Source organism: Halodurantibacterium flavum (assembly GCF_042681825.1).
In the GTDB taxonomy this organism is placed as follows: Bacteria; Pseudomonadota; Alphaproteobacteria; order Rhodobacterales; family Rhodobacteraceae; genus Halodurantibacterium; species Halodurantibacterium flavum.
The window spans coordinates 1-109,158 of the sequence record NZ_JBHUGH010000009.1 but is presented as its reverse complement, the minus strand read 5'-3'; the positions used below and the strand labels follow the sequence as shown (position 1 = coordinate 109,158).

Sequence of the window (109,158 nt, the reverse complement as noted above, 5' to 3'; positions counted from 1 at the left end):
GGGCGCTGTCGCGGCTGTTGCAGGCGGTGCCCCCGGGCCGGCCCGTTCACATGGTTGCGCATAGCCTGGGCGTGCGGGTGGCGCTGGCCGCGCTGGACGGGCTTGAGGCCGGCGCGGCCGCGCGGATGATCCTGCTTGCCGCCGCGAGCTATCGCAACGAGGCGCGCGCGGCCCTGGTCACACCGGCGGGCCGGCGGGCCGAGTTCGTGAATGTGACGGGCCGCGAAAACGCGCTCTTCGACGCGCTGGCCGAGATGCTCTTGCCCGCGCCGTGTCCGCTGGACCGGGTGCTGGGGCGCGGGCTGACCGACGCGCCGCACCGCTGGCTTGACCTGCCGCTGGACGACCCGCGCCTTCTGTCCGCGTTGCGGACAGCCGGATTCCGCATCGCGCCCCCCGCCCCCGTCTGTCATTGGAGCGGCTATCTCCGCCCCGGGGTCTTTGGCCTTTACCGCGCGCTCTTGTCGGACGATCCGCTGCCCCTTGCGCGCCTGCGCGCGCTTCTTCCCGCCGAGCCTGCGCCCCGCGCGCGGCTTCTTGCGATCCCGCCCTTGCCCTTGGGTCGCAAAGCCTCATGATAGAGGCGGCTAAGGAGAGCTGCACATGACCCAACCGATCGACCTTTTTTACTGGCCCACGCCCAACGGCTGGAAGATCACCATCGCGCTGGAAGAAATGGGCCTGCCCTATTCCGTCCATCTGATCAATATCGGCGCGGGCGAACAGTTCGCCCCCGATTTCCTCAGGATCGCGCCGAACAACCGGATGCCCGCGATCACCGACCCGGACGGCCCCGACGGAGAGCCGCTGTCGATCTTTGAAAGCGGCGCGATCCTGCAATATCTCGCCCGCAAGACCGGCCGGTTCGGCGGCAGTTCCGAGCGTGAGCGTGTGGCCGTGGAACAATGGCTGATGTGGCAGATGGGCGGCGTCGGCCCGATGGCGGGTCAGGCGCATCACTTCCTCAAATACGCGCCGGCGATGGACCCGCCAAACGACCTGCCCTATGCCAAGAACCGCTACCGGAACGAGGTCGCGCGGCTTTACGGCGTGCTTGACCGGCAACTGGCGCAGAACGCCTATGTGGCGGGGGATTTCCTGTCGATCGCCGATTTTGCGATCTGGCCCTGGGCGTGCCTTTGGGAAGGTCAGGAACAGACGCTGGACGACAAGCCGAACCTGAGCCGCTGGCTGGACGAACTGGCCGCGCGTCCCGGTTTCCAGCGCGGCAAGGCCGTGGCCGAGGAAAAGCGCGCCAATATCAACGCCGACAAGAAGGCGCAGCAGGTCCTGTTCGGCAAACGCTGAACCGGACCGGGCGACCAGGCGAAGGACCGGGGGCCGCGCGGCCCCCTATTCCTTCTCTTCCTTGATGCCGTGGCTGTCCATCAGGCGCGACTGCGCCATGAAGAACAGGAACATGGCGACCGGCAGGCCAAAGGTCTTGAAGTTCACCCAGACATCGGTGGACATCGTGCGCCAGATCACCTCATTCGCAAGGGCGAGCCCGACGAAGAACAGCATCAGCCGCCGCGTCAGGATCATCCAGCCCTGCGGTTGAAGGGGCATCATCCCCTCCATCACATATTGCAGCCAGGACTGTCCGCGCAGCAGCCCCAGACCAAGAACGCCGGCGAAGAACAGGTAGATGATCGTCGGCTTGACCTTGAAGAACCTTTCGTCGTTCAGCCAGACCGAAAGCCCGCCGAACACCACGACCAGAATCGCCGTCATGAGCTGCATCCGCGACAGATGCCCCGACAGCCGCCACAGGATGCCCGTGCAGACCAGCATGAGCGGTATGAACGCCGCCGTCACCACGATGAACCCGTCATAGGCCCGTCCGCCAATCACAAAGACATCGTCGCGCACCACCAGATAGCCCACGAAGAACGCCAGCACCGGCCCGAATTCGAGCGCCATCTTGACCAGCGGATTGACCTTTTTCTGCATCAGTTCCCCCTGTGACCCGCGCCAGCACCTGTCACTGCCCACCTATCATCGCGGGGGGCGCAATCAAAGCCATATGCGCACCATGTCGCAGAGGCGTGAGAAAGCCTTGGGCGACAGCGGCCCGCGACGGAACCGCGCGGCACCGCCCGTGTTCTGATGTGACACCTCTGTAACGGCGCAGGACATGCTCGAAGCCCTTCTGACCGATTTCCGCTCACCCTTTGCCACACCCCCCGAAACGGTCGTCGTGCGGATGCTCGCCGCCGTCATCCTGGGCGCCCTGATCGGGCTGGAGCGCGAGTTTCATGCCCGGGCCGCCGGGTTGCGGACCCATATCCTCGTCTCGCTTGCCGCCTGTCTCTTTACGCTGATCGCGTTCGAGCTGATGACGGTCGAGGTGCATGACCGGTCCGAACTGCAGACCGACCCCCTGCGCCTGATCGAGGCGGTCACGGCGGGGGTGGCCTTTCTGGCGGCGGGATCGATCATCACGTCGGGGGGCCGGGTGCAGGGCCTGACCACCGGCGCCGGCATGTGGCTTGCCGGGTCCGTGGGTCTTGCCTGCGGGTCGGGGCGTATCCTGCTGGCGCTGATGGCAGCGGTTCTGGCGGTCGTGGTGCTGTGGCTGCTGCGGGGACTTTCGGGGGCGATCAAGAACCATGAGAAGGGTCACGAAAAGGCTGCCTCACGGGACGAATGACCACCCCCGCCGGTGCGGGGGCGGCAGTCGCTCAGGCCCGGACGAGGACCGGCGCCGCGGGTGCCTGCGGCAGGTCGCGGCCCAGCGTAAGCGCGAACCAGGCGGCGGTCTCCCGCAGCCCCTCGGCCAGCGGGACGCGCGGCGCCCAGTTCAACAGCTCGGCAGCGCGGCCGATATCGGGGCGCCGGCGGCGGGGATCGTCGGTCGGCAGCGGGCGGTGAACGATGGGCGATGAGGCGGCAGTAAGTTCCTGCACCATCCGAGCCAGCTCGATCACGGTGAATTCGCCCGGATTGCCCAGATTGACCGGCTGGCCCGGGTTCGGGTTCACCTCCATCAGTGCCATGAGGCCCGCGACGAGATCGGTCACAAAGCAGAACGAGCGTGTCTGATCCCCCGCGCCATAGACAGTGAGCGGTTCGCCCCGCAGCGCCTGAACCAGAAAGTTCGACACGATCCGACCGTCATCCGGCTGCATCCTGGGCCCATAGGTGTTGAAGATACGCGCCACCCGCACATCGCCCTTGCCGGCACGCAGCCAGTCGAAACACAGCGCCTCGGCGGCGCGCTTGCCCTCGTCATAACAGGCGCGGGGGCCGGTGCAGTTGACGTTGCCCCAGTAATCCTCTTGCTGGGGATGCCGCTCGGGGTCGCCGTAGACCTCGCTGGTCGAGGCCTGAAGAAACCGCGCGCCATGCTCTCCCGCAAGCCGCATCAGGTTGCCCGTCCCGCTGATGCAGGTCATCATCGTATGCACCGGGTCCGCCTGATAGCGGGGTGGCGAGGCCGGGCAGGCAAGGTTGTAGACCCTGTCCAGCTGAATCCCGGGATCGACGGGGGTGCAGACATCCTGCTCGATCAGGCTGAAATCCGGGTGGTTGCGCAGCGGCTCCAGATTGGCGCGGGAGCCGGTCAGAAAGCTGTCGAGGCAGACCACACGATGCCCCTGCCCCAGCAGCGCATCGCAAAGATGCGAGCCGATGAACCCGGCGCCACCCGCGACCAGAATGTTCAGCCGCCGCTCTTCGTCCGTTCCGTCGATATGGTCGCGCATCTCATGCTCCTCCCGCTGAATGCAGTTTCGGTAGGGCGGGCGTCAGCGCGGCAAGCATCTGCCGCGCGCGCGCCGCGCCTGTATGCTGGTCCCGGATGATCGCTTCGGCCCGGTCTGCGATCCGCTGCCGTTGCGCCTCGTCCATCGTGGTCAGGAACCGGATCACGTCGTCCGTTTCCCTGGCGATCAGAACCGCCTCATCCTCTGGCAAAAGGCTGTCGAGCCCGCGCCAATGGTCGCTGATGATCGGGGTGCCGCAGGCGGCCGCCTCGAATAGCCGCACACTGGGCGACCAGCCCGCCGCCACCATATCGGCACGCGTGACATTGAGCGTGAAGCGCTGGCTGCGGTAGAACGCCGGATGATCGGCGGGCGGCAGATGGGCGATCCGTTCGACATTCGCTGGCCAGTCGATGCCGTCCGGATATTGCGACCCGGCGACGACGAACCGCATTTCCGGCAACTGCCGCGCGGGCTCCAGAAGCAGCGCCTCCAGCTTGGGCTGGCGGTCGTCGCTATAGGTGCCGAGATAACCCATATCCCACCGCGGCGTCCCGGACCCGTCGCGGCGGTAGTGATCCGCATCGACCGAGCAATAGAGCGCCTCGGCCCGCCCTGCCCCGTATTCGCGTTCCAACCGGTCCAGAACCTCGCCGCCCGCAAAGGAGAAATAGATGTCGAAGACCGGCACCTGCCGCCGCGCGAGCCATGTCTCATCCCCGCCGCGCAGCAGCTGCATGGTGACGGGCGTGTCGATGTCGTAAAAACAAAGCTGCCGGGGCCGGAGCGCCGCCACCGCGTCGATCACCGCCTGCCCTTCGGGCACATAGGACCCGATGACAACGCTTCCCGCGCTGCGCATCGTCTCTGCATGGTCCCGGATCAGCCCCTCGACACTGTCGTAAAGCGCGAGGTCGCAGAAATCGGGCGCGGCAAGATCACGGTTCCCGGCATACCAGGGGACGTCGCGTTCGAGGAACAGCACGCGCTGCCCCGCCCCGTGCAGCCCGCGCAACAGCGCACGGTAGGTCGTCGCATGGCCGTTCCCCCAGGAAGACGACAGCGACAGGCCGACAAAGACAAGATCGTAGGTCATGGCGCGACCCCCTGCAGGATGGCAGGCCCGGGCGCATGGCGGCGAAAGAGCGTATCGGCCTCGGCGGCGCGCTGATCATAGCTGTGATCCCTGCGCACCCGCGCCAGGGCGCGCTGGCCGATCTGCCGGGCCTCTTCGGGCGTGATGGCGGCAAGATGGTCCACGACATCCTGCCCGTCGCGCGCCACGAGGATTTCCTCACCGGGTTTGAAGAAAAGCTCGATCCCTTCCCAATAATCGGTGATCAGGCAGGCGCCTGCGCCGGCGGCCTCGAACACCCGGGTCGCGGGGGAAAAGCCGACCGCCGCCATGCTGTCGCGCGCGATGTTCAGCACCATGCGGGGGCTGCAGTTGAAGGCGTTGTGATCGGCCGTTCGGACATGACCCAAAAGGCGCAGGTTGTCAGGCAGGCCCGCGTCATCCCATCCCGACCCGCCGAGCAGAAAGCGCATCTGAGGCAGGTGGCGCGCGGGGGCGAAAAGGAACTGCTGCACCCGCGCCTCCCGGTCCGGAAGGCGGTTCCCGAGAAAGGCCAGATCGGCCGCAAACCGCGGGTCCGGCGACACCGGAAAATGCGTCGAGGTGTCGAGCGCGTTATAGACCGGCACGCAGGCGCGCGCGCCGAGTGTCCGGTAGGCCGCGACGACCGGATCGCCCCCGCCATAGGTCAGCACCAGATCGAGATCCGCCAGCACCTGCCGCAGCGGGTGGCCCGGGTTGTCCCGCAATTCGGCCAGTGTCGCGGGCGCATCGACGTCCCAGAAGATGCGCAACGCGCCGGGGCGGGCCGCAGCCATGACCTCGGCCAGCAGGCGGTCGTCCTCATAGCCCACGCCGCTTGCCTTGATGACGATCCCGGCCTGCGCGGCCTCGGCGGCAGCTGCCCGCAGGCCCTCGGGCGTCGCTGCATAGACGACGACGCGGCACCAGTCAGGCGGGTCGATATCGCGATGCTTCTGTCGGTCAAAGGCGTCGGGTTCGTAAAACGTAATGTCATAGCCACGGGCGGCCAAGGCCCGCAGGATGCCCCGGTAGTAGGTCGCCGCCCCGTTCCAGTAGGACGAAAGCAGACTGGAGCCGTAGAACGCGATGCTCGTCATGCGATTGCCTCTGCCGTTGCGCCGACCTCCGCAAGGATCGCCAGAAGCTCCTCGACGCGGTGGCGGCAGGTGTGCCGGGCCCGGATCGTTGCCAGCCCGCGTTCGGCCTGTTCGGCCCGCGCCGCCGGATCGGCAAGCAGATCGGACAGGTGGCGCTCCATCTCTTCTCCGTTCCGCGCTGTCAGGTAGTCGCTTGGGCGAAACAGCCCTTCCGCGTCGAGCCAAGGAGCGCTGACAAGCGGGATGCCGCAGGCAAGCGCCTCGAACACGCGGATCGTGGGGATGCCCGGCAAAGCCTGAACATAAGGGCGGCGGGGTACATGAACGGTGACGCGATGGCGGGCAAAAACCTCTGGCACGCGCGTATTCGCGACCGATCCGGCATAGTCGATCCCCGCGTCCGTCAGCGCCGCCAGCGCCGCGTCTGGATAGCGCACGCCGTGCACCCGCGACGACAACCGCAGCCGCCGCGCGGGCCCGATCAGGAATTCATGCAGTTCGGCGCTGCGTTCGTCATCGCCCCAGTTGCCGATCCAGACCAGATCGCATTCCGGCTCCTGATCCGGCAGGGGGTGGAAAAGGCTGTCATCCGCCGCCTCGTGCCAGGTAAAGACCCGCGTCCCCCAGCCCGCAGCAAGATAGCGTTCGCGCAGCGTCTCGCCAAAGGCCAGTACCGCGTCATAGCCGTCCAGATCGAGCCCGCCGATCTCACCCTCGGCCGTGACCGCCCGGTGATGCGTGTCGTGAAAGAGCAGCGTGAACCGCCCCCCGGCGGCGCGCGCCCGCCCGATACGCGCCACCAGCGCCGGATCGGTCCATTCGTGGACAACCACCACATCGGCCCCGGCAAGCGCTGCCTCATGGTCGAATTCCGGGCCGTGGATATCGCTGGTCAGTTCGGGATAGGCCCGGGCGAATTCGTCGATGGCTACAGTGCCGCGGTCGCGGATCAGGTTTTCGCGGCTCCAGGAGTCATGGGGCTCCAGCGCGCGCACGGCATGACCGCGCCGCACCAGATCGCGCATCACCCCCCGCAGGAAATGGGCGTTGCCGTGGTTCCAGTCGGACCGGAGCGAATGGGTGTAGAAGAGAAATCGCATTGGTCAGCGCCCCCCCGCCGGCGCGGTCGTCGCGCAGAGATCGCCGTAAAGGCGCAGCATCGCCTCGACCTGCCGTTCGGGGCGGTATTCTGCCGAACGCAGCCGCGCCGCCTGACCCAGCGTCGCACGGCGTTCGGGCGCGGCGATCAGACCGTTGACAACTTCGGCCAGGGCGTTGGCATCCTGCGGTGGAAAGAACCGCGCGGCGCCGTCCCAAAGCTCCCGGTAGGTGGGGATATCGGCAAGGACCAGCGGCAGCCCGTTCCGCGCGGCCTCCAGAACGGCAAGGCCGAAAGGTTCATAGCGAGAGGGCGAAACGAAGATGCCCGCGCGCGACATCAGGCCGATGGTTTCGGCATATCCGAGTTCGCCCCGGTGATCGGCATGCCGGATGTCGAACCCCTCGCCCCGCGGCGACCGGGCGGCCCCGGCCATCACAAGCGGCCAGTCAAGCTGCGGCGCGCTTTCATCGAGAACACGCCCGTTCTTGCCCTCGTCCCACCAGCGGCCGGCGGCGAGAACAAAGGGCTCCGCCGTCGTCTGCCGCTCCGTCAGGCGCGAGGCGTTGGGGACGATACGCAGGCCCCTGATCGGGCCGTAACAGGTCTCGATCAGTGCCGCATGGCTGTTCGAAGGCGCCACAACCGCATCCGCCGCGGCAAAGCCCAGGGCATTCCGCCGCGCCTGCCAGTCCCAGCTGCGCGGGATGCCGGTTTCGCGCACCGCCGCGAACCAGCTTACGACGCAGGAATGGGACACCGTGACGACCGGCTGCGGCACCGAAAGCCCCGCCGCCTGCGACGGCAGGTTGAGGTGCAGCAGATCCACCCGATGCAGGTCCGCAAGCCGTGAAACAAGATCCGGCACCGCATCAAGCCCCGCCTCCTCATCCAGCATCCAGTCGAGCGGGGCGGCGCACCATTCGACGCAGCCCAAGGCGGCAGCCTCTTGCCGCTGTGCCGCCGTGGGTTCGGGGCCGAAGCCCACAAAGACCACGTTCATGCCCGCGGCCCGCAGCCCCGCGGCCAGATCCATCGCATAGCGCCAGACACCGCCCACCGCGTCGACGGTCATCAGGATTTTCTTGCCGGCCATGTCATGGCTGCGGCGGAACGAGGTGGTGATGTTCATGCGTTGACACGCCTCTTTTCAAAAAGGGGGGCGGAGGGGGCGACCCGGTGATCCAGCAACCACCGCGACAACTGGCGCAGCCCCTCGCGCCAGCCGGTCTCGGCCCGCCATCCGGTTTCGGCCTGCAGACGCCGCGTATCGGCCACGAAGTAAAGCTGATCGCCCGGGCGCCAGTCGCCGTGCCGGACCTCCAGCGGGCGACCGGTCAGCCGCTCGATTTCGCGCAGGACGGCCAGCAGGCTCACGGCATTGGCCGCGCCGCCGCCAAGGTTGAAGACGCGGTGCCCCAGCCCCTCGGCCCGGTCGTGAAGCATGCGGTAGGCGCGCACGGCGTCGTCCACATGCAGGACGTCACGCACCTGCCGCCCGTCGCCATAGATCGAGATCGCCTCGCCGCGCAGCGCCCGGATCAGGAAATGTGCCACCCAGCCCTGATCCTCGGTCCCGAACTGGCGCGGGCCATAGACGCAGCTCATGCGCAGGACGGCGGCGGGCAGATTCCGGCTGCGGGCGTAATCGAGCACATACTGATCCGCCACGCCCTTGGAACAGCCATAGGGTGTGCAGAAATCGAGCGGCCGGGCCTCTGACACGCCGTGATCGCGGGTTTCCGGATCGACGGGGATGTAGCGGTCGTTCGATCCGGCCATCTCCAGATCTTCCAGCGCGCCATAAACCTTGTTGGTGCTGGCAAAGAGGACCGGAATGGCGCGACCCGTCGCGCGCACCGCCTCCAGCACGTTCAGCGTGCCCCGGGCGTTGATCTCGAAATCATCGACCGGCTGATCGAAGCTTGTCGTGACCGCCGTTTGCCCGGCGAGGTGAAACACCGCCGCCGCATCCCGCGTGACGGCGGAAAGGGTCGGTTCATCCCGCAGGTCGGCAAGCGCCACGTGAACCCGCGCCCCATGCCGCTCCCGGAGCCAGTGGAGGTTTTCGTCGACCCCCGGACGGCTGAGGTTGTCGAGCACGATGACCTCTTGCCCGTCCGACAGAAAGCTTTCGGCAAGGTTCGAGCCGATGAACCCGCTGCCGCCCGTGATGACCACGGGGCGCACCGCGGCCGAAAGCTGGGGCACGGCCAGCCGCGTCGCGTCGCGCAGCCGCGACAAGCCGCCCTGCATCAGAAGCCGCGCCAGCAGCTTGGGCCGGTTGTTGGCCTCGACCGCGCCAAGATGGTAGTGGCGCGGATCGAACCACAGCCCTTCCTGCACCGCCACGTCGGGCGCAAGATCGCGCCACCCGTACCAGTACATCCGGTCGGCCGGGACCTGCAGCGCCGAGATGAAACGGCGGGCCTGCTCCATCTCGTCGCGGCGCCAGGTGGAATAGCCGGTCTCGGTGATCCAGAGCTGCGACGCGGGATTGTGCCTGTCGAGGATCGCGCGCATCTCGCCGAGATGAAGATCCCAGCCACCCCAGGTCGCCTCTTCGCTGTCCCAGGTGCCGGGGAAACCGTGAAAGCCCACGGCGGCGCATTGGGCCAGAATGCCGCGTTCGCCCATCATGTTCAGCCAGAGCGGATCGAAGGGACAGGGCCCGCCCAGCACGGGTTTCCAGCCGCGATGCCCGATCCAATGTGCGGCGCCACCGATCATCTCGGAAAAGAGGTCGAAGTTCGGATCGGCCCGCCAGTCATAGTCGAGCAGGTTGTTGGGCTCGTTCCAAAGCTCCACATGTTCGAAATGACGCCCGTAGCGCGTCAGCATGTGGTCGATGAAATCCGCATAGGCTTTCAGGTCATGCGGCGCGCCGTTGCATTTACCGTTTCGCGACATCGAAGGCGGCGTGTAATGCACACAAGGCAGCAGATCGAAAGCCCCGCCCAGCCGGGGGATCAGCCAGTCGAACCACTCCTCGCCACCCGGCGCAAGGTATTCGGCCCAGGAGAGATGCGTGCGCAGATAGGTCGCGCCCGAGGCGACAAGATCGGGCAGGATTTCCTCGGTCCGTTCATATTCCCCGGGGCGGAACCATTCGACGAACCCGTATTTTGTGGCAGGCTGTGACCGGGACCGGTCGCTCATGATACGAGCCCCCGTTCTTCGAGCTGGCGTTTCATCTCGGCGCCCCGATCGACCGAGGATGCCCCCGCAACCCAGGTCACGAAGTCGTCCAGCGCGTTTTCCAGCCGGAAAAGCGGGGCAAAGCCCAGCAGCCGTTCCGCCTTGCCGATATCGGCAAAGCAGTTGCGGATATCGCCCGACCGCGCCTTGTGCAGGATTTCGGGGTTCAGCACTTCGGGCGCGAGTCCGGCCCGCGCCATCTCGGTCGCCAGCAGCCGCGCCACCTCGGCAATGGAATAGGCGTTGCCCGAGCCGATATTGATGACCGCGCCCGCCGCCTCGGGCCGTTCCAGCGCAAGACGGAAGGCCCGCGCCACATCGCGCACATGCACGAAATCGCGGCGCTGTTCGCCATCCTCGAAAATCATCGGCGACTGCCCGTTCGCGAGACGCGAGGCGAAATTCGCCAGCACCCCGGTATAGGGGTTTGACAGCGCCTGCCCCGCCCCGAACACGTTGAAAAGGCGCAGCGCGACCGCGTCGACGCCATAGGCCTCGCCCCAGATCAGGACGGCGCGTTCCTGGAAATACTTGGTCAGCGCATAGATCGAGGCGAGATCGACCGGCTTCGTTTCATCGGTCGCGACGGCAGACAGGGGTGCGCCATCCGGGCCGACCGGTTCCCACTGCCCCGCCTTGACGTCGGCCGCGCGCCTGCGCACGTCGCCCAGACGCGTTCCCTCCGGCGTCTGGTAATAGCCTTCGCCATAAACGCTCATGGATGACGCAACCACGATCCGGGTGATCGGCAGCCCCGCCATCGCCTCCAGAAGCACCGCTGTGCCGAGATCGTTGCCCCCGACATACCGGGCGATTTCATACATCGACTGGCCCACGCCGACCTCGGCCGCAAGGTGGATGACGTTGTCCACGTCCTTCAGCGCGCGCCGCACGAGGTCGCTGTCGCGCAGATCGCCGCGGATCACCTGCGCGCCTTCGGGCACGACGGCATCGGCCCCCTCATGAACCTGTTCCACAAATGAATCGAGAAGGCGGACATCGTGGCCATGGGCCAGCAGGTCTTCAGCCACATACCGGCCGATGAAGCCGCAGCCGCCAGTGACGAGAGTTCTTGGCATGGGTGTTCCCTGTCAGGTTGACTTGAAGCAGATGAACCCCGAACCGCGACCGGGTGGGAATGTTCCAGCTTTCCCCGACAGATGGGCGGAGGATGCGCGGAAGCCCGCCCGGACCGGCGGGGAAAGGACGGGGCAAAGGCTCTTCTTCCACTTCTTCCGGAACCTTGGCGGAGGCCCGCGGTTGGTGAGGCAGCAAGCGGCGCGCCGAAGGCCAGCCGGGTAACCGGGGCCGCGCGTCCGGGCAGGGCGCAGACCAGACGCAGAGGGGCAAGATCGATCCGTGAAGACCAATGCCCCGGCCCGCCCTGCCCGGGCAAAATAAGCCGAGCGACAAGAAACGAAGCATGAACCACCGAGGCGAGACAGTGCGCGATACCACCCATGACATCCTGACGATGCCGGCCGCGATCCTGACCGGCCCCGGCGAAACCCTCGTGATCGAGGCGCCGCTTCCCGTTCCCGGACCGGGCGAGGTTCGCGTGCGGCTGGAAGGCTGCGGCGTCTGCGCCTCCAACCTCGGCCCATGGGCGGGCCCGGAGTGGATGGAGTTTCCCACCAGACCCGGCGCGCTGGGGCATGAAGGCTGGGGGATAGTCGACAGTCTGGGCGCGGGTGTCGAAGGGCTGGCCACGGGGCAGCGGGTCGTGGTCCTCTCTCAGAACGCCTATGCGCGCTATGACGTGGCCCCGGCCTCGGCGGTGGTGCCGCTGCCGCCCGCGCTCGACGGGCGACCCTTTCCGGGCGAACCGCTGGGCTGTGCGATGAACATCTTTCACCGCGCGAATATCCGCGCCGGCGAAACGGTCGCGATCATCGGCATAGGGTTCCTGGGCGCGCTTCTGGTGCAGCTTGCGAAAGCCGCGGGCGCGCGGGTGATCGCCATTTCCCGCCGCGACAGCACCCGCCGTCTGGCCGAGGAGATGGGCGCGGATGTCACGATCCCGATGGCCGATCACTGGGAGATCATCGAGGAAACCCGCGCCCTGACCGGCGGCACCTTTTGCGACTGCGTGATCGAATGCGTGGGCAAGCAGTGGCCGCTGGATCTCGCCGCCGAACTGGTACGCGAACGCGGGCGGCTGGTGGTGGCGGGGTATCACCAGGACGGGCCGCGGCAGGTGAACATGCAGCTCTGGAACTGGCGCGGGATGGACGTGATCAACGCCCATGAACGGGACCCGGCGATCTATGTGCAGGGGATGCGCGAAGCGGTCGCGGCGGTGGCCGAGGGGCGGCTGAACCCCGATCCGCTTTATTCGCGGTCCTACCCGCTGTCGCGCCTCGATCAGGCGCTGGACGATACGCGGGACAAGCCGGGCGCCTTCATCAAGGCATGGATCAGGTTCGAATGAGCGGGCGGCCCAGGCTCGCCTTTCTCGGCCTCGGCTGGATCGGCCGGCACCGGCTGGAGGCCATCCACCATGCGGGCCGCGCCGGGATCGCGATGCTCTGCGATCCCTCGACCGACGCGGTGGCGAGCGCATCTGCCCTTGTCCCGGCCGCCATGACCGGCACCACGATGGACGACATACTTGCGCGCGCGGATGATCTGGACGGGGTGGTCATCGCCTCGCCAAGCGCGCTGCACGCGAGCCAGTCGATTGCAGCGCTGGAGGCAGGGCTCGCGGTCTTTTGCCAGAAGCCGCTGGGGCGGAACGCCCCCGAGACGCGCGCGGTGGTCGCGGCGGCACGGGCGGCGGACCGGCTGCTGGCGGTCGATCTCTCCTATCGGCATACGGCGGCGATGCAGGCGATCCGGCCCCTGCTGCAACAGGGCGACCTGGGCGAGATCTTTGCGGTCGACCTGACGTTTCACAACGCCTACGGGCCCGACAAGCCGTGGTTCTATGACGCGCGGCTTTCGGGCGGTGGATGCGTCATCGACCTGGGCGTGCATCTTGTGGACCTCGCGCTCTGGTGTCTGGACGGGCAGCGCGTGACGGGTGTGACGGCGCAACTGTTCGCGGGGGGCCGCCCCCTGCCCCATCGGACCGGCGACGATGCGGCGGCGGTCGAGGATTTCGCGGCTGTGACGCTGACGCTGGAAAAGGGCACGGTCGTCCGGCTGGCCTGTTCATGGAAGCTGCCTGCGGGCCGCGACGCGGTGATCGGCGCCGCGTTCTACGGAACCGGGGGCGGGGCGGCGATGCGCAACCTGGGCGGGTCGTTCTACGACTTTACCGCCGAGCGTTTTGACGGCACAGCGGCGCAGGCGCTCGCCTCGCCGCCGGATGACTGGGGCGGGCGCGCTGCGACGGACTGGGCGGCCCGGCTTGCCGATGGTGCGGGGTTCGACCCGGATTGCGAACGGCTCGTGACGCTGGCCGAGGTGCTTGACCGGATCTACGCCGGGGGTGTCGATGTCCGGGAACAAGCCCGGCCGGGGACGGTTGACTGAGCCTTTTTGGAAGGAGCAGACCCATGTCCAGCAAGATGCCCCCCGTCCCCCCGAAGAACCAAAGCGACAAGGGCCCGGGCGACAGCAAGACGGCCCCCGGCGACCTGACGCCCGCGATCGATGAGCGTGACCGCAACACGGAAGAACAGGGCCGTCAGGGCAACATCAAGCAGAACACGACGAACAAGGGTCATCAGCAGGGGCGCTGACCCGACGCGGGCGGGGCGCGGGCGCCGGCCCCTCCGGCCACAACCTGCGGCATCGCGTCCTGCGACAGCAAGAAACTGGATTTCAGGGTTCCCTGCCCCATAATCACATCTGCGGGAACACGTCCCGGCCCCCGGGCCGGGGACCAGATGCGGGGATGGGCCGATGTTTGAAAGTTTTGATGCGCTGTTACTGGCGAGGATTCAGTTCGCCTTTACCGTGTCCTTCCACATCATCTTTCCGGCCTTCACCATCGGGCTTGCCAGCTATCTTGCCGTGCTCGAAGGGCTGTGGCTCTGGACCAGGCGGCAGGTCTATCTCGATATCTTCAACTTCTGGAAAACGATCTTCGCCCTCTGCTTCGGGATGGGGGTCGTCTCGGGCATCGTGATGTCCTACCAGTTCGGCACCAACTGGTCGGTCTTTTCGGACAGGGCCGGGCCGGTGATCGGCCCCCTGATGGGGTACGAGGTGCTTTCGGCCTTTTTCCTTGAGGCCGGGTTCCTCGGCATCATGCTCTTTGGCCTGAACCGGGTCGGCAAGGGGCTCCATTTCTTCGCGACGATCATGGTGGCGATCGGCACGCTGGGCTCGGCCTTCTGGATTCTCAGCGTGAATTCCTGGATGCAGACACCCGCCGGGTTTTCCATCAACGAGGTCGGCCAGTTCGTCCCGGAGAACTGGTGGGCCATCGTCTTCAACCCCTCCTTCCCCTACCGGCTGCTGCATATGGTGCTGGCCGCCTATCTGACCACGGCGCTCGTGGTCGGCGCAGTGGCCGCCTGGCACCTGCTGCGCGGGCGGGCGCAGGAACGTGCGGGCATCATGTTCTCCATGGCGATGTGGATGCTGACGATCGTCGCGCCGCTGCAGGTGCTTGCGGGCGACCTGCACGGGCTCAACACGCTGGAACACCAGCCGGTCAAGGTCATGGCGATGGAGGGGCATTACGAAAGCCATCCCGACGGTGCGCCGCTGATCCTCTTTGGCCTGCCCAACAGCGAGACGCAGACCGTCGATTACGCGATCCAGATCCCCAAGCTGTCGAGCCTGATCCTGCTGCATGATCTGAACGCGCCGCTCGACGGGCTCGACACGATCCCCGAGGAACTTCACCCGCCGGTGGCCATCGTCTTCTGGTCCTTCCGCATCATGGTCACGATCGGCATGACCATGGTGGCCCTGGGGCTATGGAGCCTCTGGGCCCGGCGGCGCGGGACGTTCTACACCAATCGCGGGCTGCAACGGCTTGCGCTCTGGATGGGGCCGATGGGCTTTGTCGCGGTGCTGGCGGGCTGGGTCACGACCGAGGTGGGGCGCCAGCCCTACACCGTCTACGGCCATCTTCTGACGGCTGACAGCGTGTCGCCCATCGCGGCCCCGGCCGTGGGGGCCTCGCTCCTTGCCTTCATCGTGATCTATTTCACGATCTTCGGCGCGGGGACGTTTTACATCCTGCGGCTGATGGGGCGCCTTCCCGATGACGATATCGAGGATGACATCGAGGACAATCCGATCCGCACCGCCGGCATCACCCCCGGACCGGCCCAGAAGGAGGCTTTCTGATGGAACTCGACCTGCCGCTCATCTGGGCCGGGATCATCGCCTTTGCGGTTCTCGCCTATGTCATCCTCGACGGGTTCGACCTGGGCGTCGGCATCCTCTTTCCGCTCTTTCCCGAAAAGCATGACCGCGACGTGATGATGAACTCCATCGCGCCGGTCTGGGACGGCAACGAAACCTGGCTGGTGCTGGGCGGGGGCGGGCTCCTTGCGGTCTTTCCGCTCGCCTATGCGACGATCCTGCCCGCGCTTTACGCGCCGATCATCGTGATGCTGCTCGCGCTCATATTCCGGGGGGTCGCGTTCGAATATCGCTGGCGCACCAAACGGGCCGAGCATCTGTGGAACTATTCCTTCATCGGCGGCTCGACGCTTGCGGCCTTTGCACAAGGCATCACGCTGGGCGCGCTGGTGCAGGGCATCGAGGTCGAGAACCGCGCCTACGCGGGCGGCTGGTGGGACTGGCTCACGCCGTTTTCGCTGCTGACGGGGGTCGCGCTGGTGGTGGGCTACGCGCTTCTGGGGGCGACATGGCTGGTCATGAAGACCTCGGGGCGGCTTGCCATCAAGGCGCGGCGGATTGCGCTGCGGATGACGGTCGCCACCATCGTGATGATGGGGCTCGTCAGTCTCTGGACGCCGTTCCTCGACCGGCTTTATCTGGAACGCTGGTTCGGCTTTCCGAACATCCTCTACAGCGGACTTGTCCCCGTCGGCGTCGCAGGCTGTTTCTATCTGCTGCTGCGCGGGCTTCTGAAACGCCGCGACGTGCTGCCGTTCCTTTCGGCGCTCGGCCTCTTCGTGCTGGGCTTCATCGGCATCGGCATCAGCTTTTTCCCCTATATCGTTCCCACCTCGGTCACGATCCACGAAGCAGCCGCCCCGGACTCGAGCCTGATGTTCCTGCTCGTCGGTGCGGTTTTCCTCGTGCCGATGATCCTTGCCTACACGGCCTATGCCTATTGGGTCTTCCGGGGCAAGATGAACCCCGATGAAGGGTATCATTGATGCCCCGACCCGCAATGCACAGCCCGTTCTGGCGGCGCCTCGCGTGGTTCGTCCTTCTATGGGCGGCGGGGCTCGGGGCGCTGTCGGTCGTCGCCTACGGGATCAGGCTGATGCTGGGGGTGTGACCGGCGACAGGCGGGGATTGCGACGACAGCGGTTGTCGCGGAGTCCAGCCATCCCCCGCGCGCAGCGCGGCGCCGCCCAACGGGATGAGCCGCGCCGGCGGCGAAGACGGGCGGGAGTGTCCCCTCGCCCTTTTGAGCCTGCGTCGGTCTTGTTCAGGCTCGTGCCTCAGTGGACCGTTTCGCCCAGTTCGGCCATCAACATGCTGCGCGCCCGGTTGATGCGGCTCTTGATCGTGCCGATCCGGCAGCCGCAGATCTCGGCGGCCTTCTCGTAACTCTCGCCCAGCATCACGACGAGGATCAGCGTCTCGCGGTAATGGGCCGGCAGCCGGGCCACGGCATCCATCAGCTCGCCCCCGCGCAAGGACCATTCCTGCGTCGGCGCCACGGAAACACCGTCGGCCACGCATTCCGCCATGCCAGTCTTTTCCCGCGCCCGCACCTTGACCCGGGAATAAAAGGTGTTCCGCATGATCGTGAACAGCCAGGCCCGCAACTGCGTCCCCGGCTCGAACTTCTCGATGTTGGAAAGCGCCTTGAGCAGAGTATCCTGAACCAGATCGTCAGCCTCGGCGCTGTCGCGGCAAAGGCTCCAGGCAAAGGCGCGCAATGCTGGGATCAAGGCTACGACATCCGTGGTGACGGAGCCCGCTGACTCTGCACTCATACACTCATATCCTTTGAATTGTAGAAAGGCGCGCTTTCGTATAACGAAGGGTGAAGGATGTGGTTCCGTGGCCCGGGGGGCCGCGACCAAAAATTTGGCAGATCAGGCGCCTTGTCAGGGGCGGCAGGAAGAACGACGACATGACCGAAGAAGACTATTCCGCCGCCTCATCCTCGGGTACCCGTCCCGATCTGCCCACACAGGATGTCGATGCACCCGATCCGGCACTGGAAAAGCTGATCCTCGGTCTGTCGGACGCCCTTGGCAACGCTCCGATCCCGCCCCATCTCCGGCATCTGGCGCAACGACTGGAGCGTGCGCTGGCGGACCGTCTGGGAACGGATGGCGGGGACCCGTCGAACTGAGGCGCCCGCCTCAGGCCCCCATCGCAAGAAGTCGCACGGCTGTCACGGCAATCGCACAGGCCGCGAGTATCCATAGCTTGTCGCGTAATCCGGATGTCATCGGCATTCCTCCGGCGGCATGAACCTGCCGCTTGGCTGGGGACACATCATCGGGATGCAGGAAGGGGCTGCACCCGGATAACCGCGGAAGGCGCGGCTGGTTCCAGCGGGAGGTGAATTCCGCCTCTCGACCAAGCGCATTCCCGCCGTGCGCGCAGATGCCCGAAATATCTGCGGAACATCGCCTGCCGCGGCCTGTTGGGGGCACATCGCAAACCCCAGGAGGCCCGCCGATGTTCTATGTCGATCCCAACCTTCAGCATCCCGTCCGCGTCGAAACCCCCGATCCGCTGTTCGCACGCGCCCTGCAACAGGCGATCGGCGGCGTCGAGGGTGAGATCCGCGTCGCCATGCAGTATTTCTTTCAGGCCTGCGGGGCGCGCGGAAACGACGCCCGCTACCGGCAGCTTCTGATGAACACCGCCGCCGAAGAGCTCGGCCATATCGAGATGCTCGCGACCGCCGTGGCTCTCAACCTCGAAGGCGCGCCGCTCTCGCTGCAGGAAGAGGCCGCGGCCGATCCGGTTGGCGGCGCGGTGCTGGGGGGCATCAACCTCAAGAACCTGCTCTCGACCGGGCTGGCCGCCATGCCCGTCGACAGCGACGGTGTGCCCTTCGACATGTCCCACATCTATGCAAGCGGGAACCTGGCGGCTGACATGATGGCGAACGCCACGGCGGAATCCTCGGGCCGGGTTCTCGCGGTGCGGCTTTACAACATGACCACCGATCCCGGGATGCGCGACATGCTGTCCTTCCTGATCGCGCGGGACGCCATGCATCAGAACCAGTGGCTCGCCGTGATCGAGGAACTGGGTGGGATGCCCAATGTCTTTCCCATTCCCAACAGCTTTCCGCAGGATCAGGAGAAGACCGAATTTTCCTATGCCTTCCTCGGCTTCCAGCGGGACGGGTCGGAACCCGTGCAGGGCCGTTGGTCGGAAGGTGAATCCCTTGACGGCAAAGGCACGTTCGAGCCCCGCCACATGGAACCGCTGGGCGAAGAACCGGCGCTTGACCCCGCACGTCCCGAAAGCGGCGCCCAGACCGAGCAGATGTGATGGACCGGCGCAGGTTCATCGCGTCCGGCGTTGTCGCGGCCCCCGTCCTTGGGGCGGGGCCGCTTTACGCGGGGTCCGGTGGGGCAAGGGGGCGGCAGGACACTGTCGCCCTTTTATCCACCAGGATCGTCAATCGGGACCGGTTTTCCGCCACGCCATTGCCCCAGGTCGGGACGCGCCTTGCGCTGAGGCGCGAGGCCGGAGACTATGACCCGAGGCGCATCTCGGTCCTGACACCAGAGGGCGCCACCATCGGCTATCTGCCGCCGGTGCAGGTGGGGGTTCTGGCCGCGCTTATGGATGCGGGGGCAAGCGCCTATGCGACCCTGACCGCCCGCGGCGTCGATCTTTGGCTGGAACCCGTCTGATCCCAATGCGTTGGGCCATGACATGAAGCCCGATCCCATCGCCGAACCCGCGCTTTCCCTCAGGGCGACCGTCGTCATTGTTGGCGGCGGGTTCGGTGGACTTGCCTGTGCCCGCGCGCTCGGGAACAGCGATGCCGATGTCATCCTGATCGACAAGCGCAATCACAACCTCTTTCAGCCGCTGCTTTATCAGGTTGCGACCGCGGCGCTTTCCCCGGCCGATATCTCCGAACCGATCCGCAGGACCTTGGGCCGCTACCCCAACATCCGCGTCCTGCTGGGTGAGGTGACAGGGGTCGATGCCGATGCGGGGGCGGTGCTTCTGGAAAGCGGGATGCGGGTCAGCTACGACCACCTCGTGATCGCGACGGGGTCGGAATACAATTATTTCGGCAATGATGACTGGCGCACCTGGGCACCGGGCCTCAAGACGGTGCATGAGGCCCGGCTGATCCGTCAGCGCCTGCTGCTCGCCTATGAGCGGGCCGAGCTTTCGGGCAACCCGGTCGAGAAGCGCGCCCTGCTGACCACGGTCGTGATCGGCGGCGGCCCGACCGGGGTCGAGATGGCGGGCGCGGTCCATGAGCTGGGCCGCTACATGATCGAAAGGGATTTTCGGAGCCTCCGGGCCGAGGATCTGCGCGTTTTGCTGATCGAGGCCGGGCCGCGCATCCTGAACGGTTTTCCGGATCATCTGGCGGATTACGCCGCCGATTATCTGCGCAACATCGGTGTCGAAATCCGGCTGGGCGACCCCGTGCAAAAGATCGCGTCGGATCATGTGGTGGTTGGCAGCGAACGGATCGAGACCGGCTGCGTCATCTGGGGGGCCGGGGTCAAGGCGACGCCCGCCGCGCGCTGGCTGGGGGTGGAACCCGGGCCGGGCGGCCGCATCCCCGTCGCACCGGATCTGTCGTTGCCCGGCCGGCCCGAGATTTTCGTGATCGGCGATTGCGCGCTTGCCAAGGATGACGCGGGCGAGCCGTTACCGGGTCTTGCGCAGGTCGCCAAGCAACAGGGCCGGCATCTGGGCCGCGCCCTTCGCCGCAAGCTGGAGCAGGGGACCGCCCTGCCCCCCTTCCGCTTTCACAACCGGGGCAACACGGCGGTCGTGGGCCGCAATGCCGCGGTCTTCGACTTTGGCCGCTGGCAGATGAAGGGGCGGCTTGCCTGGTATCTCTGGGCGATCGTGCATGTCTGGCTGCTCGTGAACTTCGAAAAGCGCATCCTTGTCAGCCTGCAATGGATCTGGCGCTACGTCACCCGGCAGCGGGGGGCGCGGCTGATCGACGAATCCGCGCCCGAGGTGCCCGCCACCACCGCGCGAAGCGAGACAAGCAACGTCTGAACCGGGAACATCGGCTGCGCGCGCGCGGTTGGGTTGGCGATACGTCATAACCAAGGACATGGACATGACCGAGCAGCAGACGCTTCCGCAGACCCCCGAACCGCCCTTTGACGAGCAGAAACAACCCATGCCCGGCACTACCGCCCGCATGGACCCGGTGCCCGATCATGGCGAGCAGAGCTACAAGGGTTCGGGAAAGCTGGCGGGAATGAAGGCGATCATCACCGGCGGCGACAGCGGCATCGGGCGGGCGGTGGCCATCGCCTATGCGCGGGAGGGGGCGGATATCCTGATCTCCTACCTCTCGGAAACCGAAGATGCCGAGGAAACCGCGCGCTGGGTGCGCGAGGCGGGGCAAAAGGCGGTGCTGGTTTCCGGCGATATTCAGGACCCCGCCCATTGCCGCGCCATCGTCGACCGGGCCGTCGCGGACCTCGGCGGGGTGGACATCCTTGTCAACAACGCGGCGCATCAGGCGACCTTTGACGACATCACCGAAATCCCGGATGAGGAGTGGGAGGTGACCTTCCGCACCAACATCCACGCGATGTTCTACCTGACCAAGGCCGCCGTACCGCATATGAAGCCGGGCTCGTCGATCATCAACACAAGCTCGATCAATGCCGACAAGCCGAACCCCGGGCTGCTCGCCTATGCGACGACCAAGGGCGCGATCCAGAACTTTACCGCAGGGCTGGCGCAGATGCTGGCGGAAAAGGGGATCCGGGCGAATTCCGTCGCCCCCGGGCCGATCTGGACGCCGCTGATCCCGGCCACCCTGCCGGCGGACTCGGTGGCGAATTTCGGCAAGCAGGTTCCGATGCAGAGGCCGGGCCAGCCGGCAGAACTCGCCACGGCCTATGTCATGCTGGCCGATCCGCTGTCAGGCTATACCTCGGGCACGATGATCGCCGTGACGGGGGGGATGCCGATCATCTAGACCCTGAGCGCCGTCATCTAAAGCGGGGGCGGCGCCGCCTTTTCCGGGTCGGAGAGCGGGAACCAGAGCCGATAGCAGGTCCCGTTTTCCGATACCCGCTCCATCCTCCCACCGATCTGAACCGAGAACGCCTCGATGATCTGCAGGCCGGACCGCCGTGCGGGCAGATTGGAAAACCCGTTGCCGTTGTCGCGGATTTCCAGAAATCCGTTCTGACCCTCGCGCCGGAGCAGGATGGCGATATCGCCACCCTGTCGGCCGGCGAAGGCGTGCTTGATCGAGTTGGTGAGGATCTCGACCGCCGCCAGCGCAAGCGGCGTCGCCCGTGCCGCGTCGATCATGATCCCTTCTTCCAGATCGATCGAAAGGCCGACGCCCGCCTCGGCCGGGATGATCGCACCGCTCCGCGCGACCTTTTCAAGCAGCGCGCCCAGATCGACATGTCCCGCATCCCCCGTCCGGTAGAGCAGATCGTGGACATCGGAAATCGCGTGAATGCGCAGGCGCAGTTCATGCCCGTCCACGCCCCCCTTGCGCATCTGAGTTCCGATCATCGCCTCGACCAGCGCGAGGTTGTTTTTGACGCGATGGTTGATCTCCTGCATCATCTGCGCCCGCTGATCGGCAAGCGTTTCGGCCGCGGCGCGGCGCTTGGCTTCCTCTTCGGCAAGAAAACGCGCCGCAAGGCTGCGACGGGCAAAGCCCACCATGACCGAGGTAAAGAACGCAAGCGTCGCCAGAAGCGCCCAGACCGGCGTAACCCGCGTGAGCCAGCGCGCCCGGATCTGCGCCTTGGGAACGCCGAAAGTGGCATAAACCGGCAAGTTTCCCAATTGGGTAAAGGCATAGGTACGAAAAACGCCGTCAGATGCGGCTACCGCATCGAACAGGCCCCGGCTCGCTTGTGCGATGGCAAGGCGTGCCGGCGCGTCCTCTCCCAACATCATGGGAACCGACGGAATATGGCGGACCAGCAACTTGCCGTCGCGCCGTATCAGGGAGGCCGCCTGCCCGTCGACCCCGGCCGTCACCCCGCTGAGGAAATCCCGGATCGCGCTGACCGCCACGCCGGACACGATCACGCCGCTCATCCCCTCGGTCACGAAGGGCGAGGCGATCACCAGCGCGTCCTGGCCGCTCGGCTCAAGCAACAGCCGGTCGAGGAAAAGCTCATCTCCCGCGGCAATCGCATCCATGTAGGCGCGCGGCCCGAAACGATAGTCGACCGGAAAACTCCGGCTGGAGGCGACCATATTGCCGTCGAACGCCACCACGGCCATACCTTCGGTGACGGTCTGCGAGGCCTCGATCTCGGTCAGGAAACTGTGGAATTCCTCCGAGCGAAGGAAATCCTCCCCCTCGGTCAGGGCGCGCGCCACGGCGGCATGATGCAGGATCGTCTGGGTTTCGATCAGGCGCTGGGTGTACTGGCGGACAAGCTCGACATTCTCGGTCGCTTCCTTCCGCGCGTCGCGGTTTTCTTCCCACCAGGTCACAAGACCCCAGATCAGTGCACCGACCAGGCAAAGCAGGATACTGCCATAGCGGAGCGCGGAAAGCGCAGAGGGACCATTCGGGCCAAAAGGGCGTCCGTCCACTCCGTTCCTCCCGCTTTCGCCGCGACATACGGCTTCTTACCTTAGACCGAAGGGGCAACTGAGGTAAAGATGAAGCAGCACCGAACCGGCTGGGCGCTGGTCACAGGGGGAAGAACCCTGCCCCCGTCGCCGTCAGAGTCACCGTCAGAACGGACGGTCAAGTCAGGGGATAACGCACGGTCCTTTTGTGGCTGGCCGGCCGCGCCCGCCGCGGAACCGTCGCGGGCCAGGCGGCTTTTCATTCCATGACCACGATCCATGACCCCGAACATCGCAATTCCCCGCCGCCGCCCCGCAGCCTGACGGATGTGTTCGACCGGGCCTGCACCGCGGCCACGGGGGAAAAGGTCACGCTGAACGACCTTGTCGAGGCGGTCGGCCCGGCCTCTCTCCCTGCGGTGCTGTTGCTGCCGGCCGTCGTGGTCGCGACGCCGCTCAGCGGAATTCCCGGGGTCTCCGGTTCGGGCGGGCTGATGATCGCGCTGGTCGGCAGCCAGATCGCCCTGGGCCGATCCCAGATATGGCTCCCGAAATGGCTCTTGTGCCGGGGGCTGCCGGCGCGGCGGGTGCGGGGGGTGCTCCACCGCTTTCACCGCGTCGCGGAATGGCTGGACGGCGCGGTCCATCGCCGTCTGCCTGCAGCTGCGAGCGGGCTTGTGCGGCGCATGATCGGCGGGTTTTGCGCGGTTCTCGGTCTCGCGATGCCGCTGCTTGAGTTCATCCCCTTCACCTCCTCCATCGCCGCTGCGATCGTCGCCGTGCTGGCCCTGGCGCTTCTTGTGCGGGATGGTCTCGTGGCGCTTGCCGTGCCGGCGCTGGGACTTCTCGCGCTGGCGCTCCTGTTCGGTCCCGGCTGGCCCACATGATATGACGGGATATGACTGGCCGGCAATCGGACGCCGCCGGTGCAGGACGCGGGCAACCGCGCCACGCTTCACCCCGACCTGCCTGGCACCGCAAGAGCTTCCGGCAATCGCAAGCTTCACCGTGGGCGGCGAACAGCTGTTCTTTCCCGGCGCGGCCCGCGAAGGATGAAAGGCGTGGCGCCCGGGTTCGCGACGCCATGGCGGCGGGGACGGCGGGCCATTTCTCACGCTCGGCGACTGGCTTCAATCCCGGCTGAGGCTCAGCGGCCCCGCGCCCTTGCCGACGTCCTCCGGGGCGACGGCGATGGACTTGAGGATCGCGTGGCAGGTCTGCCCGGGTGCCAGACCCAGCGCCGCGACAGAGCGTTGGGTGACCCGGGCGACCAGGCGCTCCTCACCCACCGCCAGCACAACCCGGGCGGCAGGGCCGCGGCCGGGCTGGATTTCCACGATCGTCCCGCGCAGGATGTTCAGCGCCGACAGACCCGCCGGGGCCGCGCGCGACAGGATGACTTCGTTCGCGGCGATCCGCACCCGGATCATGGCACCGGGGATCTCGGGCACGCGGGGCAGATGCAACGGCCCCGCAGCGGTCCGGAGTTCGCTCAGCCCGTCCTCGTGATGCGCCACGACGCGCGCGCGCAGAACCGAGGCGACCTCGCGCACGCCGACGGCGGTCACATCGCCCAGCACCCGTTCAGGCGGCCCGATGGCCGCAACCCGCCCCCCTCGCAACGCGATGACCGTCGTCGCCAGCCGCGCCACCTCCGCCGAGGAATGGCTGACATAGAGAACGGGCACCGAGACCTCGTCGCGCAGCCGCTCGAAATAGGGGAGGATCTCGGCCTTGCGCGCCTCGTCGAGCGCGGCCAGCGGCTCGTCCGCCAAAATCAGACGTGGCGCAGCCAGAAGCGCCCGGCCGATGGCGACGCGCTGTTTCTCGCCGCCCGACAGCGCGCCGGGGCGGCGGGTCAGCAAATGGCCGATGCCGAGCAGTTCCACCACGCATTCCGGACTTTCGCGCCGCGCGCCGCGGGGCGCGAACCAGCGGCCATAGAGCAGGTTCTGCCGCACCGTCAGATGCGGAAACAGCCGTCCTTCCTGAAACACATAACCGATCCTTCGACGATGGGCCGGCAGGAAGCGCCGGGATGCGGTGTCCAGAAGAACCCAGTCATCCACCGCAATCCGGCCCGCATCGGGGCGCAGCAGCCCCGCGACGGCATTGACCAGCGTGGTCTTGCCCGATCCGGACGGTCCGAACAGGACGGTCACGCCCGGCGGCGCCTCGACATCGACGTCGAGCGTGAAGCCGGCAAAGCGGTGACGAACCGAAAGCCCGAGCGTCATGATCCCGCCACCACCTTTGCCACACGGCGGGCGACGAACTCCGACAGCAGCAGTGCCGCCATGGCGATGACGATCGCGATGATCACGAGGCGGCCCGCAGCCTCCTGTCCGCCGGGCACCTGCAGGAAGGTGTAGATGGCCGAGGGGATGGTCCGGGTCTGACCGGGAATGTTCGACACGAAGGTGATGGTGGCGCCGAATTCGCCGACCGCCTTGGCAAAGGCGAGGATCGCGCCAGCGATGACGCCGGGCAGGATCAGCGGCAGCGTGACGGTCAGGAACACCCAGGCCCGCGAGGCGCCGAGCGTCGCGGCCGCAGCCTCCAGCTTCGGGTCGACGGCCTCGATGGCCAGCCGGATCGCGCGGACCATCAGCGGAAAGGCCATCACCGCGGCCGCCACTGCCGCGCCCGTCCAGCGAAAGGACAGGACGATTCCGAACCACTGGTCGAGGAACTGACCCACGGCGCCCCGCCGACCCAGCACGATCAGCAGCAGATAGCCCGTTACCACCGGCGGCAGGATCAGCGGCAGATGCACCAGCCCGTTCAGCACCTGCTTGCCGGGAAACTCCCACCGCGCCAGCACATAGGCCGTCAGGATCCCCAGCGGCAGGCTGGCCAGCGTGGCCCAGAGCGAGACGCGGATCGACAGCCGCACCGCTGCCCACTCCGCCGGGCCCAGCCAGTTCGCCCAGTCAATGCCCATCAGATCCCGCCCCGCATCAATCGAGAACGCTGAAACCGGACTCCTGCCAGATCGCGCGGGCGGTGTCGGACGTCATGAAGTCGAGGAAAGTGGCAGCGACCCCGCTGTCGCTCTGCGCGGTGATCGCTGCGGGATAGGCGATCGGGGCATGGCTGCCTTCGGGAAAGGTGCCGATGACGGTGACGTTGTCCTCCACCGCTGCATCGGTCGCATAGACGATCCCGAGCGGCGCCTCGCCCCGTGCCACGAGGGCCAGCGCGGCGCGTACGTTGTCGGATTGCGCGACCCGGGGCTCCACGTCATCCCAAAGCCCGAGCGAGGTCAGCGCCGCCTTGCCATAGACGCCGGCGGGAACCGCCTCGACCAGCGCCATCGACAGCCGGCCACCATCCAGCATCCCCGCCAGATCCAGCCTCTCGTCCATGGTCACCGGCGGCACATCCGGGCCATGGGCGATCAGCACCAGCCTGTTGCCCAGAATGTCGCGGCGGGTGTCGGCCCGCAGGCCGCCTGACGCTTCGACGGCATCCATCCAGTCGGTGCTTGCCAAGACGAGGAGATCCGCCGGCGCGCCTTCCTGAACCTGCCGCGCCAGCGCCGAAGACCCGGCATAGGACATGACGGCGGTGTGCCCGGTTTCGGCCGTCCAGGCCGCGGCAACCTGGTCCAGCGCGTTGGTCAGGCTCGCCGCGGCAAACACAAGTACCTCATCCGCAGCCGCCGGGAAGGGGGTCACACCCGGAACCACGGCGGCAAGAAGGGCGAGAGCGGCCCGACGGGCCAACGGCGATGACATGCGAGGCTCCCGGAAGATATGTTTCTTCGAACATATCGGCGAAGCAGAAGTTCAGTGGCAAGCGTTATTTTTCCCTGGGAATATCCTTCAGGCGGGATCGCAGCGCGTCAAGTGGCCCGGCCCCCGCTTCGGCGGCCTCACGCTCGAAGGCACGATAGAGTTGGAGCACCTCACGCCCCGCCTCGGTCAGTGCCGCCCCTCCCCCGTTCGGACCGCCGCGCGTGCTCTCGACCACCGGCGAGCGGAACATCGCATTCAGCGTCCCTACGAGTTCCCAGGCGCGCTTGTAGCTCATCCCCATCTCACGCCCGGCAGCGGCAATCGAACCGCAGCGGTCGATCCGCTCGAGCAGATCGGCCTTGCCGGGGCCGATCATCTCATCCTCGCCAAAGACGATCCGGATGCGCAGTCGGGGGCGACAGGTTTCGTTCTCCATGACGGCACAATCAATCCTCCGCCCGCGACTTGCAAGCGGGCCAGGCCGAGCATCAGGGTGCGGCGCCATGCGGACCTGTGAAACCTGGCAGCCTTTACCGGCTATCATCCCAAGGCGGATAAGGCGGTGTCCCGATCAAGGCATCACAGTGTCGTCCGCAGGCGCAGGTCGTCGATCTGGCTCTGCCTGTCGTCTTGCACGATCTCGCCGAGGATGGACAGCCATTCCCCGGATCGACGCCGTTTCTCCTGCAGGTTTCGATCATCGCGGCGATGGCGTATCCCTTCGCGCGGTTCCCTGCGCCGGCTGTTAACGATGGTTCCAATTCCCTGGCGCAAATCAAGATTTCATTAAGTCTGCCGCATGTAGCGTCCCGCACTCGATTGGTTCCCGAGTGCGGAGATTTTGGATGCGACGCCTTACACGAATTCCCCTGACGACAAAGCTCGTCGGCCTCTCTTCCGGTCTGATCCTGCTGGTTGCGGGCATCCTGACCGTCGCGCTGGTAAATTCGTCCAGCCAGAACCTCGAACGGCAGACGATGCAGATGCAGCAGGTGGCGCTGCGCGTGCTGGCCAATACCTTCCGGATGGATGGCAACGACATCCGCCTGCGCTTCGGGCCGGACGGCGCGCTGGCCGATGCGATCTGGGACGACATCCCCGAGGCTGTCACCGATCACGCGCTGATCGACCTCGTGGGCCAGCTTACGGGCACGACCGCCACGCTTTTCGCATGGGATGCAGGCCAGGGGGAATTCGTCCGGCGCACCACCAATATCAAGGCCGCCGACGGCGCCCGGGCGGTGGGCACCGTTCTCGGCAGCGCCGGGCCCGTCCACGCCGCCATGCTGCGCGGCCAGACCTATAGCGGCGAGGCGACGATCCTCGGCAACCCCTACCTCACCATCTATCACCCGATCCGATCCGAGGCGGGGCAGATCAACGGGCTTTTCTATGTCGGGATCCCGCGCGCGGCCCTCGATGCCGCGATGCGTCAGGCCCTGAACGAGGCGCTGATGGTGACGGCGGCGCTGGTCCTGCTCGGCTCGCTCGCCGCGTGGTTCTGCGTCAAGTCGGCGCTGCGACCCCTGCGTCAGGTCACGTCCGCCGTGGCCGAGATCGGCGCCCGGAACTACACGGTGGATGTGCCCGGTCAGGCGCTCAACGACGAAATCGGGGCGGTCGCCCGCAATCTGGCAACCTTCCGCGACCAGCTGGCCGAGGCCGCCGCGCAAGAGCGTCAGGCCGAGCGTCGCCGTGCGGAGCAGGAGCGTGTTGTGCGGGATCTGACCTCGGGGCTCGGGCGTCTGTCCCGGGGCGATCTGACCGGCGGGATCGAGAGCCCGGCCGATGACCCCTTCCCGGCCGAGTACGAGACGCTGCGCCTCACCTTCAACGAGCTTGTGTCGAGCCTCAACACCATGGTCCTGACCATCACCGAAAGCGCCCAGGGCGTGCGCAGCGGCGCCGACGAGATCGCGCAGGTCTCGCAGGATCTCTCCTCCCGCGCCGAGACCCAGGCCGCGACGCTCGAACAGTCCGCCGCGGCGCTCAACCAGCTCACCGAGAGCGTGCGCGCCACCGCCGAAAAGGCCGCCCAGGCCGACCGCGCCACGATCGAGAACCGGCGCGAGGCCGAGGCCGGCGGCGCCGTCGTGCGCGAGGCCGTGACCGCGATGCGCCAGATCGAGAAATCGAGCGAGCAGATCACCCGCATCATCGGCGTGATCGACGATATCAGCTTCCAGACCAACCTTCTGGCGCTGAACGCGGGCGTCGAGGCCGCGCGGGCGGGCGAGGCCGGGCGCGGCTTTGCCGTCGTCGCCTCGGAGGTGCGGGCGCTGGCGCAGCGTGCCTCGGGATCGGCCAAGGAGATCAAGGACCTGATCTCGCAAAGCTCGCAGCAGGTCGAGGAAGGCAGCGCCCTGGTCAGCCGCACCGGCAGCAGCCTCGAGGATATCCTGCGCCGCGTCTCCGAGGTCTCGGCGCTGGTCTCCGAGATCGCGGCGGCGGCGACCGAGCAGGCCAAGGGGCTGGCCGAGGTCAATACCGGCGTCACCCAGATCGACGTGGTGACCCAGCAGAACGCCGCGGTGGCCGAGGAATCGACCGCCGCCGCAAGCTCGCTCCTGAGCGAGGCGCAGCAACTGGCCCAGGCGCTCTCGGGCTTCCGCACCAGCGGCGGAAAACCCGCAACCCCCGCCCGCGCCGCCCCCGTCACCCAACTCCGCCACGCACCCCAACCCCAACCCCAGCGCGCCGCAGCCGCAGGTGGGGGCGGGGCCGGGTGGAGCGACTTCTGACACGCGCCGGCGCGGGACAGCACCGGCGGCCTATCCCCCCGGTTCGCTCAAATCCGAACCACTTCGCGGGCGGCGAACCGGGGGCACCCCACAGGGTGTAACGGATTCTTAAATGGGGGGCCTTACCAACAAGGCATCGGTTTGCAGTCATCCATTCAAGTGAAAGATCGGGGCGCGTCATGTCCGGAACTACAGATCAGCCTTCACCCACACCCGAGACCGCCGCACCCAGACGCCTGACCTTGCCGGAACGTCTGGACCTCAACGCAGCCGAGGAACTGGCAGAGGCGCTGGAACATCTGCGCGAAAACGCGCTGGAACTCGACGCCTCCGGGGTCCGCCATCTCAGCGCGCTCTGCCTCCAGGTCCTGATCGCCGCGCGCCGTCAATGGACGCAGGACGGCGTCGGCCTCAGCCTCGTGGCCCCTTCCGGGGCGTTTTCCGCCGGGCTCCAGCGCCTCGGCCTCAGCAACGACTTCTTCCAGGAGGAAACCGCATGACCGTTCGCGTTCTCGCAGTGGACGATTCTCGCACGATGCGCGGCCTGCTCGACCAGGCCCTGCGCGAGGCTGGCTTTGCCGTGCGCCTGGCCGAGGACGGGCTCGACGGTCTCGACCGCCTGAAAGAGGAAATTCCCGACATCGTCATCACCGATATCAACATGCCCCGGCTGGACGGATTCGGCTTCATCGAGGCCGTGCGCAAGGAACGCGACTATCGCGGCCTGCCGATCCTTGTCCTGACCACCGAAAGCGCCCCCGAACTCAAGGCCCGCGCCCGGGATGCCGGCGCGACCGGCTGGATCGTCAAGCCCTTCGACGAACGCAAGCTGGTCGCCGCGATCCAGCGCGTCACCGCGACCCTGTGAGGCAGAGATGAGCACAAACGATATCCGCGAAGGCTTCTTCCTCGAATGCGAGGACCTGCTCGAGGCCGTGTCCGACGGCTTTGGCGCCATGGGCCGCGGCCAGCGCGACAAGGATACGCTGAACGCGGTCTTTCGCGCCGTCCACTCGATCAAGGGCGGGGCCGGCGCCTTCAAGCTCAATGAGCTTGTCGATTTCGCGCATCAGTTCGAAAGCGTGCTGGACGCCGTGCGGGCCGAGAAACTCGCCGTCGATGATGCGGTCCTGCGCCTCTTTCATCGCGCCGGCGACCGGCTTGCCGACCTCGTCGCGGCGGCCCGCGACGGTATTCCCGTCGATGCCGATGACAGCGCCCCGCTCGCGGCCGAACTCGCGGCCCTGGTCGATGACGACAGCGGCGCCGCGGATGAGGCCGCAGCGAGCTTTGTCCCCGTCACCTTCTCGCTCGACCTGCCCGGCGCAGGCGACGACGCGACCGATCCGCTCGCGGCCTTCGTGGCCCCTGTCCCGGCCGCGACACAATATGTAATCTCCTTCGCGCCCAACGGTGCGCTCTATGCGACCGGGAACGAACCGGGCCTTCTTTTTCAGGCGCTTGGCGCGCTTGGCGATCTGACCGTCACCGCAGAATCCGAGACCGTCCCGCCGCTCAGCGATCTCGAATGGGATCGCGGCTACCTGACCTGGACGCTGACCCTCACGACCGAGGCGGGCGAAGGGGAGATCCGCGAGATCTTCGATTTCGTCGACGGCCTCTGCCAGCTGGAAATCCTCCAGGCCGATCCTCCGGCCGCAGGTGCGCCCGCGAACCCCTCCGAGCCCGGCGAATCCCCCGTCCCTTTTGTGCCGCCGGTGCAGGCCATGGGTCCTGACATGGATGTACCGGCCGAAACCCCGCCGCAGGTCAAACCCGTCGTCCCCGTGGCACAGGCAACGCCGCAGACCGAGGCCCCGTCCCCCGCAGCCGACAATACCCCCGTGCAGCAGCGCGCCACGATCCGGGTCGATCTGGAACGCGTGGACCGGCTCATCAACCTCGTGGGTGAGCTTGTGATTAATCAGGCCATGCTCACCCAGTCGATTTCCGAGGTGCGCCTTGCGCCCGGCAACCGGGTCGAGGCCTCGCTCGACCAGCTCAAGCGCCTGTCGAGCGAGGTTCAGGAACGGATCATGGCGATCCGCGCCCAGCCGATCAAACCGCTGTTCCAGCGCATGTCGCGCATCGTGCGCGAGGCCGGTCAGGCCGCCGGCAAGACTGTCCAGTTCGAGGCCCTGGGCGAATCCACCGAGGTCGACAAGACGGTGATCGAGCGGCTGGGTGACCCGCTGACGCATATGATCCGCAACGCTGTCGATCACGGGATCGAACCGCCCGAGGTCCGCATCGCCGCCGGCAAGCCCCCTACCGGCACCGTCACCCTGATCGCCGCGCACCGGTCGGGGCGCGTCATCATCGAACTCACCGATGACGGCGCCGGGATCAACCGCCCCCGCGTGCGCGAGCTTGCCATCGCCAAGGGCCTGATCCCGGAGGACAAGGAACTCACCGACAGCGAAATCGACGGGCTTCTGTTCCTGCCCGGCTTTTCCACCAAGACCGAGGTGTCGAACCTCTCGGGCCGCGGCGTCGGCATGGATGTCGTCAAAAGCGAGATCCAGAGCCTGGGCGGTCGCGTCACCCTCGCCTCGCGCCCCGGCCAGGGCACCACGGTGACCATCAGCCTGCCCCTCACCCTCGCGGTGCTCGAAGGAATGGTGGTCGAGACCCATGGCGAAACGCTCGTCCTGCCGACCACAGCCCTGCGCGAGGCCGTGCAGGCCGATCCCGGCAATATCCACAGCATCGGGACCGAGGGGCTCTTTCTCTCGATCCGGGGCGGCTACATCCCGATCTTCGATCTGGGGGAGCGGCTGGGCTTTCAGGAAAACACGGCGCAGGCCGACAAACGGGTCCTGCTTCTCCTGGAAACCAGCGCCGGAAACCGCAGCGCCCTTGCCGTGGACCGGGTGATCGACCAGCGTGAGGTCGTCATCAAGGGGCTCGAAGGAAATTACGGACATATCCCCGGCATCGCCGCCGCCACGATCCTTGGCGATGGCCGTATCGCGCTGATCCTCGACGCCGACGAACTTGTCGCCCGGCGCGAACCCGAACCCGAAACCTCCCATCTCCGTCTCGTCGCCACAGGAGCCTGACCATGACCATCGCCGAGGCAATCAAAGTCGAACAGCGCGAAATCGTCTCCTTCCGCGTCGCCGGGCAGGATTTCTGCATCGATATCGGCTCGGTGCGCGAGATCCGCGGCTGGACATCGACCACCGTCCTGCCCCATGCGCCCGATTACATCCGTGGCGTGATGAACCTGCGCGGCGCCGTGCTGCCGGTGGTCGATCTTTCGGCGCGGCTCGGCTTTGCCCCGGCCGAGCCGACCGAACGGCATGCGGTCATCATCGTAACGATCGGCAGCCGCACCGTCGGCCTTCTGGTCGACGCGGTGTCGGACATCCTCAGCGCTCCGGGCGAGGATTTCAAGCCCACCCCCGATGTCGTCGCCGACCCCGCCAAGGCCTTTGTCGAGGCGGTCCTGTCGGTCGAGGACCGGCTGATCCGCCTGATCGAGCTTGACCGCGTCATGCCGCACAATCTGGGCGCCGTGAAGTGAACACCGCCGCCCCTCCCCTTCAGACGCCGCCCATGTCGCGGGCTGAGTTCGGCCGGATCGCCAAGCTCGTCTATTCGGAATCCGGTATCGTCCTGCCCGACAGCAAGCAGCCGCTCGTCGTGTCACGCCTGTCGAAACGGCTCCGGGTGCTCGGCCTCGGCAGCTTTTCCGATTACGTCCAACTGGTTGAGGGCGCGCAGGGCCAGGATGAACGCGGCTGCATGATTTCGGCGCTGACGACCAATGTCACCCGCTTCCTGCGCGAGATCCACCATTTCGAACAGCTCAGGCAAGAGGTCCTGCCCCCCCTGATCGCCGAGGCACGGCGGGGGCGGCGCGTCCGGATCTGGTCCGCCGGCTGCTCGACCGGTGAGGAGCCCTACAGTATCGCCTTCACCCTGCTCGACGCCTGCCCCGAGGCCGCGCGCCTCGACATCAAGATCCTCGCGACCGATATCGACCCCGAGGTGATCGCGACCGCGCAGCGGGGCATCTATCCGGCACAGGCGCTCTCGCCCCTGCCGCCCGCGACGCTGGGAAAATACCTCCAGCCGCGCGGGGCCGGCCAGCATGAGGTGACGGAAGCCGTGCGCGAGCTTCTCTCCTTCCGGGTGCTGAACCTGCTTGCGCAATGGCCGTTCCGGGGTCCGTTCGACGTGATCTTCTGCCGCAATGTCGTGATCTACCTGGACGCCGAGACGAAAGAGACGCTGTGGCAACGCTATGCCTCGGTCCTCGCGCCCGGCGGCTACCTTTTCATCGGCCATTCCGAACGGGTTTCCGCCACCGCCATGGGATATTTCCAGACCGCCGGCGTCACCGCCTACCGCCGCAGCGGGGCGGGCCAGCCCGGCCCGGCCACCGCCCCACATTAAAGAATGAAGGATCAGTCATGTCGTTGAAAAACAGTCTCCGGATCATGGTGGTCGACGATATGTCGGTCAGCCGCGCCCTGATCACGCAGGCGCTCGATGAAATCGGCATCCCGAACTATCAGACCGCGAATGACGGCAAGATGGCGCTGGGGATGCTGGCGGCGAACCCTGTGCATCTGGTCGTGTCCGATTTCAACATGCCCGGTCTCGACGGCCTCCAATTGCTCGAGGCGCTGCGCATGAACAAGGCCACGCAGCGGATCGGCTTCATCCTGATCACCGGGCGCGCCGACAAGGAGGTGATCGAGCGCGGGCAAAAGCTCGCCATGAACAACTTCCTGAAAAAGCCCTTTACCTCCGACCAGATGCGGCAATGTATCGAACAGGTCGTGGGCAAGCTCTGATCGATGCGCGCCTTGACCGATACGCCCGGGCCGCCCGGGCCTGACGGGGCCGCCGCTGAACCGCGCCTGACCGAAACCCCCGAACCACCCTTGCCCGGCTGCGACGCCAAGGCGTTGCTGCAGCGCCTCTCGGACGAGATGACCACGCTCGCGCGCGAGGCAGAGCGTCTCGACGCGTTTGCCGGCGGCCTCTTCGCGGCACCGGCCACTGCCATGCACCAGGGGCCCACGCAAGGGAAGGACATTCAGGACGGAACGCCCGCGGAAACGGCACCGGCCGTGCAGAGTGTCAGCGGCGTCCCCACGGAACCCGACGGCCCTCCGGGCGGGCGGGCGCCCGGCGCGGCAACGGCTGAATGGCAACGTCTCGACCTTCTGCGTCAGACTGCGCAGGATCTTGCGCTGGTGCTGCAGCATCTGGCGGACAGTCTTCCCCACGGTCTGCCGGTGGATGCGGAACCGGCACTGCGGCGGTTCCAGCTCCATGCCCTCGCCGCACGTCTGCGCGGGTCGGACACCGAGGCGCCGGCCGAAGCGGGGGTCGCGGATTTCTTCATCTGAGCCTGGCTCAAGGATGCCCAGGACAACATCTCAGGGACATCCCGGCACCGCCTAAACCGCCTTGAACCGCGAAGCTGCGTCAGGGAAAGAGTGGGCAAGAAGGCGGTAAGGTGCAGATGCAGGTGCCCGGCATGAGCCTTGGTCAACCCAGCGCGGGCGGCGTCGACAAGCGCCGGACGGCGCAGAGGCATCCCACCGGGCGCGCCACCCTCTCGGGCAACAGCTTCCGGGCAGCCTTACTCTCGGCGGGGCGTGTCAAGGCAACCTGCTCCCGCCATCGTCTCTCCGCAGCGCCCGGATCGTCCCGACCTACCCGGTCTTGCCGAGCCTCTAGCGCCACATCTGCCGGACCTTACCCGCCGGGGCGTCCGGGGCGCCTCGCGCCTGCCCCGCGCGCCTCACGCCGCATCGAGCTTGCCGCGCTGATCCCGCCAAGCGCGAGGCCGGCGCCCAGCCCGGCCAGCCCCGCGACCACGGCGCCGCGCGACAGCGCATGTTCCCATCCGGGGGTGAGCCGTCGCGGCATCAGCCCGTAATCCACCGCCCCCGCGATACCGGCCATCGCCATGCCGCCCATCGCCAGCTCCCGCGGCGTCTTTTCCCGACCATTCGCAGCCCAGAGCCCGTAGAACAGCCCCCAGAACATTGCCGAGAGATGCTGCGTCGCCGCGCCCAGCCCCGTATGCCGCAGGTCGATCCCGTCGCGCCGCCCCGCTTTGGCGCCCCAGAGCCAGTGGCTCGTCCCATTCAGCGGCGCGGCGACTCCCCTGCCCTCCATCCGGGCAGCCACCATCAGCACGGCGGTCGACAGCAGGCTCCCCATGATCCCGCTCCGCAGCACAAATCCCATACTGTTCCGCATCATCCACCTTCCTTTCGCATCGTTCATCAGTCGTCCCGACTGACCTCATTCCGCCTGCGGCATCCAAATCTGCGCGGGGCGTCCGGGCGCGGCCCCTTGCCCCATCCGACGCTTCGATCACCCTAAAGGCACAACGAAATTCGCAACGACGATGAGGCCTCGGGCCACCTCCCGAACCCCGCCGCCCTTCGTCCCGCGGATCTCGCCCGAACCACCAAGCGCCGTCAGCCCCCAACCGCCGCGGCCCGGACCCTGTTCCCGCCCGGGGCGAAGCTTCGCCGCCCCGCAACCTGCCCTTGGAACAAAGCCCCCCTGGCCACGGTTCAGCAGGCATACCCGAAACGCTCAAGATCGGAGCAACGTGATGAAACAGAAAACGCTCGAAGACCTCTTTCAGGACGGTCTGCGCGACATCTATTATGCCGAAAAGAAAATCCTCCGCGCGCTCAACAAGATGAAGCGTGGCGCCGCCTCGGATGACGCCAAGGCCGCCTTCGAGGCCCATCATGAGGAAACCCAGGGCCAGATCGAGCGGCTGGAGCAGATTTTCGAGATGCTCGACAAGCGTCCGCGCGGCAAGACCTGCCCCGCGATCGACGGCATCATCGAGGAAGGCGATGAAATCCTTGACGAATTCAAGGGCGCCCCGGCGCTTGATGCGGGTCTGATCGGCGCAGCTCAGGCAGTCGAGCACTATGAGATCGCCCGCTACGGCACGCTGAAACGCTGGGCCGGCACGCTTGGCATGACCGATGCCGTGAAACTTCTCGACGCGACCCTGCAAGAGGAATACGCGACCGACGAAAAGCTCAGCAAGCTGGCCGACAGCGACGCGAACCAGCACGCGATCGCTGCGGAATAAGCCTGACGGAGCTTCAATACCGACCGCCCCGCCCCCGGGGCGGTCTTCGCATATCCCCCCTTTCCCGCAGCAGGGGTGGACCTTTCGCCCGCGCTCTGCTTTTTTGGCGCAAACCCCGATTTCAGGCGCCATGGCCCGAAGGGACGCATGTCTTGCGTCCTCTGCCCGCGCCGACCCGAAAAGGAGCGACCATGACCGCCACCCTTCAAGGCCTCCCCGCCGAAACCGATCCTGAAACCGATCCCCGTCAGACCGGTCCCCGGGCATGAGCAGGCTGATCGTCGTCTCGAACCGCGTCCCCCTGCCCGACCGCAATGGCCAGCCCCCGGCGGGCGGGCTTGCGGTGGCGGTGCATTCGGCGCTCAAGGCCAATGGCGGCATCTGGATGGGCTGGACCGGCGAGACGGTCGAGGAGGAACCCGGTCCCCCGACCGTGCGCGAGGACGGGGCGATCTCCTACGTTCTCACCGATCTGACCCAGCGCGACGTCGATGAATATTACAACGGTTTCGCCAACCGCGTGCTCTGGCCGATCTTTCACATGCGGCTCGATCTGGCGGAATATGCGCGCCGCGAGATGGCCGGTTATTTCCGGGTCAACCGGCTCTTTGCCGACCGGCTCGTGCCGATGCTGCAACCCGATGACGTGATCTGGGTGCATGACTACCACCTGATCCCGCTGGCGGATGAGCTGCGCAAGCGCGGCGTCCGGAACCGGATCGGCTATTTCCTCCATATCCCCTGGCCGCCCGCCGATATCCTCTTTGCGATGCCGATCTATGACACGATCCTGCGCGCGCTTTCGGCCTATGACCTGATCGGCTTTCAGACCGATTACGATCTTGAGAACTTCATCGGCTGCCTGCAACGCGACGGGGCGGGCGATACCCTGCGCGCCGCCGACGGGCGGCAGGTGACGATCGGCAACAATACCGGTGCCGGGGCCAGGATTGCCGCCTATGGGCGCGAATTCGCGGCGGCGGCCTTTCCCATCGGCATCGACACGGCGGGGTTCGAACGTCTCTCGGCCAAGGTCGCGACGCGCGAGCCTGTTCAGGCCATGCGGCAGAGCCTCGGCGGCCGCGCCCTCATCATCGGGGTCGACCGGCTCGATTATTCCAAGGGGATCCAGCAGCGGATCGACGCCTATGAGCGGTTTCTGGAAAACAACCCCGCCGACCGGGGCCGCGTGACGATGCTGCAGGTCGCGCCGAAATCGCGATCCGAAGTGCCGGAATACAAGGCGATGCAGGATGCCGTCGCCACCCAATGCGGGCAGGTGAACGGGCGGCACGGCACGATCGACTGGGTGCCGATCCGCTATGTGAACCGGTCCCTGACGCGCGGCCTTCTGGCCGGGCTCTACCGCGAGGCGCGGGTGGGCCTTGTGACGCCCCTGCGGGACGGGATGAACCTTGTCGCGAAAGAGTTCGTGGCGGCGCAGGACCCGGCCGATCCGGGTGTGCTGGTGCTGTCGCGCTTTGCAGGCGCGGCGCGCGAGCTTGCGGGCGGGGCGGTCTTTTGCAACCCCTATGACACCGAACAGACCGCCTCTGCCATCGGCCAGGCACTCTCGATGCCGCTGGAGGAACGCCAGCGTCGCTGGGAACGCATGATCGCCCGCCTGCGTGATTATGACGTCGCTCATTGGTGCCGCGACTATCTCGGCGCGCTGCGGGCCTGACGCCGCGCGCCCGCGGGCAGAGCGCCCCGCCGCGACCCGCGGGAGCCTCATGGCCGGCCCCTGCCCCTTTGCCGGTCCCGGGTCCCCTACCCCGGGGCTCGCACGGGCGTTCAGTCCCGCGATATCGTTCTCCTTCCGCAGTCCAGCATGCCTTCCGCAGTCCAGCGTGCCTTCCGCAGCCCGCGCACCCTCAGCCCGCTGCTGCGCAAGGGCCTTCATCCTGACGCCGGCGTCATCGCCCGCCCTTCGCGCCACCTACAGGCTGCCGAAATGGTATTTCGCCGCGACGCTGATGCGAAAATCCTTCCGTCATCGACTGAAATCACCCTGAAAACCACATGAATTTGCGTTAGATCGGACCGGTTTCCTGCCTCGCATCGCGAGCGTTGGCCGCCGCGTGACGCTTTTACCAGCCTGTCACGTTCCGCGCCGTCTCGCCCGCCCGGCGAACGGTGCCCAGCCCCTTGCATCGCGCCCCGATCCCGTAGTCAGCCCTCTCCTGCCCCTCCTTTCATCCGGTTGCCCGGAAGCGGCTGCCGGTTCGCCCGCACCCGGAAAACCTATCCCGCACCCCTAGAACGCCCCGACTGCCGCGACGTGATTCCACCGCGACACCTGACTCAGCCTATCCAGGCGGCCTTAACAGAAGGTTTCCACCCACCGGGAACAGGGCCCGACCTCATGGGAACACCAATCTCCGACCAGGCTGCCACACCTCGGCGGTACGTCCTGAGTATGGGCGCTCACCTACTTCCTGTGCAAAATCCGGCAATTCTGCGCATTAACCCTGCCCCTCCGCCAGATCGTCGAATATCCCCGGCTCCATCTCCTCCCAGAAGGCAAAGATCGCCCGGGCATTCAGCGTGCTGGCCCAGCCGTGGCGGCGAAATTCCTCCCGGTCGAAGTCGCTCGCGATGCGGCTCAGGAACAGGCGCCGGTCGGCATCCCGCTGGGTGGGGTTTCGCCGCGAAACCGCGGCCTCGACGGCGGCAAAGCGGGCCCGCCGCGACCGCCGCTCCGCCTCGCGGGCGGCCTCCTCGGCCTCGGCCCGGCGCCGCGCCTCCTCGCGCGCGGCAGCGGCGGCCAGCGCCTCGGCCGAAGGCTCGGTCGCGGGAACCTCATAACCCCCTTCCAGCGCCGCCCGCAGATAGCCGACCGGGCTGCGGACCCCCGCCTGCCCCGCCACATAGTCGAGCTTTTCGGCGATTGCCGCCTCGCCATGTTCGGAAATCCACTGCCGCGCCAGCCGGTCCGAGACCCCCAGCGCCTGCAGCCGGGCATAGACCTCTCCGCCCCGCAGCGCCGCGTCGTCGTCGATCTCGAACATGGCCAGCTGCTTGTTCTCGCGGATGCGAAAGCGGATATCGGTGATCGTCCGGCCCTTCTTGGCGAATTCCGGCGTGATCTCGATATTCGAGGTGCGGTTGACCTCTTCGACGGCGGGCTTGATGACCTTGGCGTTCAGATGCTTGAAGGTCTCGTAATAGGCGCTGCCATCGACCCCCATCAGCCGGCGGAACAGGTCGAGCGGCCACCACCCCGTGCTGCCGGTCCGCACGAAGCGATAGCAGTTCTCATAGAGCGCGAGCCCGTGCCCCGAGGAAAACCGCCGCTGGATATTGAGGTTGATGAGCGCGAAGACCCGCGGGTCATGCAGCTTTTCCGCCAGCGCGGGCGAATAGGCATATTCGCAGATCCCGCCCTTCAGCTTGGCATAGGAGAGGAGCGAGCTCACCCCCCATTCCTGCCGCCCCTTGTCATCGAGCATGTCCCATTCGGCGACCGTCTCGGCGAGCCCCCGCAGCGCATCGCGCAGCGTCGCCACGTCGTTCGAATTGTAGCCGATCATCAGGCAGAGCGTGCGCGCGTCGATCTGGTGGCGCGGCTGGCTGATCAGCGTGTCATAGGCATTGAGCAAAAGCACGTTCGACAGCTTGCGCTGGAGAAGCGTCAGCTTGCCCGAGACATGGATCGCGGCCACGTTCTTCTTGACCGAGGCACGCCGCAGCGCCCCGGTCAGCCGTTCCGTCGGAATATCGTCCGGCGCCGCCCGCATGGTCTTGCCCTTTCCGTCATCCGGTCTTGCGCCGGATTCTCTGCCCGTCTTCTTTGCTCGCCCGGATTCTCTCGACCCGGTGACTCGGCGGAAGTATCCGTCAAAAGGCGCCTCGCCGCAACCCTCGCCCGGGTGCCTCAGCGCGCTGGCGCCGGATGCCGCAGGGACGGCACAGACCCATCCCGTAGATGGGAACCTCAACCCCGGCCGAGGCGGTAAACCTGTCCACCGCCTGCATAATCCCGGAATCGGGCGCCCCCGGGCACGGCGGCGGGCGCCTCTTGTCCCGCATCCGGCGACCTCAGGGCCCGGAATCGGCACCCTTTCGCCCCGGAACCGGGCGCTCATATACCCGCAAGCCGTTGCGACAGAACGATAATCGAGAGCCAAAGACTCTTAAATCCTCTAAAGGAAATAAACGCTTTGCGGCTTCTGTCTTCCTTCGATAGTCAGAATTTCAGATGGGCGTTGCGGTGTAACCCTCACGGGCCGGCGAAAATCCCGGTTCCTCTCCTTTCCATGATGTGCGATCCTTCGGACGATAACGCGCGATGAAACGCACATCAGGCAAGGCATATGGCACGCAAGGTCGACTCCCCTCCCCTTCCCCCGCATCTCGGTCTCGATCCCGCCAAGGCGGCGGACAAGCTCGGGCCGCCCGTCGACACCTCCCGCTTTGCCAAGGCGGCGGCCTTTTGCAGCCGGGGCCGCGACGATCTGGCCCGGCGCGGCTATGCGCCTGACGGGACCAAGCGCCTGCGCCGCTTTTCCATATGGGAGATCACGCGCTACATGATCCCGGTGGCGGCGGCTCATCTGCGCCGGGTGCTCAACGCCCATCCCGGCCTGCCCCAGGGCGTGCCCGAGGGTGGCAGCCGCTATTTCACGCTGGAAGAGGTCCTGACGCTCCGCGATCATTTCGCCCGTGAGGGCTCGGCCGCCAAACCCTACCGTCCCTGGCGCCCCGAGGGCCTGCCGGCCAAGGTCGTGGCGATCGCGAATTTCAAGGGCGGCTCGGGCAAGACGACGACTTGCGCGCATCTGGCCATGGCGGCGGCGCTCGATGGCTACCGCGTGCTCGCCATCGACCTCGACAGCCAGGGCTCGCTCACCTCGCTCTTTGGCGGGCGGGTCGAGGATGAATGGCAGACGGTCTTTCCGGTCATCGCCCGCGACTATGCCGAGGCGGTCGAGGCCGAGAACCGGGTCCGCGCGGCGCAGGGCGCGGCGCCCCTTCCGCTGGACGAGACGCTGACCGAGGCGCTCCGGGTTTCGCCGCGAAACCTGATCCGCCCGACCCATTGGCCGAATATCGACCTGATCGGGGCGCAGCTGAACCTCTACTGGGCCGAGTTCCAGATCCCGGTCTGGCGGATGGCCCTGCGGGGCTGGCCGCTCTGGGATGCGCTGGGGAACTTCCTGAACAATTCCGGGGTGCTCGACGATTATGACATCGTGCTGCTGGATACCCCGCCGGCCCTTGGCTATCTGACGATCAACTCGCTCGCCGCGGCGGATATCCTGCTCGTGCCGCTCGGGGCGTCGTTTCTGGAATTCGACTCGACGGGGCGGTTTTTCGACATGCTCTATTCGACCTTCGCCAGCATCGAGGAGGGCGAGAATGCGGGCCGCCGGGCCGCCGGACTGGACGAGGTGCGGTTCGAATGGGACGTGGTGCGGGCCATCGTGACGCGCTTCGATTCCGCCCAGCAGACCGACCTTGCCAATGTGATCCAGGCCTATTTCGGCGACTTCATGAATGCCTACCGGCAAGAGGTCACGGCGCTGGTGGGGCAGGCGGGTGAGCAGGTGAACGGCATCTATGAGGCCGACCCGCGCGACTTCAACCGCGAGACCTATCTGCGGGGCCGCGAGGCCTTTGACCGCACCTATGCGGAGTTCAAGGAATTGTTGCTGGGCGCCTGGTGGCGCGATGAACAGGAGAGGAAGAATGGCTAAGCGTCGTCGTCTGGACGCCCCCACGCCCGCCGATCTGGCGGATCTGGAAACCGGGTTCGAGGCGCGGCCCGTATCGGGATTTGTCGCCCCCATCGCGCAGGTCGCGGCCGAGACCGCCCGTGCGGCGGACCCTTTGCCCGCGGATGACCGGGCGGCGGCGGCGGGGGCCGATGCGCTGCGCCGGGCCGAGGCCGAGGGGCGGCTGATCCTCGACCTGCCGCTCGATGCGGTGGTGGCCGAGCATCTGGTGCGCGACCGGATGGTCGTGTCCGGGGCCGAGATGGAGGAGCTCAAGACCTCGCTGCGGCTTCACGGGCAGCGGCTGCCCATCGAGGTGGTCGATCTGGGGCAGGGGCGCTTTGGCCTCGTCTCGGGCTGGCGGCGGCTGACGGCCCTGCGGGCCTTGGCCGAGACCGGCGGGACAGGGACGGTCAAGGCGCTGGTCCGGGCCGGCTGGGCCACGGGGGCCTCTTATGTCGCGATGGTCGAGGAGAATGAGCAGCGCGAACAGCTTTCACCCTATGAACGGGGGCGGATCGCGGTGGTCGCGGCCGATCAGGGGGCCTTCCCCTCGACCGAGGCGGCGGTGGATACGATCTTCGGTTCGGCCTCAAAAGCCAAGCGGTCCAAGATCCGGTCCTTTGCGCTGGTCCATGAAGAGCTTGGCGACATGCTGAGCTTTCCCGCCGACCTGTCTGAACGGGCGGGGCTGCGGATCGCGCAGGCCCTGCGGCTCGGTTTCGCGGCGAAACTGCGCGAGGCGCTGGCGAGCGGCATGGGGGTGGATGCGGCCACCGAGATGGCGGTGATGGAGCCGGTGCTGGCCGAGGCGGAGCAGGTCACGCGTGAGCCGTCGCGCGGGGGGCGTCCCCGTCAGGCGCCCCGGCGCGGCACCCCTATGCGGGATGGCAAGATCGATCTGGCCAATGGCGTCACGATGGAGCGGGTCGCCCATGATGACGGCTACTCGATCCGGCTGCGGGGCAGGGTGGTCGATGCCGAGATGGTCGACACGGTCATGCGGGAGATCGAGCGGCTGCTGGAGCCGATCTGAGGCACCCGTTTGCGGGGGCCGGCCGTATCCCCGCGGCGCGGCGGTCGGCTCGCTTGGCAAAAGTCTCTTAACCTATTGAAATGACGCGAATTCGGCCCCCCAAGAGTTGGGGGCCGTTCCTGTTTCGCGGGTTGCGCCGGTTGTCCCGTGGCAACTTGAAAGGAGCGCGGGCAGGACCCGGGGGCGGGGCGGGGGATGCGTCCTGCATATGGGTGCCTTTTCACCGGCGCCGGGGCGGTTTCGGCGGGGTCGGTCGGTAAAGGAACCCGGATACGGGGTGGTTCGCCCGCCCGAAGCACGCCCCGGAAACGGATGCCTTTCACCTCTGGTCCCTTTCATGTGCGCGGAACGGGGGCTGATCCCGCAGGGGACGGATACGGAGGGAGGGGGGAAATAGACGCCCCGAAAGCGGGTGCCTTTGCGAGCGGGCCTTGCCGCCCTTAGGGGCGCGGATCGGGGCCGGATCGACATCGGAGCGGGCCGGCCCTGCGCAGAAAGGAGCGGGGGCAGGGGAGGGGGCGTTCGCTTCGGGCTGCAACGACGGGACGGGCGGCCCGTCCTGAAAATGGATACCTTTCGAACAGGCACGTTCTAAGTGGTCGGCGCCAACGATCTGCGGGGCCGGGGCCTCGGGGGTGGGGTGGACAGGCTTGTCCTTGACCCGTCGCCCCGACCAAGTGTCAGCGGCATGCGCGCATCGGGGGCCGCAGGGCGGAACGGCGAACCGTCCGTGCCATCCGTCTGGCGTATCAGCAGCAGCCTGACCGCCATGCGCTGCGCAACCCAGGTTCCGCAAAGCCGGTCGAACCGTGAAGCGGCCCGCCGGATGCCGTTAGCGGCTGCCCCCCGGGGCCTTGCCACCGTCGAGATCCGGGAGCCGCCGCGCCGCATCGAGCAGCGCCGCGATCACCGGCGTATGCGGTTCGCGTTCCGGTGTGATCAGCCCCACCGGGTGGCGCGCGGACGGATCGTCGATCGGCACCGCCACGAGGCGCGGACCGGTCAGAAGCTCTGCCATGCGCGAGGGCAGGACGCTCGCCCAGTCGCCGGTCGCCACATGGGCGGCCAGCGTGATGACCGAGTTCGATTCAATCCGCGCCCGCGCCTCGACGCCGGCCCCGTTCATGTGGTGGTTGAGGATGCGGCGGTTCTGCATGTCGGGCGTCAGCAGGCAAAGCGGCAGGCGCGCGACCTCGGCCCAGCTTGTGCGCGCGGCGCCCGCAAGGGGGTGGCCGGGCGCAACCAGCAGGCCATAGCTTTCGTGAAAGAGCGGTACCCGCGTCACGCGGCCCAGCGGCTCATTCTCCAGATAGGTAATGCCCGCATCGAGTTCGAGCCGGTCGAGCGCCGTCAGGATTTCATGCGAACTGCGCGACAGGATCGTCAGATGCACGTTCGGATGGCGCGCGGCAAAGCCCGCCGTCAGATCTACGATCATCGACAGCGCCGTGGGAATGACCCCGATCCGGAGGTTGCCGGCAAGCCCCTGCCGGGCGGCGCGCATTTCCTCGCGCAGGGTGCGGGCGTCGGCCACGATCCGCAGCGCCCATTCCAGCACGCGTTGCCCCTCGGGCGTCAGGCCCTGGAACCGCGACCCGCGCCAGACAAGCTGCACGCCCAGCTGATCCTCAAGCTGCCGGATCGCGCCCGAGAGCGAGGGCTGCGTCACGCCGCAGACCTCGGCCGCGCGGCCAAAGTGACGCTCGTTCGCGAGGGCGATGAACATTTCCAGCTTGTCGATCATGCGGCATCCCTATCACAGGACAGTCCTATCACGGCGCGCGGACGGCGCCACCTGTGGCGTGCCGGAACCTGGGCCAGTACCCGAGCTCGAACCTGGGCCAGAAGCCGAGCCCAAACCTGCAAACGGGGCAGGGAACTTTCCACCGGGAGCTTGTTCCGGCGCGGGGGGCGGGCTACATGCCGCGCATGACACGTTTCATACCCTTTGTGAAATCCCCGCCGCGCGTCGCGGTCCTGCGGCTGGCCGGCACCATCGCGAGCGGCGGGCGCCCCGGCAGTTCGCTGAACGATGCGGGCCTTGCGCCGATGATCGAGCGCGCCTTTCGCCGGGGCCGTCCCAGCGCGGTCGCGCTGATCCTGAATTCGCCGGGGGGTGCGCCGGTGCAGACCGCGCTTATCGCCGGGCGCATCCGGCGGCTGGCCACGGAACGCAAGATCCCCGTCCATGCCTTTGTGGAGGATATGGCGGCCTCGGGCGGCTATTGGCTGGCCACGGCGGCGGATGACATCTGGATCGACGAAAGCTCGATCGTTGGGTCGATCGGAGTGATCTCGGCGGGGTTCGGGTTTCAGGACCTGATCAGCCGCGTCGGTGTCGAACGGCGGGTGCATACGGCGGGCGGGTCGAAAAGTTTCATGGACCCGTTCCGCCCCGAAAAGCCCGAGGATATCGAGCGGCTGCACCGCCTGCTCGGCCCGATCCACGAGGCGTTCAAGGCGCAGGTGCGGGAACGGCGCGGCGCGCGGCTGGCCGAGGGCGTAGACCTTTTCACCGGCGATATCTGGGTCGGGCGGCAGGCGGTCGAGATGGGCCTTGCGGACGGCATCGCCCATCCGGTGCCCAAGCTGAAGGAGCTTTACGGCCCCAAGGTCCGGCTGATCCCCTATGTGCAGCGGCGGCCGTTTCTGGCGCGGTTCGGGGCGCAGGCACTGGCCGGCGCCGTCGACGCGGCCGAGGAACGCGCGCTCTGGTCGCGCTACGGGCTCTGAATGCTGGTCAGGGCCGCGACGTTTCTTCTGATCTTCATGATGGTGATCGGCATCTGGGGCCGGGGCCGGGCGGCAGGGCGTGCCCGGCGGATCGCCCGGGCGCGGCGCATCATGGACAAGGTGCGGCTGCCGGGCGCGCGGCCGCGGGATGACCTGTGACAGGGTTCGGCAAGGCGGCGCCGCGGGCGCGGGCCTTTTGAGGGAAGGACGCGGGATTGCTTTATGATCTTCTCTTCGTCGCGGCGGGGCTGGTGCTCCTGGTGATGGCGGGCGACGCGCTGGTCAAGGGCGCGGTGAACCTTGCGCTGCGGCTTGGCTTCACGCCGCTGGTCGTGGGCCTGACGGTGGTGGCCTTCGGCACCTCGGCGCCGGAACTCCTTGTCTCGGTCAAGGCGGTGCTGACGGGGGCGCCGGGCATCGCGATCGGGAATGTGGTCGGCTCCAACACCGCGAACATCCTGCTGGTGCTGGGGGTACCCGCCCTGATCGCCACCATTCACACGGCGGGCAGCGATACGCGGCGCAGCTATCTGTCGATGCTGGCGGCCTCGGTCCTCTTTATCGTGCTGTGCCTTCTGGGGCCGGTCACCTGGTGGCACGGGCTGATCCTGCTGGCGGGCCTGACGCTCATGCTGATCGACGCCTATCGCAACGGGCGCGAGGAGGAGGCCGAGGGCGAACTGGAAGGCGTGGACCCGGGCATGGGGCGCGGACGGATCGCGATCTACCTTGTGGCGGGGCTGATCGGGCTGCCCCTGGGTGCGGACCTTCTGGTGCGCGGCGCATCGAGCATCGCCCGCGACATGGGCGTCAGCGAAACGGTCATCGGCCTGACGCTGGTGGCGGTGGGCACCTCGCTTCCGGAACTGGCGACGACGCTGATCGCCGCCTTGCGGCGCGAGGCCGATGTGGCGCTTGGCAACATCATCGGGTCGAACATGTTCAACCTGCTGGGCATCATCGGCGTGGCCGGTCTGGTCGGCACGATCCCGATCGACCCGGAGATCCTGCGCTTCGACCTCTGGATCATGCTGGCGGCCTCGGTCCTGCTGGCGCCCTTCGTGTTCCGGGGCTGGACGGTCAGCCGCCCCTGGGGCGCGGGGCTGACGGCGCTATATGCGGGCTACGTTGCGATATTGCTGATCTGAAGGGGCGCGTGATGACCGGACGGGCACTGGTGACGGGGGCAGGGCAGCGGCTGGGCCAAGCGATGGCGATCTATCTGGCGGGGCGGGGTCTTGACGTCGCGGTGCATTATGCCGGTTCCGCCGACGGGGCCGAGGCGACGGCGCGGGCGGTGCGGGACGCAGGGTGCAAGGCGGCGGTCCTGCAGGCCGATCTGTTGCAGGAGCAGGAGGCGCAGGCCCTGCTGCCCCGCGCGGCAAAGGCGCTTGGCGGGCCGCTGACGGTGCTGGTCAACAACGCCTCGATCTTCGAATACGACAACTTTCGCACGGCCACGCGCGAAAGCTGGGACCGCCATATGGAATCGAACCTGCGGGCGCCCTTCGTGCTGACGCAGGCCTTTGCGGCGCAGGCGCCCGATCCGCTGACCGATGCGCGGGGGGAACCGGTGGCGCAGGGGCTGATCGTCAACATGGTCGATCAGCGGGTGTTGAAACTGACCCCGGAATTCGCGAGCTACACGATCGCCAAGATGGGGCTCTGGGCGCTCACGCAGACGGCGGCGCGCGCGCTGGCGCCCCGGGTGCGGGTGAACGCCATCGGGCCGGGGCCGACGCTGCAGGGCGCCCAGCAGAAGGAAGAGCAGTTCCGCCGCCAGCGCGCGGGCACGGTGCTGCAGCGCGGATCAAACCCCGAGGATATCACGGCGGCGCTGGGGTATTTCCTCGACGCACCGGGGGTCACGGGGCAGCTGATCTGCACCGATGGCGGGCAGCATCTGGCCTGGCAGACGCCGGATATCGTCGGTCCCGGGTGACTGCGGATCGCGGGCATTTGCGCTAAGTTGCACAGTCCGGCGGCCTTGACTTGTACACCTGAGGGTCGGCTGTCAGCGAATCTTCACGAATCTGTTAAGAAATTCAGATGCCTGCACGAGCCCACAAATTTTTCCGTTGGAAAACATGGCCTTAAGAAGAAGCTTATTTTTTGTGCAAGCCAATGAAATGCCCCTGAAACAAGGCATTTTGCGCGATCCCGGCGGGTTTCCCGCAGGTTTATCCACAGAAACCGTGGACATGTTTTTGCTTGCGACATGCCGGATAAGGTTGCAGCCGTCGGGCAGAATCACGACATTCGGCCCATGACGTCCGACACCCCCCTTCCGCCCCCCGACACGGCCGAAACGCCGGTGCCCGACGCCGCGCCGCTGACCGGCTACCGGCTGATCCAGTCCTGCCTGAAATCGCTGGATGCGAGCCCCGGGGTCTACCGGATGCTCGATGCCGAGGCGCGGGTGCTTTACGTCGGCAAGGCGCGCAACCTGCGGGCGCGGGTGTCGAACTATGCGCGCCCCTCGGGGCATTCGGGGCGGATCGCGCGGATGATCTCGGAAACCGCGCAGATGATGTTCCTGACCACGCGGACGGAAACCGAGGCGCTGCTGCTGGAACAGAACCTCATCAAGCAGCTCAAGCCGCGCTACAATGTGCTTTTGCGCGACGACAAGAGCTTTCCGAACATTCTTGTGTCGCGGGCGCATCGCTATCCGCAGATCAAGAAACACCGCGGCAAGCGGAGCGAGAAGGGGAGCTATTTCGGCCCCTTTGCCAGCGCGGGCGCGGTGAACCGGACCCTGAACCAGTTGCAGCGCGTGTTCCTGCTGCGCAACTGCACCGATGCCACCTTTGAAAGCCGGACGCGTCCCTGCCTGCTCTATCAGATCAAGCGCTGCTCGGCGCCCTGCGTGGGCTATGTGAGCGAGGAGGAATACGGCGCGCTGGTCGCCGATGCCGAACGGTTCCTGCAGGGGCGTAGCACCACGATTCAGGCCAATCTGGCCCGGGAAATGGCCGAGGCGTCCGAGGCGATGGAGTTCGAGCGCGCCGCCGCCCTGCGCGACCGGATCAAGGCGCTGACGGCGGTGCAGCAGGTGCAGGGGATCAACCCGCGCGGGGTGTCCGAGGCGGATGTCGTGGCGCTGCACATGGAGGGCGGGCAGGCCTGTGTTCAGGTCTTCTTCATCCGGGCGAACCAGAGCTGGGGCAACCGCGACTACTATCCCCGGACCGGGGCGGGCGCGGATGAGGCCGAGATACTGGAGGCGTTTCTGGCGCAGTTCTACGACGACAAGCCGCCGCCGCGCCTGATCCTTCTGTCGCATCCGGTGCAGAACGACGATCTGGTGGCCGAGCTGCTGGCCGAACGGGCCGGGCGCAAGGTGGAACTGGCCGTTCCGCAGCGGGGCGAAAAGGCGGAACTGGTCGAAAACGCCCTGCGGAACGCGCGCGAAAGCCTGGCGCGCAAGATGTCCGAAAGCGCCAGTCAGGCGCGGCTGCTCGAAGGTCTGGCCGAGGCGTTCGATCTGCCCGTGCCGCCGCGCCGGATCGAGGTCTATGACAACAGCCATATCCAGGGAACGAATGCGGTCGGCGGAATGATCGTCGCGGGCCCCGAGGGGCTGATGAAAAGCCAGTATCGCAAGTTCAACATCCGGGGCGACAGCCTGACCCCCGGCGACGATTTCGGCATGATGAAAGAGGTGCTGACCCGCCGGTTCGAGCGGCTGCTCAAGGAAGACCCGGACAGGGAGGGCGAGGCCTGGCCCGACCTTCTGCTGATCGACGGCGGGGCGGGGCAGGTTTCGGCGGTGGCGCAGATCATGGCGGATCTGGGGGTGGACGACATCCCGATGGTGGGCGTCGCCAAGGGCATCGACCGGGATGCGGGCAAGGAGGAGTTCCACCGCCCCGGCCGCCAGCCCTTTGCGCTGCGCCATAACGACCCGGTGCTCTACTTCGTCCAGCGGCTGCGGGATGAGGCGCATCGGTTCGCCATCGGCACCCATCGTGCCAAGCGCGCCAAGGCCGTCAGCGCGACGCCCCTGGATGAGGTGCCGGGGGTGGGCGCCACGCGCAAGCGCGCGCTCCTGGCGCATTTCGGCAGCGCCAAGGCGGTGTCGCGCGCGGGGCTTCAGGATCTCAAGGCGGTCGAGGGGATATCGGAGGCGATGGCGCAGACGATCTACGACTTTTTCCATCCGCAGGGGTAGGGGGCAAAGGCACCCCCGCCCCGCACAGGCGCCCGGGTCTAGCCGCGCAGATGCGCCCCCAGCGCGATTTCATGCGGCTGCCATTCGTCATCGTCGCGCCGCGTGGTCGTCACGCCCGGCATCGCGTCAAGCTGGCGCGAGAGGCTGACGGGGAACCATGTGGGGCTGACCGCCCCGAACCCCGGCAGGGCGGCAAGGATCTGGCTGGTCGCGCGGGTGCAGTTCGATTCCGGCACCGCGCCCCGCGCCTCGGCCAGTCGCATGGCCTGACGCGCGACCTCGGGCGGGACCTCGATCCGCTGGATGATGACGTGATGCGTGGGCCTTGCGTGGTGATCCTCATAGAGGTTCACGAGCGCCGGCGTCATCCCGTAATGCATGTCATGCCGCTGGGGCGCGAGATCGTTGTACCAGCTTCCCGCCGGGTCAAAGAGCGCCTGATGATCGGCATTGATCAGAAGGGCGGTATGCCCGCCCTGACCGGAAGAATTGCTTACGACCGTGTAGACCGTCAGCGAGGATGGCGCCGGGCTGGAATGGAGCGCGCGCGCCACCTCGGCGTCAGGGGCCCATTTGTCGCTATTCACGCCGGAACAGGCCGCGATGACCAGCGGCAGCATGAGCGCGAACAGAAACCGGAGCATCGGCGACAGGATCAGGCGTTGGCCAGCGCGAGGAAGATCAGGATGCCGATCACCAGGACGACGCCCCATCTGGTGAAGCGCAGGAAGCCATCAAAGGTCTTTTCCTGTTCCCTGATATCCATGCTTCCGTGCTTGTGTTCGGCCATGAACGGTCTCCTTCGTGTCTGTCGCGAGATGGATAGCCGATCCGCCGGGCGCTGTCACGGCCAGACAGGCGCCGGACCGACGGTTTTCCTGCGACATCAACGCGCCATCTGCACATCGGTTCGCTGCCAGAGCCAGACGCCGTCCTCGGTCCGGCGCGTCACCTGCCCGAGCCGCAGGAGGTGATTGAGATGGGCGACCGCCTCGGCCATCGCGAAGCCGTATTCGCCCTCGCCCACGCCGCGCTTGAAGAGCGGGGCGAAACACTCCGTGGCGCGGCGCGGCTGGTCGAGGAAATCCAGCAGCCGCGCAAGCGCGCCCTCATGGTTCTCGATCAACTGGCGCAGGCGCAGGGGCAGGCCGGTATAGGGCAGCTTGTGCCCCGGCAGGACCAGTTGATCGGTGCGCGCATGGGCCTGAAACCGCCTGCAGCTTGCCAGCCAGTCCGCCACCGGGTCGGCATCGGGTTCGGTCGCGTGGACGCCGAGATTGGGCGAGATCGAGGGCAGGAGCTGATCGCCCCCGATCACCAGCGGGCAGTCCCGCGACCAGAGCGTGACATGATCCGGCGCGTGACCGTCGCCCAGCCTGATGTCCCAGTCGCGCCCGGCCATGGCGACGGTCCCGCCTTCGCGTAGCCCACCTTCGCGCAGCCCCCCTTCGCGCAGATCGTGGAACCCGAGCGGCAGCGGGCTGACCATATCGGCAAAGTTCACCGGGCGACTGGCGGCGCGACGTGCCAGGATCGCCGCATCCATGCCGGCCGCCCGCCAGAAGGCCAGCATCTCGGCCGAGGGCCTTTCCTGCACGTCGAGGGTCAGCATCCGCGCATAGAGCCAGGCCGTGCGCGAGGTCCAGAGCGTCGCACCCCGCGACTGGAACCAGCCCGCAAGACCGATATGGTCGGGATGGTGATGCGTGACGATCAGGCGCCCGACCGGCTTGCCCGCAAGGGGGCCATCCAGCAGCACCTGCCACAGCTCGCGGCTGCGCGGGTTGTCAAAGCCCGTGTCGACGATCGTCCAGTGATCGCCGTCGTCCAGCGCATAGACGTTCACATGGTCGAGCCGCATCGGCAGCGGCAGCCGCATCCAGAGCACCCCGGGCGCGACCTCGGTTGCCTCACCCTCGGCCGGGGGATCGGGCCAGGGGTAATGCAGCGTCTCGACGGATTCCGGAAGGGTGCCGTCCATCAAGGCGCCCCTCACGGCGCCAGATCCGCCGCCGTCATCGCATAAAGCTCGGCCGCGCCTTCGCGCATATGCACCAGCAGGGGCGCGTATTCCGGCAAGAGCCGCTTGATGTAGAACCGCGCGAGGGTGGATCGCGGCCCCGTCCCGCCCTCGGCCCGGGCGGCGCGCAGATGGGCGTCGGCGCCCAGCACGCGGGCAAAGGCGCGAAGGTAAGGCACGGCCCCGGCGAAGCGGTCGTTCATCTCGCGGGTCAGCATCATCTCGGTCGCCTCGCGCAGGGTTTCGGCGGCGGCCCAGGTCGCGCCGGCCATGTTCGGGAAATTCGCGCGGGCGCCTTCGGCGTTCTTCTCGATTTCCTCCAGCAGGCGGAAGGCGGCCTCGCCCCCGTCCATCATCTTGCGGCCGACCAGGTCCATCGCCTGAATGCCGTTCGTGCCTTCGTAGATCGCGGTGACGCGCACGTCGCGCAGGAACTGCGCCGCGCCCGTTTCCTCGATATAGCCCATGCCGCCATGGACCTGGATGCCGGCCTCTGCGACCTCGACCCCGGTATCGGTGCCAAAGGCCTTGGCGATGGGCGTGAGCAACCCCGCCCGCGCCGCCCAGTCCTCATCGCCCGTCGCGCGCGCCATGTCGATCGCCACGGCGCAGGACAGGCCGATGGCGCGGGCGGCAAAGGTGTCGGCCTTCATCGCCATCAGCATCCGCCGCACATCCGCGTGATCGGCGATGGCGTCGGTGTCCCCCGCGATCACGCGCCCCTGCCGCCGGTCGCGGGCATAGGCGAGCGCGTGCTGAAACGCGGCCTCGGCCACGCCCACGCCCTGCATCCCCACGCCCAGACGCGCATTGTTCATCATCGTGAACATCGCGGCCATGCCGCCATGCGGCGCACCCACCAGCCAGCCGGTCGCGCCGTCATAGTCCATCACCGCGGTCGGGCTGCCATGCAGGCCCAGCTTGTGTTCCAGGCTGACGACGCGCAGGCTGTTGCGTTTGCCGGGATTTCCATCGGCATCGGGGATGAACTTGGGCACCATGAACAGGCTGATCCCCTTGGTGCCGGGGGCGCCGTCGGGCAGGCGCGCAAGCACCAGATGGCAGACATTGGCGGTAAAGTCGTTGTCGCCCCAGGTGATGTAGATCTTCTGGCCGGTGATCGCATAGGTGCCGTCGCCATTCGGTTCGGCCCGGGTGCGCAGCGCGCCCACATCGCTGCCGGCCTGCGGCTCGGTCAGGTTCATCGTGCCGCACCATTCGCCGGTGACAAGCCTGGGCAGGTAGAGCGCCTGCATCTCGGGGCTGCCGTGATGGTCCAGTGCCTCGATCTGCCCCTGCGTCATCAGCGGGTTGAGCTGGAGCGACAGGCAGGCCCCCGCCATCATCTCGTTCACGGCGGTGGCAACCGTCATCGGCAGGCCCATGCCGCCGACGCCCTCCGGGGCGGCGATGCCGATCCAGCCGCCCTCGGCAATCGCGCGATAGGCCTCGGCATAGCCGGGGGGTGTGCGCACCACATCGCCGTCAAGCCGCGCGGGATGCAGATCGCCTGGCCGCTGCAAGGGCGCGAGCACCTCTTCGGCAAGCCGGGCGGCTTCGGTCAGGACGGCGTCGGTCACATCGGCCCCGGCCTCGGCAAAGCGGTCGGTCGCGCGGACCCTGTCGAGGCCGATCACATGCTCGAACAGAAAGCGGAAATCGGCAAGCGGGGCGCGGTATGGCATGGCATCCTCATGTCTGCGAACAGCGCCGATCGCCCCGATGGCTTGGCATCGGGCATCGCCGCGCGTATGTGATGCATTAATGCGCAGGATTGCCGGCAGGCAAACCCCCCAAATAAGGAAACGTGGCGTCAGAATGGAAGGCCTCGGAACCCAGTTGCTGCCGCCAGAGGGCGAGGGTCTGCATCGGGCGGTGCAGATCCTGCGGGCCGGCGGCCTTGTCGCCTTTCCGACCGAGACGGTCTATGGCCTTGGCGCCGATGCCCGCGACGATGAGGCGGTGGCGGGGATCTTTCGCGCCAAGGGGCGGCCCTCGTACAACCCGCTGATCGTTCATCTGGCGGATGCGGCAGGTGTCGCGCGCTATGCGCGGATGTCGCCGGTCGCGGAACGGCTGGCCGCGGCCTTCTGGCCCGGGCCGCTGACGCTGGTGCTGCCGCTCGCGCGCGCGGCGCTGTCGCCGCTGGTCACCGCGGGGCTGGGCACGGTGGGGGTGCGGGTGCCGGCCCATCCGGTGGCGCAGGCGCTTCTGGCGGAATTCGGCGGGCCGCTTGCGGCGCCTTCGGCGAACCCCTCGGGGCGGGTCAGCCCGACCCGCGCCGCGCATGTGACAGAGGGGCTGGGTGGCCGGATCGACGCGGTGCTGGATGGGGGCGACTGCGACGTGGGTGTCGAAAGCACCATCGTCGACCTGAGCGGCCCCGTGCCGCGCCTCCTGCGGCAGGGCGGCATCCCGCAAGAGGCGCTGGAAGCCTGTCTTGGCCATCCGCTTGAGACCGGCAGCGACACGGCCCCCGCACGTCCCAATGCGCCCGGGCAGCTCTCGTCGCATTACGCCCCCCGCGCGACCCTGCGCCTGAACGCCCGCGCGCCTGAGGGGGATGAGGTCTGGATCGGCTTCGGGCCGGGCTGCAAGGATGCAGCCTTCAACCTGTCGCCCCGGGGCGACCTGCATCAGGCGGCGGCGCGGCTTTTCCACACGCTCCGGCTTGCCGATGCCGAGGGGCGGCCCATCGCCGTTGCGCCGATCCCGGAAACCGGGCTGGGCCGGGCGATCAACGACCGGCTGCGCCGGGCTGCCGCGCCCCGTCCGGGTGGTGGTGACCAGGGCGAGGCCGGAAACCCCTTTGCTCGTCCCGGCGATCTGCCTTAAGGAAACCGGATGAACTGGACCCTGCCCAATATCCTGACCGTGCTGCGGCTGCTCGCCGCGCCGGGGCTTGCCGTGATGTTCCTCTATTTCTCGCGCCCGCTGGCGGACTGGTTCGCGCTGGTCCTGTTTCTGGGCGCGGCGATCACCGATTTCATCGACGGCTATCTGGCGCGGGCCTGGAAGCAGGAAACCAAGCTGGGCGCGATGCTCGACCCGATCGCCGACAAGGCGATGGTGGTCATCGCCCTGCTGGTGATCGTGTCGCAATCGGGGCTGAGCCCATGGCTGATGCTGCCGGCGACGGTGATCCTGTTCCGCGAGATCTTCGTCTCGGGCCTGCGGGAATTCCTCGGCGCCAAGGCGGGGCTGCTCAAGGTCACGCGAATGGCCAAGTGGAAGACCACCGCCCAGATGGTGGCCATTGCGGTGCTCTTTTCGACCGGGATATTCGAACATTACTTCGTGGCGGCTGTGCGGGGGCTGGAAGGCCCCGCCATCGACGCGATCCTTGCCGGCGAGGCGGCGGTGGGTCAGGGCATCCGCCTGCGCTACAATCTCATGACCATGAGCCAGATCGCCGGGATCGCGCTGTTGGCGGTGGCGGCGCTTTTGACGCTGATCACCGGCTGGGACTATTTCCGCAAGGCGCTGCCCTATCTCAAGGATGACCCGAGATGAGCCTTCAGATCCTCTATTTCGCCTGGGTGCGCGAACGGGTCGGTGCGGCGCGGGAAACCGTGACGACCGAGGCGCCGACCGTGGCCGCGCTGGTCGCCGAGCTGGTGGCGCGCGATGACCGTTATGCCGCGGCCTTTGCCGATACCGCCGCGCTGCGCGTGGCGCTGGATCAGGAGCTTGCGGATTTCTCGGCCCCGCTGGACGGCGTGCGCGAGGTGGCGTTCTTTCCGCCGATGACGGGGGGCTGAGATGGCCGTTCGTGTTCAGGCTGAGCCCTTCGACATCGGGGCCGAGACGGGGGCCTTTGCCACGGGGCGCACGGATGCGGGCGCCGTCGTAACCTTTACCGGCGTCGTCCGCGACACCAGGGGCGGCCTGCAGCGGATGGAAATCGAGCATTACCCGGGCATGACCGAGCGGGCGATCGCGGCGATCGCGGCCGAGGCCATCGCCCGCTGGAACCTGATCGATTGTCTGGTGATCCATCGCTACGGCCCCTTGCCTCCGGGCGAGCCGATCATGATGGTCGCGACCGCCGCCGCCCACCGGGCCGAGGCCTTTGCCGCCGCCGAGTTCCTGATGGACTATCTCAAATCCCGCGCGCCCTTCTGGAAGAAGGAAGTGACGGCGACGGGCGAGGATTGGGTCGCGGCCCGCGACGAGGATGAGGCCGCGCTGCGCCGCTGGTGAGGCTTACCCTTCCGACAGGCGGTCCCGCAGGCGTTCGACCTCTTGCCGGGCCTCGCGCAACCCTTCCATCGCGGCGCGCAGTTCCGCCTCGGTCTGGCTGAGCTGCCGGGTCAGTTCCGCCTCGCGCTGCTGCAGATAGGTGATCGCCTCGTCGCGGGCCTCTTCCGCATCGTGCAGCGCGCGCGCCATCCCGTCGAGTTCGTTCAGGTCGGATGCGCTGACGCGGGTGAACCTGTGCAGCAGCCAATAGGCAAACCATCCCGCCGCGAAGGCGATGAAGAGGATGACCGCCACGGCGGCGATGAATTCGGTGCGGTTCATGTATGGTCCCCTGTCGCGACAGCGGGGCAGACCTTATCCGGCGCCCCGCGCGCGTGCAAACCGCATTCCTGATCCGCCGGGCCCGAGGCGGTGGCGCGTTTCGCCACGTTCAGTCCGTTTCGGGGCGGGTGCGGGGGCGGGGCGTATCCTCGCCGGCCTCTTGCGCCGTCACGACGATATCGGCCTCATCCACCGGCACATCCTCGGCCACATCCTCGGCCGGGGGGGCGATGAGCGTGAACTCGATCCGGCGATTGGCCTCGCGCCCCTCTTCGGTGCCATTGTCGGCAATGGGTTCGGCCGGGCCATAGCCGCGCGCCGTCAGGTTCCCGACCGGGATGCGGCGCGCCATCAGCGCCTGAAGCACCGCCTGCGCCCGTTGCTGCGAAAGCCGGAGGTTCATTTCCTCGCGGCCCTGACTGTCGGTATGGCCGCCGATCTCCATTTCCACGTCCAGACATTCGCGCATCACATCCGCGATATTGTCGAGCGTCGCCCGCGCCCCCGGTTCGATATTGGCGCTGCCCGGTGCAAAGCTGATCTTGCGTTCCGCCAAATGGGCGTTGATGCGCGCCACACATTCCTCGGGCGTGGGCAGGGCCGCCACGGGATCGAGGCTTTCGTCATAGGTCACGTCGATCCGGTAGTTCTGCCCCTGTCCCAGCTTTTCGGACAGGATGCGGGCCACCGCGTCGCGGCCTTCCTGACTGCCGGTGATGCCGCGGATCTCGACCGTTTCGGGGCGTACCGTCACCTGCCCGGAATGAAGCTCGCCCAATGCCTCCAGCGCGCCGAGCACCCGGATGGGCCAGCCATTGGGCAGGTCGGGGTCAAAGCGGGTCGCGGTATAGACGGCCTCGCCGCCAAAGCGCGCCTTGGCATAGTTGTCGACCGCGTCGCGCATCCGTTCGTCGGCGACCCGGCCGCGCAGTTGCACGCGCCCCTCTTCGTTCAGGACAGCGGTGAATTCGGCAGGCCCCTGGGGTGCTGCGTTTTCGACAGGGCGTTCCGGCAGAACGGCGCGAAGCGAAAAGACCTCGGGCAGGGCGGTCTGCAATTCCCCCACCACCCGGTCGAAATCGGCCTGTTCGACCGTATCCTCGGCAATCAGCGACACATCGGTGTCGGAAAAGCTGACGGTCGCGGCGCCAAGCTCGCGGGTGGCGGCGATGGCCAGCGCCACCGCCTCGGCCCAGTTCGGCGAGGGGACCCCTAGGCCCACGGTGCAGGGCGGGCGCCCCTCGACCCCCGCCATCGCGGCGGCAGAGAGGATGCGCGCGCGCGCGCGGTCGCTGTCGGCGGAACAGGTGTCGAACCGCGCGCCGGCCTCATCCACCACGAAACGCAGGGTGAAGGGCGCGATCACCGGGCGCGGGGCCGAGATGTTGAGCGCGACGCGCACCCCTTCGGGCGCCATGCCGTTCAACTGGGTTTCCAGCGCCCGCCGCCCCTCGGGGCTGTCGGCCGAGGCGGTGACCGCCACGCGATCGGGGCTGACCGAGATCTTGGACCGGGGCAGGAGTTGCAGCGCCTCCAGCCCGAACATCACGGCGGCGTCCCAGGTGGCGGGCACCGGATAGTCGGCGGTTTCCAGCATGTCGATCACATGCGCGCCGGGGGCCGCGCGTTCGATCGCGGTGGCGATGGCGGTTTCATCCTCGGTCAGGGGCGCAAGGCCGATCAGCTGGATGCCGTCGTCATTGCGCAGGATCTCGAGCTGAAAGCGCGGCGGCTCGATCACGGCGGCCTCGGCGACCGTCATCAGGTCCACCAGTCGGGAACTGTCCACCACCTCGCCGCTGGCGGCGAGGGCGCGGAACCGCGTCGCCTCGGACTCTGCCTGTCCGGTCAGCGTGACCTGCAACCCGTCGGTCGCGACCTCGACCCAGTCATGGCCCTCGATCCGGAGCGCGTGCCGCACGGCCTCTTCCGAGCGGTCCTCGATCACCGTGACCGCCCAGAGTGCGCCGGCAAAGCAGAGCCCCGCCGCGCCGGTAAAAGCCGCGACTGCGATAAGGCCCTGTTTGTGGCGCATGGTGATCTTCCCTCATTCCTTCGCGGCACATCTTGCGGCCGTGACCCTTCGCGGCACACCTAACGGCTGTGGCACAAAAGGATCAATCAAAGGAAAAGTGATGTGGCAAGAAACAGCGCAAAAATGAGCCCCGCATCGCGATTCGCCCGAAAGAGCCGGAGGCAGCACTCCCCGTCCCCAGTGTCCAGCGCGCGCCATTGCCAGCCGAGATGGAGGCCAAAGCACGCGACGCCCAGGAGCGCCACCACCTGACGCCCGCCCGCCGGCAGGGCCAGGAGGACTGCCGCCGCCATCAAGAGGACGCCAAGCGCCCCGAAGCCCGCAAGCCAGGAATGGGTCCGGTCGCCAAAGAGCCGCGCGGTGGATTTGACGCCGATCAGGGCGTCATCCTCCTTGTCCTGATGGGCGTAGATCGTGTCGTAGAAGAGCGTCCAGGCGATCCCGGCGAGGTAAAGCAACACCGCGGGCGCCCCGAGGCTGCCGGTATGGGCGACCCAGGCGAGCAGCGCGCCCCAGTTGAAGGCGAGGCCAAGAAAGACCTGCGGCCACCAGGTGAACCGCTTGGCAAAGGGATAGATCGCCACCAGCATCAGCGAGCCGATCCCCATCGCGATGGCCGGCAGGTTGAAGGTCAGAAGGATCAGGAAGGCCAGAAGCGCCTGTGCGATCATCCAGGCGGCAGCGCCCCGCACGCTTACCTGACCCGAGGGGATCGGACGCGACCGGGTGCGCGCGACCTGCGCGTCGAATTGGCGGTCGGTGATGTCGTTCCAGGTGCAGCCCGCCCCGCGCATGAGCCAGGCGCCCAGGCCACAGCCCAGCACGATCCAGATATCGAAGGGCCGTGGCCCCGTTGATGCGGCGGCCAGCCCGACCCCCCACCAGCAAGGCAGCAGCAAAAGCCAGGTTCCGATCGGGCGATCCGCGCGCGACAGCCGCAGATAGGGGCGGGTCCGCGCGGGTGCGAGGGTATCCACCCAGTTGCCGCGCACCGCATCGGCCACATGACCTTCCGGGCCTTGGCCGGCGGCCCTTGCTGCGGCCCCTGTGCCCGCATGTTCCCGGCCTGCGGCCTCTGCGCACCCTTGTTCCCGGCCTGCGGCCTCTGGCGTCGGGCGTGTGGGGGTCATATGCTCGGCTCCATGATGCAGGCAAAGATCAGGCTGTTTGTAGATCACCCCCTGTCCGCAGGGCAATCGGTTCCGCTGAGCCGGGATCAGGCACATTACCTTTTCGCGGTGATGCGCTTGGGGGCGGGGGCGCCGGTGGCGCTCTTCAACGGGCGCGATGGCGAATGGCTGGCCGAGGTCGCCGAGGCGGGCAAGCGTGGCGGCGTGCTGGTCTGCAGCGCGCAGACGCGGCCCCTGCAGCCGCCGCCGGACCTGTGGCTGATGTTCGCGCCGATCAAGAAGGCGCGGACGGATTTCATCGTGGAAAAGGCCACCGAACTCGGCGCGGCGCGCATCATTCCGGTGCAGACCGCCCATACCAATTCCGAACGCATCCGGCAGGACCGGTTGCAGGCCCATGCGGTCGAGGCGGCGGAACAATGCGGCGGAACATTCGTCCCCGAGGTCGCCGGTCTGCAACCGCTCGACCGGGTCCTGTCTGGCTGGGACAGTACAAGGCGCATCCTCTGGTGCGATGAGGCGCTGGCCGGGCCGCATCAGACGCTTTCGGACGCGGCGCAGGGGCCCTACGCCATCCTGATCGGCCCCGAGGGCGGGTTTTCCGAGGGCGAGCGCGCGCGGCTGGGGGGGCTCCCCTTCGTGACACCGGTGGCGCTCGGGCCGCGCATCCTGCGGGCGGATACGGCGGCGGTCGCCGCGCTGACCTTGTGGCAGGCGCATCTGGGGGACTGGCTGTGATGCGCGCGGCCGGGCCCGGGGATCAGGCAGACCTGCGGGACTACCTGCTGCGCCATGCCGAACGGACGATGTTCCTGCGCAGCAATCTGGGCCGCGCGCCCTTCTGGATCTGGGGAGAGCGGGAGATCCGCGGCGTCGCCGGCCTGTCGCCCGAAGGCTCGCCCCGGTTTCTCGTGGTGCATATGGAGGAACAGCCCGACTGGAACGCCTTGGGGCGCTGTCTGGCGGGGCAGGAAATCGCGGGCATCAACGGCCCCGAGGGGCAGGTGGCGCCCCTCTGCGACGGCCTCGGTCTGGGCGGGGCGCCGGTGGAACATGATGCGGTCGATCCGCTCTTTTCGCTCGATCTGGCCGATCTGGTCGTGCCCGCAGGTCCTACGAGCCTGCGCGCGGTGACCGATGCGGACCTGCCCCTGCTTTACGAATGGGGCGTGGCGTACATGGCCGAGGCGCTGGGGGCGCCGCCCGGCCCCGACGCGGAGGAAAGATCGCGCGGCCGGGTCTTGCGCGCGATGGCGGCCGGTCATCTGCGGCTGCTGTGCCTCGGGGCATGGCCGGTGGCGATGACCAATTTCAACGCGGCGCTGCCGGACATGGTGCAGGTGGGCGGCGTCTTTACCCCGCCCGACCTGCGGGGGCGCGGTCATGCAAGGCGCGCCGTCGCCCTGCATCTGCAAGAGGCACGGGGCAGGGGGGCGACCCGCGCCGTGCTCTTTGCCGCGAACCTCTCGGCCACCCGCGCCTATGAGGCGATCGGCTTTCGCCGGATCGGGGCCTATCACCTTCTGGTCTTCGGTCAGCCGCTTCCGGTCGTGGGGGCGCTTCCGGTGGCGGGGGCACAGCCGGTTCCGGGCGGGGCATGAGCTTTCTGCGCCCCGAGGTCGCTGCGGCCCTGCATCGCTGGCGCGAGGTGATCGCTGCCGGGGGCGCGGGGCTTGTGGCGCTCTGGTTCATCGCGCGTGGCGGGTGGCTCTTGCCCGGCATCGGCATCGTCCTTTTGCTGGCCGCCGCGGGCTTTGGCCTTGTCGCGCTGCGCCGCCTGCGCTTTGCCCGCCCGGTCGCAGCGCCGGGGGTGGTCGAGGTGCTGGAGGGCCAGATCGCCTATCTTGCGCCCGAGGGGGGCGGCTGGGTCGCGCTTTCGGAATTGGCGGAGCTGGGGCTTTCGGGCGGCGCGCATCCCCGATGGCACCTCAGGCAGCGCGACGGGCGACGGCTTGAGATCCCGGTGGCGGCGGCCGGGGCCGAGCGGCTTTTCGACGTCTTCACCGCGCTGCCGGGGCTGGAGGCGCGGAGGCTGCTCCGCGCCCTCGATCAGGCGCCCGATCAGGCACCGGATCAGTGGGGGCCGGGGCTGCACATCCTTTGGCTGAGAGAGGCCGGTCCGGCCTTGACACGGGCGGCGTCTGGCGACACGTCTTGCCGCTGAACGCGAACGATCGGAGCCAGATGATGTCCATACCACAATCCGGCGGCGGGCCGATCGAACGTTTTGAACAGCTTGCCGAATTCCTCGCCTCGGGCTGCAAGCCCAAGGAGATGTGGCGCATCGGAACCGAGCATGAAAAGTTCGGCTATGACCGTCGCACGCTGATGCCGCTGCCCTATGACGGGCCGTCCTCGATCCGGGCGATGCTGGAAGGGATGCGCGACCGCTTTGGCTGGACGCCCGTGTTCGAGCAGGACAAGATCATCGGCCTGACCAAGGACGGCGCGAATGTGAGCCTCGAACCCGGCGGGCAGCTGGAGCTTTCGGGCGCGCCGCTGGAGACGATCCACCAGACTTGCGACGAGGTGAACCAGCACCTGCGCGAGGTGCGCGAGGTCGCGGATACCATCGACGCGGGCTTCATCGGACTGGGCGCCGCGCCGATCTGGCGGCACGAGGACATGCCGATGATGCCCAAGGGGCGTTACCGGCTCATGACCGATTACATGGGCCGCGTCGGCACCCATGGCACGCAGATGATGTACCGGACCTGCACGGTTCAGGTGAACCTCGACTTCGGGTCGGAATCCGACATGGTGCAGAAGATGCGCGTGGCGCTGGCGCTGCAGCCGGTTGCGACGGCGCTCTTTGCCAATTCTCCGTTCTTCGAGGGAAAGGTGAACGGGCACAAAAGCTGGCGTTCCCGTATCTGGCGGGGGCTCGACGACGCGCGCACCGGGATGCTGCCCTTCGTGTTCGACGAAGGTTTCGGCTTTGACGCCTGGGTGAACTATGTGCTCGATGTGCCGATGTATTTCGTCTATCGCGACGGCCGGTATATCGACGCGCTGGGGCAGTCGTTCCGCGATTTCCTCAAGGGCGAACTGCCGGCGCTGCCGGGCGAAAAGCCGACCTTGTCGGACTGGGCGGACCATCTGACGACCGTTTTCCCCGAAGCGCGGATGAAGAAATACATCGAGATGCGCGGGGCCGACGGCGGGCCATGGCGCAGGCTTTGCGCGCTGCCCGCACTATGGGTCGGGCTGATGTATGACCAGTCGGCGCTGGACGCGGCCTGGGATCTGGCCAAGGGCTGGGACGCCGGAACCCGCGAGGCGCTGCGCGTCGCGGCAAGCGTCGACGGGTTGCAGGCTCGGGTGAACAGCATCTCGATGCATGACCTCGCGCGCGAGGTGGTGGCGATTGCCGATAGCGGGCTGAAGGCGCGGGCGCGCCCCGGGGCAGGCGGGCTTGTGCAGGACGAAACCCATTTCCTCGATGCGCTGAAGGAAACGGTCGAGACGGGGCGGACGCCGGCCGACGAGTTGCTCGAACGGTTCCATGGCGCGTGGCACGGCGATCTGACCCGGATCTACGCCGAATATTGCTACTGAGCCGCCACCGATAGCGTTGGGTCACGGATAAGGCAGGGGCGGGCTACCCCGCCTCGGTCTGGTTTTTCTCGGGCGTGTTTTTCTCGGCCGGGGGTTTGCGTCCGATCCGGGGTTCGGTCCCCGCGATCAGGCGCGTGATATTGGCGTGGTGGCGGACAAAGATCAGCACCGCCAGCATGACCCCCAGCGCGACCATCCGTTCCGCACCCAGAAGCCACATCCAGACCGGCGACAGCGCCGCCGCCATCAGTGCCGAGAGCGAGGAGATCCGCAGCACCAGCGCCACGGCCAGCCATGTGGCGCAGGCGGCAAGCCCGACCGGAAAGCTGAGCGCGAGCAGCGTGCCGAGGAAGGTCGCAACCCCCTTGCCGCCCCGGAACCCGAGGAAGACCGGGAAGATGTGACCGAGGAACGATGCCCCCGCCGCGACCTGCGCCGCATCCTCCCCCACCGCCAGGCGGGCAATCAGCACGGCAATGGCGCCCTTGCCCGCGTCGAGCAACAGCGTGAGGAAGGCGGCGAACCTGTTGCCCGTCCGCAGCACGTTCGTCGCCCCGATATTCCCCGACCCGATCTTGCGCAGGTCGCCAAGGCCAAAGGCGCGGGCGATGACGACGCCAAAGGGGATCGAGCCCAGAAGATAGGCGCCGACCGCCACCGCGAGCAGCAGGGGCAGCGGTGTGGTGAAAACCGGGATCATGCCGCGCCTCCGAAAACCTGACGTCCGCCGACAAAGGTCGCAAAGACGCGCCCCTGCATCCGCGCCCCGTCAAAGGGCGTGTTCTTGGATTTCGACTGCAATTTGAACCGGTCCAGCACGAAGGGCGCGTCCGGGTCGAAGAGCACGAGGTCGGCAGGCGCGCCCTCGGCCAGCCGCCCGCAATCGAGGCCGAGCCGCCGCGCCGGGTTCAGCGACATCGCGCGGAACAGTTGCGGCAGATCCATCGCCCCGGCGTGGTAAAGCCGCATCGCCGCCGGCAGCATGGTTTCCAGCGCGACGGCGCCTGCCGCGGCTTCCTCGAAGGGCAGGCGTTTCGACTCCTCGTCCTGCGGGGTGTGCATGGAACTGATGATGTCGATCAGCCCGCTGGCCAGCGCCTCGACCACCGCCACGCGATCCTCTTCGGAGCGGAGCGGCGGTGTCAGCTTGAAGAAGGTGCGGTAGTCGCCCACGTCGAATTCGTTCAGCGTCAGGTGATGGATGCTGACGCCTGCCGTCACATCGAGCCCGTTCCGCTTGGCCCGTTCCAGCGCGGGCAGGGTGCGGGCGCAGGTGATCTGGTCGGCGTGGTATTTCACGCCCGTCATCTCGACCAGCGCCATGTCGCGGTCGAATGCCATCCGTTCCGCCATGGGCGACACCCCCGGCAGCCCCCTCAGCGAGGCGAACTTGCCCGAGGTCGCAACCGCCCCTGCCGACAGGCCCGGGTCCTGCGGGTGGCCGATGATCAGCGCGCCAAGGCTGCGGGCATAGGTCATGCAGCGCGACAGCACCTTGGTGTCGCGCACCACGCGGTCGTAATCGGTGAAGGCCACCGCGCCCGCGTCGCGCAGGAAGCCGATCTCCACCATCTCGCGCCCCTCGCGGCCACGGGTCAGGGCGGCCATGTGGCGGATGCGGACCGGGCTCGCCTCGGCGGCGCGGCGGGTGACGAATTCCAGCGTTTCGGGGTTGTCGATGGCCGGGTGGGTGTCGGGGCGGGCGATGATGGTGGTCACGCCGCCTGCCGCCGCGGCCAGACCGGCCGAGCGGAAGCTTTCCTTGTGGCGTTCGCCCGGCTCGCCGATCCTGGCGCCGATGTCGACGATGCCGGGGGCAAGCGCCCGGCCGCGGCAATCGATCACCTGCGCATCGGCAGGGGCGCTGGCCGCGCCGATGGCGGCGATCATCCCGTCGTGCAGGATGACATTGCCCGTCCGTTCTTCGCCTGCTTCGGGGTCGATCAGGCGCGCGTTTTCAAGGAAGATGGTCATGGCTGTCCCCTCAATGCTCGCCAGCGGCCTCGGCCCCGCGGCGGGCCTTGAGGTTGCGCGCCAGAAGATCCATCGCGGCCATGCGGACGGCGACGCCCATTTCGACCTGTTCCTGGATCACCGACCGGTTGATGTCATCGGCCAGCGTGCCGTCGATTTCCACGCCGCGGTTCATCGGGCCCGGGTGCATGACGATGGCGTCTTCCTTGGCGAAGGCCAGTTTTTCCGCATCCAGCCCGTAGCGGTGGTAGTATTCCCGCTCGGACGGGATGAAGGCCCCGTCCATCCGTTCCTTCTGAAGGCGCAGCATCATCACCACATCCGCGCCTTCCAGCCCGGCCTTCATGTCGTCGTAAACCTCGCAGCCGAATTCAGCCACGCCGGCGGGCATCAGGGTCGGCGGGCCGATCAGGCGCACGCGGTTTTCCATCTTGCCCAAGAGGATCAGGTTCGACCGCGCCACCCGGCTGTGGGCGATGTCGCCACAGATCGCCACCGTCAGCCGGTGCAGCCGCCCTTTGGCCCGCCGGATCGTCAGCGCATCCAGAAGCGCCTGCGTCGGGTGTTCATGCTTGCCGTCGCCGGCGTTCAGCACGGCACAGTTCACCTTTTCGGCCAACTGGTTCACGGCGCCCGAATTCGGATGCCGCACCACCAGCAGGTCGGGATGCATGGCGTTCAGGGTCATCGCCGTGTCGATCAGGGTCTCGCCCTTCTTCACGCTCGACTGGGCCACCGACATGTTCATCACGTCGGCCCCGAGCCGCTTGCCCGCCAGCTCAAAGCTCGCCTGCGTGCGGGTGGAGTTCTCGAAGAACATGTTGATCTGGGTCATGCCCGCCAGTGCATCGGAATGTTTGATCGTGCGGCGGTTCAGGTCAACATAGGTATCGGCGAGGTCCAGCAGGGTCGTGATTTCGGACGGATGAAGCGGCTCGATCCCCAGCAGGTGTCGTGCGCGGAATGTCATGCGTCCCCCCTGATCGGTTGCGCCCCGCTTATAGAAAGACGCCCCCCGCATCACAAGCCTCGCTTTACCTTTGGCGCGGCCGGGCCTAGCTTTGCGCCATGACCATCGCGCTCGACTATCATACGGCCAAGGCGCTGCTCGACTGGCAGATCGAGCTTGGCGCGACCGAATCCATCGGCGACGCGCCTGTGGACCGCTACGCGCTCGCGGGGGTCGCGCCGCGCGCGGCCACGCCTGTCGCGGCGCAGGCTGTGTCCCCGGCGCCCGCCGCGCAGGACCCCGCCCATGATCGCGCCCATGACCCTGTGGCCGAGGCGCGGGCGCTTGCGGCGGATGTCCCGGATCTGGAGGGTCTGGCCCGCGTTCAGGCCGCGTTCGACCATTGCGAGCTGAAGCGCGGCGCGCGGAACTTTGTCTTTGCCGATGGCGATCCGCTGGCGCGCGTGATGATCATCGGCGAGGCCCCGGGGCGGGACGAGGATCTTCAGGCGCGGCCCTTCGTGGGCCGGGCGGGGCAGTTGCTGGACCGGATGCTGGCCGCGATCGGGCTCGCGCGGGCCGCACCCGATGCGGAACGCGCGGTCTATATCACCAATATCCTGCCCTGGCGCCCGCCCCAGAACCGGAAGCCCACGAAAGAGGAATGCGAGATGATGCTGCCCTTTGTGGCGCGGCATGTCGACCTCGCGGGCCCCGATCTGATCGTTCTGATGGGCAACACGCCCTGCGGCGCGATCCTGGGGCAAGAGGGTATCACCCGCATCCGCGGCAAGTGGACCGAGGCCTTTGGCCGCCCGGCGCTGCCCATGTTCCACCCGGCCTATCTGCTGCGCACCCCCGCCGCCAAGCGCGAGGCCTGGGCCGATCTTCTGTCCCTTCAGGCAAGGCTGCGCAAGACATGAGCCGCATCGACGAGAACCGTGACTTCATCCCCGTCCGCATCGCGGTCCTGACGGTTTCCGACACCCGCAGCCTGGCCGATGACCGGTCGGGCGACACGCTGGTGGACCGGCTGACGGGTGCGGGCCATCATCTGGCGGCGCGCGACATCGTCCAGGATGACCGCGAGAGCATCGCCGCCCGCCTGCGCGACTGGTGCGCCGCGCCGGATATCGACGTGATCCTGACCACCGGCGGCACCGGGCTTACGGGCCGCGACGTGACGGTCGAGGCGCATCGCGACGTTTATGAAAAAGAGATCGAGGCTTTCGGCACCGTCTTTACAATCGTCTCGATGCAGAAGATCGGTACGTCGGCGGTGCAGTCGCGGGCCTGCGGCGGGGTGGCGCAAGGCACCTATCTGTTCGCGCTGCCCGGAAGCCCCGGCGCCTGCCGCGATGCCTGGGACGAAATCCTGCAATGGCAGTTCGACTATCGCCACCGCCCCTGCAACTTTGTCGAGATTTTTCCGCGTCTGGACGAACATCAGCGACGGAAGTGACGCGCGCGACCGTGTGACGGGTTCGTGGCTTGGTTGCGGTGGCGGCCGGGTCTAGACTGTGGCCCGGTGCATCACTGCCCGCGCCGCCCCATCAAAGGTAGCCCTGCGCCCATGCGTTTTCTTCGCCGCAGCCTTGTCGGTCTGTTCCTCATGATGGCCACGCTGGGCCTTCTGGCGATGGCAGTCTGGACGATCGGCATGGGCGTGCAGGCCCGTATGGCTGCCCCCGACCGCCCGCGCCCCGTGCAGGAACGGGTCTATACCGTGAATGTGGTCAGGGCCGAGCCCGCGACGGTCGCCCCCCTTCTGACCGCGTTCGGAGAGGTGCGCAGCCGCCGGACGCTTGAACTGCGGGCAACGGTGGGCGGAAGGGTGCTGGAACTTTCCCCGGATTTCGAGGATGGCGCCACGGTCGCGGCAGGCGATCTGCTGGTGCGGATCGACCCGGCGGATGCGCAATCGGCGCTCGATCTCGCGCAGGCCGATCTGGACCGCGCCGGGGCCGTGCTGCGCGAGGCAGAAGCGGCGGTTCTTCTGGCGCGCGACGATCTGGCGGCGGCCGAGGCGCAGGCCCGGCTGCGGGTCACGGCGCTGGACCGGCAGCTGAACCTTCAGGCGCGCGGTGTCGGCACCGAGGCCGCGGTCGAGACGGCAGAGCTTGCCGTTTCCGCCGCCGATCAGGCCGTCCTGTCGCGCAGGCAGGCACTGGCGCAGTCCGAGGCACAGCTCGATCAGGCGCAGAACACGCTGGTCCGGCAGCGCATCACCGTGGCCGAGGCCGAACGGCGGCTGCGCGACACCGCGATCCACGCGGAATTCACGGGCGTCGTGGCGGACCCTTCGGTGATCGAGGGCGGGCTCGTGTCGCCCAACGAACGGCTGGCGGGCCTGATCGACACGACCGATCTGGAGGTCGCCTTCCGCATCTCGACCTCGCAATATGTGCGGCTGCTGGATGACGAGGGCCGGCTGATCCCGGCCGAGGTCACGGCGACGCTCGACGTCATGGGGGTGGAGATCGAGGCCGCCGGCAACCTGACCCGCGTCGGTGCAGCGGTGGAGGAGGGGCTGACCGGGCGGCTCGTCTATGCCCGGCTGGAGACCCCGCGCGGCTTTCGCCCCGGCGATTTCGTGACCGTGCGGGTGCGCGAGCCGCTGCTGGAGGATGTGATCGTCCTGCCCGCGACCGCGCTCGATTCCGCCGGGACGGTCCTTGCGCTCGACCCGGAGGACCGGCTGGAGGTGGTCCCTGTCACGCTCTTGCGGCGGCAGGGCGACGAGGTGATCGTGGATGCCGGGGCCGAGGCGCTGGCCGGGCGTGAGGTCGTGGCCCATCGTTCGCCGATGCTGGGGGGCGGCATCCGGGTCCGGGCCCTGCGCGGCGCTGTGGCCGAGGCGGGTCCGGAGGGGGGCGAAGAGGCCGCCCGCCCGGCGCGGGGCGCATCCCAGGCCGCCGAAACGCTGGAAGAGATGGTGGAACTCAGCCCCGACCGGCGCGCGCGTCTGATCGCGCTGGTCAGCGAGAACGGGCGCATCCCGGAAGAGGCCCGCGCCCGGATCATCGCCCAGCTTGAGGAAGATCTCGTGCCCTCGGGCATCATCGCCCGGATCGAGAACCGGGCGGGGGGTTGAGGATGTTCGGGCGGGCCGGGGCGCTATTCGCCTATTTCACGCGGCACGGGACGGCGGCGAACCTGCTCCTGGTGCTGATGCTGGCGGCGGGCATCTGGGCGATCCCCAACATGCGGTCGCAGTATTTCCCCGATGTCATCATCCAGAACGTTACGGTGGGCGTCACCTGGGAAGGCGCCGGGGCCGAGGATGTCGACGCGACAATCGTCCAGTTGATGGAGCCCGCGCTTCTGGTGGTCGAGGGGGTCGCCGCCGTCACCAGCCGCGCCAGCGAGGGGCGCGCCAGCATCACGCTGGAATTCGAGCCGAACTGGGACATGACCCGGGCGCTGGAGGATGTGCAGGCCGCGGTCGACGGCGTGACGAACCTGCCCGACGAGGCCGAAACCCCCACCGTCCGCCGGGTGGAATGGCGCGACCGCGTGACGGATGTGGTCGTGACCGGGCCGGTCGGGGTCGATCAGCTTGCGCGGCTGTCGGATGAATTCGTCTCGCGGCTCTATGCGGCGGGGGTGACGCGCACGACGATCCAGGGACTTGCCGCGCCGCAGTTGGTGGTCGAGCTGCCCTCGCGCCTCCTGATCGAGCATGATCTGGGCATGACGGATATCGCCGCGGCCATCGCGGCCGAGGTCCGCAGCACCCCCGCCGGCGAGGTGAGCGGTGCGGGCGCGCGGATCCGTACCGGCACGCCCCGTCGCAGCGCCGAGGATATCGCGGCCATTCCCCTGCGGGCGGAACCCGACGGCACGACCCTGACCATCGGCGATCTGGCGACGATCCGGGCCGAGGGCGTGGATCGCAGCCGTGCCTATTATGTCGGCGACAACCCCGCGATGACGATCCGCGTGGACCGCGCCCCGCAGGGCGACGCCATCGCGATCCAGCGCGACGTGGAACGGGTCGCCGCCGAAATGCGCCTGACGCTGCCCGATGGCGTCGCGCTCGACGTGATCCGCAGCCGCACCGAAGAGATCACGAGCCGGCTGAACCTGCTGGTCGACAACGCGGTGGTGGGGCTGGGGCTCGTCGTGGTGCTGCTGTTCCTCTTTCTCAATGCGCGGGTCGCGCTTTGGGTCGCGGCAGGGATACCGGTGGCGATGCTGGCCGCGATTGCGGCGATGTATGCGCTTGGCCTCTCGATCAACATGATGTCGCTTTTCGCGCTGATCATCACGCTTGGCATCGTGGTGGATGACGCCATCGTGGTGGGCGAACATGCCGATTACCGCGCGCGGGAACTGGGCGAAAGCCCGGCCGAGGCCGCCGAGAACGCCGCGACCCGCATGGCCGCGCCGGTCTTTTCGGCGACGCTGACGACCGTCATCGCCTTCTTCACGCTCGTGGCCATCGGGGGGCGGTTCGGCACGCTGATCGCGGATATCCCGCTGACGGTCATCGCTGTCCTGATGGCCTCGCTGGTCGAATGTTTTCTGGTCCTGCCGAACCACCTGCATCATGCGCTGGCCGGGGCGGCGCGGCGGCGCTGGTATGACTGGCCGTCCCATCACGTCAATCGCGGCTTCGTCTGGGTGCGGGAACGGCTGTTCCGGCCCTTCATGGGGCTGGTGGTGCGCGCGCGCTATCCCGTTCTGGCCGGGGCGATCCTGCTTCTGGCGATGCAGGGGGCGGCCTTTCTGCGCGGGGACCTGCAATGGCGTTTCTTCAACTCGCCCGAGGAAGGCTCGATCGCGGGGAACTTTGCGATGTTGCCCTCGGCCACCCGCACCGACACGATCGAGATGATGCGCGAGATGCAGCGCGCCGCCGATGAAGTCGCCGCCCGCTATGAGGAAACCTATGGCCGCAATCCGCTGGCCTATGTCATGTCCGAAATCGGCGGCAATGCCGGGCGTGGGCTGGTAAGCGCCGAGACCAAGGAAGACTATCAGCTTGGCGCGATTTCGGTCGAGTTGATCGACGTGGATCAGCGTGACTTTTCCGCCTTCCAGTTCGTGGCCGATCTGCAAGAGGCCGTCCGCCCCCATCCGCTGCTGGAAGAGGTGAGCTTTCGCGGCGGGCGCACGGGGCCGGGGGGCGATGCGCTCTCGGTCCAGCTTTATGGCGCGGATGCGGATGTGCTGAAATCGGCGGCCGAGGCGGTCAAGGCGGCGCTGCAGGTCTTCCCCGAGGTGTCGGGTCTTGAGGACAGCCTGTCCTATGACATGGACGAGCTTGTCCTGCGCCTGACACCGCAGGGCGAGGCGCTGGGGTTCACCATCGACGCGCTGGGGCGGACGCTGCGCGCGCGCCTGTCGGGGATCGAGGCCGCGACCTATCCCGATGGCCCGCGCTCCGCCGCGATCCGGGTCGAACTGCCCGAGGCGGAACTGACGGCCGATTTCCTCGACTCGACCCTCGTGCGGACGGCGGCGGGGCAATATGTGCCGCTGGGCGATATCGTGAGCGTGTCGCAGCAAAGCGGGTTCGCCGCGATCCGCCGGGAAAACGGGCTGCGCGTGGTGACCGTCAGCGGCGATCTGGCCGAGGATGACCCCGCGCGTGCCGCCGAGATATCGGCCCGGTTGCGCGACACGATCCTGCCCGATGTCGAAAGCAGCCATGGCGTGTCCTGGCGCATGGCGGGGCTGGCCGAGCAGGAACAGGCCTTCCTGTCGGATGCTGCCTGGGCGCTGCTTTACTGCCTGCTTGGCATCTATGGCGTGCTCGCCTGGATCTTCGGCAGCTGGATGCGGCCATTGGTCGTGATGGCGGTCATTCCCTTCGGGCTGGTCGGGGCGCTTTGGGGCCACGGGGTCTGGGGCATGGCGCTGTCGATGTTCTCGGTCGTGGGGCTGATCGGCCTTTCCGGCATCATCATCAACGACTCGATCGTGCTCGTGACGACCATAGACCAGTATCGGAAAGATCGCGCCGTGGTGCCTGCCATCATCGACGGGGCCTGCGACCGCCTGCGCCCGGTCTTCCTGACGACCCTGACCACGGTTCTGGGCCTTGCCCCGCTGCTTTACGAGCGGTCCAGCCAGGCCGAGTTTCTCAAGCCGACGGTCATCACCCTCGTTTACGGGCTGGGCTTTGGAATGGTTCTGGTGTTGCTGGTCGTGCCAGCCCTGATCGCGGTGCAGGCCGATATCGGGCAAAGCCTGCGGTCGCTGCGCCGGCTGTGGCGTGGGCGTGGCGGGGCCCTGGCTATGACACGCCGGGCGGGGGCCGTGGCGGGATTTGCGCTGGTCGCGCTGCTGCTGGCAACGCTGGGCCGGGCAATGATCGTCGATCAGCCGCTCTGGCCCGCATTCGGGTTCTTCCTGGCAGGCGGGGCGATGGCGCTGGCCGTCCTGGCCTTCGGGCTCTTCGTTCTGGGGCGGCGCCGGGGTCAGCCCGGGCAGCCCTCCAATTCATAACCCCGGCCACCGGACAAAAGGGTGATGCGGATGTCCGAGCGGTTCAGCGCAAAGGGCGCGCCGCTTTCCGCGACCAGATCGGCCTTTGCCGTCAGCGCGCCGCCCGACCGCGCCAGGATCGTCTCGGACACCCAGACGCCGCCATCGGCCACCTCGATCACCGCTGTCTCATCCGGGCCGAGCGAGGGCACCGCCAGCGCGGCGGTCAGGCGCAATCCGTCGCGGATCGGTTCCACATCGCAGCGCGCCGAGGTCAGGCCGGCGGCCGCTGCCGGTCGCGGCTGCTGGTCGAGCGCCCGTGCGATCTCCGGGTCGGGGCCGCCCCGGTCGGGCAAGAGTGCCTCGAACCGCAGGCTCACGGGCATGCAGATCGCCTCGCATATCCCCAGATCGACCTTGGCCCGCAGCAGGACCGGCTTGGTCGGGTCGAGCGGCGTTACCTCCATCGGCAGGACGAGCGCATCGTGATAGCCGACGCTGCGCAGGCCGTTCTGGTCAAAGACATCCGGCACGGGCCAGTGAAACGCCACGGAACCGAGGTTTTCCGAACCCGCCCAGTCGAAATGCGGCGGTATCCCGGCATCCCCCGGCGCGCGCCAATAGGTCTTCCACCCTTCCTGCAGCCGGAGGTCGAGGGCGGCCATATGCGTGCCGGTGGCGGTGCGCCAGCCGGTGCGCATCTGCCCGGACACAAGATCGCCCGGCACTTGCGCAGGCGCTGCAAGCGGGAATGCGACGAGCGCGGCGGACACAAGGATTCTCTTCATCATGGCGCGACAATAGGCATCCCGCCCCTGCTGTGAAGTCACATTCCGGCGAAGCGGCGCGGGGCAGGGGCATGGCGGCCATGCCCACCCTTGTCGGAGAGGGCCCCGCGCCCCATCATTGAAAGGGAAAGGCAGGTGACCGAATGGATCTGAGCGGCAAACTCCTCGTTGCGATGCCCGGCATGGGCGACCCGCGCTTTGAACGGAGCGTCGTGTTCCTCTGCGCCCATTCGGATGACGGCGCGATGGGCCTGATCGTGAACAAACCCGCGCCCGAGGTGAAATTCACCGATCTGCTGGACCAGCTGAACATCGTGCGCGGGCCGGCGGCGGCAGATATACGGGTGCATTTCGGCGGCCCGGCGGAACATGGGCGCGGCTTTGTGCTGCATTCGGCGGATTACAGCGCGAACGGATCGACCCTTCAGGTGGATGACCGGATCGGGATGACCGGAACGCTCGATATTCTGGAGGATATCGCCCGGGGCACGGGGCCGGCGCGGTCGCTTCTGGCGCTTGGCTATGCGGGCTGGGGGCCGGGGCAGCTGGAGGAAGAGATCCTGCAGAACGGCTGGCTGACCTGCGACGCGCCCATTGATCTGGTCTTTTCCGGCAATAACGCGGCGAAATGGCAGGATGCGCTGGGAACGCTGGGCATCGACCCGCTGACGCTGTCCTCGGCGGCGGGTCATGCCTGACGGCGCGCCTTCCTTGGCCCCAGGCATTTTCTTCTAGATGGCGCGACCCGTCATCAGGCGCGGCAGATCGCCGCTCAGGCCCGCGGCCTCGCGGATAAAGCGGCGGCGCAGCGGGGGCAGCGCGTTGATCGCGCCCATCCCCAGATCGCGCCCCAGCCGCAACAGCGGGTTGTCCGACGAAAAGAGCCGGTTGAACCCGTCCGTCGCAAGCGCCATCGTCGCCGTGTCGAACCGCCGCCACTGGCGATAGCGGGCGAGCACGGGTGACGTGCCGATATCCTCGCCCCGCCGCCGCGCCTCGATCACCACTTCGGCAAGCGCTGCCACATCCCGCAGGCCAAGGTTCAGGCCCTGGCCCGCGATCGGGTGCACCCCATGGGCGGCATCGCCCACCAGCGCAAGCCGGTCGGCCACCAGATCGTTCGCAAGCGTGAGGTTGAGCGGATAGAGGAACCGCGCGCCTTCCAGCCGGATATCGCCAAGGAAGTCCCCGAACCGTGGGCGCAGCGCCGCGAGATACCCCGCATCGTCCAGCGCGTTGATCCGCTCGGCCTGCGCGCGCGCCTCGGTCCAGACGATGGAGGACCGGTTGCCGGGCAGGGGCAGGATCGCCAACGGCCCCGAGGGCATGAAGAACTGATGGGCGATGCCATCATGCGGGCGCTCATGCGCGATGGCACAGACGAGCGCCGTCTGGCCGTAGTCATGACCGCTGCGGCTGATGCCCGCCCGGGTCGCGGTGCCGCTCTGGCGCCCGTCGGCGCCGATCAGAAGGCGCGCCTGCAGGCGGCGCCCGTCCGCCAGCGTGACCGAAACGCCGGACGGGCCCGTTTCCTGTGCCACCACCTGTGTACCGGACAGATGGGTCACGCGCGGTTCGTCCCCGATCGCGGTCAGGAGCGCGGGCCGCAGATGGCGGTCTTCCAGCATCTGGCCCAGCGGGCCTTCCTCGATCTCCGCGTGATCGAAGGACAGGAACCAGGGCGCCGCGCCTTCGCCCGCGCGCCCGTCGCTCGCCTTGACCTGAAGGATCGGCTGCGCGCTCTCTGCCACCCCCGGCCAGATGCGCAGCGCCTGAAGCATCCTGACCGACCCGAGCGACAGCGCATAGGCCCGCCCGTCAAAGCCCGCACCCCCGCGCGCCTCGGCCGGCAGCGCATCGAGCACGGTGACGCGCAGCCCCCCCTGGGCAAGGGCCAGCGCAAGCGCGGGGCCGTTCAGGCCGCCGCCAATGATGATGACATCCGTATCGGGCGTATCGGGTTCCATGGCGCGCAATATGGCAGCGCCGTGGGGATTGTCCATGCGCCGCGCTGTCGCTAGCGTCAGCCGGACGAACAAATGGGGCGGGGTAACATGACGGCAGCCTGGCTGAAGATGACGGCATCCGATCTGGGGCGCGGGATCGGCGAGGGGCGCATCGACCCGGCAGACCTTGCCGAGGCGTTTCTGGACGCCGCGGCGACCCATCCCCTTGGCCCCCGCATCTATGCCCGCCTGACCCCCGGCCGCGCCCGGGCCGAGGCGCTGGCCGCGCGGGAACGTGCCCGGGCAGGGCTGCGCCGCGGGCTGCTGGATGGTGTGCCGCTGTCGTGGAAGGACCTGTTCGATACGGCCGGCGTCGCGACCGAGGCCGGCAGCGCCCTGTTGCGCGGCCGGGTGCCCGAACGGGATGCCGATGTCCTTGCAACCGCGACGCTGGGCGGCAGTGTATGCCTGGGCAAGACGCACCTGTCGGAGCTTGCCTTTTCCGGGCTCGGCCTGAACCCGGTCACGGCCACACCCCCTTGCGTCAACGATGCCGATGCCGTTGCAGGCGGCAGTTCGTCCGGGGCTGCGACCTCGGTCGCCTTTGGCCTTGCGGCGGGGTCGGTCGGGTCGGATACGGGCGGATCGGTCCGCATCCCGGCGGCGTGGAACGATCTGGTCGGGCTCAAGACAACCGTGGGTCGCCTGCCGATGCGCGGGACCGTCGCGCTCTGCGAGAGGTTCGACACGATCGGGCCCCTCTGCCGCAGTGTCGAGGATGCGGCGCAGATCCTTGCGCTTCTGGACGGGGGCCAGCCAGCCGATCTGCGCGGGGCGAGCCTTGAGGGCGCGCGGTTCCTTTTGTTGCGCTCGGTCGCGATGGACGATCTGCGTCCCGCCGTGGAAGATGGGTTCACGCGGGCGGTGGACCGGCTTGCCGCCGCCGGGGCGCGCGTCACCGAGGCCGAGATCCCGGCGGTGACCGAGGCGCTTGCGCTGTCGCCGGTGCTCTTTTCCGCCGAGGCCTATGGTCTTTGGCGCGATGTGATCGAGGCGCAGCCGGACCTGATGTTCCCGCGCATCCTCGAACGGTTCAGGGGCGGGGCGGAGTTCAGCGGTGCCGATTATGTTGCGGGATGGAAGACGATGGCCGGCCTGCGCGAGGTCTGGGGCGCCGAGACGGCGGGCTATGATGCGGTCATCCTGCCCACCTCGCCGATCCTGCCGCCCCATGCCGACCGTCTGCTGAGCGATCAGGATTACTATGTGCGCGAAAACCTGCTCGCCCTGCGCAACACGCGGATCGGCAACCTCTTTGGGTTGTCGGCGCTCACGCTGCCGACCGGCGTGCCGTCGGCCGGGGTCATGTTCCTTGCCCCGCCGATGGCCGAGGAACGGCTGCTCCGGCTGGGGGCGGCGGCCGAGCGGGCGTTGACCTAAGGCATTGTCGGCAAACCCTTTGGCCGGTCCCTGTCCTTTTTCTGGACCATTGACGCGAATGTCGGTATCCTGACGCTCAAACGGGGCGGAATGACCCCGGGAACGAGGCAGTCATGGCATTTCCTGAGCGGTTTTCTAACCTGCCAGAATACGCATTTCCGCGCCTGCGCGGTCTTCTGGATCATCACACGCCCGGGGGCACCCCGCTGGCGATGACCATCGGTGAGCCGCAGCACGTCTTTCCCGACTTCGTGGCCGAGGTGCTGTCGGAGAACGTCGCTGGCTTCAACAAATATCCCCCGAACGAGGGCACGCCCGAGCTTCTGGCGGCGATCACCGGCTGGGTGGGGCGACGCTATAGCGTGACGCTGGATGCAGGCCAGGTGATGGTGCTGAACGGAACGCGCGAGGGGCTCTTTAACGCCGCGCTCGCGCTTTGTCCCGAACGCAAGAACGGCGCGGAGCCGGTGGTGCTGGTGCCGAACCCCTTCTATCAGGTTTACGCGGTGGCGGCGCTGGCGGCGGGTGCGCGTCCGCATTATGTCCCGGCGACCGAGGCAACGGGGTTCTTGCCCGACTATACGGCGCTTGACCCGGCAGTTCTCGATCAGGTCGCGATTGCCTATATCTGTTCGCCTGCGAACCCGCAGGGCGCCGTCGCGCCGCGCGCCTGGTGGCGCGACCTGATCGCACTGGCCGAACGGCATGATTTCGTGATCTTCGCCGACGAATGCTATTCCGAGATATACCGCGATGCGCCGCCCCCGGGCGCGCTGGAGGTGGTGCAGGAAACCGGCGCCGATCCAGAACGGGTCTTTGTCTTTCACTCGCTTTCAAAACGGTCGAACCTGCCGGGCCTGCGTTCGGGCTTTGTGGCGGGCGGCGCGGCGGGAATGGCTCGTATCCGGCAACTGCGGTCCTATGCCGGGGCGCCGCTGCCTCTGCCGTTGCAGCGCGTCGCCGAACGCGCCTGGGCCGATGAGGCGCATGTGACGGAGAACCGCGCGCTCTACGCGGTCAAGTTCGATCTGGCCGATGAAATCCTCGGCGGGGTCCAAGGGTATCGCGCCCCCGACGCAGGCTTTTTCCTCTGGCTGCCGGTAGCGGACGGCGAGGCCGCAGCACTGAAGCTCTGGCAGGAAACCGGCGTGCGCGTGCTGCCGGGCGCCTACCTTGCGCGTGAGGTGGACGGGTTCAACCCGGGCCAGGGCTATATCCGCGTGGCGCTGGTCGCGTCCGAGGCCGAGACGGCGCAGGGCCTGCGCCTGATCCGCGACTGCATCTATTCGTGAACAGGGGGAAAGGATGGCATCCTATCAGATGAGACAGCGTGACCCCCTCCTTGACAGCAACACGCAGGCGGCGCTGGAACGGCGCGGCAAGGAACTGCTGGGCCTCGGGCTGATCGGACTGGCGCTGGCGCTTGCTCTGATGCTCGGCTCTTACGTGCCCGACGACCCGAGCTGGATGTCGGCAACGGATGAACCCGCGCGGAACATGCTGGGACGGTTCGGAGCCTCGGTCGCCTCGACGCTTTTCATCATCGCGGGCCATGGAAGCTGGGGCCTGCCGCTGGTCGCCGCGGGCTGGGGGCTGCGTTTCGTGTTGCACCGGTCCGAGGAGCGCGCCATGGGTCGGCTCATCTTCGCGCCGATCGCGATCGCGATGGCCTCGGTCTTTGCCTCGACCCATGTGCCCGGGGCCGGCTGGGCGCATTCCTTCGGCCTTGGCGGGCTGTTCGGGGATACGGTGCTTGGGGCGCTTCTGGGAATAGCGCCGGTCGGGGCGATGTTCGGGCTGAAGGTCCTGTCGCTGCTGATGGGCCTTGGCCTTGTCGCGATGATGCTCTTTGTCCTCGGCTTCGACATGCGCGAACTGCGCGAGACGGGGCGGTTCCTTGTGGTGGGTCTGGTCGTCACCTATGCCAGCCTGCTGACCGCCCTTGGCCGGGGTGCGCAAGGGGCGGCCGATGGCGCCCGCGGTGCGCGGGACCGCTATCAGGCGCGCAAGATTAATCGCAAGGCCGCGCTTTACGGCGATGCGCCGGACGGGGGCGGGGGTCTTTTCGCCCGCCGTTCCGCGCCCGAGGCCGACGACCTGCTGGAGGATTGGGACGAAGAGGGCTATGCCCCGCCGCCGATGCAGGCGCTGCGGGGGGCGGGGGCGGCCATCCGCCGTGCCGAGCCCGCGATGGCCGATCCGGAGCCGGTGGTGCCACGGGGCGGCCTGCGGGCCGAGCCGCGCTATGCCGCACCCGAGAAAGCGGCAGTGAACGCCCCGGTGAAAGAGCGCACGGGCCTTCTGGCGCGGATGCCGTCACTGATGCGGCGCGTCGCCGAACCGGCCGAGCCTGAGGACCTGCCCGAGGATGAACGTATCCGCGCCCGGATCAACGATGTCATCAAGGCGCGGGTGCGGCAGGCGCCGGTGCTGACGCTCGGCCGGAACGAACCGCCGCTTGCGCGGGGCCGGGGTCCCAAACCACTTGTGGCCGACACGCGCGGTCCGGGCGTCATGGCCGCCGGTGCTGCGGTCGCGGGCGCTGCGGGAATGGCTGCGGGGATGACCGGCGGGCTCGCCGGGCCCCGGCTTCGGGGGGGCTCCGGGACCGATCAGGCAGCGCCGCTGGTTGCGCCCGTGGTGCAGCGTGGTCGGGCGGTGCCCGAGGCCGACCTTTATCCCGAGCCGGAGCTTTATTCCGACGTGCCGTTCGGGGATGACGACGATTACGCCGATGCCGATGCGGATACGGATTTCGACCTGCCCGCCGCGCCGCTGCCGGTGGCGGAACCGCAGCCCCGCGCCGTGGTGGAACATCCCCCCCGCAAGGCGCCCGCGCCCTCTCGCCAAGCCCAGGCCGAGGCGCAGCCGCGCCTGCGGCTCGAGGACACGCCGCCGCCCCCCTATGAACCGCCGCCGCTTGCGTTGCTGACCAATCCGGCGGAAATCCAGCGCCATCACCTGCCCGATGAGGCGCTGGCCGAAAATGCGCGGATGCTCGAATCGGTCCTGGACGATTACGGCATCAAGGGCGAGATCGTGAGCGTCCGGCCCGGCCCGGTTGTCACGATGTATGAACTCGAACCTGCGCCGGGCCTCAAGGCGAGCCGTGTCATCGGGCTGGCTGACGATATCGCGCGGTCGATGTCGGCGCTTTCGGCCCGCGTTTCGACCGTGCCGGGGCGCACGGTGATCGGGATCGAACTGCCCAATGCGCAGCGCGAAAAGGTGGTGCTGCGGGAAATTCTTGCCGCGCGCGACTTTGGCGACAGCAACCTGCGCCTGCCGCTCGCGCTCGGCAAGGATATCGGCGGCGAGCCGGTCGTGGCTAACCTCGCCAAGATGCCCCACCTGCTGATCGCCGGGACCACCGGGTCGGGGAAATCGGTCGCCATCAACACGATGATCCTCAGCCTTCTCTACAAGCTCTCGCCCGAGGAATGCCGGCTGATCATGATCGACCCCAAGATGCTGGAACTCAGCGTCTATGACGGCATCCCGCATCTGCTGTCGCCCGTCGTGACCGACCCGAAAAAGGCGGTCGTCGCCCTGAAATGGGTCGTGGGCGAGATGGAGGAACGCTATCGCAAGATGTCCAAGATGGGTGTCCGCAACATCGAGGGCTATAACGGCCGCGTCCGCGAGGCGCTGTCCAAGGGCGAGATGTTCAAGCGCACGATCCAGACCGGCTTTGACGAGGATACGGGCGAGCCGGTCTTCGAGACGGAGGAATTCGCCCCCGTCGCGCTGCCCTATATCGTCGTCATCGTCGATGAGATGGCCGACCTGATGATGGTCGCCGGCAAGGAGATCGAGGCCTGCATCCAGCGTCTGGCACAGATGGCGCGCGCATCGGGCATCCACCTGATCATGGCGACGCAGCGCCCGTCGGTCGATGTCATCACCGGCACGATCAAGGCGAACTTCCCCACCCGGATCTCGTTCCAGGTGACGTCCAAGATCGACAGCCGCACCATCCTGGGCGAGATGGGCGCCGAGCAGCTGCTGGGCATGGGTGACATGCTCTACATGGCGGGCGGCGCCAAGATCACCCGGATTCACGGCCCCTTTGTCAGCGACGAAGAGGTCGAAGAGGTCGTGACCCATCTGAAAAGCTTCGGCCCGCCGGAATACATGTCGGGGGTGGTCGATGGTGTGGATGACGAAAAGGCCGAGGATATCGACGCGGTGCTTGGCCTTGGCGGCAACACGGACGGCGAGGATGCGCTTTACGATCAGGCGGTGGCCATCGTCATCAAGGACCGCAAATGCTCCACCTCCTACATCCAGCGCAAGCTGGGCATCGGCTATAACAAGGCCGCCCGCCTGGTTGAGCAGATGGAGGAACAGGGGCTCGTCTCGGCGTCGAACCATGTCGGCAAACGTGAAATACTTGTGCCGGAACAGTGATCTGAGCGCTGCGTTATGTGACGGGAAGGGGGCTGGATCGCGGCCCCCTTTTTCATAGATTTGGATGAATGAACGCAGACCAGAGGGCCTTGCCGATGCGAATGATCCTAGCGGCCGTGATGGGTGCCATGATGGCACTTCCGGCCTACGCGAACCCGATTTCCCTTGAGGAGATTTCCCGCTACTTCAACAGCTTCACCACCGCGCAGGGGGAATTTACCCAGATCAACGGTGACGGCAGCATCTCGACCGGGACGATCTATATCGCGCGTCCCGGGCGAATCCGCTTCGAATACGCGCCGCCCGATTCCAGTCTGGTGATGGCAGGTGGCAGCCAGGTGGCGATTTTTGACCCCAAGTCGAACCAGCCGCCGGAACAGTATCCGCTGTCGCGTACACCGCTGAACCTGATCCTTGCGCAGAATGTCGATCTGACCCGGGCGCGGATGGTCGTCGCCCATGTGAGCGACGGCGAAACCACCACGGTCGTGGCCCAGGACCCCGACCGGCCGCAGCACGGGTCGATCGAGATGGTCTTTACCGCCAATCCGACGGAACTGCGTCAGTGGATCATCCGCGATGACGCGGGTGGCGCAACCACGGTCGTCCTGAACGACCTTGCCACGAACATGCAGCTGTCGTCGTTCCTCTTCAACATTCACTATGAGGAAGAACAGCGCCGCCGCTGATCTAGGGGGGCCTCGGCCCCCCGTTCAACTTGATCCTCGTTCACGCCCGGCGGCAGGCGACCAGCTGTTGCTGATATCTGTCGGCCCGGGCTGCGACGTTGTTCGAGACGGTCAACAGCCAGGGCTTGGAATTGTAGCTGCCGCGCGAATAGCCGCCATGTCCTTCGTGATAGGCAAGATACTGGTTGCGCGCGTCGGTCAGGGGGATGCCGTTCCGCTGGCGCGTCTTGTTCATGTACCAGCCCATGAAATCGGTCGCATCGCGGATGTCCTCGCGGCGGGCGCGGCGGTTCCCGGTCTCACGCTGATATTCCTCCCACGTGCCGTCGAGCGCCTGCGCGTAGCCATAGGCCGAGCTTTGGCGCCCCATCGGGATCACCCCCAGCGCCCAGCGGACCGGGGTGCGCGCGTCGCCGACAAAGCGGGATTCCTGATGGATCGTCGCCATCTGCACATGGACCGGGACGCCCCACTTGCGTTCGCTGGCCCGCATCGCCGCAAGGTAGCGGGGGCGTTCCTGAACGATGCTGCACGCGTTTTCAAGATCCCGGGGCGCGGAATAGTTGCCACCCCCACCACAGGATGCCAACAGCAGAACGATTACGCCTGCGCGAAGAAACTTGCCCATCTGCACTGCCCGTCGTTTGTTGTTTTGCGAAATCATAGATCAAAACGCGTCCGAGGAAAACGCGCTTTTCCGGGAAACTCCTTCAGTTCTGCGCGAGTTTCGGGGGCAGGGGCTGCGATCAGCGGCAGGAGCCATTATATGGGCGGGGCCGTTGAATGGGGCGGGGGCCGCTAAATGGGGCGGGGGCCGCTAAATGGGACAAGTGGACAAGGTCCGGGAATTCCGCTAGTGACGGGCCGAAGGATGAACGAATGCTGAGAACGCGCGCGAAATTCAGTCTGGGGCAGGTTGTCCGCCACCGCAAACACCCGTTTCGCGGCGTTGTTTTCGACGTGGACGCGATCTTCTCCAACACCGAGGAATGGTACGACTCGCTGCCCGAGGACAGCCGCCCCGACAAGGACCAGCCCTTCTATCATCTCCTCGCCGAGAATGATCAGAGCTATTACGTCGCCTATGTCTCGGAACAGAACCTCGTGCCCGACGACACCGGAGAGCCCGTGGACCACCCGGAGGTGGAGACCATCTTCGGCGATTTCGAGGATGGGCGCTACCCATTGCAGGTCAGCCTGAACTGATGCTTGACTATACCGATCTTGCCGCCCGCATCCGGTCGCTGTGCGAAGGGGAAACCGATACGGTCGCCCTGATGGCCACGGTCGCCTGCGAGGTGCATCATGCGGATGCGCGGTTCGACTGGACCGGGTTCTACCGTGTCGTGGCGCCCGAACTTCTCAAGATCGGTCCTTATCAGGGCGGGCATGGCTGCCTTGTGATCCCGTTCTCGCGCGGGGTCTGCGGGGCGGCGGCACGCACCGGCAAGGTGCAGCTTGTCCCCGATGTCGATGCCTTTCCGGGTCACATCGCCTGCGCCTCCTCGACCCGCTCGGAACTCGTCCTGCCGGTCTGGAACGGGGCGGGGCGTCTGCTCGGCGTGTTCGACATCGACAGCGACCAGCCCGACGCCTTTACCGAGACGGATGCGACGGCGCTGTCTGCCATCCTGGCCGAGGTCTTTGCCCAAGCCGACTAGGGTCAGCCCGCGCTGGCCGTCGGTGTCGCAATCGGCTATGCCGCGCGCATGAACGAATTTGCCTATAATCCGCCGTCCGATCCGCCGTGCATCCTCTTCCACGATCACGCGATTCTGGTTGTGGAAAAGCCTGCGGGGCTGCTGTCGGTTCCGGGCCGGGGCGAGGACCGGGCCGACTGCCTGATCGAGCGCCTGCGTCTGGCGTTCCCCGAGGTGCTTCTGGTGCATCGGCTGGACCTGGATACCTCAGGCGTGATGGTCTTTGCCCTGACGCCGGCCGCGCAGCGCAATCTGGGCCAGCAATTCGAGGCGCGGACGGTCAAGAAGGTTTACATGGCGCGCCTCTGGGGTGAGCTTGCGCCAAAGACCGGGCGGGTGGACCTGCCCCTGATCGTGGACTGGCCCAACCGTCCCCGGCAGCACGTCAACCATGAAACGGGGCGCCCCGCGCAGACGGACTGGCGTGTCGTGCGGTTTGAGGGCGGCACGACGCGGGTGCGGCTGATGCCCCTGACCGGCCGCAGCCATCAGTTGCGGGTCCATATGATGGAACTTGGCCACCCGATCCTGGGCGACACGCTTTATGCCCAAGGGGCGGCGCGCGACTTTCCGCGCCTGATGCTTCATGCCGAAAGCCTGCGGTTTCGCCACCCCGACGGCGGCAAGGGGCAGAGCTTTTCCGCCCCCGCCCCCTTTTAGCCGGCCTGATCGTTCGCCCAGCCCGAGACGGCCTTGACCTCCAGAAAGTCCTCGATGCCCCAGACACCGCCTTCGCGGCCGTTGCCCGACAGCTTCATCCCGCCAAAGGGGCTGCCGGCTCCACGCGACTGACCGTTCATCTCGATCATGCCGGCGCGCAGCTTGTGGGCCAGCCGGTTGCGGCGGGCGCCGTCCTGGCTCTGGACATAGTTCGTCAGGCCATAGACCGTGTCGTTGGCGATGCGCACAGCCTCTTCCTCGGTCTCGAAGGGGATGATGGACAGGACCGGGCCAAAGATCTCTTCGCGCGCGATGGTCATGTCGTTCGACACGTCGGCAAATACCGTGGGGCGCACGAAATAGCCGCGGTTCAGCCCTTCGGGCCGCCCGAGACCGCCTGCGACAAGACGCGCGCCTTCGTTCATGCCCTTCTGGATCAGGTCTTGGATCTTGTCGAACTGCCCCTGCGAGACCACGGGCCCGAGATGCTTGCCCGCCTCATGCGCCGAGGCGACGCGCGTCTTTTCGGCGACCTCGCGCGCGGTCGCCACGGCATCCTCATAGACGTCGCGCTGCACCAGCATCCGCGTAGGGGCGTTGCAGCTTTGCCCCGAATTGTTGAAGCAATGGGCGGCCCCCCGGCGGACGGCATCGGCATCTGCATCGGCAAAAACGAGGTTCGCGCCCTTGCCGCCCAGCTCCAGATGAACCCGTTTCAGCGTATCGGCCGCTGCCTTGGAAATCGCGATACCCGCCCGGGTCGAACCGGTAAAGCTGACCATATCCACATCCGGATGGGTCGAAAGCTGTGTCCCCACACCAGCGCCGTCCCCGTTCACGAGGTTGAAGACCCCTTTGGGAACGCCCGCCTCATGCAGGATCTCCGCATAGACGATCGAGGAGAGCGGCGCGATCTCGGAGGGTTTCAGAACCATCGTGCAGCCGGCCAGCAGGGCGGGAATGGTCTTAAGCGTGACCTGGTTCATCGGCCAGTTCCAGGGCGTGATCATCGCGCAGACGCCCACGGCTTCCTTGATGATCCGGTCCTCGGGTGCGTGGGGGCCTAAGGGGGCCACGAACTCGATCTTGTCGAAGGCGGTGATGAAGTTCGTGATGTGCCAGCTTCCCGCAGTCACCTGACTGGCGCGGGCCATGTCGATCGGCGCGCCCATTTCAAGGCTGATGGCCTGCGCCATATCCTCGGCCCGGGCTTCATAGACCTCAAGGATACGCTTGACGAGCGCGAGGCGTTCGGCCGGCGGCGTTTCCATCCATGCGGGCAGCGCGCGCCGGGCGGCGGCCACTGCGGCATCGGTATCGGCCTGATCCCCGAGGGAGATCACGGCACAGGCTTCTTCGGTCGAGGGGTCAATCACCTCCAGGTCGCGGGCCCGCTCCGGGGCAACCCATGCGCCGTCGATGTAGAATTCACGTTTCGCGATCATGCCGTCCTCCGCTGGATTCGTGCCACGATGGCATCGCCTTTGAGGATAGGCAACGGGGAGGGGTGAACATATGCTGCGAGTTTCCTATGTGATGAACGAACGCCCGCTTTCAGAAGGAGGGATCATGACCCTGCGTCTCAACGACACCGCCCCGGACTTTACCGCCGACAGTACCGAGGGGCGGATCAGCTTTCACGACTGGATCGGCGACAGCTATGCCATCCTGTTCAGCCACCCCAAGGATTTCACGCCGGTCTGCACGACCGAGTTCGGCGCCGTCGCCCGCCTGACCGACGAATTCGCACGCCGCGGCGTCAAGGTGGCGGGCGTATCGGTCGACCCGCTGGAAAAGCACATGCAGTGGAAGGCCGATGTGGAAAAGGTCGCGGGCACGCCGGTGACCTTCCCCATCTTTGCCGATGAGGATCTGACCATCGCCAAGGCCTATGGCATGATGCCGGCCGATGCCTCGCTGCCTGGCGACCGGACGCCCCAGCATACGGCGACGGTGCGTTCCACCTTCATCATCGGGCCGGACAAGAAGATCCGGCTGGCGCTGATCTACCCGATGTCTGTGGGCCGGAACTTTGACGAGATCCTGCGCGCGGTGGATGCGATCCGCCTGACCGATGGTGCGCCCTTTGCGACCCCGGCCGACTGGAAGCAGGGGGAAAAGGTCATCGTCGCGCTGTCGGTCAATGACGAGGACGCCAAGGCCCGGTTCGGCGAGTTGGAGATCGTGCTGCCCTATCTGCGCAAGGCCAACGTCCCCGGATGATCGGCTTGCTGGCCACCTGTGGGGGCCGGATAGCCCGGTCCCCAGATCGTCGCGGCATCGCGGGCGATCATGCGCGCCTCGGCTGCATCGAGGAGCGTCCGCGCGGCCTGGGCGTCCCCGCCCGCCTCGCGCAGGGCGCGTGTCCAGATTCGCAGGACCGAACGCGCGCTCCACGGCAGGGCGGCCGAATGGACCCAGGCGCGCAGTTCGGGCGGCAGCGCATCGTGCCCGCGCATCCCGTCCGAACGTTTCCGGGGCAGCGCGGTCTTGGTGTTCCGCCTCATGCCGCCCTCTGTTTGCCCCACTGGGGAAACGGATCGGGAAGGTCGGCCCAGTCGGCGGGCTGAAACGTTCCGGTTTCGACCAGCGCCGCATCCAGCGCGGCAGTGATCGCGTCCCGGTCCATACCTGCGCCGATAAAGACCAGCTCTTGCCGCCGGTCCCCCCAGGGTTCGGCCCAGTGGCGCCGCATCTCGGCCTGCGCATCGGGGTGCGAAGGCCAGCGCTCTTGCGGGACCGAGGCCCACCAGCCCCCCAGCGGCTGGACGCTGGAAATCGCGCCCGCCAGGCTGAACTCGGCAACCCAGTTCGGGCGGGTCGCGATCCAGAAATGTCCCTTGGCGCGGATGACGCCGGGAAGGGGCCCGTTGAGTACCTGATGGACACGCGCCGGGTCGAACGGGCGCCGCGCGCGGTAGACGAACGAAGAGATCCCGTATTCCTCGGACTCGGGCACATGATCCGCAAAGCCGTAAAGCTCCTTGGCCCAAAGCGGGTGTTCATGCGCGCGGTCGAAATCGAAAAGCCCCGTGTCAAAGATCGCCGCTGCATCGACCTGCGACCGGTCCGTCTCGATCAGGCGCGCGTCGGGGTTCAGCGCGCGGATGATCTTTCGTGCGGCGTCCCGCCGTTCGGGCCCCGCATCACCGATCTTGTTGAGGATGACGACATCGGCGAACTCGATCTGCTCGGTCAGAAGGTTGACGAGCGTGCGTTCATCCGCCTCGCCAAGGCTTTCGCCGCGATCCGACAGGAAGTCATGGCTGGAAAAATCGACCAGAAGGTTCACCGCATCGACGACCGTCACCATCGTGTCGAGCCGCGCGACATCGGAAAGGCTGTCGCCGTTCTCGTTGCGAAAGGCAAAGGTGGCGGCGACCGGCAGGGGTTCGGCGATACCGGTCGACTCGATCAGCAGGTAGTCGAACCGCCCCTCGGATGCGAGTCGCCGCACCTCTGACAAGAGATCATCGCGCAGCGTGCAGCAGATGCAGCCATTGGTCATCTCGACCAGCTTTTCCTCGGATCGCGACAGTTCCGCCCCGCCCCGGACCAGATCCGCGTCGATATTCACCTCGGACATGTCGTTGACGATGACGGCGACGCGGCGCCCCGCGCGGTTGTTCAGCACGTGGTTCAGAAGGGTGGTTTTTCCTGCGCCCAAAAATCCGGAAAGCACCGTGACGGGCAGGCGATGGTCTGGCTGGCTCATGTCTCGATTCCGTTATGTTATAGTATTACATTAACGGAGCGGGAAGACGGCGACAACCCCCGCAAAGCAAAGCGCCCCGGCCGGAACCGGGGCGCTCTTGTCATTCAGGCCGAAAGGCTCAGGCCTCTGCGTCGGTCTTGGCCTCGGTGATTTCCTCACCGGTTTCCTGATCGACCATCTTCATGCCAAGGCGCACCTTGCCGCGGTCGTCGAAGCCGAGCAGCTTGACCTTGACCTCCTGGCCTTCCTTCAGGATCTCGTTCGGATGCTGAAGGCGCTTGTTGGCGATCTGGGATACGTGAACCAGACCGTCGCGCTTGCCGAAGAAGTTCACGAAGGCGCCGAAATCGACCAGCTTCACGACGCGGCCGGTGTAGATCTTGCCCTCTTCCGGCTCGGCCACGATCGACCAGATCATGTCATAGGCCTTCTTGATGGCATCGCCGTTGGAAGAGGCGATCTTGATCACGCCGTCGTCGTTGATGTCGACCTTGGCGCCCGAGGTTTCCACGATCTCGCGGATCACCTTGCCGCCCGAGCCGATCACTTCACGGATCTTGTCGGTCGGGATCTGCAGCGTCTCGATCCGCGGAGCATGGGCCGAGAATTCGGTCCGGCCAGCGGTGAGCGCCTTGGCCATCTCGCCCAGGATGTGCATCCGGCCGTCCTTGGCCTGTGCCAGCGCCTGTTCCATGATCTCGGGCGTGATGCCCGCGACCTTGATGTCCATCTGGAGGCTGGTGATGCCGTTCTCGGTGCCCGCGACCTTGAAGTCCATGTCGCCGAGGTGATCCTCATCGCCCAGGATGTCGGTCAGCACGGCCCATTTGCCGTCATCCTCAAGGATCAGGCCCATGGCAACACCTGCCACCGGCGCCTTGAGCGGGACGCCCGCATCCATCATCGACAGCGAACCGCCGCAGACAGAGGCCATCGAGGACGAACCGTTCGATTCCGTGATCTCGGACACGACGCGGATCGTGTAGGGGAAATCGGTCTGCGCCGGAAGAACCGCCTGCAGTGCCCGCCAGGCAAGTTTGCCGTGGCCGATTTCGCGACGACCGGGGCTGCCGACACGCCCCACCTCACCCACCGAATAGGGGGGGAAGTTGTAGTGCAGCAGGAAGTTCGACCGCGAATTCCCGTGCAGCGCGTCGATGATCTGCTCATCCTCGCCGGTGCCGAGCGTGGTGACGACCAGCGCCTGCGTTTCCCCGCGGGTAAAGAGCGCCGAGCCATGCGTGCGCGGCAGGATACCCACCTCGGACACGATCGGGCGGACGGTCTTGTTGTCGCGGCCGTCGATCCGGGCGCCACCATTGATGATGTCGCCGCGCAGGATCGCCGACTCGAGCTTTTTGAACGCCGAGCCGAGGTTTTCGTTCGCCAGTTCCTCTTCGCTCAGCGTGGCCTTGACGGCGTCACGCGCGGCGGCGACGGCGTTCACCCGCTCCTGCTTGTCCTTGATCGCGAAGGCGGCGCGCATCTGGTCTTCGCCGGCGGCCTTCACCTTGGCGTAGAGATCCGAGTAATCGGCCGGCTGGAAGTCGAAAGGTTCCTTCGCGGCGACCTCGGCCAGGTCGATGATCAGGTCGATCACCGGTTGCATGGCGTCATGGCCGAACTTGACCGCGCCCAGCATCTCGGCCTCGGTCAGTTCATAGGCCTCGGATTCCACCATCATCACGGCGTTCTTGGTGCCGGCGATGACCAGATCCAGACGCTGCTCGGGGTTTTCGCGCAGCTTCTGCATGTCGTCGATCTGCGGGTTCAGCACGTAGTCGCCGTTGGCAAAGCCCACGCGCGCGGCGCCGACGGGGCCCATGAAGGGCACGCCGGAAATCGTCAGCGCGGCCGATGCGGCGATCATGGCGACGATGTCGGGCTCATTCACCAGATCGTGGCTCAGCACCGTGCACATCACGAGCACTTCGTTCTTGAACCCGTCCACGAAGAGCGGGCGGATCGGGCGGTCGATCAGCCGCGAGGTGAGCGTTTCCTTCTCGCTCGGCCGGGCTTCACGCTTGAAGAAGCCGCCGGGCACCTTGCCCGCGGCATAGTATTTTTCCTGGTAATGCACGGTCAGCGGAAAGAAATCCTGCCCCGGCTTGGCGCTTTTGGCGAAAGTCACGTTGGCCATGACGCTCGTCTCGCCCAGCGTGGCGATGACGGTGCCGTCGGCCTGACGGGCCACCTTGCCCGTTTCCAGGGTCAGCGTCTCGCCGCCCCATTCGATCGACTTTTTCGTAACGTTGAACATCTCGTTTCCTATCATGGTCGGGGGACCCTCCGCCCGACCCGGTTTCATACGGGCGCGCTTCGCCCGTGGCCCCGCTTGATCTGTCTGCCTGTCCCACGGGGCCCGGTGAGGAGGCGGTCATCCGGCCCGCAAGGGGCCCGATCCGAATAGAAAGAACCCCCGGGCCATCGCCCGGGGGCACCTTGTTCCTTAGCGGCGCAGGCCGAGGCGGGCGATCAGATCCTGATAGCGGCCCTGATCCTTGGCCTTGAGGTAGTCGAGCAGCTTGCGGCGCTGTGCCACCAGCTTGAGAAGCCCACGGCGGGAATGGTTGTCCTTCTTGTGGGTCTTGAAATGCTCGGTCAGGGTCGCGATGCGCGACGACAGGATGGCGACCTGAACTTCGGGCGAACCGGTGTCGCCTTCCTTGGTCGCGTATTCTTTCATGACGCGGGCTTTTTCTTCGACTGTGATCGACATCGGGGTCTCCTTTTTGATGAAGGGTGAATGGCGCAAGCCGGGATGTCGTCCAGCAGGGCCCGTGGAGATATCCGCAGTGAAGCGCGGATGCGCGCGTATAAGGCAAATCAGGAGGAAATGAAAGCCTGTTTCGACGGGCGCGAAGCGGGGGTGGAGCGGGCGCAGCGGCCCCGCCGGGCCTCCGGGCGCGTGATGCGTTAACGAAGAGTTAACAGAACATTTGTGGCAAGCCGCAGGCCGATGGTAACCTTACAGGGTCGCCAGTTGCGGCGATGCGGGGGTAAGAGTGGCGCCGTGTTTTCGCTGTTTGGTGTAATGAGTATTCTGTTTCTGGGGGCGCTCGGCACCTCTGTCACCCCCGCTACCGCGACCGAACCCGATGAAGGGGACGCCTCCGACGTGCCTGACGAACCCGAAACTCCGCAGGGCGACCTGCTGATCGGGGGCGATGGCGGCGATATTCTGGTGGGCGGCGACGGCGATGACCTGATCCTTGGCGGGGCGGGTGACGACCAGATCGGCGGCTATGCGGGCGATGATATGCTCTTTGGCGGGGACGGGAATGACAGCCTCTTTGGTGGCGAGGGACGCGACCTTCTGTTCGGCGGGCCGGGCGACGACTGGCTGGCGGGGGGCGATGGCGACGATCTCTTGTCCGGGGGCGCGGGCGACGACTACCTGGCCGGGCAGGAAGGGGACGACATCCTGTTCGGCGGTGCGGGCGACGACACGCTCTATGGCGGTGGCGGAAATGACTGGCTGTTCGGCGGATTGGGCGACGATGCGCTGCATGGCGGCTCTGGCGACGATGTGCTGTCGGGCGGGCGAGGGGCGGATACGCTCTTTGGCGGGCACGGGAACAACACGCTGATCGGGATCGTGCTGGATGAGGACGGGCAGGATATCGACGAAGGCGACTATCTGAACGGCGGGTCGGGCGACGACCTTTTCGTGATCGGCGGGGGCGATACCGTGACGGGCGGCGGCGGGGCGAACACCTTTGTGCTGGGCGACTGGATCAACGGCGCGCCTGCGGTCATTCAGGACTTCATGCCCGATTTCGACCGGATCGTCGTCGCGCATCAGGCCCTGGGGCAGGAGCCGCTGCTGGAATTGCAGGAAGACGAAGGTCTTACCCGCATCCTTCTGGACGGGGTCGTCCTTGCCCATCTGCCGGGGGTCGGGGGGATGACGCCCGCCTCGATCGAGTTGCGCCTGCGCGGCTAGCCGTCACACCCAGAGAACGGGCGCCTGCGCATAGCCGATGTAGAGCGGGTGTTTCGGATGCCCGTCCCGCGTCAGCCCGAGGTGAAAGAGCGGTCGGCCCGTGCCCCGCATCAGCGCCTCGACCTGCGGACCACGGCCAAGATGCGCGCCATGCGTGCCCCAGGCACAGATGATCCGGTCCGCCCAGTCGCAGCTTTCCAGAATGGCCGCATCATTCGCCGGTCCCACCGGGTCGGCTGCCGCACGCATCCCCTTTGGGTCCGTGTCGCGCCAGGCAAAGATGTTGCAGACCCGGAACGCCCCGAAGCCGAGCGTGCGGGCGCGGCGCTCGCACCGTTCGACCGTGGGATCGTTCTGATATTCGGTCGCGGTCGAGGGGTTCAGCATCACGAAAAGCGCCTTTTCCCCCTCGGCCCAGCGGCGGGTCAGAAGGTAGCGGTAGCGTTCGCAGGGCGAATAGACCGCCGTGCTGTCGGCGTCGCCTTTCTGAAAGCTCCGCGTGATCACAGGTTGAAGACCCGGCTGGGATGCAATTCGCCCGACCGGTAGACCCCGACAGCCACGGCCCGGCCCTGATGGCTGGCCCAGGCTTCCTCGCCCCATTCGGCGTCGGAACTGATCACCATCCCGGGGTTGCCGTTGCGCAGCCGCGCCGCGCCCTCGGCGGTGGCAGGGAGTTCCGGCAGATCGGCCAGCCCCATTTCCAGCGGCAAAAGCAGGTCGTCAAGCGCCTCGGTCCGGGCGAGGTTGTCGATCTGTTCGATGGTCGTCCCGGCTTCCGCGGTGAACGGCCCCGACCAAAGGCGGCGCAGGCGCAGCACATGGCCATGACAGCCAAGGGCGGCGCCCAGATCCCGCGCGATGGACCGCACATAACCGCCCTTGCCGCAGACCATTTCCAGTTCGACATGATCGGCATCCGGGCGCGCGGTGATCGTCAGGCTCTCGACCCAGAGAGGGCGGGCGGCCAGGTCCATCTCTTCGCCCGCCCGTGCGATATCGTAGGCGCGTTCACCCTCGATCTTGACGGCCGAGAACTGGGGCGGAACCTGCATGATCTCGCCCCGGAACCGCGCCAGCGCCGCCTCGATCGCGGCATCGTCGGGGCGCAGGTCGGACGTGGCGATGACCGCGCCTTCGGCGTCGTCCGTGGTCGTCGCCTGCCCCAGCCGGACGGTGAAGCGATAGCATTTCAGCGCATCGGTGATGTAGGGCACCGTCTTGGTCGCCTCACCCAGCGCCACCGCCAGAACGCCCGTCGCGTCGGGGTCGAGCGTCCCGGCATGGCCGGCCTTCTTGGCATCGAAAGCCCAGCGGACCTTGTTCACCACCGCGGTCGAGGTCATGCCCGACGGCTTGTCCACCACGAGCCAGCCCGAAATCTCTCGCCCCTTGCGCCTGCGTGCCATTCCCGTCTCCCGTTGCTTCAGGCTGCGCCTGCTAGCCGCCGGCGTGATCCTCGTCAATCGGAACCACCGTGCCGACGATGGGACCAAGCGGCAGGCCCCAGTCACTGCGCCGCAGTCCCGGCGCATGGAGCCGAGAAATATTGCCGTCGAAGTAAAGCGCGTTCGGGGTGCCAAGCCCGTCGCGGAACATCCGGCCGAATTCATGGAACGTCACGCGCCGGTCGGAGATCACGAACCATGCGCGGCTGCCATCCTCTGACACGCCTACCCCGTTGCGGACGTAGCGCGAGGTCGCGTCGACCAGAAAACGCGGATGCAGTTCTCCGTCGATCACCAGCATCGGGCCCGATTGGGTGGCATAGTCGCAGACCGGCGGACTGTCGGCAAAGCGGCGGGTTTCGAGCACCGCAAACCCCTCTGGGCCGATGCAGAAGACGCCGTTCGGCAGCATCCCGAAATTGCCGGGCCCTGCCGAGGTCACGAGCTTTCCGGCCTGCCCTGCCCGGTCGAGATAGAGGCCCACGGGCGTCCGGTCGGAATGATACATGCCTGCGTTCATGGCAAAGCCGAGCCGTAACCCGTCATCGGCCAAGGTGCGGTTGAGCCGGTCAAAGCTGCCATAGATCGCGCCATCGGGCGCGGTCAGCCAGAGGCGCAGGTCATCCTGGCCGGCGCGAACCTCGCAGACGATATAACGGTTGCCGTCATGATCGACCGGCTCGCAGCGCTCGGCCGCCCCCGCCACACCCGAAAACAACCCCAGGAACGACAGGGTTGCCAGCGTCATCCAGCGCATGTCAGTCCGGCCTCGCATCGTCCGCCGGATCGTCGTCGCCATCGGCGTCCACATCGCGGCGCACCGTTTCGTCGTTCAGAAGGCGGCGGGTTTCGTCCATCCGGTCAAAGGTCTCGTCGATCGCGAACCGGATTTCCGGCGCGAACTTGAGCGTCAGCTCCTTTGCCACCTGCCGGCGCAACTCGGCGCGGTTGCGGCGCAGGGCGGCCAGTGCCTCGTCGGAGCCCTGGCCCCCGAGCGGCATGACGAAGGCCGTCGCCACCTTGAGATCGGGCGAGGTCCGGACCTCGCCCACCGTTATAGACATGCGGTTCAGTTCGGGGTCATGCACATCGCCGCGCAGCAGGACATCCGACAGCCGGCGCCGGATGAGTTCGCCCACACGGAGCTGTCGTTGGGAGGGGCCGGAGCCGGAAGGGAAACGATTTGCCATGGCGCAGATGTAGGCGATCCGGCGTGCCGCCGCAATATTGGCTGCGCAAACCGCGCTGACCGGGCCTTTACCGCCCCCGCACCAACAGGCTAAAGCGACCGGAGGAACGGGACGGGCGACCAGAGGGGAAACTGCAGATGACGAAGGATGACGCATCCCTGCCGGGGATCGTGGTGACCGGCGCCTCGGGGCGGATGGGGCGGATGCTGGTCCGAACGGTCGCCGAAAGCGCAGCGGCCCGTCTGGTCGCCGCGCTGGAACGGCCCGGGCATCCGTGGATCGGGCAGGATGTCGGCGTGGCGATGGGCGGCTCGCCCCTGGGCGTGACCGTCACCGATGACCCGCTTGAGGCCGTGGCGCGGGCGCAGGCGATCATCGACTTCACCGCCCCCGCCGCGACGGTGGAATTCGCGGATCTCGCCGCGCAGGCGCGGGCGGTGCATGTCATCGGAACGACCGGGCTGTCCGACGCCGATCTGGACCGGATCGCCCTTGCGGCCCGTCATGCGCCGATCGTGCGCGCCGGCAACATGAGCCTTGGCGTCAACCTTCTGGTGCAGCTGACGCGCAAGGTCGCGGCGGCGCTCGATGCGGATTTCGACATCGAGGTGGTCGAGGCCCATCACCGCCACAAGGTCGACGCGCCTTCGGGCACCGCGCTGATGCTCGGCGAGGCCGCGGCCGAGGGGCGCGGGGTGTCGCTGACTGACATGACCGACAGCGGGCGCGACGGGATCACCGGCCCCCGGGGGCGCGGCCGGATCGGGTTTTCCGCGATCCGGGGCGGCGACATCGTGGGCGAACATGACGTGATCTTTGCGGGCGAGGGCGAAAGGATCATCCTTCGCCACGTCGCGACGGATCGTGCGATCTTTGCGCGCGGCGCGCTCAGGGCGGCGCTCTGGGGGCAGGACAAGAAGCCCGGCACCTATTCGATGGTGGATGTGCTGGGCCTCTGAACCAGTAAAGGCACGGCGGAGGGGGTGCGGTCAGAAATCGACCGCAATCCCCTTCTTTTCCCAGTCGCCGAAGCGCACCGGCTCAGGCCCCTTGCGCCCGCCAAGCTCGGTCGGCAGGTCCAGCGGGGGTTGGGTGCGGCGGCGTTCCTCGGCCTCGGCCAGGGCGCGTTGCGCGGCGGGGGGCAGGGCGGCCGTTCGGGCGTCTTCGTCTTGCATCTCGCGCTCCTCGGTTTATCCGAGATATACGCAAGACAGATCAGGACACAAGGCAGGACCATGGCAGCACCAAAGGATCGACGAGGCGGCGGCGACACCAGCGGGCTTGCGGCCCGGCGTGCGGCGCTGGCGCTGATTTCGGCCGTGCTGGAGGAAGGGCGGCTGTTGTCCGACGCGCTGGCCGACCCGCGCGGTATGGTGGCCGCGCTTGACGGGCAGGGGCGCGCCCGGGCGCAGCGTCTGGCCCTGACGACCCTGCGCAATATCGGGCGCGCCGACCGGATGCTGGGCCCGCATCTGCGCAAGCGGCCGCCGCCCGCGATCCACAACATCCTCCGCCTTGCCCTTGCCGAGGTTCATGCCGAGGGCGCGGCCCCTCATGGTGCGGTCGATGCGGCGGTCTCGCTTGCCCGCGAAGGCGGCGGGGCCGCGGCGCTGGCGGGCCTCGTGAACGCGGTCCTGCGCAAGACGACTGCCGCGCCGCCCGAGGTGTGGCAGAAACTGCCGGTGCCGGACCTTCCGAAATGGTTGCGCCGGCCGCTGATCGCCGCCTATGGCAAACCTGCGGTCGAGGCGATCGAGGCGGCGCATCTGGCGGGGGCGCCGCTCGACCTGACCGTCCCGGGCGACGGCCCGGTGCCTGAGGGCGAACGTCTGCCGAATGGCACGCTGCGTCTGGCTGCGGGCACGCAGGTCACGGCGCTGCCCGGCTATGCCGAGGGGACATGGTGGGTGCAGGATGCGGCGGCGGCCTTTCCCGCGATGGTCCTGGCACCGCAACCCGGCGAGCGTGTGGCCGATCTTTGCGCGGCGCCCGGCGGCAAGACGATGCAGCTTGCGGCCGCCGGGGCGCAGGTGACGGCGGTGGATGTGTCCGAGGCGCGGCTGGCGCGTCTGCGTGAAAATCTGAGCCGCACCGGGCTTGAGGCCGAGATCCTTGCGGCGGATGTGCTGGACTGGGTGCCGGCGGCGCCGTTCGATGCGGTGCTGCTCGACGCGCCCTGTTCGGCCACGGGCACGATCCGGCGCCATCCCGACCTGCCCTTTGTCAAGCGTCCCGAGGATGTTGGCTCGCTGACCCGCCTTCAGGCACAGCTGATCGACCGGGCCATAGCGATGCTGCGCCCCGGCGGGCGGCTGGTTTACTGCACCTGCTCGCTCTTGCCCGAAGAGGGTGAGGATCAGGTCACGGCCGCGCTGGCGCGGCACCGTGGCCTGCGGGCCGTGGACGCGGATGTCCCGGGCCTTGCGCCTGAATGGCGCTCTGGCCCCGGCTGGCGGCTGCGCCCTGACTACTGGGCCGGGCAGGGCGGGATGGACGGGTTCTACATCGCGCTTCTGGTCCGCGACGGTGGCTGACCGTTTCAGGGCGGTGACAGAACGGCCCTGCCGGGCTAGTCTGGGGACAAGCCCTCAATCGGAGGCCCCATGGCCCGTCCCGACCGCCCCTACGGAGTGCCCGCCCCGCCCGGTCTTGCCGACCGAATCGCGGCCCGGCTGATCGGTTTCGGGCGCAGCCGCACCCGCATGATCGCCGAGCCCGAACCCCGCTTCATCGGCTCGGCCCCACGGGGGCACGCGCTGTTGTCAGGCGCGTTCCATGTCGGGGGCGAACCCGTCGCGGCGCAAAGCCCGTGGCGGCTGCGGCTGGCCGACCCCGCCGCGCAGGCCGAGGCGAGGGGGCTGCACGGGTTCCGCTGGCTCGACGATCTGGCGGCGGTGGGCAGCCCGGCGGCCCGGATCGCGGCGCGCGACTGGACGCTGGAATGGCTGACGCGCTATGGCCGGGGCGCGGGCCCGGGATGGACGGCGACGCTGGCCGCGCAACGTCTGCTGCGATGGCTGAGCCATGCCGAACTTCTGTCGCTGCCCGATACCGCCCGGGGCCGGTTCGAGCGGGCGTTGGGGCGCCATCTGCGGTTCCTGTCCCGGCGCTGGAAGGCGGCGGCACCCGGGCTTGAACGGATCGAGGTGCTGACCGCGATGGTCTATGGCGGACTGGCGCTCGACGGTATGCAGCCCCATGCCGAACGTGCCCGTGCCGGGTTGGCCGACGCCGCCGGGATCATCGACGCCGAGGGTGCGATCCCGAGCCGCAATCCCGAAGAACTGCTGGAAATCACCCATTTCCTGCTGCTCGCCGCCACCGCGCTGGAGGAGGCGACGGTCGATCCGCTGCCGGCGCATCTGTCCGCGATCGGGCGGGCGGTGCCGGTCCTGCGGGTGCTGCGCCACGCCACCGGTCTTCCACCCCGGTTTCACGGGGGCAGCCGGGGGCCGGCGGGGCGGCTCGACCAGGTGCTGGCGGCATCGGGGGTGCGGGGGCAGGCCGAACAGCCGGCGATGGGCTATGCGCGGCTGTCGTCAGGGCGCAGCACCGTCATCGCGGATGCAGCCCTGCCACCGGCCGGGCCGGCCTCGGCCATGGGCCATGCCTCGGCGCTTGCCTTCGAGTTTTCGCACGGACGGCGTTCGGTCATCGTGAGCGTGGGCAGCGGTGCGCCGTTCGGCGGCGACTGGCGCCGCGCCGGGCGCGCAACGGCCTCGCATTCCACGCTGGGGATCGACGGGGTGTCATCGGCCCGGCTGGCGGTTGCCGCGGGTGGGCCGGAACTGCTGACGGGTGGCCCGACCGAGGTCCTGTTCCGCGGCGACCGCCATGGACTGACCCTTGCCCATGACGGATGGCGGCGCAGCCATGGGTTGATCCACCACCGTGTGCTGCAGCTTTCCCCGGATGGGCTGTCGCTGTCCGGTGAGGATGTGATCGCCGCCGAGACGCCCCCGGACCGCGCGGCGCTGGAACAGGCGGTCGCGCGCGCCGGGGCCGACGGGATCGGTTACAGCATGCGGTTCCACCTGCACCCGGATATCCGCGCCGTGGCCGACCTGCGCGGGACCATGGTCGAACTGATGCTGCCCGGCGGCGAGACCTGGGCCTTTCGCCATGAAGGCGAGGGCACGCTCTCGCTGCAACCCTCGGTCTATCTCGACCGCTACAGGATGGCACCCCGGCGCAGCAGCCAGATCGTCATCTCGGACACAATCCGCCATTATACCGCACGGATTGGCTGGACGCTGGCGCAGGCTCAGGATAGGCCCACGGCTGTCCGTGACCTTGAACCCGATGATCTTCTGGCTGACGCCTGACCGACCCGAAGGACCTAAGCATGACGACCCTTGTGCCCATTGGCCGCGCCCTTCTTTCCGTTTCCGACAAGACCGGCCTTCTGGACCTTGCTCATGTGCTTGCCGCCCGGGGGGTCGAACTGATCTCGACCGGCGGGACGGCCGCGGCGCTGCGCGGCGCGGGCCTTGCCGTGCGCGACGTGGCCGAGGTGACCGGCTTTCCCGAGATGATGGACGGGCGCGTCAAGACGCTGCATCCGATGGTGCATGGCGGCCTTTTGGCGCTGCGGGACGAACCGTCGCACCGCGCCGCGATGGAGGGGCACGGGATCGCGCCGATCGACCTCCTGGTCGTGAACCTCTATCCGTTCGAGCAGACGGTGGCGGGCGGCGGCAGCTATGAGGACTGTGTCGAGAATATCGATATCGGCGGCCCCGCGATGATCCGCGCCGCGGCCAAGAACCACCGTTTCGTCAGCGTCGTGACCGACCCCGAAGATTACGCGGCCCTTGTGGCCGAACTGGATGCGAACGGGGGTGCGACGGGCCTCGCCTTCCGGCAGCGGTTGGCCCAGACGGCCTATGCGCGCACGGCGGCCTATGATGCGGCGGTGTCGAACTGGATGGCGGGGGCATTGGATCTTGCGGCGCCGCGCCGCCGGGTCTTTGCAGGCACCCTGCGTCAGGGCCTGCGCTATGGCGAGAATCCGCATCAGACTGCCGGTTTCTATACCGACGGGTCGGATCGCCCTGGCGTCGCGACCGCCGATCAGCTTCAGGGCAAGGAACTGTCCTACAACAACATAAACGATACCGATGCGGCCTTTGAACTGGTGTCGGAATTCCTGCCCGCCGAAGGCCCCGCCTGCGCCATCATCAAGCACGCGAACCCCTGCGGCGTGGCGCGGGGCGACACGCTGATCGAGGCCTATCGCCGCGCCTATGATTGCGACCGCACCTCGGCCTTTGGCGGGATCGTGGCGCTGAACCGTCCGCTCGACGGTCCGACCGCCGAGGAAATCGCCGCGATCTTTACCGAGGTCGTGATCGCCCCCGGGGCCGATGAGGCCGCGCGGGCGGTGTTCGCGGCGAAAAAGAACCTGCGGCTTCTGGTCACGCAGGGCCTCGCCAATCCGCAAAGCCCGGCGCTTGCCGTGCGGCAGGTGAGCGGCGGGTACCTGGTGCAGGACAAGGACACGGGCTTTGTCGCGCCGGGCGACCTGCGGACCGTGACGCGGCGCGCGCCGACCGCGCAGGAACTGACGGACCTTCTTTTTGCGTGGAAGGTTGCGAAGCACGTCAAGTCGAACGCCATCGTCTATGTCAGGAACGGCGCGACGGTGGGCGTGGGTGCGGGCCAGATGAGCCGGATCGACAGCACCCGCATCGCAGCCCGAAAGGCGCAGGACATGGCCGAGGTGCTGGGTCTGGCCGAAAGCCCCGCACGCGGATCGGTCGTCGCCTCAGACGCCTTCTTTCCCTTTGCGGACGGCCTGCTTGCCGCCGCCGAGGCAGGTGCGACGGCGATCATCCAGCCCGGTGGCTCGATGCGCGACGAAGAGGTGATCGCCGCAGCCGATGAGGCGGGGCTGGCCATGGTCTTCACTGGTATGCGGCACTTCCGGCACTGAAATGGCCAAAAGCGCAAAGCCTGTCCCGAAACCCGCGCGCCCGAAACCTGCGCGAAAGCCGCGCGCCGCGTCCGGACCCGCCCGGACACGCGCGTCCGCCCGGCGGCCCGGCATGTGGATCGCGGCTGCGGTCGCGCTGGTCATCTTCGTGCTCGACCAGGTCTCGAAATATTACGTCGTGCATGTCCTGAACCTTGACCGGCGGCTGGCGATCGACGTCTGGCCGCCGTTCTTCAACCTGCGCATGGCGTGGAACCAGGGCATCAACTTCGGCCTGCTGGCCGGCGAGGCGGAACTGGTCCGCTGGGCGCTGATCGCGATCGCGCTGGTGATTTCCGCCTGGGTCTGGATCTGGGCCATGGGCCAGCGAGAGGATCGCTGGGTGCAGGTCTCTGCCGGGCTTCTGGTCGGCGGCGCGGTCGGAAACGTGATCGACCGCCTGCTTTACGGGGCGGTGGCCGATTTCATCAACATGTCCTGCTGCGGGATCAGGAACCCCTATGCGTTCAATGTGGCGGATGTGGCGATCTTTGCCGGGGCGGCGGGGCTGATCCTCTTTTCGGGGCGCCGAAAGACCGCGTGACGTCCCCGGATCTTTGGGCTAAAGACGTGTCCTGAAGGCGGGTTCCGGCGAAGGACCCGGGGAAAGGCACGGGGCGCAGGAGGCTTGGATGCGGGCAGCAACAGGGATCATCACGCTGGCGGTGGTGGCTGTGCTTGGGCTTTCCGCCTGCAGCCGTGGCGAGCCGCGCCTGATGACCACGACCTCGGCGGGGCGGAGCCCTGACGAATTCGCGATCCTGCCGACGCGGCCCTTGCAGATGCCGCCCGAACTTGGCGCGCTGCCGGAACCGACGCCGGGCGGCGCGAACCGCGTGGATGCGCAACCCCAGTCCGATGCGGCCATCGCGCTTGGCGGCAATCCGGGCGTGGTCGCCGGCGGGCCGTCGCCCGCGGATGCCGCCCTGCTCGCACATGCCCAGCGTAACGGCGCCGACCCGGCGATCCGCACGCAGCTTGCGGCCGAGGATCTGGAATTCCGGCGCCAGAACCGGGGACGGCCGCTGGAACGGCTGTTCAACGTCAACGTCTATTTCCGCGTCTATGGGCCGCAATCGCTTGATCCTCATGCGGAACTTGCGCGCTGGCGGCAGGCCGGGGCGCGGACACCGGCCGCCCCGCCGCCGGCACCCTGACTTCACGTCTTTGTAGGCGCGGTTGACCCTGCCGGGGGGCAGGGTAAGTCTTGCCAGCCGGGATGCACCGGCTTGAGGAGGTGAGCGATGCGAGGACTGGCCGGGTGTTTTCTTGCGGTCATGCTGCTTGTGGCGATGCCGGTTGCCGCGCAGGACGCATCACCGCAGGACACGAACCACGAGGCCGGGCAGGAAGAGGTCACGTCCTTCACGCTCGACAACGGGCTGGAGGTCGTGGTGATCGAGGATCACCGCGCCCCCGCCGTCGTTCACATGGTGTGGTATCGCGTCGGCGCTGCGGATGAACCGCCCGGCAAATCCGGCATCGCGCATTTTCTCGAACACCTGATGTTCAAGGGCACCGACACGCGCGCGGTGGGTGAGTTCTCGGCCGTGGTCGAGGCGCAGGGGGGCAGCGACAACGCCTTCACCTCCTGGGACTATACCGGCTATTTCCAGCGTGTGGCCGCCGACCGTCTTGACCTGATGATGGAGATGGAGGCCGACCGGATGGCCAACCTGCGTCTCGATGAGCCGGAGGTCCTGACGGAACGCGATGTGGTCCTTGAGGAACGCAATCAGGTGGTCGAGGGCCGTCCCGGCGCGATCTTCCGCGAGATCCAGCGCGCGACGCTCTTCATGAACCATCCCTACCGGCTGCCGATCATCGGCTGGCGCGATGAGATCGCGGCCCTGAGCCGGGAGGATGCGCTGGACTTCTATTCGATCTATTACGCGCCGAACAACGCGGTTCTGGTCGTTGCGGGCGATGTGACCCCGGACGAGGTGCGCGCCCTGGCCGAAACCCATTATGGCCCGATTGCCCCCAGCGACGCGCTGCCGCCGCGGCTGCGCCCGCAGGAACCCCCGCAACGTGCCGAGCGACGCTTTACCTATGCCGACCCGCGCGTGAGCGAGCCTTTCATCGCCCGCAGTTATCTGGCGCCCGCACGTCGCAGCGGCGCGCAGGAGGACGCCGCCGCGCTGACGGTTCTGGCAGAGCTTCTGGGCGGCAACCCGGCCACATCGGTTCTGGGGCGGCGGCTTCAGTTCGAGCAGGAGATCGCCCTCGGCGCCTATGCCGGCTATGGGGGCGTTGCGGTCGATGACGCGACCTTCGAGGTAGGGCTGGTTCCCTTGCCCGGCGTCTCGCTTGAAGAGGCCGAAGCGGCGATGGACGAGGTTATCGAGGAGTTCCTGGCGGAAGGTGTGGACGATGCGCAGCTTGCGCGCGTCAAGACGCAGATCCGCGCCTCCGAGATCTATGCGAGGGACAACGCACAGGGGCTGGCGCGCCGCTATGGCGAGGCTCTGTCGGTCGGACTGACGGTCGATGACGTGCGGGACTGGCCCGCGATACTTGAGGCGGTCACGGCAGAAGATGTGATGGCCGCAGCCGAGGCCGTGTTTGACCGGACACGCGCGGTGACGGGGATGATGGTTCAGGCAGAAGGCGCGGCACCGCTTGCGCCCGGGTCGACACCGCTGCCCCTGCCGGAAGCGGAGGAAATGCAATGATGATGCGTCTTTTCGCGGGGGCGCTGGCGCTCTGTCTTGCGGGTCCGGCCTTTGCACAGATCGAGATCCAGGAGGTCGAGAGCCCCGGCGGCATCACCGCCTGGCTGGTCGAGGAACATTCCATCCCCTTCGTTGCGCTCGAACTGCGGTTCGGGGGCGGGGGAAACGCCGATCCAGAGGGGCGGCGCGGGGCTGTGAACCTGATGACCGCGCTGCTGGAAGAAGGGGCGGGGGATCTCGACGCCGCGGGTTTTGCCGTCGCGCAAGAGGAACTCGCGGCGTCGTTCCGGTTTTCGGCCGGGAATGATGCGGTTTCGGTTTCCGCACGGTTCCTGACCGAGAATCGGGATGAGGCGCTGGACCTGTTGCGCCTGGCCCTGACCGAGCCGAGGTTCGACGATGCTGCAGTGGAACGGGTAAGGGGGCAGGTGCTTGCCTCGATCCGATCCGATCAACGCAGCGCCGGCGCCATCGCTGCACGCGAATTCAACGCGCTGGCCTATGGCGATCACCCCTATGGCAGCCCGCTGGACGGAACCGAGGAAAGCGTCGCGGCGCTCACCCGCGCGGATCTGCAAGAGGCTCATGCCCGCGCCCTGACGCGGGGACGGCTGCAGGTGGCCGCGGTCGGAGATATCACGGCGGAAGAGCTCGGCCCCCTCCTTGACCGGCTGCTTGCCGATCTGCCGCTCGACGGGCCCGAACCCCCGCCCGATGTGGCGGTGGGTGTGACGGGAGGTACGACGATCATCGACTTTGCCGCCCCGCAATCGGTGATCCTGTTCGGGCAGGGCGGCATCGCCTTTGACGATCCTGACTACTTTGCCGCTTTCGTCCTGAATGAGGTTCTGGGCGGCGGGCGGTTTTCCACCCGCCTGATGCGCGAACTGCGTGAGCGGCGCGGACTGACCTATGGCGTGGGCACGAGCCTTGTGGGCCGCGATCATTCCGACGCGCTTCTGGGGCAGGTGTCGGTGCCCAACGCGCGGGTGGCCGAGGCGGTGGAGTTGATCCGCGAGGAATGGGCGCGGCTGGCGGCCGAGGGGCTGACGCCCGAGGAACTGGAACGCGCGCAGGTCTTTCTGACCGGCGCTTACCCGCTGCGTTTCGACGGCAACGCGACGATTGCCGGAATTCTGGTGGGGATGCAGGCGCAGGGAATGCCCATCGACTATCCCAACACGCGCAACGACCGGATCATGGCCGTGACGCTGGAGGATGTGCAGCGCGTCGCAGCCCGGCTGCTTGATCCCGAGGGCCTGCATTTCGTGATCGTTGGCCAGCCCGAGGGCATGGACGGGTAGTGGGGCGGGTGATGGCCAAACCCGGCGTGTGATGCTATAGCTGGGGGCATGAACGTCGAAAGCCGCAAGATACGTCCCGTGATCCGCCAGCTCGACGAGGCAATGGCGAACCGCATCGCTGCCGGCGAGGTGGTGGAGCGGCCTGCCTCTGCGGTCAAGGAGCTGGTCGAGAACGCCCTCGACGCGGGTGCTGCGCGGATCGAGATCGCCTATGCCGATGGCGGCAAGACCTTGATCCGCGTGACCGATGACGGCTGCGGGATGACGCCCGGGGACCTGCCGCTGGCCCTGTCGCGCCACGCGACCTCCAAACTGGACGGGGCCGACCTTCTGAACATCCGCAGCTTCGGCTTTCGTGGCGAGGCTTTGCCGTCGCTCGGCGCCGTTGCGCGGCTGACGATCACCTCGCGCGCGGGCATCCCGGGGGCCGAGGCGGCCTCGGTCACGGTCGAAGGCGGGCGGATCGGGCCGGTGCGTCCGGCGGCGCTGAGCCGGGGCACTGTGGTCGAGTTGCGCGACCTTTTCTATGCGACGCCCGCGCGGCTCAAGTTCATGCGCAGCGACCGGAGCGAGGCGCAGGCGATCGCCGATGTGGTGCGCCGGCTTGCGCTGGCGGAGCCGCAGGTCGCATTCTGCCTGCGGGACGTGACGGGCGGCGGCGAAGGGCGCGTGGTGTTCCGGGTCGAGGCGGGCGAGGGCGATCTTTTCGATGCGCTCCATCGCAGGGTCGCGCAGGTGATCGGGGCCGATTTCACCGACAACGCACTGCGGCTCGATCTGGGTCGGGACGGCCTGAGCCTCGGCGGGTTCGCGGCGTTGCCGACCTATTCCCGCGGATCGTCAGCGGTGCAACATCTTTTCGTCAACGGCAGGCCGGTCCGGGACAAGCTGCTGTCGGGCGCCCTACGGGCCGCCTATTTCGACTTTCTGCCCCGCGACCGGCACCCGGCGGCGGTCCTTTTCCTGAACTGCGATCCGGAGCAGGTGGACGTCAACGTTCATCCGGCGAAATCCGAGGTGCGGTTTCGCGATGCCTCGGCGGCGCGCGGGCTGATCGTTTCCGGCCTGCGGCAGGTGCTGAGCGAGGCGCGTCACCGGGCGTCGACGACCGTCGCCGATCAGACCCTTGCCGCGATGCGCCCGGCTGCGATGGGACCACCGGCCCGGGTCTATCAGATGGACCGGCCATCGGCGCGGGCGCTTCAGGTCTCCTTTGCCGCGCAGGCCCCGGCCCCCGCGTTGCATCTGGGCGAAGCGGCGGCAGAGTTTGCCGCCCCTTCCGCCCGGGTCGAGGCCGATCTGCCGGCATCCGACGCTGTGGACCGGCCGCTGGGTGCAGCGCGGACGCAGCTTCACGGGAACTACATTGTCGCCCAGACCCGAGACGGGATGGTAATCGTTGATCAGCACGCCGCGCATGAGCGGTTGGTCTATGAGCGGCTCAAGTCCCAGATGGCGGAAAACGGCGTCGCGGCGCAGGCGCTGCTGATCCCCGAGATCGTCGAACTGCGCGAAGATGAGATCGGGCGGATCCTGCCGCTCGCCGCTGATCTGATGCGCGCCGGCCTGTCGATCGAGCCCTTTGGCGGTACGGCCATCGCGGTTCGGGAAACGCCCGCGATTCTCGGTCAGGTCGATGCCAGGGGCATGATCCGCGATATTCTGGATGAGCTGGAGGATCTGGGCGAGGCGACCGGCCTTCAGGCGCGGCTCGAGGCGGTCCTGTCCCGCATGGCCTGCCACGGCTCGGTGCGGTCCGGGCGGCAGATGCGTGCCGAAGAGATGAATGCGCTGCTGCGGGAAATGGAGGAGACCCCCCATTCCGGACAGTGCAATCACGGCCGCCCGACCTATGTTGAACTGAAGCTCGCGGATATCGAAAGGTTGTTCGGGCGGCGCTGAGCCGGTGGAACGATGGCCAACGGCCGCAAGTTCAGGAGAGGGAGGGGCGTTCCGGTCGTGGCGCCCAAGCAGGAAAGAGGACAACGTGAGAGAGTGGCAGGGAAAACGGTACTGGCTGGTGGGTGCAAGCGAAGGGCTGGGCCGCGCGCTCGCCCATGTCATGAGCCGCGCGGGAACCGAGTTGATCGTCAGCGCCCGGTCAGAGGAACGGCTTGCGGATCTTGTCGCTGAACTGCCGGGCCGCGCCTCTTACGTTACCGTTGATGTCCGGAACAGCGCCTCGGTCACAGATGCTGCGGCCGAAATCGGCCCGCTTGATGGGGTGGTCTATCTGGCGGGCAGCTACGCGCCGGTCAGCGCATCCGCCTGGGATGCCGCGCGGGTCGAGGAAATCTGCGACATCAATTTCACCGGCTGTGCCCGTGTCATGGGTGCCGTTGTTCCGGCAATGGTCGCGAGAGGTGAGGGGCATCTGGTCATGTGCGGCAGTGCGGCCGGCCCTTCCGGTCTGCCCAACTCCATCGGCTATGGGGCGGCGAAGGCGGGTGTCGCGGCGCTCGCCCGGTCGATGCAGCAGGACCTCCGGTCGAGCGGCGTCGAGGTGCAGCTGTTCAATGCCGGGCTGGTCCGGTCCGCTGTGCCGGAGGGGTCGGGGCCGATGGCGCCGCTGTTGATGGACGCAGAGGAGGCAGCGCAGGAAATGTTCGAGCATATGAACACCACCTATTTCTCCAAAAGCTTCCCGCGCGGGGCGTCCTGGCTGTTACAGGGGTCGCGACTGCTTCCGGATCGTGCGGTATGGGGCTTTGGCCGTCGGGGCTGAACGATGGTTCCGCAGGACGCACAGGCCGCGCCAGTCACCCCAGCAATGAAAAAGGCCGCCTCGGTTTCCCGGGCGGCCTTTACAATGCTCTGACGCCAATCAGCCCTGACGGGCCTTGAAGCGCTTCTGCGTCTTGTTGATGATATAGACGCGGCCCTTGCGGCGCACGACCTGACAGTCGCGGTGACGCAACTTCAGCGAGCGGAGCGAATTTTTGACCTTCATCGGTCTTCTCCTTCATCGCGGCGCGCGTGCGCCTTGAATAACGTGCCCCAGGCGGGGCGGATGGTGGGCGCGACAGGGATCGAACCTGTGACCCCTACGATGTCAACGTAGTGCTCTACCGCTGAGCTACGCGCCCGTTCCACAAGCAACGATCACATTTTCATGTCGCCGCTGCCGTCGGTCCGCAGGTCTTTAGAAGGAATCGCAGACCTGTTCAAGGGGTTTCGACAAAGGAATTTATCGAGCTACAATCCCATCCGCAGGAGGGTCCGATGTCATCCCACGCCTATCGTCTTGAGCTTCCCCCGACCGCGACGACCTGTGCCGTCTTTGCCTCGCCACATTCCGGCCGCAACTATCCCCGGGCCTTCGTGGATGCATCAACGCTTGATCCTCTTGCGCTCCGGTCCTCGGAAGATGCGCATCTCGATCTTCTTGTGGCGGACGCGCCGGGGCTTGGGGCGCCGCTTCTCTGCGCCCTTGCCCCCCGCGCCTATGTCGATCTCAATCGCAGCGCGGATGAGCTTGATCCGGCCCTGATCGAGGGGGTGCGCCGGACGATGCCCAATCCGCGGATCAGTTCGGGCCTCGGGGTGATTCCACGCGTCGTTGCGAATGGCCGTCCGATCTATCAAGGCAAGATCCCGCTGTCAGAGGCCGAGCGCCGCCTTAAAGACGTATGGCGCCCGTATCATTCAGCGCTGCAGCGGCTGATGCAGGATCAGCACCGGCGCTTTGGCCGCACGATTCTCTTCGACATGCACTCCATGCCGCATGAGGCAATCCAGGGCGTAGCTGCCCGTGGGCGTCCGGCGCCCGAGGTCGTGCTTGGCGATCGCTTCGGGTCTTCGGCGTCGCGGGAAGTGACGGAGGCGGTCGAGGCCGCCTTTGCCGCTGCCGGCCTTCGATCGGCACGGAACACTCCGTTTGCCGGGGCCTATGTGACACAGGCCTATGGGCGCCCCGCGCGCGGCCAGCATGTGATTCAGATCGAGATCGACCGCTCTCTCTACATGAACGAATCTACGCTGGAGCTGAGCCCGGGATTCGCAGCCTTTCAGCGCGTGATGCGACAGATTCTGTCGGATCTTGCTGCGATAGGCCGCGACTCGCTCCCGCTCGCGGCAGAGTAGGGGCAGGGGCGCGCGCGTCCGGGTTCACGTCATGCCAGTAAAACAAGCGGTTTGCCGTCATTGTGACGAATTCATGATTTTTCCGCTTGCGCCGGCCCGCGGCCTTCCCTAAATACCCCTTCACCGCGGCGCTGACAGACAGTCGGACGCAGCGGCCACCCAGGAAGACAGCGGGTGCGGCGCTTGCCGGAAGGTCTTCGTTGCTCTTTGACATTGTTGTTTTTTTTTGAAGGGATATGCGGGCGGTTTGGTCTGTTTTTCGACGGATCGGTCTCTTGCATATCGCCTGGCTAGGGGGTGCTTTTTGTGCTTCCGATGATGCTGGGA

The 109,158-nt window shown here is 67.2% G+C and carries 107 protein-coding genes and 1 tRNA gene (1 of these 108 only partly in view); 66 read left to right on the top strand and 42 right to left on the bottom strand.

The features are described 5' to 3' along the window. Positions 1 to 578 carry the 3' portion of a hypothetical protein gene (locus ACFSGJ_RS11175; protein ID WP_390261548.1) on the top strand. 337 nt of this gene lie to the left of the window's left edge, so the window shows 578 of its 915 coding nt (coding positions 338–915); its start codon lies beyond the left edge, outside the window; it ends in the stop codon at positions 576 to 578. A gap of 25 nt (positions 579 to 603) precedes the next feature. Continuing rightward, positions 604 to 1,308: a glutathione S-transferase N-terminal domain-containing protein gene (locus tag ACFSGJ_RS11170; protein WP_390261546.1), complete on the top strand. Its 705-nt coding sequence runs from the start codon at positions 604 to 606 to the stop codon at positions 1,306 to 1,308. Between the two features lie 45 nt (positions 1,309 to 1,353). Here the strand turns inward: ACFSGJ_RS11170 and ACFSGJ_RS11165 are convergent, their stop codons facing one another. Next, positions 1,354 to 1,953: an inner membrane-spanning protein YciB gene (locus ACFSGJ_RS11165; protein WP_390261545.1), complete on the bottom strand. Its 600-nt coding sequence runs from the start codon at positions 1,951 to 1,953 to the stop codon at positions 1,354 to 1,356. Between the two features lie 184 nt (positions 1,954 to 2,137). On the opposite strand from ACFSGJ_RS11165, the gene ACFSGJ_RS11160 reads away from it, so the two are divergent. Further along, the gene (locus tag ACFSGJ_RS11160) at positions 2,138 to 2,653 is read left to right on the top strand and encodes an MgtC/SapB family protein (protein ID WP_390261543.1); all 516 of its coding nucleotides are present in this window, start codon (positions 2,138 to 2,140) and stop codon (positions 2,651 to 2,653) included. Between the two features lie 31 nt (positions 2,654 to 2,684). Here ACFSGJ_RS11160 and ACFSGJ_RS11155 read toward each other — a convergent pair whose 3' ends face one another. The 7 genes from ACFSGJ_RS11155 to ACFSGJ_RS11125 are packed head-to-tail and all read right to left on the bottom strand — an operon-like array spanning position 2,685 to position 11,279. Further along, positions 2,685 to 3,707, bottom strand: a complete 1,023-nt coding sequence (locus ACFSGJ_RS11155) for a UDP-glucuronic acid decarboxylase family protein (RefSeq protein WP_390261541.1) — start codon at positions 3,705 to 3,707, stop codon at positions 2,685 to 2,687. A 1-nt stretch (position 3,708) separates the two neighbouring features. Beyond that, positions 3,709 to 4,803, bottom strand: coding sequence for a CgeB family protein (locus ACFSGJ_RS11150; RefSeq protein ID WP_390261539.1), 1,095 nt, complete (start codon positions 4,801 to 4,803; stop codon positions 3,709 to 3,711). Further along, positions 4,800 to 5,903 carry a CgeB family protein gene (locus ACFSGJ_RS11145; RefSeq protein WP_390261537.1) on the bottom strand — a complete coding sequence of 368 codons (1,104 nt, stop codon included), beginning with the start codon at positions 5,901 to 5,903 and terminating at the stop codon, positions 4,800 to 4,802. Before ACFSGJ_RS11145 ends, ACFSGJ_RS11150 begins: the two co-directional genes overlap by 4 nt. Beyond that, positions 5,900 to 7,003, bottom strand: coding sequence for a CgeB family protein (locus tag ACFSGJ_RS11140; RefSeq protein WP_390261535.1), 1,104 nt, complete (start codon positions 7,001 to 7,003; stop codon positions 5,900 to 5,902). Before ACFSGJ_RS11140 ends, ACFSGJ_RS11145 begins: the two co-directional genes overlap by 4 nt. Before the next feature lie 3 nt (positions 7,004 to 7,006). Beyond that, positions 7,007 to 8,134: a glycosyltransferase family 4 protein gene (locus ACFSGJ_RS11135; RefSeq protein WP_390261533.1), complete on the bottom strand. Its 1,128-nt coding sequence runs from the start codon at positions 8,132 to 8,134 to the stop codon at positions 7,007 to 7,009. After that, positions 8,131 to 10,161, bottom strand: a complete 2,031-nt coding sequence (locus tag ACFSGJ_RS11130; protein ID WP_390261531.1) for an NAD-dependent epimerase/dehydratase family protein — start codon at positions 10,159 to 10,161, stop codon at positions 8,131 to 8,133. Before ACFSGJ_RS11130 ends, ACFSGJ_RS11135 begins: the two co-directional genes overlap by 4 nt. Next, positions 10,158 to 11,279, bottom strand: a complete 1,122-nt coding sequence (locus ACFSGJ_RS11125; RefSeq protein WP_390261529.1) for an NAD-dependent epimerase/dehydratase family protein — start codon at positions 11,277 to 11,279, stop codon at positions 10,158 to 10,160. The genes ACFSGJ_RS11130 and ACFSGJ_RS11125 overlap by 4 nt, the downstream gene beginning before the upstream one ends. 344 nt (positions 11,280 to 11,623) lie before the next feature. On the opposite strand from ACFSGJ_RS11125, the gene ACFSGJ_RS11120 reads away from it, so the two are divergent. The 6 genes from ACFSGJ_RS11120 (at position 11,624) to ACFSGJ_RS11095 (ending at position 16,579) form a co-directional block, all read left to right on the top strand. Beyond that, the gene (locus ACFSGJ_RS11120; protein WP_390261527.1) at positions 11,624 to 12,631 is read left to right on the top strand and encodes an MDR/zinc-dependent alcohol dehydrogenase-like family protein; all 1,008 of its coding nucleotides are present in this window, start codon (positions 11,624 to 11,626) and stop codon (positions 12,629 to 12,631) included. After that, the gene (locus tag ACFSGJ_RS11115) at positions 12,628 to 13,677 is read left to right on the top strand and encodes a Gfo/Idh/MocA family protein (RefSeq protein ID WP_390261525.1); all 1,050 of its coding nucleotides are present in this window, start codon (positions 12,628 to 12,630) and stop codon (positions 13,675 to 13,677) included. Before ACFSGJ_RS11120 ends, ACFSGJ_RS11115 begins: the two co-directional genes overlap by 4 nt. Positions 13,678 to 13,700: 23 nt before the next feature. Beyond that, positions 13,701 to 13,886 carry a hypothetical protein gene (locus tag ACFSGJ_RS11110; protein ID WP_390261523.1) on the top strand — a complete coding sequence of 62 codons (186 nt, stop codon included), beginning with the start codon at positions 13,701 to 13,703 and terminating at the stop codon, positions 13,884 to 13,886. Between the two features lie 163 nt (positions 13,887 to 14,049). Next, the gene (locus ACFSGJ_RS11105; RefSeq protein ID WP_390261521.1) at positions 14,050 to 15,450 is read left to right on the top strand and encodes a cytochrome ubiquinol oxidase subunit I; all 1,401 of its coding nucleotides are present in this window, start codon (positions 14,050 to 14,052) and stop codon (positions 15,448 to 15,450) included. Then, positions 15,450 to 16,454, top strand: a complete 1,005-nt coding sequence (gene cydB, locus ACFSGJ_RS11100; RefSeq protein ID WP_465262131.1) for a cytochrome d ubiquinol oxidase subunit II — start codon at positions 15,450 to 15,452, stop codon at positions 16,452 to 16,454. The genes ACFSGJ_RS11105 and cydB overlap by 1 nt, the downstream gene beginning before the upstream one ends. Next, positions 16,454 to 16,579, top strand: coding sequence for a DUF2474 family protein (locus ACFSGJ_RS11095; RefSeq protein WP_390261520.1), 126 nt, complete (start codon positions 16,454 to 16,456; stop codon positions 16,577 to 16,579). Before cydB ends, ACFSGJ_RS11095 begins: the two co-directional genes overlap by 1 nt. A 166-nt stretch (positions 16,580 to 16,745) precedes the next feature. Here ACFSGJ_RS11095 and ACFSGJ_RS11090 read toward each other — a convergent pair whose 3' ends face one another. After that, a complete protein-coding gene (locus tag ACFSGJ_RS11090) occupies positions 16,746 to 17,246 on the bottom strand; it encodes a sigma-70 family RNA polymerase sigma factor (protein ID WP_390261518.1) in 501 nt (166 codons plus the stop codon). A 140-nt stretch (positions 17,247 to 17,386) separates the two neighbouring features. Between ACFSGJ_RS11090 and ACFSGJ_RS11085 the strand changes: the two genes are divergently transcribed. The 5 genes from ACFSGJ_RS11085 (at position 17,387) to ACFSGJ_RS11065 (ending at position 21,427) form a co-directional block, all read left to right on the top strand. Continuing rightward, positions 17,387 to 17,611: a hypothetical protein gene (locus ACFSGJ_RS11085; RefSeq protein ID WP_390261516.1), complete on the top strand. Its 225-nt coding sequence runs from the start codon at positions 17,387 to 17,389 to the stop codon at positions 17,609 to 17,611. Positions 17,612 to 17,943: 332 nt separating this feature from the next. Then, positions 17,944 to 18,771 (top strand): manganese catalase family protein, encoded by an 828-nt coding sequence (locus ACFSGJ_RS11080; protein WP_390261514.1) that lies wholly within the window; start codon positions 17,944 to 17,946, stop codon positions 18,769 to 18,771. Continuing rightward, positions 18,771 to 19,139: an HIRAN domain-containing protein gene (locus tag ACFSGJ_RS11075; protein WP_390261512.1), complete on the top strand. Its 369-nt coding sequence runs from the start codon at positions 18,771 to 18,773 to the stop codon at positions 19,137 to 19,139. The genes ACFSGJ_RS11080 and ACFSGJ_RS11075 overlap by 1 nt, the downstream gene beginning before the upstream one ends. A 22-nt stretch (positions 19,140 to 19,161) precedes the next feature. Beyond that, entirely contained in the window at positions 19,162 to 20,487 is a 1,326-nt protein-coding gene (locus ACFSGJ_RS11070) for an NAD(P)/FAD-dependent oxidoreductase (RefSeq protein ID WP_390261510.1), read from the top strand. A gap of 64 nt (positions 20,488 to 20,551) precedes the next feature. Next, positions 20,552 to 21,427 (top strand): SDR family oxidoreductase, encoded by an 876-nt coding sequence (locus ACFSGJ_RS11065; protein WP_390261508.1) that lies wholly within the window; start codon positions 20,552 to 20,554, stop codon positions 21,425 to 21,427. A gap of 17 nt (positions 21,428 to 21,444) precedes the next feature. On the opposite strand, the gene ACFSGJ_RS11060 is transcribed toward ACFSGJ_RS11065, so the two are convergent. Next, the gene (locus ACFSGJ_RS11060; protein WP_390261506.1) at positions 21,445 to 23,025 is read right to left on the bottom strand and encodes a sensor histidine kinase; all 1,581 of its coding nucleotides are present in this window, start codon (positions 23,023 to 23,025) and stop codon (positions 21,445 to 21,447) included. Between the two features lie 245 nt (positions 23,026 to 23,270). Here ACFSGJ_RS11060 and ACFSGJ_RS11055 point away from each other — a divergent pair, with 245 nt between their 5' ends. Beyond that, a complete protein-coding gene (locus ACFSGJ_RS11055) occupies positions 23,271 to 23,891 on the top strand; it encodes an exopolysaccharide biosynthesis protein (protein ID WP_390261504.1) in 621 nt (206 codons plus the stop codon). 243 nt (positions 23,892 to 24,134) lie between these two features. Here the strand turns inward: ACFSGJ_RS11055 and modC are convergent, their stop codons facing one another. The 4 genes from modC to ACFSGJ_RS11035 all read right to left on the bottom strand — a co-directional run bounded on the left by modC (position 24,135) and on the right by ACFSGJ_RS11035 (position 27,180). Continuing rightward, positions 24,135 to 25,241, bottom strand: coding sequence for a molybdenum ABC transporter ATP-binding protein (modC, locus tag ACFSGJ_RS11050; RefSeq protein WP_390261502.1), 1,107 nt, complete (start codon positions 25,239 to 25,241; stop codon positions 24,135 to 24,137). Beyond that, positions 25,238 to 25,948, bottom strand: coding sequence for a molybdate ABC transporter permease subunit (modB, locus tag ACFSGJ_RS11045; protein ID WP_390261500.1), 711 nt, complete (start codon positions 25,946 to 25,948; stop codon positions 25,238 to 25,240). Before modB ends, modC begins: the two co-directional genes overlap by 4 nt. Positions 25,949 to 25,964: 16 nt before the next feature. Next, entirely contained in the window at positions 25,965 to 26,744 is a 780-nt protein-coding gene (gene modA / locus ACFSGJ_RS11040; RefSeq protein WP_390261498.1) for a molybdate ABC transporter substrate-binding protein, read from the bottom strand. Between the two features lie 64 nt (positions 26,745 to 26,808). Further along, positions 26,809 to 27,180, bottom strand: coding sequence for a winged helix-turn-helix domain-containing protein (locus ACFSGJ_RS11035; RefSeq protein WP_390261496.1), 372 nt, complete (start codon positions 27,178 to 27,180; stop codon positions 26,809 to 26,811). Between the two features lie 409 nt (positions 27,181 to 27,589). On the opposite strand from ACFSGJ_RS11035, the gene ACFSGJ_RS11030 reads away from it, so the two are divergent. The 8 genes from ACFSGJ_RS11030 to ACFSGJ_RS10995 all read left to right on the top strand — a co-directional run bounded on the left by ACFSGJ_RS11030 (position 27,590) and on the right by ACFSGJ_RS10995 (position 34,854). Then, a complete protein-coding gene (locus tag ACFSGJ_RS11030) occupies positions 27,590 to 29,485 on the top strand; it encodes a methyl-accepting chemotaxis protein (RefSeq protein WP_390261494.1) in 1,896 nt (631 codons plus the stop codon). A 179-nt stretch (positions 29,486 to 29,664) separates the two neighbouring features. After that, complete coding sequence (locus ACFSGJ_RS11025; protein ID WP_390261492.1) at positions 29,665 to 29,985, top strand: STAS domain-containing protein; 321 nt, start codon at positions 29,665 to 29,667, stop codon at positions 29,983 to 29,985. Continuing rightward, positions 29,982 to 30,353 carry a response regulator gene (locus ACFSGJ_RS11020; RefSeq protein WP_390261491.1) on the top strand — a complete coding sequence of 124 codons (372 nt, stop codon included), beginning with the start codon at positions 29,982 to 29,984 and terminating at the stop codon, positions 30,351 to 30,353. The genes ACFSGJ_RS11025 and ACFSGJ_RS11020 overlap by 4 nt, the downstream gene beginning before the upstream one ends. Positions 30,354 to 30,360: 7 nt before the next feature. Then, on the top strand, positions 30,361 to 32,547 hold the full coding sequence (locus ACFSGJ_RS11015; protein WP_390261490.1) for a chemotaxis protein CheA: 2,187 nt from the start codon (positions 30,361 to 30,363) through the stop codon (positions 32,545 to 32,547). Positions 32,548 to 32,549: 2 nt separating this feature from the next. Continuing rightward, the gene (locus ACFSGJ_RS11010; protein ID WP_390261489.1) at positions 32,550 to 33,014 is read left to right on the top strand and encodes a chemotaxis protein CheW; all 465 of its coding nucleotides are present in this window, start codon (positions 32,550 to 32,552) and stop codon (positions 33,012 to 33,014) included. A gap of 32 nt (positions 33,015 to 33,046) precedes the next feature. Then, on the top strand, positions 33,047 to 33,889 hold the full coding sequence (locus ACFSGJ_RS11005) for a CheR family methyltransferase (protein WP_390261487.1): 843 nt from the start codon (positions 33,047 to 33,049) through the stop codon (positions 33,887 to 33,889). A 17-nt stretch (positions 33,890 to 33,906) separates the two neighbouring features. After that, positions 33,907 to 34,293: a response regulator gene (locus ACFSGJ_RS11000; RefSeq protein ID WP_390261486.1), complete on the top strand. Its 387-nt coding sequence runs from the start codon at positions 33,907 to 33,909 to the stop codon at positions 34,291 to 34,293. A 12-nt stretch (positions 34,294 to 34,305) separates the two neighbouring features. Next, entirely contained in the window at positions 34,306 to 34,854 is a 549-nt protein-coding gene (locus ACFSGJ_RS10995; protein WP_390261484.1) for a hypothetical protein, read from the top strand. A 352-nt stretch (positions 34,855 to 35,206) separates the two neighbouring features. Here the strand turns inward: ACFSGJ_RS10995 and ACFSGJ_RS10990 are convergent, their stop codons facing one another. Beyond that, complete coding sequence (locus ACFSGJ_RS10990) at positions 35,207 to 35,719, bottom strand: hypothetical protein (RefSeq protein WP_390261483.1); 513 nt, start codon at positions 35,717 to 35,719, stop codon at positions 35,207 to 35,209. Between the two features lie 361 nt (positions 35,720 to 36,080). Between ACFSGJ_RS10990 and ACFSGJ_RS10985 the strand changes: the two genes are divergently transcribed. The 3 genes from ACFSGJ_RS10985 to ACFSGJ_RS10975 all read left to right on the top strand — a co-directional run bounded on the left by ACFSGJ_RS10985 (position 36,081) and on the right by ACFSGJ_RS10975 (position 38,604). Continuing rightward, positions 36,081 to 36,578: a YciE/YciF ferroxidase family protein gene (locus ACFSGJ_RS10985; protein ID WP_390261481.1), complete on the top strand. Its 498-nt coding sequence runs from the start codon at positions 36,081 to 36,083 to the stop codon at positions 36,576 to 36,578. A 265-nt stretch (positions 36,579 to 36,843) separates the two neighbouring features. Continuing rightward, the gene (otsA, locus tag ACFSGJ_RS10980) at positions 36,844 to 38,262 is read left to right on the top strand and encodes an alpha,alpha-trehalose-phosphate synthase (UDP-forming) (protein WP_390261479.1); all 1,419 of its coding nucleotides are present in this window, start codon (positions 36,844 to 36,846) and stop codon (positions 38,260 to 38,262) included. 147 nt (positions 38,263 to 38,409) lie between these two features. After that, positions 38,410 to 38,604: a hypothetical protein gene (locus ACFSGJ_RS10975; RefSeq protein ID WP_390261478.1), complete on the top strand. Its 195-nt coding sequence runs from the start codon at positions 38,410 to 38,412 to the stop codon at positions 38,602 to 38,604. 439 nt (positions 38,605 to 39,043) lie between these two features. Here ACFSGJ_RS10975 and ACFSGJ_RS10970 read toward each other — a convergent pair whose 3' ends face one another. Continuing rightward, positions 39,044 to 40,318: a replication initiation protein gene (locus ACFSGJ_RS10970; protein ID WP_390261476.1), complete on the bottom strand. Its 1,275-nt coding sequence runs from the start codon at positions 40,316 to 40,318 to the stop codon at positions 39,044 to 39,046. Between the two features lie 576 nt (positions 40,319 to 40,894). Here ACFSGJ_RS10970 and ACFSGJ_RS10965 point away from each other — a divergent pair. Continuing rightward, positions 40,895 to 42,277 (top strand): AAA family ATPase, encoded by a 1,383-nt coding sequence (locus ACFSGJ_RS10965; protein ID WP_390261475.1) that lies wholly within the window; start codon positions 40,895 to 40,897, stop codon positions 42,275 to 42,277. Beyond that, entirely contained in the window at positions 42,270 to 43,331 is a 1,062-nt protein-coding gene (locus tag ACFSGJ_RS10960) for a ParB/RepB/Spo0J family partition protein (RefSeq protein ID WP_390261473.1), read from the top strand. Before ACFSGJ_RS10965 ends, ACFSGJ_RS10960 begins: the two co-directional genes overlap by 8 nt. Positions 43,332 to 44,163: 832 nt before the next feature. Here ACFSGJ_RS10960 and ACFSGJ_RS10955 read toward each other — a convergent pair. Further along, positions 44,164 to 45,075, bottom strand: a complete 912-nt coding sequence (locus ACFSGJ_RS10955; protein ID WP_390261471.1) for a LysR family transcriptional regulator — start codon at positions 45,073 to 45,075, stop codon at positions 44,164 to 44,166. Positions 45,076 to 45,260: 185 nt separating this feature from the next. Here ACFSGJ_RS10955 and ACFSGJ_RS10950 point away from each other — a divergent pair, with 185 nt between their 5' ends. The 5 genes from ACFSGJ_RS10950 (at position 45,261) to uvrC (ending at position 50,238) form a co-directional block, all read left to right on the top strand. Continuing rightward, positions 45,261 to 46,064 (top strand): S49 family peptidase, encoded by an 804-nt coding sequence (locus ACFSGJ_RS10950; protein WP_390261469.1) that lies wholly within the window; start codon positions 45,261 to 45,263, stop codon positions 46,062 to 46,064. Next, positions 46,065 to 46,223 (top strand): hypothetical protein, encoded by a 159-nt coding sequence (locus ACFSGJ_RS10945; protein ID WP_390261468.1) that lies wholly within the window; start codon positions 46,065 to 46,067, stop codon positions 46,221 to 46,223. It begins immediately after the preceding gene. A 56-nt stretch (positions 46,224 to 46,279) separates the two neighbouring features. Further along, positions 46,280 to 47,212, top strand: coding sequence for a calcium/sodium antiporter (locus ACFSGJ_RS10940; RefSeq protein WP_390261467.1), 933 nt, complete (start codon positions 46,280 to 46,282; stop codon positions 47,210 to 47,212). A gap of 11 nt (positions 47,213 to 47,223) precedes the next feature. Next, the gene (locus ACFSGJ_RS10935) at positions 47,224 to 48,006 is read left to right on the top strand and encodes an SDR family oxidoreductase (protein WP_390261465.1); all 783 of its coding nucleotides are present in this window, start codon (positions 47,224 to 47,226) and stop codon (positions 48,004 to 48,006) included. Positions 48,007 to 48,330: 324 nt separating this feature from the next. Beyond that, complete coding sequence (gene uvrC / locus ACFSGJ_RS10930) at positions 48,331 to 50,238, top strand: excinuclease ABC subunit UvrC (protein WP_390261463.1); 1,908 nt, start codon at positions 48,331 to 48,333, stop codon at positions 50,236 to 50,238. A 38-nt stretch (positions 50,239 to 50,276) separates the two neighbouring features. Here uvrC and ACFSGJ_RS10925 read toward each other — a convergent pair whose 3' ends face one another. The 4 genes from ACFSGJ_RS10925 to ACFSGJ_RS10910 form a co-directional block, all read right to left on the bottom strand. Further along, the gene (locus tag ACFSGJ_RS10925; protein ID WP_390261462.1) at positions 50,277 to 50,882 is read right to left on the bottom strand and encodes a hypothetical protein; all 606 of its coding nucleotides are present in this window, start codon (positions 50,880 to 50,882) and stop codon (positions 50,277 to 50,279) included. Between the two features lie 11 nt (positions 50,883 to 50,893). Continuing rightward, positions 50,894 to 51,028 (bottom strand): aa3-type cytochrome c oxidase subunit IV, encoded by a 135-nt coding sequence (locus tag ACFSGJ_RS10920; protein WP_390261460.1) that lies wholly within the window; start codon positions 51,026 to 51,028, stop codon positions 50,894 to 50,896. Between the two features lie 96 nt (positions 51,029 to 51,124). Beyond that, positions 51,125 to 52,219, bottom strand: a complete 1,095-nt coding sequence (locus tag ACFSGJ_RS10915; RefSeq protein WP_390261458.1) for an MBL fold metallo-hydrolase — start codon at positions 52,217 to 52,219, stop codon at positions 51,125 to 51,127. An 11-nt stretch (positions 52,220 to 52,230) separates the two neighbouring features. Continuing rightward, on the bottom strand, positions 52,231 to 53,943 hold the full coding sequence (locus ACFSGJ_RS10910) for an acyl-CoA dehydrogenase (RefSeq protein WP_390261456.1): 1,713 nt from the start codon (positions 53,941 to 53,943) through the stop codon (positions 52,231 to 52,233). A 133-nt stretch (positions 53,944 to 54,076) separates the two neighbouring features. Here ACFSGJ_RS10910 and ACFSGJ_RS10905 point away from each other — a divergent pair, with 133 nt between their 5' ends. The 4 genes from ACFSGJ_RS10905 to ACFSGJ_RS10890 are packed head-to-tail and all read left to right on the top strand — an operon-like array spanning position 54,077 to position 56,461. Beyond that, on the top strand, positions 54,077 to 55,093 hold the full coding sequence (locus ACFSGJ_RS10905; RefSeq protein ID WP_390261455.1) for an L-threonylcarbamoyladenylate synthase: 1,017 nt from the start codon (positions 54,077 to 54,079) through the stop codon (positions 55,091 to 55,093). Between the two features lie 9 nt (positions 55,094 to 55,102). Continuing rightward, on the top strand, positions 55,103 to 55,771 hold the full coding sequence (pgsA, locus tag ACFSGJ_RS10900; RefSeq protein ID WP_390261453.1) for a CDP-diacylglycerol--glycerol-3-phosphate 3-phosphatidyltransferase: 669 nt from the start codon (positions 55,103 to 55,105) through the stop codon (positions 55,769 to 55,771). Further along, positions 55,768 to 56,019, top strand: coding sequence for a molybdopterin converting factor subunit 1 (gene moaD, locus ACFSGJ_RS10895; protein WP_390261451.1), 252 nt, complete (start codon positions 55,768 to 55,770; stop codon positions 56,017 to 56,019). Before pgsA ends, moaD begins: the two co-directional genes overlap by 4 nt. Position 56,020: 1 nt before the next feature. After that, positions 56,021 to 56,461, top strand: coding sequence for a molybdenum cofactor biosynthesis protein MoaE (locus ACFSGJ_RS10890; RefSeq protein WP_390261449.1), 441 nt, complete (start codon positions 56,021 to 56,023; stop codon positions 56,459 to 56,461). Positions 56,462 to 56,464: 3 nt separating this feature from the next. Here the strand turns inward: ACFSGJ_RS10890 and ACFSGJ_RS10885 are convergent, their stop codons facing one another. The 3 genes from ACFSGJ_RS10885 to ubiA form a co-directional block, all read right to left on the bottom strand. Continuing rightward, the gene (locus ACFSGJ_RS10885) at positions 56,465 to 56,782 is read right to left on the bottom strand and encodes an MreC domain-containing protein (protein WP_390261447.1); all 318 of its coding nucleotides are present in this window, start codon (positions 56,780 to 56,782) and stop codon (positions 56,465 to 56,467) included. Positions 56,783 to 56,891: 109 nt separating this feature from the next. Continuing rightward, positions 56,892 to 58,817, bottom strand: a complete 1,926-nt coding sequence (locus ACFSGJ_RS10880) for an OmpA family protein (protein WP_390261445.1) — start codon at positions 58,815 to 58,817, stop codon at positions 56,892 to 56,894. Between the two features lie 86 nt (positions 58,818 to 58,903). Further along, entirely contained in the window at positions 58,904 to 59,947 is a 1,044-nt protein-coding gene (gene ubiA, locus ACFSGJ_RS10875) for a 4-hydroxybenzoate octaprenyltransferase (protein WP_390261443.1), read from the bottom strand. 12 nt (positions 59,948 to 59,959) lie between these two features. Between ubiA and ACFSGJ_RS10870 the strand changes: the two genes are divergently transcribed. The 4 genes from ACFSGJ_RS10870 to ACFSGJ_RS10855 are packed head-to-tail and all read left to right on the top strand — an operon-like array spanning position 59,960 to position 63,505. Continuing rightward, positions 59,960 to 60,685, top strand: a complete 726-nt coding sequence (locus tag ACFSGJ_RS10870) for a 16S rRNA (uracil(1498)-N(3))-methyltransferase (protein ID WP_390262376.1) — start codon at positions 59,960 to 59,962, stop codon at positions 60,683 to 60,685. Continuing rightward, positions 60,685 to 61,548, top strand: a complete 864-nt coding sequence (locus ACFSGJ_RS10865; protein WP_390261442.1) for a GNAT family N-acetyltransferase — start codon at positions 60,685 to 60,687, stop codon at positions 61,546 to 61,548. The genes ACFSGJ_RS10870 and ACFSGJ_RS10865 overlap by 1 nt, the downstream gene beginning before the upstream one ends. Next, the gene (locus tag ACFSGJ_RS10860) at positions 61,545 to 62,111 is read left to right on the top strand and encodes a hypothetical protein (RefSeq protein WP_390261441.1); all 567 of its coding nucleotides are present in this window, start codon (positions 61,545 to 61,547) and stop codon (positions 62,109 to 62,111) included. The genes ACFSGJ_RS10865 and ACFSGJ_RS10860 overlap by 4 nt, the downstream gene beginning before the upstream one ends. Before the next feature lie 23 nt (positions 62,112 to 62,134). Next, the gene (locus tag ACFSGJ_RS10855) at positions 62,135 to 63,505 is read left to right on the top strand and encodes a glutamate--cysteine ligase (protein WP_390261439.1); all 1,371 of its coding nucleotides are present in this window, start codon (positions 62,135 to 62,137) and stop codon (positions 63,503 to 63,505) included. 43 nt (positions 63,506 to 63,548) lie between these two features. On the opposite strand, the gene plsY is transcribed toward ACFSGJ_RS10855, so the two are convergent. From plsY to ACFSGJ_RS10840, 3 genes are read right to left on the bottom strand one after another with little or no spacing between them, the layout of a single operon-like run. After that, the gene (gene plsY / locus ACFSGJ_RS10850; RefSeq protein ID WP_390261437.1) at positions 63,549 to 64,205 is read right to left on the bottom strand and encodes a glycerol-3-phosphate 1-O-acyltransferase PlsY; all 657 of its coding nucleotides are present in this window, start codon (positions 64,203 to 64,205) and stop codon (positions 63,549 to 63,551) included. Further along, complete coding sequence (gene pyrC / locus ACFSGJ_RS10845; RefSeq protein WP_390261435.1) at positions 64,202 to 65,479, bottom strand: dihydroorotase; 1,278 nt, start codon at positions 65,477 to 65,479, stop codon at positions 64,202 to 64,204. The genes plsY and pyrC overlap by 4 nt, the downstream gene beginning before the upstream one ends. Positions 65,480 to 65,489: 10 nt before the next feature. Next, positions 65,490 to 66,449 (bottom strand): aspartate carbamoyltransferase catalytic subunit, encoded by a 960-nt coding sequence (locus tag ACFSGJ_RS10840; protein WP_390261433.1) that lies wholly within the window; start codon positions 66,447 to 66,449, stop codon positions 65,490 to 65,492. A 98-nt stretch (positions 66,450 to 66,547) separates the two neighbouring features. On the opposite strand from ACFSGJ_RS10840, the gene ACFSGJ_RS10835 reads away from it, so the two are divergent. The 4 genes from ACFSGJ_RS10835 to ACFSGJ_RS10820 all read left to right on the top strand — a co-directional run bounded on the left by ACFSGJ_RS10835 (position 66,548) and on the right by ACFSGJ_RS10820 (position 72,884). Next, positions 66,548 to 67,351 carry a uracil-DNA glycosylase gene (locus ACFSGJ_RS10835; protein WP_390261431.1) on the top strand — a complete coding sequence of 268 codons (804 nt, stop codon included), beginning with the start codon at positions 66,548 to 66,550 and terminating at the stop codon, positions 67,349 to 67,351. Beyond that, positions 67,348 to 67,890, top strand: a complete 543-nt coding sequence (gene moaB / locus ACFSGJ_RS10830) for a molybdenum cofactor biosynthesis protein B (protein WP_390261429.1) — start codon at positions 67,348 to 67,350, stop codon at positions 67,888 to 67,890. The genes ACFSGJ_RS10835 and moaB overlap by 4 nt, the downstream gene beginning before the upstream one ends. Before the next feature lie 111 nt (positions 67,891 to 68,001). Further along, complete coding sequence (locus ACFSGJ_RS10825) at positions 68,002 to 69,522, top strand: efflux RND transporter periplasmic adaptor subunit (RefSeq protein ID WP_390261428.1); 1,521 nt, start codon at positions 68,002 to 68,004, stop codon at positions 69,520 to 69,522. 2 nt (positions 69,523 to 69,524) lie between these two features. Continuing rightward, entirely contained in the window at positions 69,525 to 72,884 is a 3,360-nt protein-coding gene (locus tag ACFSGJ_RS10820; RefSeq protein ID WP_390261426.1) for an efflux RND transporter permease subunit, read from the top strand. On the opposite strand, the gene ACFSGJ_RS10815 is transcribed toward ACFSGJ_RS10820, so the two are convergent. Further along, the gene (locus tag ACFSGJ_RS10815; protein ID WP_390261425.1) at positions 72,857 to 73,654 is read right to left on the bottom strand and encodes a protein-disulfide reductase DsbD domain-containing protein; all 798 of its coding nucleotides are present in this window, start codon (positions 73,652 to 73,654) and stop codon (positions 72,857 to 72,859) included. The genes ACFSGJ_RS10820 and ACFSGJ_RS10815 overlap by 28 nt on opposite strands. A 140-nt stretch (positions 73,655 to 73,794) precedes the next feature. Between ACFSGJ_RS10815 and ACFSGJ_RS10810 the strand changes: the two genes are divergently transcribed. Continuing rightward, on the top strand, positions 73,795 to 74,349 hold the full coding sequence (locus ACFSGJ_RS10810; RefSeq protein WP_390261423.1) for a YqgE/AlgH family protein: 555 nt from the start codon (positions 73,795 to 73,797) through the stop codon (positions 74,347 to 74,349). A gap of 33 nt (positions 74,350 to 74,382) precedes the next feature. On the opposite strand, the gene ACFSGJ_RS10805 is transcribed toward ACFSGJ_RS10810, so the two are convergent. Beyond that, complete coding sequence (locus ACFSGJ_RS10805; RefSeq protein WP_390261422.1) at positions 74,383 to 75,654, bottom strand: UbiH/UbiF/VisC/COQ6 family ubiquinone biosynthesis hydroxylase; 1,272 nt, start codon at positions 75,652 to 75,654, stop codon at positions 74,383 to 74,385. Positions 75,655 to 75,705: 51 nt separating this feature from the next. On the opposite strand from ACFSGJ_RS10805, the gene ACFSGJ_RS10800 reads away from it, so the two are divergent. The 4 genes from ACFSGJ_RS10800 (at position 75,706) to ACFSGJ_RS10785 (ending at position 82,136) form a co-directional block, all read left to right on the top strand. Further along, positions 75,706 to 77,037, top strand: a complete 1,332-nt coding sequence (locus ACFSGJ_RS10800; RefSeq protein ID WP_390261420.1) for an amidase — start codon at positions 75,706 to 75,708, stop codon at positions 77,035 to 77,037. 113 nt (positions 77,038 to 77,150) lie between these two features. Next, positions 77,151 to 78,329, top strand: coding sequence for an aminotransferase class I/II-fold pyridoxal phosphate-dependent enzyme (locus ACFSGJ_RS10795; RefSeq protein WP_390261418.1), 1,179 nt, complete (start codon positions 77,151 to 77,153; stop codon positions 78,327 to 78,329). A 13-nt stretch (positions 78,330 to 78,342) separates the two neighbouring features. Then, on the top strand, positions 78,343 to 81,447 hold the full coding sequence (locus tag ACFSGJ_RS10790; RefSeq protein ID WP_390261416.1) for a DNA translocase FtsK: 3,105 nt from the start codon (positions 78,343 to 78,345) through the stop codon (positions 81,445 to 81,447). A gap of 95 nt (positions 81,448 to 81,542) precedes the next feature. Then, positions 81,543 to 82,136, top strand: a complete 594-nt coding sequence (locus ACFSGJ_RS10785; protein WP_390261414.1) for a LolA family protein — start codon at positions 81,543 to 81,545, stop codon at positions 82,134 to 82,136. A 40-nt stretch (positions 82,137 to 82,176) separates the two neighbouring features. Here ACFSGJ_RS10785 and ACFSGJ_RS10780 read toward each other — a convergent pair whose 3' ends face one another. Then, a complete protein-coding gene (locus ACFSGJ_RS10780) occupies positions 82,177 to 82,764 on the bottom strand; it encodes a transglycosylase SLT domain-containing protein (RefSeq protein ID WP_390261412.1) in 588 nt (195 codons plus the stop codon). 251 nt (positions 82,765 to 83,015) lie between these two features. On the opposite strand from ACFSGJ_RS10780, the gene hspQ reads away from it, so the two are divergent. The 3 genes from hspQ to ACFSGJ_RS10765 are packed head-to-tail and all read left to right on the top strand — an operon-like array spanning position 83,016 to position 84,496. Then, positions 83,016 to 83,342, top strand: a complete 327-nt coding sequence (hspQ, locus tag ACFSGJ_RS10775) for a heat shock protein HspQ (protein WP_390261411.1) — start codon at positions 83,016 to 83,018, stop codon at positions 83,340 to 83,342. Next, positions 83,342 to 83,797, top strand: coding sequence for a GAF domain-containing protein (locus ACFSGJ_RS10770; RefSeq protein WP_390261410.1), 456 nt, complete (start codon positions 83,342 to 83,344; stop codon positions 83,795 to 83,797). The genes hspQ and ACFSGJ_RS10770 overlap by 1 nt, the downstream gene beginning before the upstream one ends. Before the next feature lie 48 nt (positions 83,798 to 83,845). Further along, complete coding sequence (locus ACFSGJ_RS10765; protein ID WP_390261408.1) at positions 83,846 to 84,496, top strand: pseudouridine synthase; 651 nt, start codon at positions 83,846 to 83,848, stop codon at positions 84,494 to 84,496. Here ACFSGJ_RS10765 and ACFSGJ_RS10760 read toward each other — a convergent pair. Next, positions 84,493 to 85,941 carry an aldehyde dehydrogenase family protein gene (locus ACFSGJ_RS10760; protein WP_390261406.1) on the bottom strand — a complete coding sequence of 483 codons (1,449 nt, stop codon included), beginning with the start codon at positions 85,939 to 85,941 and terminating at the stop codon, positions 84,493 to 84,495. The genes ACFSGJ_RS10765 and ACFSGJ_RS10760 overlap by 4 nt on opposite strands. A 124-nt stretch (positions 85,942 to 86,065) precedes the next feature. Between ACFSGJ_RS10760 and ACFSGJ_RS10755 the strand changes: the two genes are divergently transcribed. Beyond that, entirely contained in the window at positions 86,066 to 86,719 is a 654-nt protein-coding gene (locus ACFSGJ_RS10755) for a peroxiredoxin (protein ID WP_390261404.1), read from the top strand. Here ACFSGJ_RS10755 and ACFSGJ_RS10750 read toward each other — a convergent pair. The 4 genes from ACFSGJ_RS10750 to rpsO form a co-directional block, all read right to left on the bottom strand. Then, positions 86,689 to 87,003, bottom strand: coding sequence for a DUF6525 family protein (locus tag ACFSGJ_RS10750; RefSeq protein WP_390261402.1), 315 nt, complete (start codon positions 87,001 to 87,003; stop codon positions 86,689 to 86,691). The two genes, ACFSGJ_RS10755 and ACFSGJ_RS10750, sit on opposite strands and share 31 nt — an antisense overlap. Then, positions 87,000 to 88,211, bottom strand: coding sequence for a GTP-binding protein (locus tag ACFSGJ_RS10745; protein ID WP_390261401.1), 1,212 nt, complete (start codon positions 88,209 to 88,211; stop codon positions 87,000 to 87,002). Before ACFSGJ_RS10745 ends, ACFSGJ_RS10750 begins: the two co-directional genes overlap by 4 nt. Before the next feature lie 118 nt (positions 88,212 to 88,329). Further along, complete coding sequence (gene pnp, locus ACFSGJ_RS10740) at positions 88,330 to 90,471, bottom strand: polyribonucleotide nucleotidyltransferase (protein WP_390261400.1); 2,142 nt, start codon at positions 90,469 to 90,471, stop codon at positions 88,330 to 88,332. A 189-nt stretch (positions 90,472 to 90,660) separates the two neighbouring features. Further along, on the bottom strand, positions 90,661 to 90,930 hold the full coding sequence (rpsO, locus tag ACFSGJ_RS10735; RefSeq protein ID WP_390261399.1) for a 30S ribosomal protein S15: 270 nt from the start codon (positions 90,928 to 90,930) through the stop codon (positions 90,661 to 90,663). Positions 90,931 to 91,245: 315 nt separating this feature from the next. Here rpsO and ACFSGJ_RS10730 point away from each other — a divergent pair, with 315 nt between their 5' ends. Beyond that, complete coding sequence (locus tag ACFSGJ_RS10730) at positions 91,246 to 92,157, top strand: calcium-binding protein (RefSeq protein ID WP_390261397.1); 912 nt, start codon at positions 91,246 to 91,248, stop codon at positions 92,155 to 92,157. A gap of 3 nt (positions 92,158 to 92,160) precedes the next feature. Here ACFSGJ_RS10730 and ACFSGJ_RS10725 read toward each other — a convergent pair whose 3' ends face one another. The 4 genes from ACFSGJ_RS10725 to rbfA are packed head-to-tail and all read right to left on the bottom strand — an operon-like array spanning position 92,161 to position 94,795. Then, positions 92,161 to 92,664, bottom strand: a complete 504-nt coding sequence (locus ACFSGJ_RS10725; RefSeq protein WP_390261395.1) for a DUF1643 domain-containing protein — start codon at positions 92,662 to 92,664, stop codon at positions 92,161 to 92,163. Beyond that, positions 92,661 to 93,566: a tRNA pseudouridine(55) synthase TruB gene (gene truB / locus ACFSGJ_RS10720; protein ID WP_390261393.1), complete on the bottom strand. Its 906-nt coding sequence runs from the start codon at positions 93,564 to 93,566 to the stop codon at positions 92,661 to 92,663. The genes ACFSGJ_RS10725 and truB overlap by 4 nt, the downstream gene beginning before the upstream one ends. Before the next feature lie 31 nt (positions 93,567 to 93,597). Beyond that, positions 93,598 to 94,362: a phosphodiester glycosidase family protein gene (locus tag ACFSGJ_RS10715; RefSeq protein WP_390261392.1), complete on the bottom strand. Its 765-nt coding sequence runs from the start codon at positions 94,360 to 94,362 to the stop codon at positions 93,598 to 93,600. A 1-nt stretch (position 94,363) separates the two neighbouring features. Further along, the gene (rbfA, locus tag ACFSGJ_RS10710; protein WP_390261390.1) at positions 94,364 to 94,795 is read right to left on the bottom strand and encodes a 30S ribosome-binding factor RbfA; all 432 of its coding nucleotides are present in this window, start codon (positions 94,793 to 94,795) and stop codon (positions 94,364 to 94,366) included. A gap of 137 nt (positions 94,796 to 94,932) precedes the next feature. On the opposite strand from rbfA, the gene dapB reads away from it, so the two are divergent. Then, positions 94,933 to 95,754 (top strand): 4-hydroxy-tetrahydrodipicolinate reductase, encoded by an 822-nt coding sequence (gene dapB / locus ACFSGJ_RS10705; protein ID WP_390261388.1) that lies wholly within the window; start codon positions 94,933 to 94,935, stop codon positions 95,752 to 95,754. Between the two features lie 30 nt (positions 95,755 to 95,784). On the opposite strand, the gene ACFSGJ_RS10700 is transcribed toward dapB, so the two are convergent. After that, on the bottom strand, positions 95,785 to 95,970 hold the full coding sequence (locus tag ACFSGJ_RS10700) for a DUF1674 domain-containing protein (RefSeq protein ID WP_390261386.1): 186 nt from the start codon (positions 95,968 to 95,970) through the stop codon (positions 95,785 to 95,787). Positions 95,971 to 96,030: 60 nt separating this feature from the next. Between ACFSGJ_RS10700 and ACFSGJ_RS10695 the strand changes: the two genes are divergently transcribed. The 9 genes from ACFSGJ_RS10695 (at position 96,031) to ACFSGJ_RS10655 (ending at position 107,473) form a co-directional block, all read left to right on the top strand. Beyond that, positions 96,031 to 97,329, top strand: a complete 1,299-nt coding sequence (locus ACFSGJ_RS10695; protein ID WP_390261384.1) for an RsmB/NOP family class I SAM-dependent RNA methyltransferase — start codon at positions 96,031 to 96,033, stop codon at positions 97,327 to 97,329. Between the two features lie 69 nt (positions 97,330 to 97,398). After that, a complete protein-coding gene (locus ACFSGJ_RS10690; protein WP_390261382.1) occupies positions 97,399 to 99,120 on the top strand; it encodes a heparinase II/III family protein in 1,722 nt (573 codons plus the stop codon). Positions 99,121 to 99,140: 20 nt separating this feature from the next. Further along, positions 99,141 to 100,730 (top strand): bifunctional phosphoribosylaminoimidazolecarboxamide formyltransferase/IMP cyclohydrolase, encoded by a 1,590-nt coding sequence (gene purH, locus ACFSGJ_RS10685; protein ID WP_390261380.1) that lies wholly within the window; start codon positions 99,141 to 99,143, stop codon positions 100,728 to 100,730. A gap of 112 nt (positions 100,731 to 100,842) precedes the next feature. After that, on the top strand, positions 100,843 to 101,313 hold the full coding sequence (gene lspA, locus ACFSGJ_RS10680; RefSeq protein ID WP_390261379.1) for a signal peptidase II: 471 nt from the start codon (positions 100,843 to 100,845) through the stop codon (positions 101,311 to 101,313). Between the two features lie 88 nt (positions 101,314 to 101,401). Beyond that, on the top strand, positions 101,402 to 101,926 hold the full coding sequence (locus ACFSGJ_RS10675) for a DUF3035 domain-containing protein (RefSeq protein WP_390261377.1): 525 nt from the start codon (positions 101,402 to 101,404) through the stop codon (positions 101,924 to 101,926). A 135-nt stretch (positions 101,927 to 102,061) separates the two neighbouring features. Further along, positions 102,062 to 103,444 (top strand): M16 family metallopeptidase, encoded by a 1,383-nt coding sequence (locus tag ACFSGJ_RS10670; protein ID WP_390262373.1) that lies wholly within the window; start codon positions 102,062 to 102,064, stop codon positions 103,442 to 103,444. Beyond that, positions 103,441 to 104,748, top strand: a complete 1,308-nt coding sequence (locus ACFSGJ_RS10665) for a M16 family metallopeptidase (RefSeq protein WP_390261376.1) — start codon at positions 103,441 to 103,443, stop codon at positions 104,746 to 104,748. The genes ACFSGJ_RS10670 and ACFSGJ_RS10665 overlap by 4 nt, the downstream gene beginning before the upstream one ends. A gap of 48 nt (positions 104,749 to 104,796) precedes the next feature. Next, the gene (mutL, locus tag ACFSGJ_RS10660; RefSeq protein WP_390261374.1) at positions 104,797 to 106,650 is read left to right on the top strand and encodes a DNA mismatch repair endonuclease MutL; all 1,854 of its coding nucleotides are present in this window, start codon (positions 104,797 to 104,799) and stop codon (positions 106,648 to 106,650) included. An 85-nt stretch (positions 106,651 to 106,735) separates the two neighbouring features. Then, positions 106,736 to 107,473 carry an SDR family NAD(P)-dependent oxidoreductase gene (locus tag ACFSGJ_RS10655; protein WP_390261372.1) on the top strand — a complete coding sequence of 246 codons (738 nt, stop codon included), beginning with the start codon at positions 106,736 to 106,738 and terminating at the stop codon, positions 107,471 to 107,473. Positions 107,474 to 107,572: 99 nt separating this feature from the next. On the opposite strand, the gene ykgO is transcribed toward ACFSGJ_RS10655, so the two are convergent. Both ykgO and ACFSGJ_RS10645 read right to left on the bottom strand, forming a co-directional pair. After that, positions 107,573 to 107,698 carry a type B 50S ribosomal protein L36 gene (gene ykgO / locus ACFSGJ_RS10650; protein ID WP_150422850.1) on the bottom strand — a complete coding sequence of 42 codons (126 nt, stop codon included), beginning with the start codon at positions 107,696 to 107,698 and terminating at the stop codon, positions 107,573 to 107,575. Positions 107,699 to 107,759: 61 nt separating this feature from the next. Further along, positions 107,760 to 107,834 (bottom strand) — tRNA-Val (locus ACFSGJ_RS10645). Between the two features lie 136 nt (positions 107,835 to 107,970). Between ACFSGJ_RS10645 and ACFSGJ_RS10640 the strand changes: the two genes are divergently transcribed. Then, the gene (locus tag ACFSGJ_RS10640; RefSeq protein ID WP_390261370.1) at positions 107,971 to 108,831 is read left to right on the top strand and encodes an N-formylglutamate amidohydrolase; all 861 of its coding nucleotides are present in this window, start codon (positions 107,971 to 107,973) and stop codon (positions 108,829 to 108,831) included. Positions 108,832 to 109,158 lie beyond the last annotated feature (327 nt).

Excerpts from the sequence above, each read along its gene's own strand:
- ACFSGJ_RS11170 (WP_390261546.1), top strand. The coding sequence starts at position 604 with ATGACCCAACCGATCGACCTTTTTTACTGGCCCACGCCCAACGGCTGG.
- ACFSGJ_RS11165 (WP_390261545.1), bottom strand. The coding sequence starts at position 1,953 with ATGCAGAAAAAGGTCAATCCGCTGGTCAAGATGGCGCTCGAATTCGGG.
- ACFSGJ_RS11160 (WP_390261543.1), top strand. The coding sequence starts at position 2,138 with ATGCTCGAAGCCCTTCTGACCGATTTCCGCTCACCCTTTGCCACACCC.
- ACFSGJ_RS11155 (WP_390261541.1), bottom strand. The coding sequence starts at position 3,707 with ATGCGCGACCATATCGACGGAACGGACGAAGAGCGGCGGCTGAACATT.
- ACFSGJ_RS11150 (WP_390261539.1), bottom strand. The coding sequence starts at position 4,803 with ATGACCTACGATCTTGTCTTTGTCGGCCTGTCGCTGTCGTCTTCCTGG.
- ACFSGJ_RS11145 (WP_390261537.1), bottom strand. The coding sequence starts at position 5,903 with ATGACGAGCATCGCGTTCTACGGCTCCAGTCTGCTTTCGTCCTACTGG.
- ACFSGJ_RS11140 (WP_390261535.1), bottom strand. The coding sequence starts at position 7,003 with ATGCGATTTCTCTTCTACACCCATTCGCTCCGGTCCGACTGGAACCAC.
- ACFSGJ_RS11135 (WP_390261533.1), bottom strand. The coding sequence starts at position 8,134 with ATGAACATCACCACCTCGTTCCGCCGCAGCCATGACATGGCCGGCAAG.
- ACFSGJ_RS11130 (WP_390261531.1), bottom strand. The coding sequence starts at position 10,161 with ATGAGCGACCGGTCCCGGTCACAGCCTGCCACAAAATACGGGTTCGTC.
- ACFSGJ_RS11125 (WP_390261529.1), bottom strand. The coding sequence starts at position 11,279 with ATGCCAAGAACTCTCGTCACTGGCGGCTGCGGCTTCATCGGCCGGTAT.
- ACFSGJ_RS11120 (WP_390261527.1), top strand. The coding sequence starts at position 11,624 with ATGAACCACCGAGGCGAGACAGTGCGCGATACCACCCATGACATCCTG.
- ACFSGJ_RS11115 (WP_390261525.1), top strand. The coding sequence starts at position 12,628 with ATGAGCGGGCGGCCCAGGCTCGCCTTTCTCGGCCTCGGCTGGATCGGC.
- ACFSGJ_RS11110 (WP_390261523.1), top strand. The coding sequence starts at position 13,701 with ATGTCCAGCAAGATGCCCCCCGTCCCCCCGAAGAACCAAAGCGACAAG.
- ACFSGJ_RS11105 (WP_390261521.1), top strand. The coding sequence starts at position 14,050 with ATGTTTGAAAGTTTTGATGCGCTGTTACTGGCGAGGATTCAGTTCGCC.
- cydB (WP_465262131.1), top strand. The coding sequence starts at position 15,450 with ATGGAACTCGACCTGCCGCTCATCTGGGCCGGGATCATCGCCTTTGCG.
- ACFSGJ_RS11095 (WP_390261520.1), top strand. The coding sequence starts at position 16,454 with ATGCCCCGACCCGCAATGCACAGCCCGTTCTGGCGGCGCCTCGCGTGG.
- ACFSGJ_RS11090 (WP_390261518.1), bottom strand. The coding sequence starts at position 17,246 with ATGAGTGCAGAGTCAGCGGGCTCCGTCACCACGGATGTCGTAGCCTTG.
- ACFSGJ_RS11085 (WP_390261516.1), top strand. The coding sequence starts at position 17,387 with ATGACCGAAGAAGACTATTCCGCCGCCTCATCCTCGGGTACCCGTCCC.
- ACFSGJ_RS11080 (WP_390261514.1), top strand. The coding sequence starts at position 17,944 with ATGTTCTATGTCGATCCCAACCTTCAGCATCCCGTCCGCGTCGAAACC.
- ACFSGJ_RS11075 (WP_390261512.1), top strand. The coding sequence starts at position 18,771 with ATGGACCGGCGCAGGTTCATCGCGTCCGGCGTTGTCGCGGCCCCCGTC.
- ACFSGJ_RS11070 (WP_390261510.1), top strand. The coding sequence starts at position 19,162 with ATGAAGCCCGATCCCATCGCCGAACCCGCGCTTTCCCTCAGGGCGACC.
- ACFSGJ_RS11065 (WP_390261508.1), top strand. The coding sequence starts at position 20,552 with ATGACCGAGCAGCAGACGCTTCCGCAGACCCCCGAACCGCCCTTTGAC.
- ACFSGJ_RS11055 (WP_390261504.1), top strand. The coding sequence starts at position 23,271 with ATGACCACGATCCATGACCCCGAACATCGCAATTCCCCGCCGCCGCCC.
- modC (WP_390261502.1), bottom strand. The coding sequence starts at position 25,241 with ATGACGCTCGGGCTTTCGGTTCGTCACCGCTTTGCCGGCTTCACGCTC.
- modB (WP_390261500.1), bottom strand. The coding sequence starts at position 25,948 with ATGGGCATTGACTGGGCGAACTGGCTGGGCCCGGCGGAGTGGGCAGCG.
- modA (WP_390261498.1), bottom strand. The coding sequence starts at position 26,744 with ATGTCATCGCCGTTGGCCCGTCGGGCCGCTCTCGCCCTTCTTGCCGCC.
- ACFSGJ_RS11035 (WP_390261496.1), bottom strand. The coding sequence starts at position 27,180 with ATGGAGAACGAAACCTGTCGCCCCCGACTGCGCATCCGGATCGTCTTT.
- ACFSGJ_RS11030 (WP_390261494.1), top strand. The coding sequence starts at position 27,590 with ATGCGACGCCTTACACGAATTCCCCTGACGACAAAGCTCGTCGGCCTC.
- ACFSGJ_RS11025 (WP_390261492.1), top strand. The coding sequence starts at position 29,665 with ATGTCCGGAACTACAGATCAGCCTTCACCCACACCCGAGACCGCCGCA.
- ACFSGJ_RS11020 (WP_390261491.1), top strand. The coding sequence starts at position 29,982 with ATGACCGTTCGCGTTCTCGCAGTGGACGATTCTCGCACGATGCGCGGC.
- ACFSGJ_RS11015 (WP_390261490.1), top strand. The coding sequence starts at position 30,361 with ATGAGCACAAACGATATCCGCGAAGGCTTCTTCCTCGAATGCGAGGAC.
- ACFSGJ_RS11010 (WP_390261489.1), top strand. The coding sequence starts at position 32,550 with ATGACCATCGCCGAGGCAATCAAAGTCGAACAGCGCGAAATCGTCTCC.
- ACFSGJ_RS11005 (WP_390261487.1), top strand. The coding sequence starts at position 33,047 with ATGTCGCGGGCTGAGTTCGGCCGGATCGCCAAGCTCGTCTATTCGGAA.
- ACFSGJ_RS11000 (WP_390261486.1), top strand. The coding sequence starts at position 33,907 with ATGTCGTTGAAAAACAGTCTCCGGATCATGGTGGTCGACGATATGTCG.
- ACFSGJ_RS10990 (WP_390261483.1), bottom strand. The coding sequence starts at position 35,719 with ATGATGCGGAACAGTATGGGATTTGTGCTGCGGAGCGGGATCATGGGG.
- ACFSGJ_RS10985 (WP_390261481.1), top strand. The coding sequence starts at position 36,081 with ATGAAACAGAAAACGCTCGAAGACCTCTTTCAGGACGGTCTGCGCGAC.
- otsA (WP_390261479.1), top strand. The coding sequence starts at position 36,844 with ATGAGCAGGCTGATCGTCGTCTCGAACCGCGTCCCCCTGCCCGACCGC.
- ACFSGJ_RS10975 (WP_390261478.1), top strand. The coding sequence starts at position 38,410 with ATGCCTTCCGCAGTCCAGCGTGCCTTCCGCAGCCCGCGCACCCTCAGC.
- ACFSGJ_RS10970 (WP_390261476.1), bottom strand. The coding sequence starts at position 40,318 with ATGCGGGCGGCGCCGGACGATATTCCGACGGAACGGCTGACCGGGGCG.
- ACFSGJ_RS10965 (WP_390261475.1), top strand. The coding sequence starts at position 40,895 with ATGGCACGCAAGGTCGACTCCCCTCCCCTTCCCCCGCATCTCGGTCTC.
- ACFSGJ_RS10960 (WP_390261473.1), top strand. The coding sequence starts at position 42,270 with ATGGCTAAGCGTCGTCGTCTGGACGCCCCCACGCCCGCCGATCTGGCG.
- ACFSGJ_RS10955 (WP_390261471.1), bottom strand. The coding sequence starts at position 45,075 with ATGATCGACAAGCTGGAAATGTTCATCGCCCTCGCGAACGAGCGTCAC.
- ACFSGJ_RS10950 (WP_390261469.1), top strand. The coding sequence starts at position 45,261 with ATGACACGTTTCATACCCTTTGTGAAATCCCCGCCGCGCGTCGCGGTC.
- ACFSGJ_RS10945 (WP_390261468.1), top strand. The coding sequence starts at position 46,065 with ATGCTGGTCAGGGCCGCGACGTTTCTTCTGATCTTCATGATGGTGATC.
- ACFSGJ_RS10935 (WP_390261465.1), top strand. The coding sequence starts at position 47,224 with ATGACCGGACGGGCACTGGTGACGGGGGCAGGGCAGCGGCTGGGCCAA.
- uvrC (WP_390261463.1), top strand. The coding sequence starts at position 48,331 with ATGACGTCCGACACCCCCCTTCCGCCCCCCGACACGGCCGAAACGCCG.
- ACFSGJ_RS10925 (WP_390261462.1), bottom strand. The coding sequence starts at position 50,882 with ATGCTCCGGTTTCTGTTCGCGCTCATGCTGCCGCTGGTCATCGCGGCC.
- ACFSGJ_RS10920 (WP_390261460.1), bottom strand. The coding sequence starts at position 51,028 with ATGGCCGAACACAAGCACGGAAGCATGGATATCAGGGAACAGGAAAAG.
- ACFSGJ_RS10915 (WP_390261458.1), bottom strand. The coding sequence starts at position 52,219 with ATGGACGGCACCCTTCCGGAATCCGTCGAGACGCTGCATTACCCCTGG.
- ACFSGJ_RS10910 (WP_390261456.1), bottom strand. The coding sequence starts at position 53,943 with ATGCCATACCGCGCCCCGCTTGCCGATTTCCGCTTTCTGTTCGAGCAT.
- ACFSGJ_RS10905 (WP_390261455.1), top strand. The coding sequence starts at position 54,077 with ATGGAAGGCCTCGGAACCCAGTTGCTGCCGCCAGAGGGCGAGGGTCTG.
- pgsA (WP_390261453.1), top strand. The coding sequence starts at position 55,103 with ATGAACTGGACCCTGCCCAATATCCTGACCGTGCTGCGGCTGCTCGCC.
- moaD (WP_390261451.1), top strand. The coding sequence starts at position 55,768 with ATGAGCCTTCAGATCCTCTATTTCGCCTGGGTGCGCGAACGGGTCGGT.
- ACFSGJ_RS10890 (WP_390261449.1), top strand. The coding sequence starts at position 56,021 with ATGGCCGTTCGTGTTCAGGCTGAGCCCTTCGACATCGGGGCCGAGACG.
- ACFSGJ_RS10885 (WP_390261447.1), bottom strand. The coding sequence starts at position 56,782 with ATGAACCGCACCGAATTCATCGCCGCCGTGGCGGTCATCCTCTTCATC.
- ACFSGJ_RS10880 (WP_390261445.1), bottom strand. The coding sequence starts at position 58,817 with ATGCGCCACAAACAGGGCCTTATCGCAGTCGCGGCTTTTACCGGCGCG.
- ubiA (WP_390261443.1), bottom strand. The coding sequence starts at position 59,947 with ATGACCCCCACACGCCCGACGCCAGAGGCCGCAGGCCGGGAACAAGGG.
- ACFSGJ_RS10870 (WP_390262376.1), top strand. The coding sequence starts at position 59,960 with ATGATGCAGGCAAAGATCAGGCTGTTTGTAGATCACCCCCTGTCCGCA.
- ACFSGJ_RS10865 (WP_390261442.1), top strand. The coding sequence starts at position 60,685 with ATGCGCGCGGCCGGGCCCGGGGATCAGGCAGACCTGCGGGACTACCTG.
- ACFSGJ_RS10860 (WP_390261441.1), top strand. The coding sequence starts at position 61,545 with ATGAGCTTTCTGCGCCCCGAGGTCGCTGCGGCCCTGCATCGCTGGCGC.
- ACFSGJ_RS10855 (WP_390261439.1), top strand. The coding sequence starts at position 62,135 with ATGTCCATACCACAATCCGGCGGCGGGCCGATCGAACGTTTTGAACAG.
- plsY (WP_390261437.1), bottom strand. The coding sequence starts at position 64,205 with ATGATCCCGGTTTTCACCACACCGCTGCCCCTGCTGCTCGCGGTGGCG.
- pyrC (WP_390261435.1), bottom strand. The coding sequence starts at position 65,479 with ATGACCATCTTCCTTGAAAACGCGCGCCTGATCGACCCCGAAGCAGGC.
- ACFSGJ_RS10840 (WP_390261433.1), bottom strand. The coding sequence starts at position 66,449 with ATGACATTCCGCGCACGACACCTGCTGGGGATCGAGCCGCTTCATCCG.
- ACFSGJ_RS10835 (WP_390261431.1), top strand. The coding sequence starts at position 66,548 with ATGACCATCGCGCTCGACTATCATACGGCCAAGGCGCTGCTCGACTGG.
- moaB (WP_390261429.1), top strand. The coding sequence starts at position 67,348 with ATGAGCCGCATCGACGAGAACCGTGACTTCATCCCCGTCCGCATCGCG.
- ACFSGJ_RS10825 (WP_390261428.1), top strand. The coding sequence starts at position 68,002 with ATGCGTTTTCTTCGCCGCAGCCTTGTCGGTCTGTTCCTCATGATGGCC.
- ACFSGJ_RS10820 (WP_390261426.1), top strand. The coding sequence starts at position 69,525 with ATGTTCGGGCGGGCCGGGGCGCTATTCGCCTATTTCACGCGGCACGGG.
- ACFSGJ_RS10815 (WP_390261425.1), bottom strand. The coding sequence starts at position 73,654 with ATGATGAAGAGAATCCTTGTGTCCGCCGCGCTCGTCGCATTCCCGCTT.
- ACFSGJ_RS10810 (WP_390261423.1), top strand. The coding sequence starts at position 73,795 with ATGGATCTGAGCGGCAAACTCCTCGTTGCGATGCCCGGCATGGGCGAC.
- ACFSGJ_RS10805 (WP_390261422.1), bottom strand. The coding sequence starts at position 75,654 with ATGGACAATCCCCACGGCGCTGCCATATTGCGCGCCATGGAACCCGAT.
- ACFSGJ_RS10800 (WP_390261420.1), top strand. The coding sequence starts at position 75,706 with ATGACGGCAGCCTGGCTGAAGATGACGGCATCCGATCTGGGGCGCGGG.
- ACFSGJ_RS10795 (WP_390261418.1), top strand. The coding sequence starts at position 77,151 with ATGGCATTTCCTGAGCGGTTTTCTAACCTGCCAGAATACGCATTTCCG.
- ACFSGJ_RS10790 (WP_390261416.1), top strand. The coding sequence starts at position 78,343 with ATGGCATCCTATCAGATGAGACAGCGTGACCCCCTCCTTGACAGCAAC.
- ACFSGJ_RS10785 (WP_390261414.1), top strand. The coding sequence starts at position 81,543 with ATGCGAATGATCCTAGCGGCCGTGATGGGTGCCATGATGGCACTTCCG.
- ACFSGJ_RS10780 (WP_390261412.1), bottom strand. The coding sequence starts at position 82,764 with ATGGGCAAGTTTCTTCGCGCAGGCGTAATCGTTCTGCTGTTGGCATCC.
- hspQ (WP_390261411.1), top strand. The coding sequence starts at position 83,016 with ATGCTGAGAACGCGCGCGAAATTCAGTCTGGGGCAGGTTGTCCGCCAC.
- ACFSGJ_RS10770 (WP_390261410.1), top strand. The coding sequence starts at position 83,342 with ATGCTTGACTATACCGATCTTGCCGCCCGCATCCGGTCGCTGTGCGAA.
- ACFSGJ_RS10765 (WP_390261408.1), top strand. The coding sequence starts at position 83,846 with ATGAACGAATTTGCCTATAATCCGCCGTCCGATCCGCCGTGCATCCTC.
- ACFSGJ_RS10760 (WP_390261406.1), bottom strand. The coding sequence starts at position 85,941 with ATGATCGCGAAACGTGAATTCTACATCGACGGCGCATGGGTTGCCCCG.
- ACFSGJ_RS10755 (WP_390261404.1), top strand. The coding sequence starts at position 86,066 with ATGACCCTGCGTCTCAACGACACCGCCCCGGACTTTACCGCCGACAGT.
- ACFSGJ_RS10750 (WP_390261402.1), bottom strand. The coding sequence starts at position 87,003 with ATGAGGCGGAACACCAAGACCGCGCTGCCCCGGAAACGTTCGGACGGG.
- ACFSGJ_RS10745 (WP_390261401.1), bottom strand. The coding sequence starts at position 88,211 with ATGAGCCAGCCAGACCATCGCCTGCCCGTCACGGTGCTTTCCGGATTT.
- pnp (WP_390261400.1), bottom strand. The coding sequence starts at position 90,471 with ATGTTCAACGTTACGAAAAAGTCGATCGAATGGGGCGGCGAGACGCTG.
- rpsO (WP_390261399.1), bottom strand. The coding sequence starts at position 90,930 with ATGTCGATCACAGTCGAAGAAAAAGCCCGCGTCATGAAAGAATACGCG.
- ACFSGJ_RS10730 (WP_390261397.1), top strand. The coding sequence starts at position 91,246 with ATGAGTATTCTGTTTCTGGGGGCGCTCGGCACCTCTGTCACCCCCGCT.
- truB (WP_390261393.1), bottom strand. The coding sequence starts at position 93,566 with ATGGCACGCAGGCGCAAGGGGCGAGAGATTTCGGGCTGGCTCGTGGTG.
- ACFSGJ_RS10715 (WP_390261392.1), bottom strand. The coding sequence starts at position 94,362 with ATGCGCTGGATGACGCTGGCAACCCTGTCGTTCCTGGGGTTGTTTTCG.
- rbfA (WP_390261390.1), bottom strand. The coding sequence starts at position 94,795 with ATGGCAAATCGTTTCCCTTCCGGCTCCGGCCCCTCCCAACGACAGCTC.
- dapB (WP_390261388.1), top strand. The coding sequence starts at position 94,933 with ATGACGAAGGATGACGCATCCCTGCCGGGGATCGTGGTGACCGGCGCC.
- ACFSGJ_RS10700 (WP_390261386.1), bottom strand. The coding sequence starts at position 95,970 with ATGCAAGACGAAGACGCCCGAACGGCCGCCCTGCCCCCCGCCGCGCAA.
- ACFSGJ_RS10695 (WP_390261384.1), top strand. The coding sequence starts at position 96,031 with ATGGCAGCACCAAAGGATCGACGAGGCGGCGGCGACACCAGCGGGCTT.
- ACFSGJ_RS10690 (WP_390261382.1), top strand. The coding sequence starts at position 97,399 with ATGGCCCGTCCCGACCGCCCCTACGGAGTGCCCGCCCCGCCCGGTCTT.
- purH (WP_390261380.1), top strand. The coding sequence starts at position 99,141 with ATGACGACCCTTGTGCCCATTGGCCGCGCCCTTCTTTCCGTTTCCGAC.
- lspA (WP_390261379.1), top strand. The coding sequence starts at position 100,843 with ATGTGGATCGCGGCTGCGGTCGCGCTGGTCATCTTCGTGCTCGACCAG.
- ACFSGJ_RS10675 (WP_390261377.1), top strand. The coding sequence starts at position 101,402 with ATGCGGGCAGCAACAGGGATCATCACGCTGGCGGTGGTGGCTGTGCTT.
- ACFSGJ_RS10670 (WP_390262373.1), top strand. The coding sequence starts at position 102,062 with ATGCCGGTTGCCGCGCAGGACGCATCACCGCAGGACACGAACCACGAG.
- ACFSGJ_RS10665 (WP_390261376.1), top strand. The coding sequence starts at position 103,441 with ATGATGATGCGTCTTTTCGCGGGGGCGCTGGCGCTCTGTCTTGCGGGT.
- mutL (WP_390261374.1), top strand. The coding sequence starts at position 104,797 with ATGAACGTCGAAAGCCGCAAGATACGTCCCGTGATCCGCCAGCTCGAC.
- ykgO (WP_150422850.1), bottom strand. The coding sequence starts at position 107,698 with ATGAAGGTCAAAAATTCGCTCCGCTCGCTGAAGTTGCGTCACCGCGAC.
- ACFSGJ_RS10640 (WP_390261370.1), top strand. The coding sequence starts at position 107,971 with ATGTCATCCCACGCCTATCGTCTTGAGCTTCCCCCGACCGCGACGACC.